Here is a 111622-nt window from a genome sequence, read left to right as displayed (position 1 = left end):
CTCGTGGCGGATCGTGTCGAAGGGCAGGGAGGGCTTCAGCTTGCCTGCCATCTGCAGCACGATGAGCCCGTGGATCGCTGACCAATAGACGTGACCGAGCAGTTCGGGATCGCCCTCCAGCAGGCCCGCCGCCACCATATCCTCGATATAGCCGGTCAGCGTGCGGTGCGACCGTTCCTCGGCAGCGCGCAGGGCAGGCGTCTTGTCGCCGTCGGCCTGTTCGAGCGCGAAGATGAGCTGATAGGCGGCGGGCTGTTCGAACGCGAAATCGACATAGGCGTCGCCCAATGCGCGCGATCGCTCCCAGAGGTCGCCGGGCTGCGCATAGGCCGCCTCGATCCGGTCTGAAAAGCGGTTGAGCGCGGCCGCGCGCGTCGCCGCCAGCAGCTCGTCCTTGTTGCGGAAATAACGGTAGAGCGAGGCGGGTGCCCAGCCCAGCTCCGCCGCGATCGAGCGCAGCGACGTGGCGGCAAGGCCGCGGCGCGCGAACTGCGCCTCCGCCACGGCGCGGATGCGGTCGCGGCAATCGCGGACTTGGGTGTCGGTGAGCGGAAGCGCCATCTTGCTTGCATACTAAACACTGTTCGGTAAGCAAGCGCCGAACGATGGTCGCGATCGAGTCGCGAGGGAGAGACGGCATGAGCGCATTCAGGGATGGGTTGTTCGAGGGCAAAAGCGTGTTCGTCGCGGGCGGCACCAGCGGCATCAACCTCGGCATCGCCAAGCGCTTCGCCGATCTCGGCGCGAAGGTCGCCGTGCTCGGCCGCAACCCGGAAAAGGCGGCGTTCGCCGCCGCCGATATCGGCCAGGGCGCGATCGCGCTGACCGCCGACGTGCGCGATTACGGCGCGATCCGCGCCGCGCTGGAGGAGGCTGCGGCCACGAACGGCAAGTTCGACGTCGTGGTCTCGGGCGCGGCGGGCAATTTCCTCGCACCCGCGCTCGGCATGTCGGCAAACGGCTTCAAGACGGTGATCGACATCGATCTGATCGGCACCTTCAATGTGTTTCGCGCCTGCCACGATCTGCTCGTGACGCCCGGCGCATCGCTGATCGCGATCACGGCCGGGCAGGCGATCAACGCCAAGCCGCTGCAGGTTCATGCCTGCGCGGCGAAGGCCGGGATCAATCACATGATCCGCGTGCTGGCGATGGAATGGGGGCCGGAGGTGCGCGTCAACGGCATCTCGCCGGGGCCGATCTCGGGCACCGAGGGGATGGCGCGACTCGCGCCCGACGCATCCGAACACGACGCCTATTTCGAACGGATCCCGCTCAAGCGCTGGGGCGAGATCGACGAGATCGCCGAGGCGGCAGTGTTCCTGTCGAGCAGTTCGGCGGCCTATGTGACGGGCACGATCCTCGATGTCGATGGCGGCTCGCAACTCGGCGATGCGAGCCGTATGGACGTGGAGAAAGGGCTCGCCTGAGCGGCCCCGCAGGTACTTCGGGAGACGATGATGAAGGCGATCCAGCTCCGCCACCCCGCCACGCTCGACACGCTGGCGTTGGTCGACCTGCCAGACGCGCCCGCGCCGGGGCCTGGCGAGATCACCGTCCGCCTGCGCGCGAGCTCGCTCAATTATCACGATTACGCGGTGGTGACGGGCGGCATCCCGGCGGCGGAGAACCGCATCCCGATGTCCGATGGCGCGGGCGAGGTGACGGCGGTGGGGGACGGCGTCACCGATTTCGCGGTCGGCGATGCAGTCGTCTCGCTGTTCTTTCCGAACTGGATCGCCGGACAGCGGCGCGGCGGCGGCTTCGACAGCGTGCCCGGCGACGGGATCGACGGCTATGCGCGCGAGAGCGTCACGCGGGCGGCGAGCGCCTTTACCCGCGCGCCCAGGGGGTTCAGCCACGCCGAGGCGGCGACGCTGACCTGCGCGGGGCTGACGGCGTGGCGCGCGCTGGTGGCAGAGGGGCATCTGAAGGCGGGCGACACCGTGCTGGTGCAGGGCACCGGCGGCGTCTCGATCTTCGCGCTGCAAATCGCCAAGGCGATGGGCGCGACCGTCGTCGCCACCTCCTCGTCCGACGAAAAGCTCGAACGGTTGAAGGCGCTCGGCGCCGATCATCTCGTCAACTACAGGACGACCGAGAAATGGGGCAAGGCGGTGCTCGGCCTGACCGGCGGTGTGGGCGTCGACCATGTCGTCGAGATCGGCGGATCGGGCACGCTCGACCAGTCGATGATCGCGGCGCGATCGGGCGGGCATATCGCGATGATCGGCGTGCTGTCGGGCTACAAATCGCCCGTCACCACATCGATGCTGATGCAGAAGGAACTGCTGGTGCAGGGCATCACCGTCGGCAGCCGCCGCCACCAGCTCGATTTCATCGCCGCGGTGGAGGCAACGGGGATCCGGCCGGTGCTCGACCGCAGCTTCGCGCTCGCCGACCTGGCGGGTGCATTCCGCCACCAGGAAAGCGGCGCGCATTTCGGCAAGATCATCGTGGACATCTGATGCAAGGATTCGGGCATGACCTATGAAACGATCACCGTCGAAAAGCGCGGTCAGGTCGACTGGCTGACGCTCAACCGGCCCGAGGCGCTCAACGCGATCTCGATCGAGATGGTCGGCGAGCTCAACGACTATTTCGGCAAGCTATACAACGACGGCAGCGTGCGGCTGGTGGTGATGCGCGGGGCGGGGCGCGCGTTCAGCGCCGGGCTCGACATCAAGCAGCGCGACGAACGCGACGAATCCGAAGTGCCCTTCGGCGGCGGCTTCGGATTCCAGGGCTATCTCGCCGATGTCTACATCAAGATGCGGCGCTGCCCGCAGCCGATCATCGCGCTGGTGCAGGGCCCCGCGTGCGGCGGCGGCTTCGCCTTCGCGCTGGCGGCGGACGTGCGGATCGCGGGCGAATCGGTGAAGATGAACGCCGCCTTCATCCGCATCGGCCTGTCGTCGTGCGACATGGGCGTCAGCTATTTCCTGCCGCGCCTCGTCGGCGTGTCGGTGGCCTCGGAACTGATGCTGACCGGGCGCTTCATCCGCGCGCAGCGGGCGCTGGCGACGGGCCTGGTGTCCGAAGTGGTGCCCGACGACCAGCTCGAGGCGGCGGCGCAATCGTATATCGACGACATGCTCCACGCCTCGCCGATGGGGCTGCGCATGACCAAGGAAGGGCTCAACATGGCGGTCGATGCGACCAGCCTGGAGGCGGCGATGGCGATCGAGAACCGCAACCAGCTTATGACCAGCAAGAGCCCCAATTTCGCCGAGGGCATGAAGGCGTTTCTGGAGAAGCGCGAGCCGGTCTACACGGCCGATTGAGCGTGGAACCGGCCGCCTCGGGGTTCGAAGGAATCGACAATTTCCGCGATTTCGGCGGCCAGCCCTCACGCTTCGGCGGGCGGGTGGCGAGCGGGCGGCTGTTCCGCTCGGGCGATCTGGCGGGGGCGAGCGACGCCGACCTCGGCGGGTTGCGGGCGCGCGACATCCGCCTCGTCGTCGACATGCGCTATCCGCGCGAGCGTGAGACCCGGCCCTCGCGCCGCCACCTCCCGTCCGGTCTCGTCGTGCTCGAATGTGCCGATCTGCCCGGCGGCCGCGCGCCGCACCTGCCGACCGGCGCGAAGGTCTCCGCCGACGAGGCGTTCGCGCGGATGCTGCGGGTCTATCGCGGGATGCCGTTCGCCGCGCATTACGTCGATCTGCTGCGCGCCTGGTTCACCGCGCTGGCGGAGACGCCGCGCGGCGGCGCGCTGGTCCACTGCGCGGTCGGCAAGGACCGTACCGGCATGATCGCGGGCGTGACGCTGCTGATGCTGGGGGTCGAGCGCGAGGCGCTGATCGCCGACTACATGCTGACGGGCGACGTCCGCTCCTTCCCCAACGCGCACGGCGATCTGCGCAAGGAGCGGCAGCATCTGATCGACGGCAGCGACCCGGCGACGGCGATGATGTACGCTGCCCAGGCCGACTATGTCGCCGCCATGCTCGCGGCGATCGACGCGGAGCAGGGCGGTATCGCGGGCTATGCGCAGGCCGTGCTCGGGCTCGACATGGACGTGCAGGAGCGGATCCGGGACAACTGGCTGCAACGATAAACGGGAGAGCGATATGACCACGGAGACGCCGGCCGCCGTCGGCAAGGAAGTGCTGTTCGAGATCGTCGACGATCATGTCGCCATCGTCACGCTCAACCGGCCAGAGAAGCGCAACGCGGTCAATGCCGAGCTGGCGCGCGGGGTGCAGTGGATCGTCAAGCAGGTGGAGGCCGACGACGCCATCCGCGTCGCAATCATCACCTCCTCGCTCGAATCGACCTTCTGCGCCGGGGCCGATCTGGCCGAGATTGCGGCCGGGCGCGGGGCGCTGATCGCGCCCGACGGCGACGGGTTCGCCGGCTTCAACGATGCGAAGCGCGACAAGCCGTGGATCGCGGCGGTACGCGGCGCGTGCCTGGCCGGCGGGTTCGAGCTGGCGCTGGCCTGCGACATGATCGTCGCCGCCGACGATGCGCGCTTCGGCCTGCCCGAGACGAAGCGCGGGCTGTTCGCAGGCGGCGGCGGGACGTTCCGCCTGCCGCGCGCGATCCCGCGCAACGTCGCGCTGGAAATGCTGGCGACGGGCGATCCCATCTCCGCCGAGCGCGCCTATGCGCTGGGGCTGGTCAATCGCCTCGTGCCGAGCGCCGGCGTGCTGGGCGCGGCGCGCGACCTGGCCGGGGCGATCGCCAGCGCCGCGCCGGTATCGGTGCGCGAGACGCTGAAGGTCGCGCGGCTGGTCAGCGACCGCAGCGAGGCGGAGCTGCGCGCGCTCGGTGACGCGGCGAGCAAGACGACCAGCGCCACGGAGGATGCGCGCGAAGGGCCACGCGCCTTCCTGGAAAAGCGCGCGCCGGTCTGGGCCGGGCGCTAGGCCTCAGGCGGTCAGCATCAGCGGTGCCATCGCCGCGCGTTCGGCGTCGCTCAGCCGTGACGACGCGCCGTCGATCGCCTTGACCATCACCGCTTCCGCCAGCGCGAAACATTCGCCGTGCTGGCGCGCCGCCTGCGCCAGCACGTAGGAGCTGCCCCCGACCTTCGCGATGCCGGTCAGCACCTCCACCTCACCCGGATAATGCGCCTGGCGGATATAGTCGATCGTGACGTTGGCAAAGAGGATCTGCAGCCCGCCGGGCGGATCGATCATGCATTCGCGCCCAAACACGCGCATGTTGAGATCGGCACGCCCCTCCTCGAGGTAGCGCCCGGTGGCACCGTTGTTGAGATGCCGGAACGCATCCATGTCGGCATAGAGGATGCGCGTCGTGAAGCGCAGCGGATAGGTTTCGATCAGTAACCGGGCGGGCGTGTCCTTCAGCGCCAAGGGCGTATCTCCTTCGGTCCCGAGACTGTGGTGCGTGCGCAACCGTCCGCAAACGCGGTATACGGGCGCGCCGCTTTCGTGAAGGAGAATGACATGACGCATCCCGCTCTCGCCCCCGGCAAGGTCGCCGTCGTCACCGGCGGCGCGAGCGGCATTGGCCTCGCCGCCGCCGCGCGCTTCGCCAGCCTCGGCATGAAGGTCTGCATCGCCGATCGCGTGGGGCTCGACGAAGCCAAAGCGACGCTGGGCGATGTGCTCGCGGTCGAGACCGACGTGTCGGACCGCGCCGCCGTGGCCGCGCTCGCGGAGCAGGTCGCGGCCACGCTCGGCCCGGTCGCGGTGCTGATGAACAACGCCGGTGTCGGCGGCGGCGGCGACGCGCTGACCAATTCCGAAGGGTGGGAGCGTGTACTCGGCGTCAACCTGATGGGGCCGATCCACGGCGTGCAGGCGTTCGTGCCGGCGATGGTGGAGAGCGGCGCGCCCGGCATCGTCATCAACACCGGCTCCAAGCAGGGCATCACCCAGCCGCCGGGCGACACCGCCTACAACGTCAGCAAATCGGGCGTGAAGGCGCTGACCGAGGGGCTGGCGCATACGCTGCGGCAGGCGGGCGGGGCGGTCAGCGCACATCTGCTGATCCCCGGCTTCACCTTCACCGGCATGACCCGCCGGCGCGTGGCCGAGCAGCCGCCGGGCGCGTGGAGCGCGGAGCAGGTGGTCGACCGGATGATCGCCGGGATCGGCAGCGGCGAATTCTACATCCTATGCCAGGACAATGAGACGACGCGCGCGCAGGACGAACGCCGCATCCTCTGGGCGGCGGGCGACATCGTCGAGAATCGCCCGGCCCTGTCACGCTGGCACCCCGACTGGAAGGACGCTTTCGCCGCCTATATGGACGGCGCGTGACCGGCGCTCAGCGCGCGAGCGCCGGGCTTCCGGGCCGCAGCGCGCGCAGCCCGAAGGCCAGCGTCACGACCAGCGCGCCTGCGCAGACCAGATAGGGCAGCGGACTCCACAGGCCGTAGAGCAGGATGCCGGCCGACGGGCCGAACACGAAGGCGAATCCGTTGTTGGCGGTCACCTGCCCGGCGACGGCCGCCTGCTCCTCCGCACCGACTGCCAGCGACGCGCCTGCGGTGAAGCCCGGCCGCAACAGGCCGAAGCCGAGCGAGGCGATCGCGAACGCGACGCCGATCGCGTGGAGATCGCCGGCCGCCGCGACCCCCGCGCAGCCCGCCGCCGCCAGCCCGGTGCCCCACAGCACCAGCGCGCGCGGCGCGAGGTTGAGGCGCGGGATGACGCCCCATTGCGCGAGCAGCGCGGCCACCGCGCCGCCCATCAGCACGAGGCCGATCAGCGGCTGCGCGAGCGCCGGAGAGAGGTGCGTGCGGTCGATGATGAGGAACGCCATCGTCTGCCCGGCGATGGCCTGCGCATGGCCGGAGACGAGGCCGAAGATCATCCAGGGCAGCACGCGCGGGTCCATCAGGCCGACGCGGCCGTCGCCGGTCGCGTCGATCTCCGCCAGGCTGGGGTCGCTCGGCTCGGCACCGATGGCGGGATCGGCGACGGCGACGCCGCTGAGGTGAACCCCGGCCCGGCCGGCGGGGAGCAGCAGCGCCACCGTCGCGAACATGCCGACGCCGACGAGCGCGAAGACGAAGGCGGGACCGGCCAAGCCGATCCACGGCAGGATGAAGAAGGGCGCGAGCGCCGGGCCGACGATCGTGCCGAGCCCGAACGCGGAGGCGAGCAGACTGAGCGCGTTGGTCCGCTGCGCGCGGGGGGTGTTCGCCACCACCAGCGCCTGCGCCGCCGGTGGCGCGGCCGCGCCGAACAGGCCGTACAGCCCGCGCCCGGCGACGAACCCGGCGAAGGCGATCCCGGCGGAAACCATGCCGACGATCCCCGCCGCCAGCGCGAGGCCGCAGCAGAGCAGCGAGCAGACGAACCCGCCGAGCCCAATCAACACCATCTGCTTGGCACCAAGCCGGTCGATCCGCTTCGCCCAGGCCGGTGCCGCCACCGACCACAGCACGGCGGACAGCGAAAAGGCGAGCGCGATCATCGGATCGGGCAGCTTCAGGCTCCGCCCGATGCCGGGCAGGACAGATTGCAGCCCGGTATTACCGATGGCGATCGCCATCATCACGCCGAACAGCAGGAGCTGGTCGCGCGACGCCCCGGCTTTTGGGAGTAGGGGCCGATCGGGATCGACGGGCTGCCCCGTCACGCGCGCCGCCAGAGTACCGTGGACGTGTCGAGTCCCGACGCACCCGGCTTGACGCTGAGCTCGAGCAGATCGTCCGCGGGGAAGCGGACGTGACGTTCCTGAAGCGTGCCGATCATGGTCGGATCGAGGCTCAGCTCGAAATGATGGCGTGCCACGGCCCGTTCCTCGTCGACCTCGAACGGGCCGGCGTAGGCGGTGTAGCTGCGGGCAAGGGCGGCGGCACCGGCATCGTCCAGCCGGTGTATCGGGCGGCCGGCATCATCCGCCTGCCGGTCACCGCGTGACAGGCTGACGCTGACATGCCCGTCAGGCGAGTAGACGATATAACCCTGGCCCGCGCGCCCCATCGGCGAATATTGGCGGCCGTCGGCGGTCCATGCCTCGAATGTCACCAGCTTCCAGGCTCCCAGCAAGCGCTCGCGGATCATCGGCTTTCCTCCCTCTGTCTATCCAGCATTGCCTGACAAGCTCGCTGGGGAGATGCAACCGGGCCGATGCGATTGCAGCTAGACGGTCGCGACCGGTGTCACCGGCGAGCCGACGCTGCCGGGCAGGCACAGCGGCGGCGCGGTCAGCAGAAAGGCGCTGCGCCGGTGCGCGCGCAACCAGCGGGCGAGTTCGGCAAGGTGCCACAGCTCGCCGAGGTGGATGCCGAGCTTGAACAGGCAAAGCTCGTGCAGCGGCAGGAAGGATTTGCCGTCCGCGCAGCAATCCTCGCCGAACACGACAGTCTCCACCGCGGTATTGTCCGAACAGATCGCCGCGATGCCGCTCTCGTCGATCCAGCGCAGCAGCGCGGGATCGCTGCCGTCGAGCTCGATCGCTGTTTGCGCGAGTCGCTTGCGATCGGGCTGGCGGTTCATAGCGAGGAGTTGCTCGTCGAGGCCGGTCCACAGCAGCAGGAAATCGCCCGTTCGCACCTCGACCCGTTGTTCTGCGATCAACGCCATCAGCGCGTCATGGCCGACCGCGCGCGCATCGGGCGCGACGCCGGTGAGATCGACCAGCACACCGCGCCCCTGCGCGCCCGCCACCGCGAGATGCTCGATGCCGAGGCGCCGCGCGTGGGAGCCGCCGTTCGCGTCCGCATCGGGAAGATCGCTCCCGGCGCGGAAGCCGTTGTAATAGACCGGCTCGTCCACGCCGTTGCCGTCGGCATCGAACAGCCGGCCCCAGTGCGCGAGCGAATCCCATTGCGTCGAATATTGCGTGGAGAGCGTGACGGCGTCGTCGCAGCACAGGTCGCGCGAGCCGGGGATGACGCGGCCGAAGGGGAAGTTGAACAGCGCGGCGTCGGCGAGCCTGCGCGTCGAGAGCACCGGCGGGGCGCGGCCGAGGATGGGATCGTCCCAGCCGGGATAATCGAGCGGCAGGCTGAGCGCGAAGCACAGCCCCTCGCGCACCTCCGCGACGCCCGCCAGGCGGCGCGCGGGAGTGATGAGGTTCATCCGGCCGATCTGGTCGTCCTCGCCGAAATCGCCCCAGTTCGATCCCTCGGGCCGCCGGGTCCAGCGTCTCGGCGCGGGCTCGGTCACGGCATCGCTCTCCTGTCGTTATGGCGGAAAGATAGGGGATCGCGCCGGCGATATCGAGCGAACCCCCGCGCGCCACACGAAATACGCTATGACGGATGATCGGCGAGCGTGGACCGGCAGGCTTGACCGGGACGGCGCGGTGGCGATCCTAGGTGCTATGTCCCCGCCCGATCCCGCCGCGCTGCGTCTGCGCAAGCCCCTGCCGCCGCGCCGCGCGGGCAGGCCCGCCGACGCCGATCTGCTTGCCAGGCGCGGGTCTTCGGGAGGTGCGCCCGACGTGATGCTCGGCGGGGTCGCCTGCGCCGTCGCCGGGGCGCGGGATGCGGCGCGCACGATCGTGCATCTGCACGGCGGCGGATACCGGATGGGCAGCGCCGCCGCGTGGCGGCCGTTCGCCGAGCGGCTGGCGGTGGTGACGCACGCGCGCGTGATCGTGCCCGACTATGCGCTCGCGCCCGAAGCGCCGTTTCCCGGCGCGCTCCACGATGCGGCGGCGGTCGTCGGAGCGGCGGTGGCGGATCACGGACCGGTCGTGCTGTCGGGCGATTCGGCGGGCGGGGGCCTCGCGCTCGCGCTCGCGGCAGCGCTCGCCCCGCCGGTGCCGCTGCTCGGGCTCGTGTTGCTGTCGCCGTGGATCGACCTGACGCTTTCGGGCGACAGCTTCGATCGCTGTGCGGCGAGCGACGCGCTGTTTTCGCGCGCGTCGGCGTCGGCGGCGGCGGAGGCCTATCTGCAGGGCTGGGATGCGGCCGATCCGCGTGCCTCGCCGCTGTTCGCCGATCTGACGGCACTGCCGCCGACGCTGCTGGCGGTTTCGTCGAGCGAAGTGCTGTGCGACGAATCGCTCGATCTGCTGCGCCGTCTCGCGCTGGCGAGCGTCCGCACGACGGCAGTGATCGAGCCGGACGTGCCGCATATCTGGCCGGTGCTGGCGACCGATGCGCCGGCGCAGCGCGCGCTCGATCTGATCGACGGCTTCGTGGGGGCGCTCAGTGCGCCATGTTCAGCCGGATCGAGCGGCGCATCAGATTGACGAGATCCCATTCGTGCGGGCGCACGCGCGGGGTCGGCCCGGCCAGCCCCAGCACGATCTCGGGCGTCCCGGCGACGTGCGGCAGTGTCATCGCGATCGACCAATATTCGACGGGGCGCTGCGACGTGCCCGCGCCGCGGACGCGCTTGCTTGGCCGCCACGAATAGCCCTTCATGCGGAACAAACGGATTTCCTCGTCGATCGGCTGATCCCAATCGACCTCGCCCAACACTGCGTGGCGCAACCGTGCGCGCTCGACCAGCCGCGCGATCGCCTTGCGCGACTGCGTGGTGAGCGCGGCACTGCCGATCGCCGAGCCGAGCACCGGCACCTTCGCGCCCACGTCAAGCAGCGGATCGTCGTCCGACCCGCGCGCGGCTGTCATCATCTGCATGAAGCAATCGTTGCGCATCGTCAGCGTGACGACGCAGCCGGTCTGTTCATGGACGTCCTCGACAATCGCGCGATAGCGTTCGATGTCGGGATAGCAGCCCGCGATCCAGTGACCGAACCGCGCCATGCGCAGCGAGGGGAAATATGCCTGCCCCTCGCCCGGCCGCACGAGATATCCGCTCAGCACCATCGACTTGAGGAGCTGGTCCGCGCTCGACCGCGCGATGCCGAGCGCGTCGGCGATTTCCGCCCCGCGCGCCGGACGCCCGCAACGCGCGAAGTAGTCCAGCACGTCGAGCGCGCGATTGGCGGATTTCGAGTAGTTCTTGGGCTGATTCAAGATCCCGCTCCTGGAACGGGCGCGATGCTGGCGATCGCGTCCCGGCGGCGATGCTATCATGTTCGTGCCGCCGTTCAAGCCAGCGCCACCGGCGATATCCCCAGCCTCTCAGCACGGCGCTGTTTGATAATAGCCATCCCGCCCGCGCGCCTTAGGATCGTCCGCAAACGGGAGGACGGGGATGGCCGTGGCGGTGGAGCTGGAGTTCGAAACGGTGGCGAACGGCCTCGACTTTCCCGAGGGGCCGGTCGTGCTCGGCGATGGATCGATCCTGGTGGTCGAGATCTTCGGCGGCACGCTTGCGCGCATCACGGCGGACGGTGCCGTCTCGCGGCCGGTGCGGCTCGGCGGCGGGCCCAACGGCGCGGCGACCGGGCCCGACGGAGCCATCTATGTCTGCAACAACGGTGGCATGGCGGCGCGGAAGTTGGGCGGCGAGGTCGTTCCCGCCGGCGATCTCGCGCCCGACTATAGCGGCGGCCGCATCGAGCGGGTCGATCTCGCGAGCGGCACTGCCACGATCCTCTACGATGCGTGCGAGGGCGTGCCGCTTTATTCCCCCAACGACATCGTGTTCGACCGGCATGGCGGCTTCTGGTTCACCGATCACGGCAAGAAGCTGTCGGGCGAACGTACACCTTCCGGGATTTTCTACGCGCAGCCGGGTGGCGGGCAGATCCGCTGCCTGGTGCGCGGTCCGCAGAGCTTCAACGGCATCGGCCTCAGCCCGGACGAGGCGACGCTCTACGTCGCCGATACCTTTTCGGGGCGGCTGCTGCGCTTCGACGTGAGCGCGCCGGGTATACTCGCCAGCGCCGAGCCCACGCTCGTCGTCGCGCTCGGCGAGGGCCGCATGGTCGACAGCCTCGCGGTCGGCGCGGACGGGGCGGTGCATGTCGGCGCGCTGATGCCCGGCGGGATCGTGACGGTGCACGGCGGCGTCATCACCGGCGACCACCGCCTGCCCGATCCCTATGTCACCAACATCGCCTTCGGGGGCGACGACATGGCGACGGCGTATATCACGCTCTCGCAGACCGGGCGGCTGGTGCGGGCGCGCGGCATCGGCACCGGCCTGCCGCTCAATTTCGGCTGAGACATAACGGGCGCCGCCGCCGCGAACGGCGCAGCGCCCGTCCCCCTTAGAAGTTGAACAACTGCTTGGCGCGCAGCCCGGTGATGACCTTGCGCTCGTCATCCGGCACGCCGGCGAAAAGCTGATCGATGACCTTGTGCGAATCGGGGAAGGTCGTCTCCGAATGGGGATAGTCGGAGGACCACATGATGTTCTTCGCCCCCGGCAGATGCCGCATCGCGACGCCGGGCGCATCGTGGATGAACGAGCCGAACACGTTCTGCTCCATGAAGTGGCTCGGCGGCTGTTCGAGCACGCTCTTGGTCCAGAAGCGTTGCTTTTCCCAGGTCTTGTCCATGTAATCCGCCGCAAAGGCGAACCAGCCCACGCCGCTTTCGACCGACACGAACCTGAGATCGGGGAAGCGCTGGAACACGCCGCCGAAAATCAGCACCGCGATCGGCTCCGCCATCGCGAATTTCGACATCAGCAGATCGGGCAGGAAGTGCTGCGGCTCCAGGAAGCGCACCGAGCGCCCGCCGAGGTGTATCGTCACCGGCAGGCCAAGCTCGATCGCGGCCTGCCAGAAGGGATCGAACTCGGGATCGGCATAGGTGCGCGCGCCGCTCGTGTCGCCGGTCAGCGCCAGCGTCTGGGCAGCGCCCGCGCCCGCGCTGGCGAGGCTGGTCGCCGACATCGGGAATGCGGGGATGTTGACCGCCTTCAGCCCGCGCCGCGCGAAATCGCGCATCATGCGGATCGATTCGCCGACATCCTGCATCGGCACATAGCCGACGCCGCCGAGGCGGCCGGGCGCATAATCGCAGAAATCGGCAAGCCATGTGTTGTAGGCGTCGAAGCTCGCCTGGAACAGTTCGTTGTTGCCGGTGCCGAGCGGGCCGCCGCCGAACAGCAACGCCGCGTCGATGCCGTCGGTGTTCATGTCCTCGAGCCGGGCGGCGGGCTCCCACCCGCCGGAGCGGGCGTCGGAGGCGCGGCCGTTGATCTTGAAATCCTTGCCCTTGCGGCCGGCCTGCGCGCCGATCAGGTTGAGCTTCTTGCGGCGCCCTTCGAACACGACATAATCGCAATCCTCGCTCTCGTCGCCATGTTCGATCCGCGGGGCGAGATCGCGCAGGTGCGCGGGCAGATAATCCGACCAGAAATCGGGGAAGGGGTTCACGTGCGCGTCGGCATCGACGATCGGCGAATCGTTCACTTGGGTCGCCATGTTATCTCTCCTTGGAGAACCGACATTCCCCGCTTTCCGATATCCAATCCAATATAAAAAATCGCGGTTTTGATATGTTGTCGATATGACAAACCGTCATCGCCGCAACAGCAGCGCGCCGTAGCCAAAGCCGCCGTTGCTGACGACGCCGACCTGCGGATCGGCAAGCTGACGCGCGCCGGCCTCGCCCCAAAGCTGCGCGCACGCCTCGAACAAATGGCCGTAGCCGTGGAAGCGCCCGGCCGAGAGCTGGCCGCCGCCGGTGTTGAGCGGCAGCACGCCGTCGAGCGCGATGCGCGCGCCACCCTCGACGAAGGCGGCCGCCTCGCCGCGGCCGCAGATCGCCAGCGCTTCCAGCCATAGCAGAGTGAGGATCGAGAAACCGTCGTAGATCTGCGCGAAGTCGAGGTCGGCGGGGGTGAGTTCGGTGCGCGACCACAGCATCTCGCCCGCGCGGTCGGCGGGGAGGCGGGTGAAGTCGCCCTCGTGCAGGCCCGCGCCGAAGCCGCCGATCGCCATGCCCATCGCCTCGATCAGGATCGGCGGACGGGGCAGGTCGGCGGCGCAGTCGACATGCGACAGCAGGATCGCGGTCGATCCGTCGATATGCGTGTCGCAATCGTAGATACGCAGCGGATCGGAGATCATCCGCGCGGCGAGATAGTCCTCGATGGTGATCGGATCGCGGTAGATGGCATTGGGGTTGAGCGCCGCCATCCGCCGGCTGTTGACGGCGATCGCGCCGAGCTGGCGCGAGGTCGCGCCGTATCTGGCGAAATAGGCCTGGGCGTAGAGCGCGAACAGGGGTGCTGCCGATACCGCGCCATAGGGCATCTGCCACGCCATCCCGCCCCAGCTGCGCGCCGTCGTGGCCTGTGCGCCGCCGATGATGCCGGCGTGGTGGACCTGTGCGCGCGCGGTCGCCTGGGCGACGGTGCGAAAGACGAGGACATGGCGGCACAGGCCCGAGGCGATCGCCTGGATTGCGTTGAAGATCGCGCCCATATGCGCATGCCCCTCGGTCGAGGCACCGACCCAAGTCGGCGAGAGGCCGAGCGCGATCATCGTCTCGGTCGCGCCGACCGGCGACATGCCGTCGCCGTTGGCGATGAGGCCGGGATACGTCGCGAGGCCGTCGATATCGCCGGGGGTGAGCCCCGCCGCCGCGATCGCGCCGCGGCACGCATCGACCGTCAGCGCCAGCGCATCGCGGCTGGAGGGCCGCGCGACCTCCGACTGGCCCGCGCCGGAGATGCAGACCTTGCGTTCGGGCAGGATCATGGCGCGACCGGGCGGAAGAAGGGGAGATGTACGTCCTCCGCCGCGCGGAAGAACACCTCGACCGCCATCCCCGCCGCCACCGCTTCCGGCGCGCACCCTTCGACATTGCTGAAGACGTGAAGCCCGGCCTGTTCCTCGAGCTCCACGGCGACGAAGACGAACGGCACGCGCATGCCCGGCATCCACGCCTGGTGGTTGATCGTGAAGCTGGCGATACGGCCGCGCCCCGATACGGCCTGCGGGCCGACGTCGTCGCTGCCGCACCGGCGGCAGGCGGGCATCGGCGGGTGGAGGTAGAAGCCGCAAGCGCCGCAGCGCGCGATCATCAGCCGCCCTTCCGCGCCGCCGGTCCAATAGGGGCGGTTGAGCGCGCTCAGCCCCGGCAGGATGCGCGGTTCGGATGCGACGCCCTCCGCCATCAATAGACGATCCCGGCGACCTTCAGGTCGATGATAGCATCCTCGTCATAGCCGAGCTCGGCGAGCACCTCGTCATTGCCGGCGCCTTTCTCGGGCGCGGCGCGGGCGGGCAAGGCCTTGCGATCGAATTGCATCGGCGCGCTCACCATCTTCAGTGAGCGGCCGTCGCCGTAATCGACATCCTGCATCAGCGCATTGGCGACGACCTGCTCGTCGTCGACCAGCTCGCCGGGTTGCTGGACGACGTCCCACTGGCCGCCCTGCGTCGCGAGCGCGACCCGCCAGTCCGCGAGGCTCCGCGTCGCGAAGATCGCGTCGATCTCGGCCACGCATTCGGTCAGGTTCGCCGCGCGCGCCTCGGCGGTGGCGTAGCGCGCGTCGGTGGCGAGGTCCGCGCGGCCCACCGCCTCGCAGAAGCCCGGCCAGTAGCGCTGTCCCTGCAACATGCAGAGCGCCAGAAAGCGATCGTCGGCAGTGCGATAGGTGTTGACGAGCGGATTGGGCATCGCCGTGCGGCCGTGGCGCGGCAGGCGCTTCTGGCGCTTGATCGTCGCCTCGGTGATGGTGCGCTGCATCGACCACAGGCTGGTGCCGAGCAGCGACACGTCGACCACGCTTGCCGCGCCGGTCGCCTGCCGCTTGTAGAGCGCGGCGCAGATGCCACCCGCCAGTGCCGCGCCGCTGGTGCAATCCCCGAACGCTCCTGACGGCATCGGCAGCGGATAGGGCTGTTCGGGCGGCGTCACGGCATCGGCGATGCCGCCGCGCGCCCAGAAGGTGATCGCATCGTAGCCGCCTTTTTCCGCCTGCGGCCCGTGCGCGCCGCTGCCGCTGCCGACGGCGTAGATCAGCTTCGGATGGCGCGTGCGGATCTGCTCGACATCGATCCCCAGCCGCCGCCGCGCGGGCGGCAGCAGGCTGGTGAGGAACACGTCCGCACTCTCCAGCATCCTGTCGAGCACGTCCAGCGCGCCGTCGACGTTGAGATCGAGCGTGACGCTGCGCTTGCCGCGATTGTAATTCTCCCAGGAGAGGACGAAGCCGTCCGACGATCCCGGCACGTCGGCACCCGTGACCAGAGCGCGAATCGGGTCGCCGGCGGGCGGCTCCAGCTTGATGACATCGGCACCCATGTCGGACAGGATCGCACCGGCCGAAGGCACGAACGCCCACATCGCCACCTCGATCACGCGGACGCCGGCTAGTGGCCCACTCACGATTTCATACCTCCCGGTCAGCTCGGATCACGCGCCCGATTTTTGAGGGATAGGTGTGCGGTATCGAACAAGTCCAATATCAAAACCCTGCATCTTGATATTATGAAGGCACATTGATCGCGGCTATCCAGGTTCGCGACGAAAAACGGCCGGAGAGGGCAGAGACGATGTACGAACAGACGCACGAGCTTTCGCCCGGCGGTGACGGGGCGATGACCACCTTCGTCGTCCGGCCCGATCGCGACGGCCCGCACCCGGTCGTGCTGTTCCTGATGGACGCCGCCGGCATCCGCGAGGAGCTGCGCACCATGGCGCGGCGGCTGGCGACGAGCGGCTACTACGTCATCCTGCCCAATCTCTTCCACCGCAGCGGTGTGCTGGAGCTCCCGCCCGAGGCGACGATGGACGACATGAGCGTGCTGCTGCACGCGGTGACGCGCGACACCGTGCTCGCCGATTGCGCCGCCGCGCTGGCGCTGGCCGATGGCGATCCGGCCGCGTGGACGGGCCGCGCGGGCGTTGTCGGCTATTGCATGACGGGCAAGTACGCGATGCAGTTGCCGGCGGTCTATCCGGGCCGGATCGTCGCCGCGGCATCGTTCCACGGCGTCGATCTGCTCAACGATAGCGCCGACAGCCCGCATCTGAGCATGGTGGCCGAAGCCGATTATTATTTCGGCTGCGCGGAGCTCGACCGCTGGGCACCGCTGACAATGGTCGACGCGCTCGCCCGCTATATCGCCGGTCGCGGCCTCGACGGCGAGGTCGAGATCTATCGCGGCTGCGACCACGGCTTCGTCTTTCCCTCGCGCGACGGCGAGACCGACCGGGCGCATGCCGCCGTCTACGACCGGGCCGGGGACGATCGCCACTGGGAGCGATTGATCGCCTTGCTGCGGCGGAGCGTCGGCTAGGTCAGAGTGAGGTCGCGAGCTGCGCCTCGCCACGAGCGTGCGCCCGCGCCTCGCGGTCGGCGATGTCGGCGGGCACGGTGCGGACCGCGCGCAGCAGGCAGTAGATGCCGACCGGCGCGAGCGCGTACATCGCCAGCGACCCGAAGGCGAGCGAACCCGTCACGGTCGAGACCTTGCCGACCAGATACGGCCCGAGCGCGAAGTTCGACACGATGATGAGCATCGAGAACGACCCCGCGCCGGTCGCGCGCATCCGCGGCAGCACCAGTTCCTGGATCACCGCCGCCGACGATGCGGCCCAGGCGTTGTGGAAGAAGGCGAAGATCGTGAACGCTACGTAGAAGGTATCGACATCGCCGGTAGTGAACATCACCACCGCCGCCGGCATGGCGGCCGCCATGCACGTCAGCGTGATCCAGATCGACGCGCGCAGATCGCGCCTGCGGATGACGTCGGCCGCATAGCCGCCGGCGGCGATGCCGAGCCCGCCCGCCAGCGCGAGGATGATCCCCATCGTGACACCGCCCGACGCCGCCGAAATCTTGAAGGTGCGCAGCAGATAGGGGACCGCCCAGAACAGCAGCGCATTGTGGATGCATGCGATCGCCGACATGCCGATGACCAGATAGCGGAACGAGCGCGTGCCGAACGTGAGCGCGAACAGCGGCTTGTCCTGCCAGCGGATCATCTGCGCGAAGGCGAACACGGCATAGGTCGCGAAGCCAAGCGCGGTCCATTGCTGCCAGTCGCCGGTCAGCATGCTGAGCGTCGCCGCCAGCGCGGCGAGGCCCGCCCCGGCGATCAGATTCCAGACCAGCACGCCGCGCCCGCGCCGCGCCGCCGCGAAGAAGCTGGTCGGCGGCAGCACCGCCGCGACATCGGCCAGGAAGCCGATCCACGGGCTGCCCTTGCTGACGGTGACGGCGGCGGTCTGCGCGGCGCGCGGATCGGGCACGCGGAAGATCAGCAGCGCGAGGATCAGGCCGGGAATCCCACAGATCCAGAAGGTCGCCTTCCAGGCGGGTGTGCCCTGGAGAAAGCTGAACTGTGCGCTGAACGCCGCCCAATTGTGGAGGACGACGCCGCCGATCGCGAGCGCACACCCCATGCCCAGGAAGATGCCGGCGAGATACACCGCATAGGCGCGAGCGCGCTGCACCGGTTGGAAATAGCCGGCGATGATCGCGTGGCTGCACGGATTGGCCGTGGCCTCTCCCACGCTGACCCCGACGCGCGCCAGCGAAAGCATCGCGAAGCTGGAGGCGAAGCCCGAGAAGGCCGTCATCGCCGACCACAGGCTGAGCCCGATGCCCATCAGCCGCGGCTGGTTGCTGCGATCCGCCAGCCGGCCCATCGGCATCCCGAAGATCGCGTAAAGCGCGGCGAAGATCGTGCCGTTGAGGAAGCCGATCTGCGCGTCGGACACTTTCAGGTCCGCTTTGATCGCCTCCGCCAGGATCGAGATGATGTTGCGATCGAGATAGTTGAACGTGTTGGCGAGCGCGAGGAGGATGAGGACATAGGCGGGATACCAGCGCGCATAGGGGCGCGCCGTGCCCGGCCGGGTGCTCCCGGCATCGATCGCCTGTTGCAGCATCGCATCTCTCCCCGTTTTCTCTTGGGTTATGATGCAATGACTAAGGTACTACAGCGCAAAGTTTTAATATGAAATTGATATGACAGCCGAGCCGCGCGGTTTCAGCGGCACGCCCTCTCAATCGCGCGCAATCAGCTCCGGGTGTTCGGCGACATACGCCTTGATGTCGGAAATGAAGAGCTTCGCCGCCGACGAGATATGCTGCGGGTGCCACACCATCGCCGTTTCCCAACGCAAATTGCCTGGCAGATCGTGGATCGGCCGGAACGCCACGCCGCGTACGCCCGTCTCGGCGGCCGTCTCCATCGCCAGCGCGCAGCCGAGCCGGGCAGCGACGAGGCTGAGCGTGGAGTGCGTCTGCATCGATTCCTGCACCACGCGCGGGCTGACGCCGATATCGCGGAAGGCGGTGAGCTGTTCGGACACCCGCCCCGGCGCCTCGCGCTGCGGTGCCATGATCAGCGGCTGCTCGCCGACCTCGCGCAGCGATACGCTTTCCTGACGCGCGAGCGGCCAATCCTCCGGGATCGCCGCGACGAAGCGGCAACGCTCGACCATCATCGCATCGCCGCCTTCGATCAGATCGGTGCTCGGATGAATGAAGGCGACGTCGTAGCGGCCCTGCATGATGCCCACCATCTGCTTGGGCGAGCTTTCCTGCGACAGCCGGATCTCGATTTCCTTGCGCATCTGGTGATGGCGCAACACGACCGGCGGCAGCAGCCGGAACATCGCCGGGCCGATGAAGCTGACATGGACCTGTGTCGCGTTGCTCTGCGCGGCGCGCAGCGTGACCGCGCGGGTAAGGTCGGCCTGCATCAGCGTCCGCCGCGCCTCCTCGACGAACACCTGCCCGGCGGGCGTGACCGACAGGCCGCTGCGCGACCGTTCGAGCAGTTGCACGCCGAGATAATCCTCCAGCCGCTTGATCGACTGGCTGAGCGGCGGCTGCGCCATGTTGAGCCGCTGCGCGGCGCGCCCGAAATGCATTTCCTCCGCCACGGCCACCAGATGCCGCATGTGCCGCAAATCCATCATAAGCGCCCGTTCCCGCCTTCATATCGTGCTGCCGCCGACCGGCGCTGACCATTGGTGTGATATCCCCAGCATATCAAAGACGCCACAAAATATACTTGCATCGTTTCCCCGCCCATAGCCAAAAGGCGTTTGCGTGCGAGAAGACGGCCGGGCCCTTCACGGGCGTGAACGCCGCGGCGGCACCTGCGATGAGAGGATGGCTGAATATGCGAGTCTGCGTTTCCCCCGATCTGTGCTGCGGCGCGCAGACGTGCGTGGAGGCCGCGCCCGAAGTCTATTGGCTGAAGGACGGGTTCAACGGCCTGGTCGGCGCCGACGGGCCGTTCACCATCGCCGCCGGCCTCGAAGACAAGGCGCGGGAGGGGGCCGAAGCCTGCCCCGAGAGCGCAATCCAGATCCTCGATTGAAAGCGGGAGCCGCGATGAACCAGTATAAGGATGTGCTCGAACGCGAGGATCCGCGCGTCAGCGAGCTTTTCAACGTGGAAGCGGACACGATCGATTCGGGATCGATCCTGATCGAGGATCCGTTCCCGGCCCTCAACCGCTTGCGTGAGGAAGCGCCCGTCCACAAGGGCGCGCTCGGCGACCTGATGGGATATGAAGGCTATCATTTCACCAATCACCTCGAAGGCTTCCCGACCTACAGCGCCTTCACCTTCGCGGCCGTCAGCAAAGGACTGATCGACAACAAGACCTTTTCGTCGAAGGCCTATTATCATCTCGGTACGGTCGCCGGGCTGGGCGAATCGATCCTCAACAAATCGGGTGCCGACCACCGCATGATCCGCGGGCCGATCCAGCCGTTCTTCAGCCCGGCCGAAGCGCAGAGCTGGTGGAACGAGAAGGTGATCGTCGAGACGGTCGAGACGCTGATCGCCAAGATCGAGAAGAAGTCCAGCGCCGACCTGTTCCTCGAACTGTGCGCGCGGATGCCGGTGCATGTCGTATCGGCCGGTTTCGGCTTCGACCCCGACGACATCATTCCCTTTCGCATCGCGCTGACGCAGCTCAACCGCCACGGCATTCCGGTCGAACAGCGCGCGGCGGCGATGGAGACGGTGCGCGGGATGCTCGGGCGGCTCATCACCGAACGGCGCAGCCGGCCGCAGAACGACATCATCACCAAGCTCGTCACCGCCGAGGTGAAGGAGCCGGACGGCAGCGTGCGCGGCTTCACCGACGACGAGATCATCGGCAATTGCACGCTGATCGTGCTGGCGGGCGGCGGCACGACGTGGCGGCAGCTCGGCATCACGCTGTTCGCGCTGCTCGAAAATCCCGACCAGATGCAGCTTTTCCGCGAGAACCGCGCGCTGGCGCCGGAGGTGATCCTGGAATCGGCGCGCTGGCACCCGACCGACCTGATCTTCCCGCGCCTGGTGGAGGAGGATGCCGAACTGGAGGGGGTCGCGCTGCCCAAGGGTGCGATGCTGCATCTGTGCCTCGGCTCGGCCAATCGCGATCCGCGCCGCTGGGACAATCCCGATGCGTTCGACATCACGCGGCCGGTCCAGCGCTCGCTCGCCTTCGGCGGCGGGCCGCACTCGTGCCTCGGCCAGCACGTCTCGCGCCAGGAGATGGTGGTGGCGATGGATGCGGTGTTCGATCGCCTGCCCAACGTGCGCTGGGATCCCGACAAGCCCAAGGGGCGGCTGATCGGCGATCTGTTCGCGCGCGGGCCCTCGGCACTGCCGGTGGTGTTCGGCTAGACCGGCCGCCAGGGCGCGTTCAGGCGAAGTGAACGCGGCGGTACTTGCCCTGCAGGTACAGCAGCGGGTCGCGGTGCGGCTCGAAATCGGCGCGCTCGACGCGGCCCACCACGATCAGATGATCGCCGCCGTCGTGGATGGCGTGCGTCGTGCAATCGAACGACGCGCGCGATCCGGTCAGGATCGGCGCGCCGCCACCTTCGCGCACCTGCCATTCGATGCCCTCGAACCGGGCGTCGCCGGGGCGGGCGAAGCGGTCCGAGGTCGGCTGCTGGCCGATGTGCAGGATGTTGATCGCGAAGCTGCGCGCATCGACGAAGCTCTGCAGATTCGCCGATTTGCGCGCGATGCAGAACAGCACCAGCGGCGGGTCGAGCGAGACCGAGGTGAAGCTGTTCGCGGTGAAGCCGATCGGCGCGCCCTCCGCATCGAGCGTCGTCACCACCGTGACGCCGGTGCCGAAACACCCCATCGCGTCGCGCAGCAGGCGCGGATCGGCGCCACTCTGGTAGCTGCGCGCCTGTAGGGGCAGGCGGCGTTCGAGAAATTCGAGCAGCCGCGCGTTGAACGCGTCTTCGTGATCGGTGACGACGTAATGGCCACCGCCGTCGATCTCGACGGCTTCTGCGCCCGCGATCATTGCCTGCAATCTGTCCGTCGCCGCGCGCGAGACCGATTCGTTGAGCGTCCCTCGGATCAGCAGCGCCGGCAGTCTGAGCTTTGCCGCCGCCGCCTCGATCCGCGCCGATTGTGCCGCCAGGTCGAAACCGGCGAAGGTGCGCGCATCGCCGCGCCAGCGCCACAGCGCATCCTCGCCGCGTTCGTATGCGCCGATCAACTGGCGCGTGGCGGACGGCGCAGGTTCGAACGGGTGGACGCGCGCGATCGCATCGAGCACCGCGGTTTCGTCCGCAAAGGCCTCCGCGCGGCGTTCGAGCGCGACGCGGATGCGCGCGGCGGTCTCGGGATCGACCCAGGCGGTGACGCCGACCAGCACCAGCGCCGACATCAGGTCCGCCCCGCCTTCGCCCGCCGCGACGAGCGCGGCGAGGCCGCTGGGCCCCACACCGACGACGGTCGCGCGCGAGGGGAGTTGGGCGAGCACGGCGGCGAGATCGGCGGCATAGCCGCTCAGGTCGTAATCGCCGCCCGGCGCGGGCTCGCTGTCGCAATGCCCGCGCAGATCGACGCAGATCGCGCGGCGGCCGGCGGCGGCGAGCGCGATGGCCGCGCCCGACCAGACGTGGCGGCTCTGCCCGACGGCGGGCAGCAGCAGCACGATCGGCGCATCGCCGTCGCCGATCGCGGACGCCGCGAGGCGGTTGCCCTGCGCGCCGCGAAACCACACCTGCTCCATCGACGCCGCCATACCCGCACTCCCGCAAGACTTTTGCACGGCGGTTCGATATCTAATTAATATCGTAACGGCCCTCTTCATTATCCATAGCGTTGATATATGCTCGCCACAACAAGGAGAGGAAGCCCATGGCGAAGTTCCAGATGGTCGTGCTGACCTGCGCCGCCGACGATGCGGTGGCGGAGCTGGCGCGCTGGTATGACGAGCAGCACATCCCCGATCTGCTGCGCGTGCCCGGCATCGTTTCCGCGCGGCGCGGATCGGTCATGAAGCTCGGCGGGCCGGCGGGGCTGCCCGACTGGAATTTCCTCGCCTGCTACGACATCGAGGCGGAGAGCCCGCAGCTCGTCCTCGCCGAAACGGGCCGCCGGATGGGCACCGACGAGATGCCGCGCAGCCCAGCGCTCGACAGCTCGAAGACGCTCGCGCTGATCATCACCCCGCAGTTCGAAGCCGAGGAAGGCTGACCGCCATGAACAGCCCCGCAGCCGCGGCCCCCGGCATCGTCGCACCCAACACCCGCAACCTCGAGGATCTCGCCAACGACATGGCCGGCTGGCTGACGGCGCGGCTGCCGGGCGCGCGCGACGTCACCGTCTCCAACCTGTCCTATCCGCTCGGCGCGGGCATGTCGCACGAGACGATCCTGTTCGATGCCGCCTGGCGGCAGGACGGCACGGCGCGGCAGCAGGGGCTGGTGGTGCGCATCAAGCCGACCCGCCACCTCGTCTACCAGGACGATATGTTCGACGAGCAATATCGCCTGATGCGCGTGATGCATGAGGACGGCCGCGTGAAAGTGGCGCATCCCTTGTGGTTCGAGCCGTCGCCGGAGCTGCTGGGCGCGCCGTTCTTCGTGATGGAACGGCTGCAGGGCCGCGTCGCGGTGAGCCTGCCGCCTTATGCCGAGACCGGTTGGGTGGCCGATGCGACGCCGGCGCAGCGACGGACCTTGTGGGAAAATTCGGTGCGTCAGCTCGCGGCGATCCAGACGATACCCGTATCCGCCGCGCCGTTTCTCGATCCGGCGGATGGCCCACATGGCTTCGATCACGAATGGGACCGCTGGCAGCGCTATCTGGCGTGGCTGCCGGAGGACCATGCGACGCCGTTCCTGCGCGAAGCCTCCGGCGCACTCGACAAGACGCGGCCGCAGGGGATCGAGCCGGGCATCGTCTGGGGCGATTCCCGGCTGGGCAATGTGATGATCGACGCGGATTTCGGCGTCGTTGCGGTGATGGACTGGGAACAGACCTCGCTCGGCGGGGCGCTGCACGATCTCGGCTGGTGGTTGCATACCGAGCGGATGCAGACGATCGGCCGCGGCCTGCCGCCGCTCGACGGAATGGGCACGCATGACGAAACGCGCAGCCTGTGGTCCGAGGTCTGCGGCAAGCAGACCGCCGACATAGCCTGGTACGAGGCTTTCGCGGCATTCAAGATGGCGTGCCTGACGCGGCGGATGATGGCGCTGGGCGCACAGATTGCGGTTGGCCGCCACGGCATCGACACGCCCAACAATCGCCGGATGGCCGACCTGCTGGGGATGTCGATCCCGGCTGCCTAGACGCCGAGCAGCTCGAAACTGCGATATTCGGTGACGGCGAGGCCCAGCCGCTTGACGAACTCGCGGATGATATCGGGCCGCACGCGGCGGGTGACGCCCCACATGTAATAGCCATAGACCACCGCCGCGCGGAAATGCGCGCGGGCGGTGTCGTGATCGGCCACGGGATCGCCCAGTCGCGCCCGCTCGGCAAGATAGACATCGAGCAGCGCGTCGCCGTGGGCACGGCGATCCTCGACGCTCAACGCGGCGACGATGTGATAGGCGACGTCCTGCGCCCAGTGCCCGTGCTGGACGACCTGCCAGTCGATGATCCCCGCCGCGCCGTCCTTGCGATAGAGGTTGCCGGCGTGCGCGTCGCCGTGGACGATGCAGGTCGGCTCCCCCGCGAAGCAATCGCGCAGGGCACCGAGCGAACGGTGCAGGCGGCCCGCGTTCTTGACCTCAGCCGCCAGCGGCGCGCCGCGCGGATCGTCGAGCAGCCCTTGCAGCATGTCGAGCGGGATCAGCGACTCCGCAGCGAGGCGGTCGAGCGTGATGCCCTTGAACGCCATGTCGTGCAACGGCTTGCCCGCGCCGGTTTCGACATGCAGCCGCGCGAGCTGGGCGAGGCTGTCGCGGGCCTGATCGGGCGAATAGGGGGTCAGTGCGGTCAGGAAGGTCGCGCCCTCGACCACCATGTCCTTCATGATAAGCAGGCCGTGGCCGTTTTCGGGATCGATCGCGGTGTAGAGGCAGTCGGGCACGTTGATGCCGGCGGCGGCGAGCCCCGGCGCCATCTGCGCATAGAAATGCGATTCCGTCGCCGAGGTGCCGCTCGACACCCATTTCATGCCCGATTCGTCGATCATGCCCTTGATGCAGATCGTGCGGCCGGTGCCCGGAGCGGCGTTCTCGAGATCGAGCTCCACGCGCACCTTGGTGGCCGTGTTCTCCTCGCGCCAGATCTCGCGCGCGCCGGTGATGCGCAGCGACGGCTGGTCGGGATAGAGCCGCGGCCGCAGCCAGGCGGGATCGAGGATCTCGGCGAGGTACAGCGGCGCGGGCGACGGCGAGGTCATGCGGACTCCTCTTGCTGGCCGGACTTACTTGGCGGTGAGGCCGCCGTCGACGGGCAGCATGACGCCGGTGATGTTGGACGACAGATCCGATGCCAGGAACAGCGCGGCATTGGCGCAATCCTCCGCCGCGATCGGGCGGCCGAGCGGATGCATCTCGGCATAGCGCGCCACTTCCTCGGCGGCACGCTCGGCAAAGCCCGCGCCTTCGGTGCGCCCGAAATTGGTCATCATGCCGGCGGGGCAGACGGCGTTGACGCGGATACCCTGTTTCGCGACCTCGATCGCCAACGCGCGGGTGAGCTGCACGACCCCGCCCTTGCTCGCGCCGTACATCACGCCGCCCCAGCCGATCAGCCCGGCGACCGATGCGGTGTTGACGATCACGCCGCCGCCGCCTTGCGCGTCGAACCGGCGCACCGCCGCCTGGCAGCCATAGACCATGCCGCGCAGGTTGATCGACATCAGCCGGTCGAAATCGGCATCGTCCTGATCGATGAGCCGGTGCGGCCGCCCGTCGCTGGCGGTCGCGACGCCGGCATTGTTATAGAGGACATCGAGCCTGCCGAAGCGATCGCAGGCGAGGTCGATCGCGGCCTCCACCTCAGCGCGCTGGGTTACGTTGCACAGCACCGGCACGGCATCCGCCCCCGCCAGCCGCGCGGTCTCGGTCGCCCAGTCGAGGTTGATATCGGCGCACACCACGCGCGCGCCGTGCTGCGCGAACAGGACCGCCGCCGCCCGCCCCACGCCCGATCCGGCCCCGGTGATGACGACCGATTTGTGCTGCAGCAGCATCTCTCTCTCCGTTGTGATGATCGTTGCGGGCGCGATGTCCGTGCCGCATCGATAGCGACCGATTCCGTTCGGTATAATATTAAAAGTGCGGCTTCTGATATTGCCAGCGTCACGCCGCCGCGCCGGTCGCGGCCGATGCGCCATATCAGTTTCATATCGTTACGGGCGTATTCAATATTGGACATAACTTGTCGTCGCTTCTTTATTCCAGCGTCCGCCCAAGCATCCGCGTGATGCGAACGAGAGCGGAAGCCAGGGATGAGGAAGCTTTCCGATGAAATATGCGCGAATTGAGTGGCTGTGCGGCATAAGCGCAATCGCGCTGGCCAGCACCCCCGCGATGGCCCAGCAGGCCAGCGAGCCCGCCAACACGCAGGCGCGGCCCGTGGAGCAGAACGACGACATCGTCGTCACCGCGCGCCGCCGCGAGGAATCGCTGCTCGAGGTTCCGGTCGCCGTCACCGTGCTGTCGACGGCAGAACTGTCGCAGCGCTCCACGCAGGGCGTGGCCGATCTCGCCGCGACCGCGCCGAACCTGCAGATCGGTCAGGCGACGCGCGGCGGCAGCGTCGCGACGGTCAGTATGCGCGGGCAGGAAAACACCGGCCAGGCGATCACCAACGATCCCGCCGTCGGCATCTATTTCGACGAAGTCTATCTCGGCCGCTCGGCCGGCAATCTGCTCGCCTCGATCCAGGACATGGCCAGCGTGCAGGTGCTGCGCGGGCCGCAGGGCACGTTGTTCGGGCGCAACAACACCGGCGGCGCAATCCTGCTGACGCCGATCCGCCCCAATCTCAGCGACTTCGGCGGCTCGGTGCAGGCGGCCTACGGCTCGTTCAATTATGTGGATCTGCAGGCGATCCTCAACGTGCCGATCGTCGAGGGCAAGCTCGCGGTGCGCGGCTCCTTCGATTTCCTGCGTCGCGACGGCGTCGGCAGGAGCATCGTCACCGGCATCAACAGCTACGGCAATCGCCAGCGCGAGAGCGGGCGGGCGGCGATCCGCTACACGCCGACCGACACGATCACGATGGACCTGACCTACGACTATACCAACATCCACGAGACCGGCATCCTGGAAGTCCCGCTCACGCCGTTTCCCGGGCTCGGCTTCTACGAGCTCCGGTCGGGCCTGCTGACGCCGCTGTCGAAGGCGAACATCCAGGGCTATACCTTCCGCAGCGAGTTCGAGGCCAACCCGGACCTCACCTTCAAGCTGATCGTCGGCCGCCGCACCCTGACCACCGACCAGCAATCCGACGTCGATACCGGCCCGGCACCATCGGTCGACGTGCGGCAGTTCGCGGACCAGAGCCAGTGGACGTTCGAGCTTCAGGCCACCGGCAAGATCCTCACCAACGCCGCAAGCTGGCTCGAGGGTGTCGATTTCACTGCCGGCGGCTTCTATTTCGATGAGGACGGATCGGACAATTCGCTGTTGCCGATACCGGCCGCAACGCTGTTCGGCACCGGCCGCACGTTGCGCAACTTCGCCCGCAACCGCTCGACCGCAGGCTATCTGCAGATCGAGACGAACCACTGGAACAAGCTGTTCCTGACGCTCGGCGGGCGATACACCAGCGACAATCGCGATCTCCGTATTCAGACCGGCGTCAACGGTGCGTGCGGGCTTGCCGCACTGCCCGCCGGCACGCCGATCGCGCTTTGCAACCAGATCGGGTCTGCCAATTTCGGCTATTGGTCCTATTCGGTCGGCGCGCGCTACCGCTTCACCGATCAGATCAACGCCTATGTGAAGTTCGATCGCGGCCAGCGCGCCGGCGGTCTCGACGATACGCCGACGACGATCGTCCCGTTCCAGCCGGAGGTGGTCAACAGCCTGGAGGCAGGCGTGAAGGTGGAATCGCTCGATCGCCGTTTCCACGCGAGCCTCGCGGTTTTCCAGATGAAGGTCGACAACGTGCAGCGATCCGTGTTGTTGATCGAGCCGAGCACGAACACGCCCTATGCCAGCGTGTTCAACGCCGCGAAATCGCAGGTTCGCGGCATCGAGCTGGAGGCGAACCTGCGGCCGCTGCCGGGACTGATGCTGAGCGGGACGCTGGGTCTGCTCGATGCGAAATACACGCAGTTCAGGAACCCCGCGACGGGTGCGGACTTGTCTGGCAACAAATTCCCCGACACGCCCGCCACCACCTATTCGGTCAGTGCGAGCTATGACGCCAGGATCGGCAACGATCTTTCTCTGCTCGGCCGGGTCGATTTCTCGTACAAGTCGCGGATGCAGTTCGACGTGTTCAACGATCCCCGCGCCGTCCAGGCCCCCTACGGGTTGCTGAACGCCAGGCTGCAACTGACCGCTGCCAATATCGTCGGCAAGGAAGTCTCGCTCGCGGTGTTCGGCCGGAACCTGACCGACCGGCAATACAACACCTATGGCACGACGGCGGCCGGGGGCTCCTTCGTTCGGACGGAGGATCCGCGGACCTTCGGCGTCGAACTGAAAGGCAGCTTCTGAAATGATCGCCGTGACGGACGCGATCGGATGAGCGGTGCCGTCAATAGGCGGGTGGTGCTGGCGCGCCACCCGCGCGGCGCGGTCGTCGCCGCCGATCTGGCGGTGGCGGCCGGTGCCGTACCGGCGATCGGCGACGGCGAAATGCTGATCCGCAACCTCTGGCTGTCGCTCGATCCGATGATCCGGCTGTTCATCGCCGCGGAGCCGATGGGGGCAATTCCGGTGATGGCACCGGGCACGACGATTCCCGGCGCTGCGGTGGGGGAGGTGATCGAATCGCGCAATGCGGATTTCGCGGCGGGCGATATCGTCGAAGGGCGGCTGGGGTGGCAGGAGTATGCGGTCTCGGCCGGCGCGGGGCTGTCGCGCATCGATCCCGCCGACGGGCCGGTCGAACGGGCGCTGGGCGTGTTCGGCCTGCCGGGCTTTTCCGCCTATGTCGGGCTCGACGTCGCCGGGAGTGTGCGCGCGGGGCAGACAATGCTGGTGAGCGGCGCGGCGGGGGCGGTCGGGTCCGCCGCCGGGGCGCTGGCAGCGGCGCGGGGCGCGCGCGTCGTCGGCATCGCCAGCGGGGCCGCGAAGCGCGCGTGGCTGATCGACGAGATCGGCTATCACGCGGTGGTCGATCGCAGCGCCGCAGGCTTCGAGGCCGCGCTTGCGGCGGCGCTGCCGGGCGGCGCGGACGTCTATTTCGACAATGTCGGCGGCCCGATGATGATGCAGGCAGTACCGCATCTCAACCGCAACGGCATTGTCGTGATCTGCGGGCTGATGGCGCAATATGGCGGCGAGGGTGCCGCATCCGACGACCAATTGCCGGGGTTCCTGGAGTTGATCATGGGCAAATCGCTGTCGGTCCGCGCCTTCGTCAATCTCGCGCACCAGCATCTGCGCCCGGCCTTCCTCGCCGAGATGAAGGCGCTGGTGGCGGCGCGGCCCGCGCTGGCGACGATCCATGTGACCGAGGGGATCGAGCAGACCCCCGCCGCTTTCGAACAGCTTTTCGCGCACGGCGTCACCGGCAAGCGGCTGGTGCGGGTTTGAGCGCGCGACCACCGCATCAAGGGAGCCAGCCACGATGGCCGTGACCGAAATCGACCGTACCGACACCACCGGAAGCGCCGCGGCTGCGCTGATGCCCGCCGCCGGATGGCCGCACAAAATGCTGATCGGCGGCCGCGCGGTGGCGGGCGAGGGAGCCCCGATCGCGGTTGAGCATCCCGGCGACGGCGCGGTGTTCACCCAATTCGCCGGCGCGTCCGATGGCCAGATCGAGGCGGCGATCGCCACAGCGCGCGCCGCCGCCGACACGGGCGAATGGGCGGCGCTCAAGCCGGTCGAGCGTGTCGCGATCGTGCGCCGCTTCGTCGCCGCGCTCCGCTCCCGCGCGGATGAGCTGGAGAAGGTCGTGATCGCCGAAGGCGGCTGCCCGATTTCCTCGGTCGTGCTGCCGGTGCAGGTGCGCGGGCCCCTCGCGACGGTCGAGGACCAGCTCGATCTCTATCTCACCCTGCCCGAAAGCGAGAGCAATCCGCTGCCGCTCGAGGAGCGCATCAATGCGGCGGGCACGGTGTTCCAGAGCATGCGGCGCTATGTTCCGCATGGCGTCGTCGTGGCGATCTCGGCCTATAACTTCCCGTTCTTCCTCAATATCTGGAAGCTGGTTCCCGCGCTCGCCACCGGCAATTGCGTCATCCTGCGGCCGAGCCCGCTGACGCCGCTGTCGGCGCTGGCGATGGTCGCGGCGGCGCAGGAGGCGGGCTTTCCCGACGGCGTGCTGAACATCGTCGCGGAGGCCGGGGCCGACGGCGCGCTCGCGCTGACGACGGATCCGCGCGTCGACATGGTCAGCTTCACCGGATCGACCGATGTCGGCAAGAAGGTGATGGCGCAGGGTGCTGCGACGATGAAGCGCCTGCAGCTCGAACTCGGCGGCAAATCGGCGCAGATCTTCATGGCCGACCGGCTCGCCGCGGCGGCCGGCGCGGCGGCGGGCGTGTGCCTCGCCCATGCCGGGCAGGGCTGCGTGCTCGGCACGCGCGTGCTCGTCCCCGAAAGCGAGAAGGCGGCCGTCATGGCGGCGATGGCGAAGGCGATCGAGGGCCTCGTCCCCGGCGATCCGCTCGATCCCGCGACGCGGATGGGCCCGGTCATCAACGCGGCCCAGCGCGCGCGCTGCGAACGCTATGTCGAACTCGCGGTGGCGGCGGGCGCGACCGTCGTCGCCGGCGGCAAGGCGATCGACACGCCGGGCCATTATTTCGAGCCGACCATCCTCGACGTGCCCGATGCATCGAACCCTGCCGCGCGCGACGAGATCTTCGGGCCGATCGTCGCGGTGATCGGCTACCGCGACATCGACCATGCCGTGGAGATCGCCAACGACAGCATCTTCGGCCTGTCGGGCTATGTCTACGGTGCCGATGCGCGCGCGGCGCTCGCCGTCGCCAAGCGCATCCGCTCGGGCACGGTCAACGTCAATATCGGCGGCGCGATGAGCGGCTACGCCTCGTCGGGCGGGCATGGATCGAGCGGGCTGGGGCGCGAGCGCGGCGTCGAGGGCCTGCGCGTCTATCAGGAGCTGCAATGCCTCAACTTCGCGAGCTGAGCGGGCGGTGACGGCGGACCGCCCGGTCGCGCTGGTGGTCGGCGGCAGGGGCGGGATCGGGCGGCATATCGTCTCCGCCCTGCGCGATCAGGGCGCGCACGTCGTCGTCGCGGGGCGCAGCGCGCAGACGGTGCCCGGCGATTACCGCCAGCTCGATATCGGCGATCATGCCGCCGTCGCCGCGCTGGCGGCCGAGCTGGCCGCGATGCACGGCGCGATCGACTGGGTGGTCGATGCCAGCAACGGCGCGGTGCCGGGCCTGTCGGGACGTTTCGCCCAGACCGATCCGGCGATGTTCGGCGCGTTCCTCCACGCCCGGCTCGCGACGCTCTACACCTTGTGCCACGCGGTCCTGCCGCATCTTTCCCGGCAGCGCGGGGCGATCGTCGCGATGGCGGCGGATTCGGGGAAGGTCGCGGCCCCCAACCAGACGATGGTGGGGTCGGCGGCGGCGGCGATCATGATGTTCGTTCGCACTCTCGCGCTCGAGGTCGCGCGCGAGGGCATCCGCGTGAATTGCGTGGCGACCTCCTATGTCACGGGGACGCCGGTGTTCGAGGCCGCCCGCGCCGGGCCGCTCGCCGGCCGCGTCGCGACGGCGGAGGCGCGCGCCGGGCTGGGCCTGCCCGATGCCGCCGAGATCGGGCGGGTGGCGGCGTGGCTCTGCTCCGATGCGGCGCGGCACCTGACCGGGCAGGTGATCAGCGTCAACGGCGGCGTCAGCGCGGCCTGACGGCTCAGGGCATCGCCAAGCCGCCGTTGGGGCGCAGGATCTGGCCCGTCACGAACGCGCTGGCATCGGCGGCGAGGTAGAGCACGGCAGAGGCGATGTCCTCGACCGTGCCGACGCGCTTGAGCACGGTCGCATCGGCGCGCGCGGCGAAGATCGCCTGCTTCTGCCGTTCGTCGATCGCGCCGGTCGCGTCGCGGAAGCGGTACGTCACCATCGGCGTATCGACGAAGCCGGGCGCGACGGCGTTGACGCGCACGCCGTGCGGGCCGACCTCGTGCGCCAGCGACCGCGTCAGCATGTTCACCGCCGCCTTGGTCATCGCATAGACCGACAGCCCGGCGCTGGGCACATCCGCGCCGGTGGAGGAGATGTTGACGATCGATCCCCGCCCGCGCGGCGTCATGATCCGCGCCGCCGCGGCGCAGCCCCAATAGACGCCGGTCATGTTGACGGCGACGATCCGGTCGTATTCCTCGGGTGCCATGTCGGCGACGTTGGCGGCGGAAATGACCCCGGCGACGTTCACCCATACGTCGATGCCGCCGCCCGCATCGGCGCGCGCGCCCAGCGCCAGCACGGCTTCGCGGTCGCGCACGTCGAGCGGCACCGCCTCGACCTGCGCGCCGGCCGCGTGGATGGCATCGACGGTGACGGCCAGCTCGGCCGTGTCGATATCGGCGACGACCAGCGCCGCGCCCGCCTTCGCCAGCACGATCGCGATCTCGCGGCCGATGCCCCGCCCCGCGCCGATCACCACCGCGCGGCGGCCATCGAGCGCGAAGCGCGCGATCAGGTCCGCATCCATCGTTCAGGCCTCGCGCGGCGCGCCGAGCAGGAACTGCGCGGTGAAGCCGCCGTCCACCGCCAGCGTCTGGCCCGTCACATAGCCGGCGAGATCGGAGAGCAGGAAGAGCAGGCCGTTGGCGATCTCCTGCGTCGTGCCGAGCCGGCGGAACGGGATCAGGCTGTTGCGGATCTTCTCTTCGAACGCGGCGCGATGGGGCCCCTCGTTGATGCGCGGCGTGCTGATCGTGCCGGGCGCGACGGCGTTGACGCGGATGCCGTGCGGCGCCAGCTCGACCCCCATCGTGCGGACGAGATTGACGAGGCCCGCCTTGGCCGCGCCGTAGGCGGCGTGATTGGGTGCCGATTGCAGCCCGCTGACCGATGCGACGGCGGCGATCGCGCCGCCGTTCCCCGCCTTCACCATCGCGCGCGCGGCGGCCTGCGCGTAGAAGAAGAAATAGCGCAGGTTGCGGCGGTGATCGAGATCCCAGGTCTCCTCGGTCACGTCGAGCACCGTGCTCCATTCCGCCTGGCCGACGATCGTCGCCATCACGTCGATCCGCCCGAGCGCGCGCACGACCTCCGCCACCGATCCTGCAGCCGTCCCGGCGTCCATCGCGTCGGCGACGACAGCAACGGCGCGACGCCCGGTTTCGCGCACTCTGGCGGCGACGCCCTCGGCCCGCGCGCGGTCGATATCGACCACGGCGACGTCGCACCCGGCCTCGGCCAGCGTGACCGAGGTCGATTCGCCCATGCCGAGGCCGCCGCCCACGACCATCGCCACCTTGCCCTCAAGCCCGAGGAAATCCTTCATCGCTCCGTCTCCCCACGTGATCTCGTTGGCGCTCACCAGGTGCGCGGTGCCTGCGTCCGCGATTTCTCGATCGCGAGCGAGATGCTGCCGGCGGTGCGATTGGCACCGCGCTTCTTCAGCTCGGGGATCACATAGGTGCCGAGCAGCTCGATGCACTTCAGCACGGAATCGTGCGGCAGATAGCCGAAGTTGAGATAGCAGAGCACCTGGTCGACGCCCGCTTCCTCGTATTTCAGGAATTTCTCCAGACATTCGTCGGGCGTGCCGACGATCACCATGTCCTCACGGTCGAACTGGGTGATGTCGAACTCGCCGCGCGCACGCGCGCTGACGAGCGGAAAGACCTTGTCCTGCTCCTCGGGCGGGAGGTGCTTGAACTCCCACGCAAGCATGAACTCGGCGATGTTCTTGTACCACCACCACATCGAATCCCACAGCCGGTTCTGTTCGAACACGGTGCGCGATTCGGCGCAGTGGACGAGCGTGTAGGTGCCGACCTTGTTGGTGATGACGCCGGTCAGCGGATCGACCTCCTTCTGCGCGTCGCGGTACGCCTGGATCATCGGGCCGAGCTCGTGCAGCGGCTGCATGATGCTGAAGCACAGCAGGCCGAGCCCGTCGCGCCCGGCGATCTTCGCGCCGTCGATGGCATTGGCCGCCATCCACACCGGCGGATGCGGATATTGGTACGGCTTGGGCGTCACCATCCGGCTGGGGAAATCGAGGAATTCCGAATGTTCCTCGTAATATTCCTGCTCCCACATGCCGACGACGGTGCGGGCGGCGGCGCGCTGCTTTTCCTTGCTGCGCGCGCGGTCGACGTGGAAGGCGGTCTGCTCCATCGGCGTCGAGCGGCCGATGCCCCATTGCACCCGGCCGCGCGACAGCAGATCGACCGTCGCGACCTTCTCCGCCAATCGCGCGGGGTGGATGAACTCGTGCGGCGACAGCGTCACGCCGAAGCCGAGCTTGATGTTTTCGGTGATCTGCGACAGCGCGCCCAGCACCGCCTCGTTGCAGGGCATGTGCGACCGGTTCTCGCGGAAATGATGCTCGACGCACCACACCGCCTCGAACCCCAGTTTGTCGGCATGGACGATCTGGTCGATACAGTCCCGGTAGACCTGCCGCTCGGCGGTGCGCTGCCCCCAGGGATGGTCGCCGGCCCAGGGGCGCGGCACATCGAATTCGTAGAGAAGCCCAAGCTCCATCGCCACATCCTCATGCGGCGGCGGGCTCAGTCCCGCGTGCCGTCCGCTCCCGTCTGTGGGGCAGGGCTGTGCGGTTCAACGGCGGGCGGCGGGATCACCGGGAAATACGGACTGACGTATGTCGAGCGAAAGCGTCTACCCGGCCGATTTGAAGCTGGCGGCACGGCCGTACCGCCAGCCTCGATCGTTCAGCGCGGCGCCATGCGGATCGCGCCGTCGAGGCGGATCACTTCGCCGTTGAGCATCGGGTTGGCGACGATCGCCTCGGCAAGCTGGGCATATTCCTTGGGATCGCCGAGGCGGCTCGGATGCGGCACCTGCTGGCCGAGCGAGATCCGCGCGGGCTCGGGCAGGCCCATCAGCAGCGGCGTCAGGAACAGGCCCGGCGCGATCGTCATCACGCGGATGCGGCTCTGCGCGAGATCGCGCGCGACCGGCAGCGTCAGGCCGACGATGCCGCCCTTCGACGCCGAATAGGCGGCCTGGCCGACCTGCCCGTCATAAGCGGCGACCGAGGCGGTGTTGATGATGACGCCGCGCTCCTCGCCGACCGCGTCCAGCGTCATCGCGCGCGCCGCGAACTTGGCGATCACGTTGAAGGTGCCGATCAGGTTGATCTCGATCACCTTGCGGAATTCGCCCAGCGCGTGCGGCACGTTTTCCTTGCCGACGGTCTTCATCGCCGATCCCACGCCCGCGCAATTCACCAGGACGCGCGCGACGCCGTGCGCCGCCTCGGCAGCGGCGATGCCGGCGTTGACGCTGTCCTCGTCGGTGACGTTCACCTTGAAGAACGCGCCGCCGATCTTGGCGGCATGTTCCTGGCCCGCGGCTTCGTTGAGATCGAAGATCGCGACCTTCGCGCCCAGCGCGGCGAGACGTTCGGCGGTCGCGCCGCCCAGACCCGATGCGCCGCCGGTGACGATCGCTGCAATGCCGTTGATGTCCATGAAGATTCCTCGCCGCTTGATGTGTCGCGCCGCTGTTAGCGCGGGGTTCCGGGTGGCGCAAACCGGCTTTTCACGCGAGCGGAGCGCCGCTTTCCAGCACTGCGCGGACGAGATCGGCCTGCCCGCGCGTGCCGGTGCGGGCATAGAGCCGCTTCGAATAGTTGCGCGCGGTCTCGATCGTCAGGCCCAGCGCCTCGGCACCCTCGGCGATACTGTCGCCCGCCGCCAGCCGCGCGGCGAGGCGTGCCTCGAACAGCGGCACCCCCAACAGGTCGGCAAGCGGCTTCGCGGGCCCGCTTTCGGGGGCACCGCGCACCTGTATCAGCACCGCAGCGCCGGTGATGACCGCGCCCGCCGCGTCCGCGACCGGGGCGAGCATCGCATCGACCGGCGGATCGGCGCGCAGGCGGATGGCGTGATGCCCGCCGCGCGCGATCGCCGCGTCCATCGCCCGGCCGAGCCGCATCGCGCCGTCATGGCCACGCCAGCCCGGATTAACGGCATGAAGCAGCCGCTCGGCCTGCGCGCTCCAGCCCAGCACATGGCCGCGCCGGTCGAGCATCACCCAGCCGGTGCCGAGCCGTTCGAGCCCGCGCGCCGCCGCCGCCTCGCCGGCGCGCGCCCGCGTGAGCGCGACGAAGGTGCGCAGCGCGATCGCGAGGTGCGCGCCAAGCTGGCTGAGCATCGCCGAATCGGCCGCGCTGAACGCCCCTTGCGCCCGCGTGACGTCGAGCCACGCGCTCGCCCCGGCATCGTCCACGACGCGCAGGATGCGCCGGTACGCGGCGGTATCCGCCGGTATCTCTTCCTCGCCGTAGACACGGTTGGGGCGGAGCCGGGCCAGCGCGGCAGGGAAGGGCGCGATCGCCGGCACCGGCGCGGGGGTGCCGTGACCCGCCGGTGCGAAGAATTCCAGCGCGACAAGGTCCGGTGCGGCCGGCCGCGCGATGCGCAGGCGCGCGTCGTCCGCACGCAGCCGCCCGCGCAGCCGCCGCAGGAAGGTCGCCCAGGGTGCATCCTCCAGCACGCCGTCGTGCAGGGCAGTAAGAAGGTCGGTTTCGTCCTGCCGTGTGATCGCCATGATACGCGCCCTCCTGATCGCCCTCCCATATGGGAGGTTCTTGGCGTGCCGCGTCAAGCTAGCAGGCAAAAAAGACGTTGCAGGATCAGAAGAGGAGCCAGAATGGCGACCGCCGCCCGGACTTTGACGCATCTCGAACGGCTCGAGGCCGAATCGATCCACATCCTGCGCGAGGTGGTCGCCGAGACCGAGAAGCCGGTGATGCTCTATTCGGTCGGCAAGGATTCGGCCGTCATGCTGCATCTTGCGCGCAAAGCCTTCTATCCCTCGCCGCCGCCGTTTCCGTTGCTCCACGTCGATACGACCTGGAAGTTCAAGGAGATGTACGCGCTGCGCGACCGCATGGCCGCCGAAAGCGGGATGGAACTGCTCGTCTACCAGAACCCGGAGGCGAAGGAGCGCGGGATCAATCCGTTCGATCACGGCGCGCTGCATACCGATATGTGGAAGACGGAGGGGCTGAAGCAGGCGCTCGACCTCTACGGTTTCGACGCGGCGTTCGGCGGCGCGCGCCGCGACGAGGAAAAGAGCCGCGCGAAGGAGCGCATCTTCTCCTTCCGCTCGGCCAATCACCGCTGGGATCCGAAGAACCAGCGGCCCGAGCTGTGGAACCTCTACAATGCGAAGAAGGCCAGGGGCGAGAGCATCCGCGTGTTCCCGATCTCGAACTGGACCGAGCTCGACATCTGGCAATATATCCACCTCAACGACGTGCCGATCGTGCCGCTCTATTTCGCGGCCAAGCGCCCGACCGTGGTGCGCGACGGGATGCTGCTGATGGTCGATGACGATCGCTTCCCGCTCGAGCCCGGCGAAGTGCCGGTCGAGCGCTCGATCCGCTTCCGCACGCTCGGCTGCTATCCGCTCACCGGCGCGGTCGAGAGCGAGGCAACGACGCTGCCCGAGGTGATCCAGGAAACGCTGCTCACCACCACCTCCGAACGCCAGGGCCGCGCGATCGACAAGGATGCAGGCGGCGCGGGCATGGAGAAGAAGAAGCAGGAGGGGTATTTCTGATGGCGACGGACATCGCGAGCGCGGAAAGCGCCTATCAGGTCGATGCGCTCATCGCCGAGGATATCGACGCCTATCTCGTCCAGCATCAGCACAAGTCGCTGCTACGCTTCATCACCTGCGGCTCGGTCGACGACGGCAAGTCCACGCTGATCGGGCGGCTGCTCTACGACAGCAAGATGATCTTCGAGGATCAGCTCGCCGCGCTCGAGGCGGACAGCAAGCGCGTCGGCACGCAGGGGCAGAACATCGATTTCGCGCTGCTGGTCGACGGCCTCGCCGCCGAACGCGAGCAGGGCATCACCATCGACGTCGCCTATCGCTTCTTCTCGACCGAGAAGCGCAAGTTCATCGTCGCCGATACGCCCGGCCACGAACAATATACCCGCAACATGGTGACGGGCGCCTCGACCGCCGATCTCGCCGTGATCCTTATCGATGCGCGCAAGGGCGTGCTGACGCAGACGCGGCGCCATTCCTATCTCGCGCATCTGGTCGGCGTCGGGCGCATCGTGCTGGCGGTCAACAAGATGGATCTCGTCGGCTACGACCAGGCGACCTATGACGCGATCGTCGCGGAGTATCGTGCGTTCGCGACGTCGATCGGGATCGAGACCTTCACGCCGATGCCGATCTCGGGCTTCGCGGGCGACAACATCACCACGAAGAGCGTGCATACGCCGTGGTACGACGGCCCGACGCTGATGGCCTATCTCGAAAGCGTCGAGATCGATGCCGACGCCGCGCAGGCCCGGCCGTTCCGCCTGCCGGTGCAGTGGGTCAACCGGCCCAACCTCGATTTTCGGGGCTTCTCCGGCCTGATCGCGAGCGGCACCGTCGCGCCTGGTGACGCCATCCGCGTGCTGCCCAGCGGCAAGACGTCGAGCATCACCCGCATCGTCACGCAGGACGGCGATCTCGACCGCGCGGTCGCGGGCCAGTCGGTAACGCTCTGCTTCGCCGACGAGGTGGATTGCTCCCGCGGCGACGTGATCGCGGTCGCCGCCGATCCGCCCGAAGTCGCCGACCAGTTCGAGGCGACGATCGTGTGGATGGCGGACGAGGCGATGCTGCCCGGCCGCGCCTATTGGCTGAAGCTCGGCACGCAGACCGTATCGGCCACCGTCCAGCCGCCCAAATATCAGGTCAACGTCAACACGCTCGAACATCTCGCCGCCAAGACGCTCGATCTCAACGCGATCGGCGTGTGCAACCTCGCGACCGACCGCGGTATCGTGTTCGAATCCTATGCCGCCAACCGCAGCCTCGGCGGCTTCATCCTGATCGACAAGATCACCAACGCCACCGTGGCGGCGGGCACGATCCACTTCTCGCTGCGGCGCGCGCAGAACGTCCACTGGCAGGCGACCGACATCGGCCGCGATGCCCATGCGGCGATGAAGAACCAGCGGCCTGCGGTGCTGTGGTTCACCGGCCTGTCGGGCGCGGGCAAATCGACCATCGCCAACCTCGTCGAGAAGAAGCTGGCGCGGATGAACCGCCACACCTTCCTGCTCGACGGCGACAACGTCCGCCACGGGCTCAACAAGGATCTCGGCTTCACCGATGCCGACCGCGTCGAGAACATCCGCCGCGTGGGCGAGGTGGCGAAGCTGATGGCCGACGCCGGGCTGATCGTCATCACCGCGTTCATCTCGCCGTTCCGCTCCGAACGGCAGATGGTGCGCGAGATGCTGCCGGCGGGCGAGTTCGTCGAGGTGCATATCGACACGACGCTCGCCGATGCCGAGGCACGCGACGTGAAGGGGCTCTACAAGAAGGCGCGCGAGGGGAAGCTCAAGAACTTCACCGGCATCGATTCGCCCTATGAAGCGCCGGAAGACCCCGAAATCCGCATCGACACCGCGACGATGACGCCCGAAGAGGCGGCGGATCACATCATCGCAAGGCTGATCCCCTGATGGCTGACATGACCGATAGCGAACTCGCCCGCCACATCGCCGAAACGGCGGGCATTTTGCTCCTCGCGCTGCAGGAGTCGGACCTGTTCGAGGGCAAGGCGCTCGGCAAGGCGGGCGATCGCACCGCCAATGCCTTCATCATGGAGGCGCTGCGCACCCACCGCCCCGCCGACCAGATCCTGTCCGAGGAGGAGGCCAACGACACCGCGCGCTGCGCGCATGCCCGCGTCTGGGTGGTCGATCCGCTCGACGGCACGCGCGAATATGGCGAGCGGCGCGCGGATTGGGCGGTGCATGTCGGCCTCGCGATCGACGGCGCGCCGGTGCTGGGCGCGGTGGCGCTGCCCGCGGTGCCGGTGACGCTCTCCTCCGATGCGCCGCAACCGCTCCCGCCGCTGCCCGCGACGCTCAGGATGCTCGTCAGCCGCACGCGCCCCGCCGCCGAGGCGGTCGCGGTCGCAGAGGCGCTCGGCGCGGAGCTGGTGCCGATGGGCTCGGCCGGCGCCAAGGCGATGGCGGTCGTGCGCGGCGATGCCGAGATCTATCTCCATTCGGGCGGCCAGTACGAATGGGACAATTGCGCGCCCGCCGCCGTCGCCGCGGCGGCGGGGCTGCACGTCTCGCGCATCGACGGTGCGCCGCTCGTCTACAACGCGCCCAACCCCTATCTGCCCGATCTGCTGATCTGCCGCCCCGAACTGGCGGAGCGCGTGCTGGCGCTGGTGCGCGATCTGGGGACGACGGCCGCCGCCTGAGGCAGGGGAGAGGAAATGAGCGACGATATCCTCGCGGCACGCGCGCGGTCGCGGCCCGGCCTGCCGGTGGCGATCGTGATCGGCGGCTGCGGCGGGATGGGCATGGCCTGCGTGCGCCGCCTCGCCCAGCATCATGCCGTCGTCATCGCCGATCTCGACGGTGCCAGGGCGGAGCAGGCCGCCGCGGCGCTGGCGGCGGAGGGCTATAGCGTCGCGGGCGCAGGCTGCGACGCGACCGATGCGGCGGCGGTCGCGGCGCTGTTCGCGCACGCCGCGCGGCTCGGGCCGGTCACGGCGATCGCGCACGTCCTCGGCCTGTCGCCGAGCATGGCCGACGCGCCGACGATCCTGACGGTCAATCTCGTCGCGCCCGCGCTGGTCGCGGAAGCAGCACTGGCGCATATGCCGCCCGGCGGCGCGGCGGTGTTCGTGTCCTCGATCGCGGGCCACGGCACGCGCGTGCCCGATGCCGTGCAGCCGATCCTCGATGCCCCGCTCGACCCGGATTTCCGCGCGTCGATCACCGCCGCGCTGCCCGATCTCACGTCCTCCGATGCCTATCGCTTCTCGAAGGCGACGCTGCTGCGCTTCTGCCGCCGCAACGCCGCCGCCTGGGGCGCACGCGGCCTGCGGATCAATTCGCTGTCGCCGGGGCTGATCCGCACGCCGATGGGCGACCGCGAGTTCGATCGCAGCCCCGCCAAGGGCGCGCTGTTGCAGCGCATCCCGCTGGAACGTCAGGGCGAGCTGACGGAGATCGCCGACGGCCTGGAGTTCCTGCTGTCGAACAAGGCGTCGTTCATCACCGGCACCGATCTGCTGATCGACGGCGGCCTCGTCGCCACGAACGAGCCGGGCTGAGACCCGCCTGCCGCGCCGGTCGCGACAGGCGGGGATCGATCAGATCAGTTCGAGCGCGACGGCGGTCGCTTCGCCGCCGCCGATGCACAGCGCCGCGACGCCCTTCTTCAGGCCGCGGGTCTTGAGCGCCGCGATCAGCGTCGCGATGATGCGCGCGCCGCTCGCGCCGATCGGATGGCCGAGCGCGGTCGCCCCGCCATTGACGTTGAGCTTCTCGTGCGGGATCGCCAGCTCGTGCATCGCGATCATCGATACGGTCGCGAACGCCTCGTTGACCTCGAACAGATCGACGTCGGCGACACTCCAGCCGGCCTTTTCCAGCACCTTCTGGATGGCCTTGACCGGCGCGGTCGTGAAGCGCGCGGGCTCATGCGCGTGCGCGGCGGTGGCGACGATGACGGCTTCCTTGTTGAGCCCGAGCTTGTCGGCGATGCTCGTGCGCGTCAGCACCAGCGCGGCCGCACCGTCCGAGATCGAGGCCGAGGTCGCCGCCGTGATCGCGCCGTCCTTGGCGAAGGCCGCCTTCAGCGACGGGATCTTGTCGGGCTTGGCGTTGCCGGGCTGTTCGTCCTTGCTGACGATGGTCTCGCCGCCGCGGCCCTTGACGGTGACGGGCACCACCTCGCCGTCGAACGCGCCGCTGTCGATCGCGGCGTTGGCGCGCTTCAGGCTCTCGATCGAATAGGCGTCCATCACCTCGCGGGTGAACTGATATTCGCGCGCCGTCTCCTCGGCGAAGGCACCCATCGGCTTGCCCTTTTCATAGGCGTCCTCAAGGCCGTCATACATCATCGAATCGTAGATCACGTCATGGCCGATGCGCGCGCCGGCGCGGTGCTTGGCCATCATGAAGGGGGCGTTGGTCATGCTCTCCATGCCGCCCGCGATGATGACGTCGGCGGTGCCGGCGGCAAGCGCCTCCGCGCCCATGATCGCGGCCTGCATGCCCGATCCGCACATCTTGTTGACGGTGGTCGCCTCGACCGAATTGGGGAGGCCGGCACCGAGCGCGGCCTGGCGGGCAGGGGCCTGGCCGAGCGCACCGGGCAGCACGCAGCCCATGTAGATGCGGTCGATCTCGGCGGGATCGACCTTCGACCGCTCGACCGCGGCCTTCACTGCCGTGATGCCCAGCTCGACCGCAGTGACGCCCGACAGCGCGCCCTGGAAGCCGCCCATCGGCGTGCGCGCGTAGCTCGAAATGATGATAGGATCTTCACTCATGATATCGATACCTTATAGAGAGCGGGCGATGACCATCCGCTGGATGTCCGACGTGCCCTCGTAAATCTGGCAGACGCGCACGTCACGATAGATTTTTGCAACGCAATATTCCTCCAGATAGCCATAGCCACCCAAAGTTTGAAGGGCCCCCGAACACACCGCCTCGGCGGTTTCGGATGCGACCAGCTTGGCCATTGATGCGGCGGTCAGCGCGGGAAGGGCCGCGTCCTTGGTGGCGGCCGCGTGCAGGACGAGCTGTCGCGCCGCCTCCAGCTTCGCGGCGAGATCGGCAAGGCGGAAGCCCACCGCCTGATGCTCCATAATCGCCTTGCCCATCGACACGCGGTCCTTGGCATAGGCGACGGCGATCTCCAGCGCGGCCTGTGCCATGCCGACGCACTGCGCGGCGATGCCGATCCGTCCCGCTTCGAGATTCGACAGCGCGATGCGGTAGCCGTCGCCCTCGGGCCCGAACAGCAGCGACTCGTCGAGGAACACGTCCTCGAACCGCAGCGCGCACGTGTCGGAGGCGTTCTGGCCCAGCTTGTGCTCGACCTTGTCGACCGAATAGCCCGGCAGGTTTGTGGGGACCAGGAAGGCGGAAATGCCCTTCTTGCCGGCCGCCGGATCGGTGACGGCGATCACCATCGTCACGCCGGCGATCTTGCCCGATGTGATGAACTGCTTGGATCCGTTGAGCTTCCACCCGCCCTCGACGCGCGTCGCGCGGGTGCGGATCGCCGATGCGTCCGATCCCGCGTCGCTCTCGGTCAGCGCGAAGGCACCGATCATCCGCCCGCTCGTCAATTCGGGCAGGAAACGCGCCTTCTGCGCCTCGCTGCCATAGCGCAGGATGCCCGACACCATGATGCTGTTCTGGATCGACACGATCGTCGACAGGGCACCGTCGGCCGCCGCCACCTCGATCAGCGCGAGCGCATAGGATACATAGTCCGCCTCGGCACCGCCCACCGCCTCGGGCGCGGTCATGCCCATCAGTCCCAGTCCGGCGAGTTCGGTGAACAGCGCGGGCGGATAGCCGCCGGCCTGTTCATAGGCCGCGCTGTTGGGCCGGATCTGCTCCTGCGCAAAGTCGCGAACCGCATCCCGGATGGCGGATTGGACGTCGGAAAGCACCATGAATCTACGCCTCGGAATATATTATACCGGCGGGTAGTTGCCACCCGGCGGCCATCCGTGTCAAGGTTGCACCATGCCAGCCGCCTCTCCCAACAGCCGGGCTTCCCCTTTCAAATCGGACACGGATCGCGAGGCCGAACGGTCGGAAAAGCGCATCGCGCTGCTGCGCGCGGCGGTGCATCTGTTCAACGAACGCGGCTTTCACGCAACCTCGCTCGAGGAGGTCGCGGCGAGCCTCGGCGTGACCAAGCCCGTCATATATCATTATCTCGGCAACAAGGATCAGGTCGCGTTCGAATGCGTGCGGATCGGCGTGGAGCAGCTTCACGCCGCCGCCGCGGATGCGGCGGCGCAGCCGGGCACCGGGCTCGACCGGCTGCGTGCCTTCCTGCTGCGCTATGCCGCGATCATGATGGACGATTTCGGGCGCGGCGTGGTGCGGATCGGCGACGATACGCTCTCCGTGCCGATGCGCGCGCGCTTCCGCGCGTTGAAGTCGGAGATCGACGCCGCGCTGCGCGCGATGATCGATGCGGCGGTGGCCGACGGGTCGGCGCGGGCCGCCGATACGCGGCTGGCGGCGTTCGCGATCGCGGGCGCGCTCAACTGGCCCTCGCACTGGCACCGGCAGGACGGGCCGCAGACGGTGGAGCAGATTGCGGCCGGGCTGGTAGATTTTCTTTGCGATGGGCTGTCGAATCCGCGGCGATAATGCGTCATTGAGGCCGTGAAGAGGATCGAAAGGACCAACATGGCCCAACCGGACCAGGGTACACAGGCCGCGCCCGCACCGCGCCCCGGCGGCATCGGCGAGCCGTTGCGCACGCCGCTGTTCCGCCGCATCTGGAGCGCGAGCCTGCTCTCCAACCTCGGCCTGATGATCCAGGCGGTCGGCGCGGCCTGGTCGATGACGCAGCTTACCACCGACGTGTCGATGGTCGCGCTGGTGCAGACCGCGCTGATGCTGCCGATCATGCTGGTATCGATCCCGGCCGGCGCGATCGCCGATATGTACGATCGCCGCAAGGTCGGCATCTTCGCGCTCTCGGTCTCGCTCGCGGGCGCGACCGCGCTGACGCTGGTGACGGCGGCGAACCTCGCGTCGCCCTGGTCGCTGCTCGGCTTCTGCTTCCTGATCGGCACCGGCATGGCGCTGTTCGGCCCCGCCTGGCAGTCGTCGGTCAGTGAACAGGTGCCGCCGCACACGCTGCCGCAGGCGGTCGCGCTCAATTCGATCAGCTACAATATCGCGCGCAGCTTCGGCCCCGCGATCGGCGGCATCATCGTCGCGGCGGCGGGCGCGGTGGCGGCCTTCTGCGCCAACGCCGTGCTCTACGTCCCGCTGCTCATCGTGCTGATCCTGTGGCGGCGCGTCGCCGTGCCCGCGCGGCTGCCGCCCGAACGGCTCGATCGCGCGATCACCTCCGGCTTCCGCTACGTCATCCATTCGCCCTCGATCCGCGTCGTCCTGTGGCGGACGGCGGCGACGGGCGTGGCGGGGGGGTCGGTGTCGGCGCTGATGCCGCTCGTTGCGCGCGATCTGCTGGGCGGCAGCGCCGAAACCTACGGCCTCATCCTCGGCGCCTTCGGGATCGGCGCGGTCGCCGGCGCGCTCAACATCAACACCGTCCGCAACCGGTTGAGCAGCGAGCAGGCGGTAAGCCTGTGCGCGGTGGTGATGGCGATCGCGATCACCACCGAGGCGCTGAGCCCGTGGCTCGCGCTCACCGCGCTGGTGCTGGTCGCGGCGGGCGCCGCCTGGATGGTCAGCGTCACGATCTTCAACATCGGCATTCAGCTTTCCGCGCCGCGCTGGGTGGCGGGGCGGACGCTGGCGGCGTTCCAGGCGGCGATCGCCGGCGGCATCGCGATCGGCAGCTGGCTGTGGGGCCATGTCGCGCAAGGGTACGGCGTCTCGACCGCGCTGCTCGCCTCGGCGGCGATGATGGCGCTGACGCCTTTGCTCGCGCGCTGGCTGCGGATGCCGGCGGAGGTCGACGACGACAAGGAGGCGATCGATCTCGGCGCGCCCGAAAGCGCGCTGGCGCTCACCGCGCGCAGCGGGCCGATCGTGGTCGAGGTCGAATATTGCGTGTCGATGGAGGAAGCGCGCGCTTTCTACGGCGTGATGCAGAAGGTGCAGCTCACGCGCCACCGCAACGGCGCCTACGACTGGTCGATCGCGCGCGACATCGCCGATCCGACCTTGTGGACCGAACGCTTCCATTGCCCGACCTGGCTCGACTACCTCCGCCTGCGCAGCCGCCACACCGCGGGTGAAATCGAAATTCAGCAGGTCGCAGAAAGCTACCACCGCGGCGAAGGCCCGCTGCGCGTGCGGCGGATGCTCGAGCGGCCGTTCGGTTCTGTACGCTGGAAAGAGGACGCGCCGGATGCGGGCCGCTCTGAAGTGCTGCCGATCACCGCGACTTGACGCCACCGACCGCAGCGACCGTCAAGTCCGATAATATTTCTTATGTTAAGTCTTGGCTACTGGACCGCGAGGATCAGGCTGCGGATCTGCGGATAGATCTGGCGTTCCCATTTGCTGCCGCTGAACACGCCGTAGTGGCCGACGCCCGGCTGCAGATGATGGCGCTTCAGATGCGGGCGCAGCGACGAGCAGAGATCGTGCGCCGCCGCCGTCTGGCCGACCGCGCAGATGTCGTCGCGCTCGCCCTCGACGGTCAGCAGCGCGGTCTTGCGGATCTTGTCCGGCTGCACCGGCGCGCCCTTGTACGTCAGCTCGCCCTTGGCCAGCAAAGTGCGCTGGAACACACGGTCGACCGTCTCCAGATAGAATTCGGCCGTCAGGTCGAGCACCGCGAAATATTCGTCGTAGAAGTCGCGGATGCCCTGCGCCTTGTCGTCCTCGCCGTCGGCATAGCTCTGATACAGCGCGATGTGCTGCGCCATGTGGCGGCCCATGTTCATCGACATGAAGGCGGTGAGCTGCATGAAGCCGGGATACACTTTCCGTCCGCGCCCCTTGTAGCGCAGCGGCACGGTGGAGATGAGGTTGTCGCGGAACCACTCGATCGGCTTGGTCATCGCCAGATCGTTGACGACGGTCGGCGAGATGCGGGTGTCGACGGGCCCGCCCATCAGCGTCATCGAGCGCGGCTGGCACGGATGATCGTCCGCCGCCATCACCGCCACCGCGGCGAGCGCATGGACGCACGGCTGGCACACGGCGACGATGTTCGCGCCCGGTCCCATCTCCTCCAGGAAGCGGATAACATAGGCGACATAGTCATCGAAGCCGAAACTGCCCGCCGACACCGGCACGTCGCGCGCGTTGACCCAGTCGGTGATGTAGACGTCGTGGTCGCGCAGCAGCGTCTCCACGGTGTTGCGCAGCAGCGTGGCGAAATGCCCCGACAGCGGCACCACCACCAGCACCTTGGGCTTGGGTTCGCTATCGTCCTTGGCAAAGTGCAGCAGGTTGCCGAACGGCAGCGAGAAGACGACCTCCTCGCGCACGTCGAGCAACCGGTTGCCCGACTGGACCTGGGCGATGCCGAACGGGGGCTCCTTGTGAGTCAGCTTGGTCTCGGCGAGCACGTGCGCCAGCGCCGCGAAACGGCTGCCGAGCGGCCCCGCCTCCCAGGCCCAGCGGTTGTCCAGCATCACCTGCGCGCCGTACCGCGCGGGCGCCATCATGTCAGACCATGCCTGATATGCGCCGTACAGATTCGCCAACCCCACGCCCCTCTTCGAACCAATCGATATCTCTTAAACACGCAATGCCGCATTGCACCATAGAATGTTTGCGCGCATGGTTCCCGCGGAGGGATGCATGACCGCGATTTTGACGCTTTCCAGCAAGAACTATTCGTCCTGGTCGCTGCGCGGATGGCTGTTGTGCCGCCTGGCCGGCATCGATTTCGCTGAAGAGATGGTGCCCGTGGACGCGAGTACGCGCGCGGAGCTGCTGCTGCTATCACCCTCGGTGCGTGTACCGCGCCTCACCGACGATGCCGTCAGCGTCTGGGATACGCTGGCGATCGCGGGCTATCTCAATGAGAAATATCCCGAAGCCGGCATGTACCCCGTCGATCTCGTCCAGCGCGCGCATTGCCGCGCAATCGCGGGCGAGGTGCATTCGGGCTTCTACAACCTCCGTTCCGCCCTGCCGATGAACCTGCGCGTCCGCCACGAGAGCTTCAAGATCTTCTCCGGCGCGCGCCCCGATATCGAACGTATCGTAGAGATCTGGCAGGATTGCCTCGCGCGCTACGGCGGGCCTTTCCTGTTCGGGACGAAACCGACCGTCGCCGATGCGATGTACGCGCCGGTCGCGACGCGATTCGTGACGTACAATGTCGCGCTGCCGACCGCCGCCGCCGCGTACCGCGACACGATCATGGCCTGGGCGCCGGTGCAGGAATGGATCGCCGCGGCGGAGAAAGAGCCCGACGAGATGGAGGAGCTCGAAGTCGAGTTCTGACGCGCCGCGCGTTGGACTCGTCGCGCCCGTTCAGGCGGCGATCGCCTCGGTCGCCTACCTCAGGCTTGCGCAACGCAGTGATACGCTCCGCAAACGGCAGCGGCCTACGCGCCTCGTAGGACAGACCGCCAGAGAACGGACTGCGCGCCGTCCTTTTCGACAGAGTGGCGGCGTTGGAACAGAGCGGCATCGGTCATGTCACGCCTCCGGCCGCTTCTTGACCATCGCCATGCGCAGACACCTGCACACGATCTCGTCGCGCTGGTTGAGCAGGGTGTGCGCGAAGGTGACGACGCCTGCACCCGGTCGGGAGTTGCTTGCGCGCAGATCGCTTACCTCGCTGGTCGCGCGCATTGTGTCGCCGAGAAACACGGGCTTCGGCATCACCAGCTTGTCGTAACCCAGGTTCGCGATCAGCGTGCCAAGCGTCGTGTCGCTGATCGTAAGTCCGATCATCAGCGCGAAGGTGAAGGTGCCGTTGACGAGGATCTGGCCGAACTCGCTCGCCTTCGCCGCCTCGATATCGAGGTGCAGCGGCTGCGGATTGTGCGTCATCACCGAGAAGAGCAGATTGTCGGTTTCGGTGACGGTGCGACGGATCTCATGCTCGAGCCGGTCGCCAACCCGCCATTCGTCGAAATGCCTGCCTGCCATTATTCGCCTTTCACTTCGATGTCCGTATCGATGCGCACGAGCAGTGCCTCGACCTGGATCTGTGCCACGCCAAAGCGGGAAGCGATCTTGTTAGAGCAACGTGGCAGCCGGCGGCAACGACGCTCAAGATTTCCGTCGATCAATTCAGCTACCGAAAGCACTGGCGCCGAACCGTGTGAAAGAGTCTTCGTGCCGAGAGACAGCCACAGGGCACCGAACTGCCGCGACTGCACGAGCACCGGCTCGCCCTCGCGGATACCGCATCGGCCCCGCGCAGCAGCGTCTCTATTGCCGGATGCGTACCGCTCAGAGCGTTCGAATATGGCCGTGCGCTCAACTTGGCCTTGCCCATCGTGACGCGGCGTGGTTGCTTGGCGGCAACAACGACCGGGAGAGAATTGTGGAGAGCAACGAGAGCGATACGTCGCGCGCGCACGCCTTTTGGACACCGCGGCGACGCCACTACGTCCTCTTCATCCTCTGCCTTGTCGGGATCTTCAATTTCATCGACCGTCAGATTCTGGCGATCCTGCTCGAGCCGATCAAGGAAGACCTGAAAGTCACCGATACGGCGATGGGCCTGCTGTCGGGCGTCGCCTTCGCGGCTTTCTACGTCACCGCCGGCTTTCCGCTCGCGCGCATTGCCGACCGCGGCAACCGCCGCACGCTGATCGCGATCTGCCTGGCGGTGTGGAGCGTCGCGACGGCCGCCTGCGGCATCGTCACCTCCTATGTACAGTTGATCATCGCGCGCATGGGCGTGGCGGGTGGCGAGGCGGGTGCCTATCCCGCCTCGCAATCGATCATCGCCGATCTCTATCCGGTCTCGCAGCGCGGCACGGTGATCGGCATCCTGCTGGCGGCGCAATCGATCGGCATCGCATTCGGGCTGTTCTTCGGCGGGTGGCTCAACCACGCCTTCGACTGGCGCACGGCGTTCATCGTCGTCGGCCTGCCGGGGCTGCTGCTGGCGATCGTCGTCATCCTCACCGTCACCGAACCGCCGCGCGGTATGGCGGACGGCACGCCGCAGGCCGTCGGCGATACGCCGTCGGCCGCGGAGGTGGCGCGCTTCATCTTCGGGACGCCGGCAATGCTGCTGCTGCTCGTCGTGGCGATCTGCAACGCCTTCACCGGCTATTCGCTGCTAGCCTGGACGCCCGCCTTCTTCATGCGCGTACACGGCATGAACACGCTCGAAGTCGGCAAGTGGATGGGGTTGGTCATCGCTTCGGGCCTGTTCGTCGGCAACATCTTTGCCGGGCGGCTTTCGGACACCGTCGCGAAGGGCAACCTGTCGACCTACATGATCGTCTCGGGCTGTTTCGCTCTGGTCTCGATCCCGTTCGGCGCGTGGTTCGCACTCGCCCCAAGCACGAGCCATTCGCTCGCCGGCCTGTTCATCGGCCATCTGCTGATGACCGGCTGGCTGCCACCCGTCTATGCGGTGGCGATCGGCCTCGCCCCGCCCCGGATGCGCGCGATGGTGATCGCTGTGGTCGGCTTCTGCATGACGCTGATGGGAATCGGCCTGGGTCCGCTCGCCGTCGGCGCCGTCAACGATGCGCTGAAGCCAGCATTCGGGCAGGAAGCGGTGCGCTATTCACTGCTGTTCATCCATAGCGGATTGCTGTTCGGCGGGCTTGCCGCGTTCGTGACGGCGTGGCTGCTGCGCAAGCGCGCGACGGCGATCGCAGCGGCGATATGATATTGTAAATGGCGGTTGACTTGCTTGCCGCTTGCCATCATTCCCTGTCGCGACCGGCCGTTCCAAGAGCCAATTGGAGAGTATCGCATGGACTATGCAGCCCCTTCAGCCCTGATCCGCATCGGCAACGAAGACCTCGATAGCGGCAGCGGCGGCACCTACGACCACTATAATCCCGTCTCGGGCGAAGTGCAGGCGACGATCCCGCTCGCCGGCAAGGCCGAGATCGACCGCGCCGTCGAAAAGGCCGCGGCCGTCGCCGGGGAATGGCGTCGCACCCGTCCCGAGGTACGCCGCGAGATCCTGAACAAACTTGCCGTGCTGATCCGCGAGAACGCCGGCGAATTCGCGCGCCTCGCCGCGATCGACGGCGGCACGACGCTGCCTGCGGGCACCGGCATGGCGATGCTCGCCGCCGAATGGTTCGCTTATTATGCAGGCTGGCCCGACAAGCTCGGCGGCGAATTGCTCTCGACCTTCGATACGCGCGGGGAGTTCGCCTATACCACGCCTGAGCCCTACGGCGTCGTCGGCATCATCATCACCTGGAACGGGCCGATCATCTCGATCGGCATGAAGGTCGCGCCCGCGCTTGCCGCAGGCAACTGCATCGTCGTCAAACCCGCCGAGCTGACGCCCTTCGCCTCCGACTATTTCATGACATTGGCGCGCCAGGCCGGCGTGCCCGACGGCGTGCTGTCGATCATGCCCGGCGACGTCTCGGCCGGCGAGGCTCTCGTCGCGCATCCCAAGGTCGAGATGATCAGCTTCACCGGCGGGCCGATTGCGGCGCGACGTATCCTCGTCGCCTGCGCGGAGCAGATGAAGCCCGCCGTGCTCGAACTGGGCGGCAAATCGGCGAGCCTGCTCTTCCCCGATTGCGACGTCGATGCCGCCTGCGCCCGCGCCGTCCAATGGTCGATCGGCATCATGGCGGGCCAGGGCTGCGCGTTGCCGACGCGGCTGATCGTCCATGAGTCGATTCACGACGAGGTGGTCGAGAAGCTGAAGGCGATCGCGTCGGCGTACAAAGTCGGCGACCCGTTCGAGGAGGGCGTCGCGGTTGGCCCGGTGATCAACGCCGCCGCCGCGGACCGCATCATGGGCATGCTCGACCGCGTGCGCTCGGAAGGCTCCGGCAAGATCGTCATGGGCGGCCAGCGCTGCGGCGGCGCGCTCGCGGGCAAGAATTTCATCGAGCCGACGATCATCACCGATGTCGACCCCGACAGCGAGATCGCGCAGATCGAGGTTTTCGGCCCCGTGCTGATCGTCCAGAAATTCGCCGACGAGGATGAGGCGGTGCGCCTCGCCAACGCGACGCAATACGGGCTGGCCGCCTATATCCAGTCGAACGACGTCAAGCGCGTCCACCGGCTCGCCGAGCGGCTGAAGGCGGGCGGCGTCTACGTCAACGGCGCGGTGCAGATCAATCCGCACACGCCGTTCGGCGGCCTCGGCGTATCGGGCTACGGCAAGGAAGGCGGCCGCGCCGGGATCGACGAGTTCCTGCGCTACAAGACGATCGCTATCGCCTGATCGCGGCGCGCGTTACGCGGGCGCGAGATCGCTCGCGATGCTGCGTAGCGCGCGTTCGAACGCCGCCGGTTCGTGCCCGCCGCTGATGACGTAGCGATCGTTGATGACGATCGTCGGCACGGCGGTGATGCCCTCCTGCCGCCAGGTGCGCTCCTCGCCGCGAACGTCCTCGGCATAATCGCCGCGCGTCAGCACGCCGCGTGCCGCCTCCGCATCGAGACCGGCCGCCTCCGCCGCCGCGACCAGCACGTCGTGATCGGCGATGTTCCTGCCGTCCGTGAAATAGGCGGTGAAAAGCGCGTGTTTCAGCGCGGCCTGACGCCCTTCGAGCCCCGCCCAGTGCAGCAGCCGGTGCGCATCGAAACTGTTGTAGATGCGCCCGTCTCCACCACGGTTCATCGTGAAGCCGACCGCCGTCGCGCGCTCGCGCAGCGCGTCGCGGTTGCGCGCGGACTGTTCCGGGTTCGCGCCGTATTTCCGCGCGATATGCTCGGCGGTGTTCTCGCCCTCGGGCGGCATGTCGGGGTTGAGTTCGAACGGATGGAAGGCGATGTCCGCCGCGACGAGATCGCCGACCTCCTCCAGCGCGATCTCCAGCCCACGCAGCCCGATCACGCACCACGGGCACACCACGTCCGAGACGAAATCGATCTTGAGAGGCACCGCCATATCCGTTGTCCTTTCGCGGTTTCGGTGTTCAGCCGCGCTGAACACCGAAACGCAACGGATATGGGCGCGGATCAGCCCTGCGTGAAGGTCTTGCCCTCGGCGGCCAGCGTCTTGAGCAGCTTCGACGGCTCGATCCCCATCTTCTCAAGGCCAGCGACAACCTTGGCGAGGCCCACGGTGTCCGCCCAGAACATCGGCCCGCCGGTGTAGACCGGCCAGTTGTAGCCGAGGATCGCGGCGACATCGACGTCCGACGCGCGGATCGCGATATTCTCCTCCAGCACCTTCGCGCCTTCGTTGACGACCGGATAAAGCAGCCGCGCGACGACGTCCTCGGCCGGGATCGAGCCGGTCGAAGCGATGCCCTTGAACTTGGCGAAATCGGCGATCAGCTCCGCCGCGACCGGCGAGGGCGTGGCGGTGCGCTTCTCGTCGTAATCGTAATAGCCGCCGTTCTTCTTCTGGCCGAGCCGGTCCTGCTTGACGAGATCGCCGCGCACGGTGCGCTCGGTCTCGTCGCGGCCGATCACGTCGAGGCCGACGAGATCGATCATCTGGAACGGCCCCATCGCGAAGCCGTAGTCGTAGATCGCCTTGTCGACTTCCTGCGGGGTCGGGCCCTCGAGGATCAGCGCATCGGCCTGGCGGCCGCGCTGCGACATGATGCGGTTGGCGATGAAGCCGTTGCACACGCGGCTCAGCACCGGCACCTTACCGATCTGCTTGGCGAGCTTCATCGCCGTCGCGATCACCTCGTTCGAGGTCTTTTCGCCGCGCACCACTTCGAGCAGGCGCATGACGTTGGCGGGCGAGAAGAAGTGCAGGCCGACCACCCAGTCGGGCCGCTTGGTCGCGGCGGCGATCTCGTCGAGATCGAGGAACGAGGTGTTCGACGCCAGGATCGCGCCCTGCTTGCAGACCGCGTCGAGCTTGCCGAAGATATCCTTCTTGACGCTCATCTCCTCGAACACCGCCTCGATCACCAGATCGACCTCGGCCAGCGCGTCGATGGAGAGCGCGGGCGTGATGAGCGCCATGCGCTGCTCGACCTGCTCGGCCGTCATCCGGCCCTTGGCAGCGGTGTTCTCGTAATTCTTGCGGATGACGGCGACGCCGCGATCGAGCGCTTCCTGCTTCATCTCGACCAACGTCACGGGGACGCCGATGTTGAGGAAGTTCATGGTGATGCCGCCACCCATCGTGCCGGCGCCGATCACGCCGACCGTCTTGACCGGGATCGTCGGCGTCGAGGAGGGCACGTCCGGCACCTTCGACGTCTCACGCTCGGCGAAGAAATAGTAACGCTGCGCGGCGGATTCGGTGCTGGTCACGAGTTCCTGGAACAGCTCGCGCTCGCGTTCCATCCCCTTGTCGAAATCCTCGATCTCGGCCGCAGCCTCGATCGCCTTGACGATATTGAACGGCGCCTTGAAACCGCGGAAGGCGCGCGCGTTCTTCTTCAGGAAGTCGGCGTAGATCTCGGGCTTGCCGCGCGACGGCGCGACCTTGTCCTGGCGGTCGCGCACGCGCACCGGCGGCTGATCGACGATCGTGCGGGCGAAGGCGACCGCGTCCTCCTTCAGCTTGCCCTCTTCGGCGAGCGCATCGATCATGCCGAGCTCCAGCGCCTTCTTGGCAGGCACCGGCGCGCCGGTCGTCATGATGTCGAGCGCCTTGTCGATGCCGACGATGCGCGGCAGGCGCTGCGTGCCGCCAGCACCCGGCAGCAGGCCGAGATTGACCTCGGGCAGGCCGACCTTGGCCGAGGGCACCGCGATCCGGTAGTTGCAGATCAGCGCCAGTTCGTAACCGCCGCCGAGCGCGGTGCCGTGGATCGCCGCGACCACCGGCTTCGAACCGTTCTCGATGATGTCGAACACGTCGTGCAGGCCGGGGCCGCGCGGCGGCTTGCCGAATTCGGAGATGTCGGCACCCGCGAAGAAGGTACGGCCCGCGCAGATCAGCACGATCGCCTTCACGCTGTCGTCGGCGGTGAACTTGCGGAAGCCCTCGTCCAGCGCGACGCGCGTGTTGTAGCCGAGCGCGTTCACCGGCGGGCTGTCGATCGTGATAATGCCGATGCCGTCCTCGACGGTGTACGTGCCTGCTTCGCTCATGGTGTCGCTCCGGGTCCGATGGTTTGGGATGGGGGTTTGGGATGTGGGGTTTGGAGGGGTCTTTGCCGTGGTCGCGCGTGGAGCGCAACCGGGCACATGGTGATCCTGGTTAGCGTTGTCGCTCAGTCCTCGAACACCGGCGCACGCTTCTCGCGCGCGGCGGCGACCGTCTCGTGATGGCCGGCCGAATCGAGCAGGATCTGCTGTTCTTCCGATTCGGCGAGCAGGATGTCCGCCGCGCTCGCCTCCGCCGTCATGTTGAGCAGGCGCTTGCCGGCGCGGATCGCCTGCGGGCTGTTGGCGGCGATCTCGGCGGCGAGTTTCATCGCGCGCGCGCGCGGGTCGGCATCGACATGCGTGACGATGCCGAGCGCCTGCGCCTCCGTGCCGCTCATCTTGCGCGCGGTGTAGGTGATCTCGCGCGCGATATCGTCGCGCACCAGCCCGCGCATCAGCGCAATGCCGGCGACGTCGGGCGCGAGGCCCCAGCGTGCCTCCATCATCGAAAGCTGGGCATCGGGCGCGGCGATGCGGATATCGGCGCCGAGCATCATCTGGAACCCCGCGCCGAAGGCGAAGCCGTGGACGGCGGCGATCACCGGCACCGGCAACGTGCGCCAGCCCCAAGCGATCTGCTGGAACAGGTTCGCCTCGCCGTGCGTGCGCGGCATCAGATCGCGCAAGGCGGGGTTGCTCGCGAGGCCGTCGAGATCGACGCCCGCGCAAAAGCCCCTGCCCTCGCCGGACAGAACGACGCAGCGCACGCCCTTCATCGTGCCGAGCGTATCGATCGCGGCGACAATCCCCTCGAACTGCGCCTGGTCGAGCGCGTTGAGCTTGTCGGCGCGATTGAAGCGCACGTCGGCGACGCCGTTCGCAAGGGCGATGGTAACGCGGTCGGACATATGGTCGCTCCTATCGGCCCTGGTAGACGGGCGGGCGCTTCTCGACGAAGGCCTGCATCGCCTCGACATGATCCTGCGTCGCGGTCAACAGGATCTGCTGGCGATCCTCCAGCGCCATCGCCGCATCGAGGCTCTGCGCATCGACGTTGAAATTGAGCGCCTCCTTCGACATCCGCAAGCCCAGCGGCGCGTTCGCCACCATCTCGGCGGCGAGCGACAGGCCGGTGTCGAGCAGTGCCTCCTCCGCGACCACGTCGCTCAGCAGCCCGACGCGCAAGGCGCGGTCGGCATGGATGAAGCGGCCGGTCAGGATCAGCTCGGAGGCGATCGACACCCCGACGAGGCGCGGCAGGAAATAGCTCGATCCGATGTCGCAGCCGCCCAGCCCGATCTTGATATAGGCCGCGTTCATCCTGAGGCTCGGCGCGCCGAAGCGCACGTCGGCCGCCAGCATCATCGAAAAGCCGGCCCCGCAGGCAGCCCCGTGGCCCAGCGCGATGATCGGCTGCGGGCAGGTGCGCATCCGGCGCATGATATCGCCCATCATCTTCTGCGTGCGGCCCATGTGGACGACCATCTTCTCGCCCTCGGGCAGCGGCCACGCCTTGATGTCGAGGCCCGCGCAAAAGCCGCGCCCCGCCGCGCGCAACACGACGACGCGCACGTCGAGCCGGTCGTGCAGCCGGGTGAAATAGTCGACCAGCTCGGTCGCGAACTCCGGGGATACGGCGTTCAGCACGTCGGGCCGGTTGAGCGTGACGATCTCCACCGAATCGCGCCGTTCGACCAGGAAATTGCGGTATTCCGGCACGCTGCCACCCTCTCGTTCGATTAGTGCTTCCGTCAGATAACGCCGTTATCTATCGTCGTGCAATGCCCGTCCTGCTCACCGATGCCCAGATCGCCGAAGGCCGCGCCCGGATCGTCGCCGTGGCGGAGCGGCAGGCGGTCGAACTCGGGCTCGAACGGCTGTCGATGCACGGCATCGCGCGCGAACTCGGCTGGAGCGCGACGGCGCTCTACCGCTATTTCGACAACAAGGACGCGATCCTCGCCGCCGCGCGCACCGCCGCCTACGATCGCCTGTCGGACCAACTTGAGGCGGCGATGGCACGGCCGGGCGACATCTGGTCGCGCTCGCGCGAGGTCGGCAACGCCTATGTCGATTTCGCCTTCGCGCATCCCGAGGCTTACCGGCTGATCTTCGAATTCGCACAGCCCGGACGTGGTCAATATCCCGAACTCGATGCCGCCAATGCGCGCGGCCGCAGCAACATGATCGGCTATGTCGAACAGATGGTCGCGCAGGGCGCGGTCGATGCGGATCCGGTGCTGCTCGCCCACGTCTTCTGGGCGGGGCTGCACGGCGTCGTGTCGCTGCAGATGGCGGGCAAGCTCGGCCCCGACGCGCCGCCGTTCGAAACGATCCGCCGCGACATGGTGCGCCGGATCATCCGCAGCGCGCTTGGCCCCACCGCGCGCCGTCCGATCCGAAACCCGGCAGGAGAGCAACGATGATCACCGTCCACCACCTCACCTATTCGCGCTCGACGCGCATCCTCTGGCTGCTGGAGGAGATGGGCGAGCCGTACGAGATGGTGACATGGCACCGCGACGCGAAGATGCGTGCGCCGCACGAGATGCGGAAGGTCCATCCGCTCGGCAAGGGACCGACGATCGAGGACGGAGAACGTGTCATCGCCGAATCGGGGGCGATCATCGAATATCTGGTAGCCACTTACGGCAAGGGCCGGTTCGGCCCGGCGGCGGGCGATGCGGACTGGCCGGCCTACCTCGAATGGCTGCATTTCGGCGAAAGCTCGGCGATGCTCGGCATCATCATGCGGATGCTGGGCGGGCGCGACGGCCTGCCCAAACACGCCCGCGCCTATGCCGACGAGAGCATCGATCTGGCGATGTCGTCGCTGGAGACGGCGCTGGAACGGCGCGACTTCCTCGTCGGTAACGCGCTGACCGGCGCGGACGTGCAGATCCAGTACGTCATCGAGACCGCGATCGCGCTCGGCCTGCTCGGCGAGCGGCCGGTCCTGATCGCCTATAACGACCGGCTGACCGCCCGCCCCGCCTATGTCCGCGCGATCGAGAAGGGCGGCCCGACGATGCTGCCGCGCCGGTAGCTCAGGCCGCCAGCCGCGCCAGCGCCGCGCGATATTCGCGCGCCAGCCGCGCGATCAGTTCGGCGGCGGGCACCACCTTGTCGATCGTGCCGATGCCCTGGCCGCACCCCCAGATGTCGCGCCACGCCTTCTTGCCCTCGCTGATCGCGGCGAAATCCATCTTCGACGGATCGGAGATTTCGAGGTTCGCGGGGTCGAGCCCGGCGGCGACGATGCTCGGCTTCAGATAGTTGCCGTGTACGCCAGTGAAGAGATTCGAATAGACGATGTCGTCGGCACCGCTGTCGACGATCATCTGCTTGTAGGCGGGCTCCGCATTGGCCTCCTCCGTGGCGATGAAGGCCGAACCGATATAGGCGAAGTCCGCCCCCAGCGCGCGCGCCGCCGCGATCGCATCGCCGGAGGTGATCGAACCCGACAAGGCGAGCGGCCCGTCGAACCAGCTGCGGATTTCCTGCACCAGCGCGAAGGGCGAGAGCGTGCCGGCGTGGCCGCCCGCGCCCGCCGCCACCGCGACGAGGCCGTCTGCGCCCTTCTCGATCGCCTTGTGCGCGAAGGCGTTGTCGATCACGTCGTGGAACACCAGCCCGCCATAGCTGTGGATCGCCTCGTTGAGCGCGGTTTGCGCGCCGAGCGAGGTGATGACCATCGGCACCTGATATTTCACGCACAGCGCGAGATCTTCCTCGAGGCGCGGATTGGTCTTGTGGACGATCAGGTTGACCGCGAACGGCGCGTCCTGATCGGTCAATTCGCGCCGCAGCCGCTTGAGCCACTCCTCGAACGTGCCCGAGGGCCGCGCGTTGAGCGACGGGAACGAGCCGACGACGCCCGCCTTGCACTCGGCGATGACGAGTTCGGGCTGCGAGATGATGAACAGGGGCGACGCGATCGCCGGGATCGAGAGACGGCCTTCGAAGAGTTTGGGAATGGGCATGGACTGACTTTCTCGGGGAGGAGCTTCGTTAGCGCTTGGCGCTCGCGGCGGTGGGGATCTGGTCGAACGGCACGTCCTTGTCGGCACGGATGTCGGCGGGCAGGCCAAGCACGCGCTCGGCGATGATGTTGCGCAACACCTCGTCGGAGCCGCCCTCGATCCGCGTCGCGGGCGAGCGCAGCAGCATCTCCTGGAAGCGCGCGCGATCGGGCGCCAGCTCCTTGTCCTGCAGCAGCCCCGCCTCGCCTTCGAGATCGAGCGCGAAGCGGGCGATATCCTGCATCATCGCCCCGGCGACGAGCTTGCCGATCGAATTCTCCGGCCCCGGCTGTTCCCCGCGCGACAGCGCCGAGATCGAGCGGAAGGCCGAATATTGCAGCCCGCTCGCCCGCACCGCGAACCTGGCGAGTTGCGAGCGCACGCGCGGATCGTCGATCGCGGGGCCGTTTTCGGTTTCGATCTGCGTGCAGAGATCGAGCAGTTGCGGAAAGCCGGTCGGCATCGATCCGCCGATCGACATGCGCTCGTTCATCAGCGTGGTCAGCGCGACGGTCCACCCCTGCCCCACCTCGCCGAGCCGCTGCGCATCGGGGATGCGGACGTCGGTGAAATAGACCTCGTTGAAGACCGATTCCTCGTTCATCTGCCAGATCGGGCGGATCTCGACGCCGGGCGATTTCATGTCGAGGAAGAACATCGTCAGCCCGCGATGCTTGAGCACGGTGGGGTCGGTGCGGGTGATGAGCAGGCCCCAGTCGGCATCGCGCGCGCCGCTCGTCCAGATCTTCTGGCCGTTGATGATCCAGTCGCCTGCCCCGGCCTCCGAGCCGGGGTCGCCGTCCTGCACCGCTTTCGTGCGGATGCCGGCAAGGTCCGAGCCCGCGACGGGTTCGGAGAACAACTGGCACCAGATGTCCTCGCCGGCGGCGAGGCGCGGCAGCAGGTGGCGTTTCTGTTCCTCGCTCGCCCAGGCCATCACCGTCGGGCCGCACATGCCGAAGCCGATGTTGAACGGACCGGAGAGCTTGCCGAACACGCCCTCCTCCTCGCTCCAGATCACCTGTTCGATCGGGCTCGCCCCCGCGCCGCCGTATTCCCTGGGCCAGCGCAAGGCCGCCCAGCCGGCATCGAACTTCTTCTTCTGCCACGCCTTCGCCGCCGCGATCCGGTCGACGCTGTGGAGATGGAGGTGGCCGAAGCCCGAGACGTCGAGCTCGGGCCCGAGCTCGAACGGCGCGTTGTTGGCGATCCAGGCGGCGGCGCGGGCGCGGAAATCGGCTTCCTGCGGGGTATCGTCGAAATTCATGGTCGCATCTCCCTCAGGCCGCCCGCGGCCGGATTGCGGCAATCAGCCGGCTTTCCCAAAGCGACGCGCCGCCGAGCGCGAGCGCGAGATAATTCGAACGCCGGTAATGCAAATGGCAGTCGAATTCCCAGGTAAAGCCCATGCCGCCATGCACCTGGATGGTGTTGGCGGAGCAGAGTTGGTACGCCTGCGTCGCCGCCACCCGCGCGGACGCGGCGGCTGCGGGCAGCGTGTCGCTGTCCACCGACAGCGCCCACGCGCCGTAATAGCAATTCGACCGCGCCAGCTCGAGCGCGACGTACATATCGGCGAGCATGTGCTTGATCGCCTGGAACGACCCGATCTGCCGCCCGAAGGCGAAGCGTTGCAGCGCATAGTCACGCGCCATGAACAAGGCGGCCTCCGCCCCGCCGATCTGTTCGAACGCGGTGAGGACGGCGGCGCGGTCGCGCACGCGGTCGAGCAGCGCCCAGCCCTGTCCGGCCGCGCCGAGCGGCTCGACCGGCGTATCGGCGAAGCTCAACCGCGCGTGCTTGCGCGTCGGGTCGATCGTCTTGACGCCCTCGCGCGTGACGCCCGCCGCGCCGAGATCGGCGAGGAACAGCGACTGGCCGCCTGCCTCGTCCTTCGCCAGCACGATCGCGAGATCGGCGGCGATGCCGTCGGCGACCGGGATCTTCACCCCGCTCAGCTTGCCGCCGCGCACCGTCGCGGCGATCGCGCCGGGTGTCGTCTCGCCCGGCCGTTCGGCCAGTGCGACCGTGCCGATCGCCGCCCCCGATGCCAGGCGCGGCAGCCACGCGGCCTTCTGCGCGTCGCTGCCTGCGATCAGCAGCGCCTCGCTCGCCTGATAGACCGAGGACACGGTCGGCAGCGGCGCGAGCGAGCGGCCGAGTTCCTGCGCGACGAGACACAGTTCGAGATAGCCCGCACCGACACCGCCATATTGCTCCGGCACGGCGGCGGCGAGGAAGCCGCTCTCGCCGATCTCGCGCCACAGCTCGGCGCTGTGCCCGGCTTCGCCGTCCGCCACCGCGCGCACGACCGATATCGGGCAACGCTGGTCGAGCAGGCGGCGCACGCCGTCGCGCAGCTCCTTCTGGTCGTCGGAAAAGTCGAACTGCATCGCTGTTCTCTCCTCGGTCGGCGAGTCGCTGCCGCCTGCCTCTTGCATCGTCGATCCTACATAGATAATGCCGTTATCTACGCAAGGGAAGATTCTTCCAAGGCGCTTGCATGGATCATCGGGCTCGAACAAAGCGAAGCGCGAACAAGGCGGAGAATGTGATGCAGGCGGTCCCCGACAGATTCGAAACGCTCGATGCGGTGCTGCACGAACGCCGTTCGGTGCGCGGCTTTCTGCCCGATCCCATCCCTGAGGAAGCGCTGCACCGCATCTTCGCGGCCGCCCAGCAGGCACCGTCGAACTGCAACGTCCAGCCCTGGGTCGTCCACGTCGTATCGGGCGATGCTGCGGAGGGCATGCGCACCGCGCTGCACGATCATGCCGCGACCGGCGCACCCGAGGATCCCGATTTCGCGCTGACCGCCAATTACCCCGGCGAATATCGCACGCGCCGCATCGACGCGGCGATCGCGCTCTTTTCCGTCACCGGCGTGGCGCGCGACGACAAGGTGGCGCGCGAGGCGAGCTTCCTGCGCAACTTCGCTTTCTTCGACGCGCCGCACGCCGCCTTCATCTTCCTGCCCGACTGGTGCGGCATGCGCGAGGCGGCCGATTGCGGCATGTACGCCCAGTCGCTGATGCTCGCGCTCACCGCTGCCGGCTATGCCTCGTGCGCGCAGGGGGCGCTTAGCTGGTATGCGCCGATCGTGCGCGAACGGCTCGGCGTGCCAGGCGACATGCGGCTGCTGTTCGGGCTCGCCTTCGGCACCGAAGATCCGGCGCATCCCGCCAACGCCGCGCGCACCACCCGCGCCGCCGTGACCGACGCCATTCGCTTTCACCGCTGACGCTTTCGAACGGGGACCGACATGAAGACCAGAATCACCGAAATGCTCGGCATCGAGCATCCCATCGTGCAGGGCGGCATGATGTGGGTCGGCACTGCGGAGATGGCGGCGGCCGTCTCCAACGCGGGCGGGCTCGGCATCATCACCGCGCTGACGCAGCCGACGCCCGATCTGCTGCGCGCCGAGATCGCGAAATGCCGCACGCTGACGGACAAGCCGTTCGGCGTGAACCTCACGATCCTGCCGTCGATCACCCCGCCGCCCTACCCCGAATATCGCCAGGCGATCATCGACGAGGGCGTGAAGATCGTCGAGACGGCGGGCTACAAGCCGCAGGAGCATGTCGATCACTTCAAGGCGCACGGCATCACGGTGCTGCACAAATGCACCGCCGTGCGCCATGCGCTGTCGGCGGAGCGGATGGGCGTCGATGCGATCTCGATCGACGGTTTCGAATGCGCGGGCCATCCGGGCGAGGACGACATCCCCGGCCTGATCCTGATCCCGGCGGCGGCCGACAAGGTGAAGATCCCGATGCTCGCCTCGGGCGGCTTCGGCGACGGGCGCGGGCTGGTCGCGGCGCTCGCGCTGGGGGCCGATGGCATCAACATGGGCACGCGCTTCTGCGCGACGGTCGAGGCGCCGATCCACCCATCGATCAAGCAGGCGATGGTCGATGCCGACGAGCGATCGACCGAGCTGATCTTCCGCACTTACAAGAACACTGCGCGCGTCGCCAAGAACGCGATCACCGCGCAGGTCGTCGCCAACGAGGCGGCGGGCAAGCCGTTCGAGGAGATCGCGCATCTCGTGAAGGGCGCGCGCGGCAAGGAGGGGCTCGACAACGGCGATCCCGATCACGGCATCTGGACGGCGGGCATGATCCTCGGCCTGATCCATGACATCCCGACCTGCCAGGTGCTGATCGACCGCATCATGGCCGAGGCGAACGCGATCATCGCCGAACGGCTGGCGGGGTTCGTCCGCTGAGCGAGGCGCCGCTTGCCGGATTGAAGGTGGTCGAGTTGGCGCGCGTGCTGGCCGGCCCCTGGGCCGGGCAGACGCTCGCCGATCTCGGCGCCGACGTCGTCAAGGTCGAGGGGCCGGCGGGCGACGATACGCGCACCTGGGGCCCGCCCTGGGTCGACAATGCCGACGGCAGCCACGACGCCGCCTATTTCCATGCGACCAACCGCGGCAAACGCTTCCTCACCGCCGATTTCGCGACGCCCGAAGGCCGCGAAGCGGTGCTCGCGCTGGTCGCCGAAGCCGATGTCGTGATCGAGAATTTCAAGGTCGGCGGGCTCGCGCGCTTCGGGCTCGACTATGCCAGCCTGTCGCGCCGCAATCCGCGCCTCGTCTATTGCTCGATCACCGGCTTCGGGCAGGACGGCCCCTATGCGGCGCGCGCCGGCTACGATTTCATCATCCAGGGCATGAGCGGGATCATGGACCTCACCGGCGATCCGGCCGGGGAGCCGCAGAAGATCGGCGTCGCCTATGCCGATGTGATGACCGGGCTGTATGCGGTGATCGGCATCCAGGCCGCGCTCGCCGAGCGGGAGCGGACCGGCCTCGGCAAGCAGGTCGACATGGCATTGCTCGACGTGATGGTGGCGACGCTCGCCAATCAGGGGATGAACTATCTCGTCTCGGGCATCAGCCCGCGGCGGCTCGGCAACGTCCACCCCAATGTCGCGCCCTATCAGGTGTTCCCGACGCGCGACGGGCCCTTCATCCTCGCGGTCGGCAACGACGAGCAATTCGCCCGCTTCCGCCGCGTCGTGGGCCTGGCCGAGGACGCGCGCTTCGCCAGCAACGCCGGGCGCATCGCCGCGCGCGACGATCTGGCGGCCGTCATCACCGCCGCCACCGCAAGCTGGGAACGCGACGCGCTGCTCGCCGCGCTCGAGGCGGTCGGCGTGCCCGCCGGGCCGATCAACACCGTGGCGCAGGCCTTCGCCGATCCGCAGGTGATCGCGCGCGGCATGGTGTCCGCGATCGCGCGCGAAGGCGCCGCGCCGGTGCCGACGGTGCGCCTGCCGATCCGCTTCAGAGACCCCGCCGCCTGAGGCGTCTCACATCGCCGAAATGCCGCCGTCGAGCTTGAGTTCGGAACCCGTCATGAAGCGGCTCTCGTCGGACGCCAGATAGGTCACGGCGTGCGCCACGTCGTCGGGATCGCCCAGCCGCCCGAGCGGCACCTGCTTCGCCATCTTCGCGAACACCGTCGCCTCGTCGCGGTCGCCGACGATATCGTTGAGGATCGGCGTGCGGATGAAGGTCGGGTGGATCGTGTTGGCGCGAATGTCCCAGCCCTGCCGCGCGCAGTGTAGCGCGATCGACTTGCTGAGCAGCCACACTGCCGCCTTCGACGCATTGTAATTGGCGAAATTATGCCCCGCGATCAGCCCGGCGATCGACGAGATGGTGACGATCGACGCCGGCTGGCTCTCGCGCAGCAGCGGCAGCGCGTGCTTCGCACCCAGGAAAACGCTGTCGGTGTTGACCGCCATGCCGCGGTGCCATTCCTCCAGCGTGAAATCCTCCACCGATCCCATCAGCGCGATGCCGGCATTGTTGACCAGCACCGACAGCCCGCCCATCGCCGCGCGCGCGTGATCGATCGCCGCGATCCAGTCCGCCTCGCTGGTCACGTCGTGGCGCATCGCGAAGGCGACGCCCGCGCCCACCTCGGCGTTGATCGCCGCCGCCTGCGCCGCCACGCCCGCATCGTTGCGATCGGTCAGCAGCACCTGCGCGCCCTCACGCGCGAGGTGCAGCGCGACGCACGCGCCGATGCCCTGCGCCGCGCCCGTCACCAGCGCCTTCTTGCCCGCGACCCGCCCCATCAGCGCAGCCCCAGCCCGCGCGCGATGATGCCGCGCAGGATCTCGCGCGTGCCCCCGCGCAGCGACCAGGACGGCGCGTTGAGCACGATATTGGCCAGCACCGCATTGTAGTTCGACGTCGCGGCGCGGTCGGGCTCGGCATCGATCAGCGACCGCGCGATATCGGGGATCGCCTGTTCGAACAGCGCGCCCTGATCCTTGACGATGGCGGCGTGAAGCGCGGGATTCTCGCCCGCCTCCAGCATCGCCGCCACGCTGCGCGACAGCCGCCGCAGCACGATGAGATGCGCCGTCAGCCGCCCGATCGCGGCCCGCGCGAGGTCGCTGTCGCTGCCCTGCAACGCCGCGATCAGCTCGACGATCAGCTGGATCGAGGACAGGAACCGCTCCGGCCCGCTGCGCTCGAAGGCGAGCTCGCTCATCACCTGCTGCCAGCCCTGCCCCTCGGTGCCGATCAGCGCGCCGGCCGGCACCAGCGCATCCTCGAAATGACATTCGTTGAAATGATGCTGCCCGGCGAGATCGATGATCGGCCGCACGGTGAGCCCCGGCGTATTCTTCATGTCGATCAGGAACTGGCTCGTCCCGGCCTGGCGGTCGGCGGGGGTGCTGTCGCCCGACCGGCAGAACAGGATCATGTAATCGGCATTGTGCGCGTTCGACGTCCAGATCTTGGTGCCGGTGATGCGCCAGCCGTCGGCGCTGCGCACCGCGCGGGTGCGCGTGGCGGCGAGATCGGAACCCGAGTCGGGCTCGCTCATACCGATGCAGAAACACGTCTCGCCCGCCGCGATGCCGGGCAGCACGCGCCCCTTCTGCTCCTCGGTGCCGAAGCGCAGCAGCGTCGGCCCGCTCTGCCGGTCGGCGATCCAGTGCGACAGGACGGGCGCACCCGCCGCCAGCGTTTCCTCGACCACGACATAGCGTTCGAACGCGCTGCGCTCGTGCCCGCCGTATTGCTTCGGCCAGGTCATGCCGAGCCAGCCGCGCGCGCCCATCTTGCGGCTGAAATCGCGGTCGTAGCCGTTCCAGCTGTCGGAACGTGCCAGCGGCGTGCGCGCCGGTATCGTTTCGGCGAGGAACGCGCGAACTTCGTGGCGCAGCGCCTCGGCGGCCTCGTGGCGCGGCGGGCTGGAGAACCGAATCGCGTCCATCATGCCGCCTCCGTCACGAACTGCCAGAACCCGGCGCCACCGGCGGCGAGCGCGGCGCGGCCGAGCAGGTCGCTCCAGTAGCGCGTTCCGCCCTCCTCGTCGCGCCAGCTCCACAGCGCCGTGGTGTACCAGTGCAGCCGGTGCTCGACGGTGAAGCCGATCGCGCCGTGAAGCTGCTGCGCGATCGCGACGGCGCTGCCGGCCGCCTCGCGCGCGCGGATCGTCGCGGCGGCGATCGCCAGCGTCGCCTCCGCCGGGTCGCCCGCCAGCGCCTCCGCCGCCATGTCGGCCGCCGCTCCCGCCACCGCGACATCTCCGCCGAGCTTCGCCAGCTCGTGCTGCACCGCCTGGAATTTGGAGAGCGACCGCCCGAACTGCACGCGGTCGGACACATGCTCGATCGTCAGCGCGAGGACGGTCTCCAGTGCGCCCGCGATCTGCAGGCTGCGCAGCGCGGCCCCTGCGAGCAAGGGCGACACACCCGTCGCCGGGCCGCTCGCCTCGCAATAAGCGTCGATCGCGAGGTCGTCGCGCGGCATCGCGGCCAGATTGGTGGATCGCTCCGCCACGGTGCAGCCGGCGCCGATGCGAAACGTGTGCGCACCATCGGCCACGACCAGTGTCGAAAGGTCGCGCGCCCAGGGTACACGCGCCGCAGTGCCGGTGATCCGCCAGCCCGCGCCCTCCCCCGCAATCGTCAGTCCCGCCCCGTCGATCAGCGCGGCGGGCCCCTCCGCCAGCGGCAGCCCGGCCGCGCCCAGCGCGCCGTTCGCCAGCATCGTTTCGGCCAGCGGCAGCGGCAGCGCGTGCGCGCCCGCCAGCCGCACCAGCGCAAGCGCGTCCACCGTCTCGACGCCGAAGCCGCCGGCCTCCTCGCTCACCAACGCGAGCGGCAGGCCCATCTCGGCAATCGCGTCCCACGCCTCGCCGATCCATTCGCCGCCGCGCGCGCGGCGCATCGCCGCATCGTCGATCCGGTCGGCGAACAGCCGCTGCGCCGCCTCGATCAGCATCGCGCCGTCGCTCATGGCCCTCTCCTTCTTTCGTTCGTCATGCCGCGCGGCTGATCGCGCGGCCCAGTGCCTGCGCCGTCTCATGCACGCGCGCGCCGATGAGATCGAGTGCCGCCGCATCGCGGCCCGCGAACATCGAGGCGGACAGCACGAACCGCGCGACGCCGCTTTCGTCGGGGATTGCGGCGGCGACGGTGGCGATGCCGCGGTTGATCTGATCGACATCGACCGCGAAACCGCGCGCCTCGGTCGCCCGGATCTCCGCACGATAGTCCGCCAGCGACGGCGCGTTCTGCCAGCGCAGATCGGCGAAGGCGGCGGCGATCGCCCCATCGTCGAGCCGCCGCGTCGCCAGCATCGCGCGCCCCGTGGCACCGGCGGCGGCGGGCTGGCGCTGGCCGACGACCATGTGGATGCGCGTCGCCGCCTCGCTCTCCGCCAGCGCCGCCAGCACCAGCCGGTCGCGCGGCGCGAGCCGCCACAGCCCGATCGCGGCATCATGCGCATCGGCGAGCGCCGCCATCGGCCCCTCCGCCGCCTGCACCACCGCGTCGCGGCGCAGCGCGCGCCGGGCGAGGTCGATCGTACCGAGCCCGAGCGTATAGCTCTTGGTGACGGGATCGAAGGCGACCATGTCCTCCGCCACCAACGTCCGCAGCACGTTGAAGCACGAGCTCGGCCCGATGCCGAGCGCCCGCGCGATCGCCGTCACCCCCGCGCCGTCCTGCCGCGATCCGAGGAAGCGCAGCACCGCGACCGCCTGCACCACCGATCCGACCGGCGGGCGGCTGAGCGCGGGAAGGGAGGTTGCGACGTTCATGTCACCCTCTCTGCCATTCACGATCGTGAATGTCCATTCTCATAGTTGAACAGGTTAGCGAGGTGCGCTACGGCCTCTTCAACATCGAGAGAATCGAGAGGATGGCATGACGGGTTCGGCGACACTCGAAGGCAAGGTCATTGCGGTGACCGGCGCGGGCCGCGGCATCGGGCGCGAGATCGCGCTGCTGTGCGCGCGGCAGGGCGCGGCGGTGGTGGTCAACGATCTCGGCGCTACGGCAGAGGGCGAAGGCACCGATGCGGGGCCCGCCGAGGAAGTCGTCTCGATCATCCGTGGCGAGGGCGGCAAGGCGATCGTCAACGGCGCCAGCGTCGCCGATCCCGAAGGCGCCGTCTCGATCGTCGAGGATGCGGTCAAGAATTTCGGCGGCATCCACGGCCTCGTCAACAATGCCGGCATCCTGCGCGACCGTATCTTCCACCGCATGAGCGCGCTCGACTGGAGCCAGGTGATCGACGTTCACCTCAACGGCTGCTTCAACACGTCGAAGGCGGCGGCACCCTATTTCAAGGATCAGGGCTTCGGCCGCTTCGTCCACTTCACCTCGACGTCGGGGCTGATCGGCAATTTCGGCCAGGCCAATTATTCCGCGGCGAAGATGGGCATCTGGGGCCTGTCGAACAGCCTCGCGCTCGACATGGAGCGTTTCGGCGTCACCTCCAACTGCATCGCCCCCTTCGCCTGGAGCCGCCTGATCGCGACGATCCCGGCGACGACGCCCGCTGAGCAGGAGCGCGTCGAACGCATGAAGTCGATGTCGGCGGACAAGATCGCGCCGATGGTCGCCGCTCTCCTCACCGATGCCGCCGGCAAGGTGACGGGCCAGACCTTCGGCGTGCGCAAGAACGAGATCTTCGTCTTTTCCAAGCCGCGGCCCGTCAAGTCGCTCCACCGCAGCGAAGGCTGGACGCCCGAGACGATCGTCGACGATCTGCTCCCCGCGATGGAAAGCGCGATGACGCCGCTCGCGCGCTCGGCGGAAATCTGGCCCTACGATCCCGTCTGATGCCGCTCGATCCCGACATCTTCCTCTCGCACCCGCCGATCGAGACGCGGCAGCGCATCACCCCCAACAAGGTGATCCTCTACGCGCTCGGCGTCGGCGCGACCGAACTGCCCTTCGTCTATGAGGACGGGCTGAAGGCGTTGCCCGGCATGGCCGTCATCATGGCCTATCCCGGCTTCATCTGGCGCGACCCGAAGCTCGGCGTCGACTGGAAGAAGATCCTCCACGGCGAAACCAGCGTCACCTGCCACGCGCCCCTCCCCACTTCGGGCGAGCTGATCGGATCGAGCACCTTCGGCCCGATCTTCGACAAGGGCGCGGCCAAGGGCGCGGTCGTCTACCAGACGCGCGAGATCCATCACGAGGACGGCACGCACGTCGCCACGGTGCGCAACGCGACCTTCCTGCGCGGCGACGGCGGCTATGGCGGCTCGTCCGACGGCCAGCCCGCGCCACACGCGATTCCCGATCGCGCGCCCGATATCGTCCACACGCTGACGACGGCCGAAAACCAGGCGCTGATCTACCGCCTGTCGGGCGACATGAACCCGTTGCACGCCGATCCGGCGGTGGCGCAGGCGGCGGGCTTCCCGCGCCCCATCCTGCACGGCCTGTGTACCTTCGGCATCGCCGGCCGCTCCTTGCTCGCCGCGCTTGGCGACAATGCGCCGGAGCGGATCAAGCGGATCGACGCGCGTTTCTCCTCGCCGGTTTTCCCCGGGGAAACGATCCAGACCGAAATCTGGCGCGAGGGCGACGGCACGGCCGCCTTCCGCGCGAAAGTCGTCGAGCGCGATCTCGTCGTCCTCAACAACGGCTATACGGAGTTCCAATGACCGCGGACATCGGCATCCTCAGCTTCGGCGCCTACATCCCGAAAGGCCGGTTGCAGCGGCAGGCGGTCTATGCCGCCAACGCCTGGTTCGCGGGCGGCCTCAAGGGCCTCGCCAAGGGCGAGCGCGCGGCGGCGAACTGGGATGAGGATACGATCACGATGGCGGTCGAGGCCGCACGCGACACGCTCGTCGGCGTCGACCGCGCAGGCGTCGGCACGGTGTCGCTCGCCTCGACCACCCTGCCCTTTGCCGACCGGCTCAACGCGGGCGTCGTCAAGGAGGCGCTGACGCTCGACGACGGTACGGCGGCGATCGACGTGACGGGCAGCCAGCGTGCCGCCACCTCGCAGCTCATCCAGGCGCTCGATGCGGCGGCAGGCGCGGCCCGTCCCCACCTCGCCGTCGCCAGTGAGATGCGCAAGGCGCGGCCCGCGTCCGAAGGCGAACTCAACTACGGGGATGCCGCGGCCGGCGTGCTGGTCGGCAAGGGCGACGTGATCGCCAGATATCTCGGCAGCCATTCGACCACGATCGATTTCGTCGATCACGTCCGCGCCACCGGCGCCGATTTCGATTACACCTGGGAAAGCCGCTGGATCCGTGACGAGGGCTATACCGGCCTGATCGGCGCCGCGATCAAGGGCGCGCTGGCGAAACTCGGCGTGACAGGCGCCGAGATCGATCGCTTCGTCGTTCCGCTCACCCTGCGCGGCGTGCCGGAAGGTCTCGCCAAGCGCGCGGGCGTGAAGCCCGAGGCGGTGGTCGAGTCGCTCGGCGCCACCGTCGGCGAGGCGGGCGTCGCGCACGCCACGCTGCTGCTCGCCGCCACGCTGGAGGCGGCCGCGCCGGGCGAGAAGATCCTGCTTGTCGGCTTCGGCCAGGGCGTCGACGTGCTGCTGTTCGAAACCACCCCCGCGATCGCATCGTTGCCTGCGCGGCGCGGCGTGAAGGGCTCGATCGCGCGCGGTGCCAAGACCGACAATTACATGCGCTTCCTCTTTCACCGCGGCCTGGTCGAGCTCGAGCGCGGCCAGCGCGCAGAGGCGGATCAGAAACAGCCCGGCACCACCTTGTGGCGCAATCGCAAGGCGGTGCTCGGTCTGGTCGGCGGGCGCTGCACCAAGACCGGCACGGTGCAATTCCCCAAGAGCGACATCGGCGTGAACCCCAATGATCATGCGGTGGGCACGCAGGAGGATTATCCGCTCGCCGACGTCCGCGCGAAGATCGTCACCTACACCGCCGACAGCCTCACCTATTCGCCCAATCCGCCGAGCTATTACGGCATGATCGACTTCGACGGCGGCGGGCGCATGATGGTGGAATTTGCCGATGTCGACGCAAGCGACGTCGAGGTCGGGCGCGACATGATGATGATGTTCCGCATCAAGGCGGTCGACGAGATGCGCGACTTCACCAAATATTTCTGGAAGGCGGTCCCGGTCGCCTGACCGGGGTTTCGAGCAGGAGACAAGACGATGGCCAAGGGCATCAAGGACAAGGTCGCGATCCTCGGCATGGGGTGCGCGAAGTTCGGCGAACGCTGGGACAAGGACGCCGACAGCCTGATGGTCGAGGCCTATGAGGAGGCGATCGCCGACGCCGGCATCGACACTTCGCAGATCGACGCGGCCTGGCTCGGCGTGGCGTTCGACGCGGTCAACATCGGCCCCTCGGGCATCCCGCTGTCCACTGCGCTGCGCCTCAAGAATATCGGCGTCACCAAGGTCGAGAATTACTGCGCGAGCGGGACCGAGAGCTTTCGCGGCGCGGTCTATGCCGTCGCCTCGGGCGCGGCCGACATCGCGCTCGCGCTCGGCGTCGAGAAGCTGAAGGACACCGGCTACGGCGGCCTGCCCGTCCGCACGCGCGGCACGATGCACGACATGACCGGCATCACCGGCTCCGCCCCCGGCAATTTCGCGCAGCTCGCCTCGGCCTATCGCAGCGTCCACGGCGTGTCGAAGGACGATCTCAAGCGCGCGATGGCGCATGTCTCGGTCAAGAGCCACGCCAACGGCGCGAAGAACCCCAAGGCGCATCTCCAGAAGGCGGTCGACATGGATACGGTGCTGAACGCGCCGATGATCGCCGAGCCGCTCGGCCTGTTCGATTGCTGCGGCGTGTCGGACGGCGCGGCCTGCGCGATCGTCACCACGCCCGAAATCGCCCGCGCGCTCGGCAAGACGGATCTCGTGACGGTCAAGGCGCTGCAGATCGCGGCGTCGAACGGCTGGGAGATCCAGCAGGGCGGCGGCTGGAACGGCAGCTTCTTCCACACCACCCGCGTCGCCGCCGCCAAGGCCTATGAGGAAGCCGGCGTCACCAACCCGCGCGAGCAGATCAGCCTGATGGAGGTCCACGACTGTTTCTCCGTCACCGAACTCGTCACGATGGAGGATCTCTACATCTCCAAGGAAGGCGACGGCTGGCGCGACGTGCTCGACGGCTTCTTCGATGCCGACGGCACCATCCCCTGCCAGATCGACGGCGGCCTCAAATGCTTCGGCCATCCGATCGGCGCGTCGGGGCTGCGCATGATCTACGAGAATTATCTCCAGCTGCTCGGCCGCGCCGGCCCGCGCCAGCGCCAGACCCCGCCGAGCCTCGCGCTCAGCCACAATCTCGGCGGCATGCCGAGCCAGAACGTCTCCGCCATCGCCATCGTCGGCATGGCCGATGCCTGACACCCCCGCCGATGCGATGGACGAGGAGACGTTCGAGGCGTTCCTCGATCAGCTCCGCCGCTACGTCCGCGAACGGCTGATCCCGGCCGAGCCGCAGGTCATCGCCGACAACCGCGTGCCCGACGAAATCCTCGCCGAAATGCGTGACATGGGCCTGTTCGCGCTGACGACGCCGGCCGAACATGGCGGCGCGGGGCTCGGCATCAGCCAGTATATCCGCACCATCCGCGAACTCGGCAAGCCGGCGCCCGCCTTCCGCGCGGTGATGTCGATCAACACCGGCATGTTCACCACCGCACTGAAAAAGGGCGGCACGGCCGAACAGCAGGCGGAATGGATGGCGCGCTCGGCAAACGGCGAAATCGCCTGCTTCGGCCTTACCGAGCCCGACAGCGGCTCCGACGCCGCCGGGCTCAAGACGCGGGCGACGCGCGACGGCAACGGCTATGTCCTCAACGGCACCAAGCGCTACATCACCAACGCGCCGCTCGCGAAGATCGGCCTCATCATGGCGCGCACCAATGCGGAACCGCTGCCGAAGAACGCGCATATCGGCGCCTTCCTGATCGACATGACCGCGCCCGGCGTCTCGATCGGCAGCCCGGACAAGAAGATGGGCCAGTCGGGCGCGCTGATCGCCGACGTCATCCTCGAGGATGTGCGCGTGCCCGGCGACGCCCTGCTCGGCGGCGAGGAGGGCAAGGGCTTTCTCGCGGCGATGCAGGCGCTCGATTCGGGGCGTCTCTCGGTCGGCGCGGCGGCGCTCGGACTCGCCGAACGCGCGCTGGAGACGGGGCTGCGCTACGCGATGGAGCGCAAGGCCTTCGGCGAGCCGATCGCGCAGTTCCAGCTCATCCAGGCGATGCTCGCCGACAGCCGCGCGGAAATCTATGCGGCGGAATGCATGATGCTCGACGCCTGCAGGCGCGCCGAGCGCGGCCGCGCCAGCCTCGAATGTTCGGCCTTCAAGATGTTCTCGACCGAGATGTGCGGCCGCGTCGTCGACCGCGTCGTGCAGATCCACGGCGGCGCAGGCTATCTCGCCGAATATGAGGCCGAGCGGCTGTTCCGCGACGCGCGCATCTACCGCATCTACGAAGGTACGACGCAGATCCAGCAGCTCGTCATCGCCAAGCAGATGATCCGCGACTTCCAGGCCAACGGCTAATGTACGATCTGCTCGGCGGAATGCGCGTCGTGGAGGCGTCGTCGTTCGTCGCCTCGCCCAGCGCCGGCCTCTATCTCGCGCAGATGGGCGCGGAGGTGATCCGCGTCGATCAGCTCGGCGGCGGCCCCGATTTCCGCCGCTGGCCCAAGGCCGATACCGGCGCGAGCCTCTATTGGGAGGGGCTCAACAAGGGCAAGAAATCGGTCGCGCTCGATCTGGGGCGGCCCGAGGGGCGCGAACTGCTGGCGGCGCTCGCGACGGCACCGGGCGCGAAGGCGGGGCTGTTCCTCACCAACTTCCCGGTCGAGGGGTTCCTCGCGCATGACACGCTGGCCGCGCGCCGCGCCGACCTCATCACCGCGCGCATCATGGGGCAGGCGAACGGCGGCCCGGCGCTCGACTATACCGTCAACGCCGCGCTCGGCATCCCGCAGATCACCGGGCCGGAAAGCCTCGGCGACGAACCCGTCAACCACGTCCTCCCCGCCTGGGATCTGCTGACCGGCGCCTATGCCGCCTTCGCGCTGCTCGCCGCGCTCCAGCACCGGCAGGCGACGGGGCGCGGGCAGGAGGTGCGCATCCCCCTCGCCGACGTCGGCATCGCCACCATCGCCAACCTCGGCCAGCTCGCCGAGATGCTGACGACGGGCGACAATCGCGCGCGCTACGGCAACACCGTCTACGGCGCGTTCGGCCGCGATTTCCTGACCGCGGACGGCGTGCGGCTGATGGTGATGGCGATCACCCCGCGCCAATGGACCGGCCTCGTCGCGGCGCTCTCGCTGGCCGATCCGGTGGCGGCGATCGAGGCCGCGCGCGGCGTCTCCTTCGCGAAGGACGAGGGCGTGCGCTTCGAACACCGCGACGCGCTCTTCCCGCTGGTCGAGGCGGCGGTGGCGCAGCGGCAATCGGCCGAACTCGGCGCGACCTTCGACCGGCTCGGCTGTTGCTGGGGCACGTATCAGACGATGCGCGAGGCGGTCGACGATCCCGCGCTCGTCGCCGCCAATCCGGTTTTCAGCACGATCGAACAGACCAGCGGGCTTTCCTATCCGGTGCCAGGCGCGATGGCGACGATCCCGCAGGAACCGCGCCGCCCACCGGTGCGCGCGCCCTTCCTCGGCGAGCATAGCGACGAGGTGCTGGCGGACGTTCTCGGCCTCGGTTCGGGCGAGATCGGCAAGCTCCACGACGCCGGGCTGGTGACACAGGCATGAGCGCGACGCTCGATCTCGCCCGCGCCGCGATCCCCGCGCTGCACCGCTTCGCCGACGCCGCACGCGAGGCGGTGCGCGCGCGCGTCGCCCCCGGCGGCACGCTCGATCCCGCGCGGCTCGATGCGGAACAGCGCGCCGCGCACGGCCTCGCCTGGATCGCGACGACGGTCGCCGCGCTCGACGGCCTGCTCGCCTGGGCCGAAGCGGCGGCGGTGCGCGGCGACTATGGCGATGCCGAGGCGCACGTGCTGGCGATCGGCTTCGGCGAATATGCCGCGCAACTGCTCGGCGGCCTGCCGATCAGCGCCAACGAGATCGTCCGCCCCGCGCAGCTCGGTATCGCCGCCGACGCCGCCGCGCTCGCCGCCGATCCGGCGGTCGCCGCGCTCGTCGATGCGGGCGCGGACCCGCAGGCGCGCGCCGCCCTCGTCGCGCACGTGCGCGGCGGCGGCGGCCTCGCCGAATCGCTCGGCGACGAGACGATCGACGCCATCCGCGACCAGTACCGCCGCTTCACCGCCGATCGCATCACGCCGTTCGCGCACGGCTGGCACCTCGCCGATGCGCTCATCCCCGATGCGCTGATCGCCGAACTCGCCGCGCTCGGCACGTTCGGCGTGTGCATCGCGCCCGATTTCGGCGGCCTCGGGCTCGGCAAGCTCGAAATGTGCATCATCACCGAGGAACTGTCGCGCGGCTGGATCGGCGCGGGCTCGCTCGGCACCCGCTCGGAAATCGCGGGTGAGCTGATCGGGCTGGCGGGGACGCCCGAGCAGAAGGCGCAGTGGCTGCCCGGCATCGCCAGCGGCGCGGTGCTGCCCACCGCCGTCTTTACCGAACCCGCCAACGGCTCCGATCTCGCCAATCTCGCCACCCGCGCGGTGGCGGGCGCGGAGGGCTGGGCGATCAGCGGCGCCAAGACGTGGATCACCCATGCCGCGCGCAGCGACCTGATGACCCTGCTCGCGCGCACCGGCGGGCCCGGCAACGCGGGGCTCAGCATGTTCCTCGCGCCGAAACCGCGCGGCACGGAGGACGATCCCTTCCCCGCGCCCGGCATGTCGGGCGGCGAGATCGGCGTGCTCGGCTACCGCGGGATGCGCGAATACGAGCTGGTGTTCGACGGCTTCGCGGCCCCGGCCGACGCCCTGCTCGGCGGCGAGGAAGGCCAGGGCTTCCGCCAGTTGATGAAGACCTTCGAGGGCGCGCGCATCCAGACGGCGGCGCGCGCGGTCGGTGTCGCCTGGCGCGCGTTCGAGCTCGGCCTCGCCTATGCCGTCGAGCGCCGCCAGTTCGGCCGCCCGCTCGCCGATTTCCCGCGCGTCCACGACAAGCTGGCGATGATGGTGGTGGAGACGATCGCGGCGCGCGAGCTTGCCTATTTCGCCGCGCGCGAAAAGGACAAGGGCCGCCGTTGCGACGTCGAGGCGGGCATGGCCAAGCTGCTCGCGGCGCGCGTCGCATGGAGCAATGCGGATAACGCGCTGCAGATCCACGGCGGCAACGGCTATGCGCTCGAATCGGAGATCAGCCGCGTGCTGTGCGACGCCCGCATCCTCAACATCTTCGAAGGTGCTGCGGAAATCCAGGCGCAGGTGATCGCACGAGGGCTGATCGCGACGAGGAATTGATGACGACCGACACGCGGACCGATCTGCTCACCCCCGCGCTCGCCGCGCGCTACGCCGCCACGTTCGATCGCGAGACTGCCGCCCACGCGCCGCAGGGTATCCATTGGTGCCTCTGCACCCCGGAAGCCGCGACCACCGGCCTCGGCGCGGACGGCCATCCCGCGGGCGGCGGCGGCTTCCTGCCCGAGAGCCCGCTGCCGCGCCGGATGTGGGCGTCGAGCGCGGTGTCGTTCCACGGCCCCCTGCCGGTCGGCGCCGCGATCGAGCGCGTCTCGACCGTGCTCGACCGCACCGAAAAGACCGGCGCGTCGGGCACCCTGCTGTTCGTGACGGTCGGGCATGAAACGCGCGCTGACGGCGCGCTCGCGGTGTCGGAGAAACAGACGATCGTCTACCGCGCCGCGGCCGCACCGGGGGCCCCGCCACCGCCAGCGCCGCCGCCCGCGCCCGAGGAAGCATGGGACTGGCAGCGCGAGATCGTGCCGGGCGCCCCGCTGCTGTTCCGTTACTCCGCGCTCACCTTCAACAGCCACCGCATCCATTACGACCTGCCCTACGCGCGCGACGTGGAGGGCTATCCCGGCCTTGTCGTCCACGGGCCGCTGATGGCCAGCCTGCTGCTCGATCTCGCCGACCGCGAACTCGGCCGGGACGCGCTCGCCAGCTTCGATTTCCGCGCGGTCGCCCCCGCCTTCATCGACGCGCCGCTGACGTTGCTCGGCCGGCGCGAGGGCGACGCGGTGGCGTTGCGCGTGCGCTCGGCCGCCGGATACGATCACCTGACCGCAACCGCGCGGCTGCGCTAAGTTCAGTCCGCCATCTGGTGGATTTGCTGGCCGATGTTGCGGCCGCCGGTCAGCGAATTGACCGCCTCGTGAAGGTTGGTGAGCCCGCCGGTGATCGTCGCGCTCGGCACCACCGAACCGTCCCGCACCCGCTGCAGCATCTCCGCCTCGAAGCGCGGAAACTCGGCGAGATGATCACTCGAAAGATAGCCGCGCAGCGTCAGCCGCTTGCCGATCGCGATCATCAGGTCCGGGCCGCCGCCCTCCGCTCCGTCGCCGCTATACCCCGACACCTGCCCGCACAGCACGACCCGGCCGAAGACGTTCATCAAGCCAAAGGCGGCGCGCTGCACCGCTCCACCGACATTCTCGAAATACACATCGACGCCGTCGGGGCACGCCTCCGCCAGCGCCGCGACGAAATCCGGCGATTTGTAATCCACGCACGCGGCGAAACCGAACCGCTCGACCACCGCGCGGCATTTTTCGGTGCCGCCGGCGATCCCGACGACGCGCGCACCCGCCGCCTTGGCGAGCTGCCCGGCGACCGATCCGACTGCCCCCGCCGCCGCCGACACCAGCACCGTCTCGCCGCCATGCGGACGGCCGATCTCGGTGATCCCCAGCCATGCGGTGAAGCCGGTCATGCCGAGCGCGCCGAGATGCAGGTGCAGCGGCCCGTCCGCCGGATCGACCCGCTTCACGTCGTGATGCGGTGTGGCCGGATCGAGCACGAGAAAGCGCTGCCGCACCGTCAGGAAGGCGCGAACATGGTCGCCGTCCCGGAACGCGGGGTTGCGACTCTCGACCACGCGCCCGACGATCGCGGAGGTCGGCACGCGGTTGCCGGGCCGCAGCTTCATCGGATAGGCGGCGTGCGGATCGATCATCGCGCGCGCACCGGCATCGACCGCGGCGAACAGCGTCTCGACACGGATCTCCCCGGGCTGGAGCGGCACCAGCGCCTCGGCGGGATAGGCGTAGACATCCTGCCCAATCGGGCCCGGCGGCGGCAGATGATCGACGCGAACGACGATGTTCGAAGGCTCGCCCATCCCCGCGGTCACTTGCCCTTGAACACGGCCGGGCGCTTCTCGCGGAACGCGGCGACGCCCTCGTTGAAATCCTCCGTGCGGCCCGCGTCGCGCTGCGCAACGCGCTCGTTCGACAGCGCGGTCTCGAAACTCGCGTCGAGTACCGACCACGCCACCTGCTTGATGATGCCGAGCGAGCTCGGCCCCTGCGACAACTGCTTCGCCAGCTCGAACGCCGCCCCATCGACCTCCTCGTCCGTGACAACGCGATTGATGAGTCCCCATTCAAGCGCACTCTCCGCCGGCAGCTTCTTGCCCAGCAGCATCATCTCCATCGCCCGCACTCGGCCGATCGCGCGCGTGAGGAAGTAGGAAGCGCCGCCGTCCGACGCGAGGCCGACGTTGCGGAACGCCATGAGGAACGCCCCGCTCGTCCCCGCCACGATCATGTCTCCGGCAAGGGCGATTCCGCACCCAACACCCGCCGCCGCGCCGCGCACCGCCGTCACCACCGGCGCCTTCGACGCGCGCATCTGGTAGACGACCGGGTTGAATATCCCATCGAGACGGCCGCCCATGTCGCGGCCCTTGTCGTTGAGGTCGATGCCGCCTTCCGCAAGGTTCGCGCCCGAACAGAAGCCGCGCCCGACCGATCCCAGCATGATCGCCCGTGCCTCGCGCTCGCCGCGCCAAAGGGCGTCGAGCAGTTCCTCGCCCATCCGTGTCGTCATGGCGTTCAGCGTCGTAGGGTCGTTGAGTTTGATGACCGCAACATCGTCGGTGATCTCGTACAGGATCTTCTCGTAGGTCATCGTCTTTCCCTCGGTTTCCAGGCCCGCGCACACATGCGGGCAATTTGACAGAAGCACATGGCCGCCTATGGAGAAGTATAACGTAGTTGCCTAGCAGATTGCCGGAAAGAAGGGCCAGACAGATGCGGCAGGGAGACGCGTTCGCACCGTTTCGCCAGCCCGTCTTCCGGGCGATCTGGCTGGCGACCCTGATCTCCAATTTCGGGGCGATGATCCAATCGACGGGTGCGGCGTGGATGATGACCTCGCTCACCGGTTCGCCGCGCATGGTGGCGCTCGTCCAGTCCTCCGCCACCCTGCCGATCATGCTGCTCGCGCTGTTCGCGGGCGCCGTCGCCGACAGCTACGACCGCAGGCGCGTGATGTTGGTCGCGCAGTTCGTGATGCTCGCCGCGTCCGCCGCGCTGGCGGTGCTGACCTGGCTGCACGCGATCACGCCGGCAGTGCTGCTGGTCTGCACGCTCGTCGTCGGCTGCGGGACGGCGCTGCATGGCCCGTCGTGGCAGGCGTCGATCCGCGCGCAGGTGCCGATCGAAGATCTGCCGGCGGCGGTCGCGCTCAACAGTATCAACTTCAATGTCGCGCGTTCGGTCGGCCCGGCGGTCGGCGGCGCGCTGATGGCGCTGTTCGGCGCGACCGCCAACTTCACGCTCAACGCTTGTTCCTATCTCGGGCTGATCGTCGTTCTGCTACGGTGGAAGCCGCGCTTCGATCATCCGCCCCAGCGCGAACCGCTGGTGGCGGCGATCCGCAGCGGCATAGCCGCCGCCTACGCGACACCGCCGGTACGCTGCGCGTTGCTGCGCGGTGCCGTTTTCGGCGTAACGGGGGCGGGGCTGTGGGCGCTGATGCCGCTCGTCGCACACGATCTGCTGCACGGTACGCAGGCGGACTTCGGGATCATCCTCGGCGCGTTCGGACTGGGGTCGATTGCCGGCGCGACCGGGGCGACGCGCGCGCGGCGGCGCTTCGGCACCGAACGCGTGTTCGCCGGCGGGACGTTGCTCTATGCCGCCGGGTCGGCGGGCGCGGCGCTGTCGCCCACGCTCGGCTGGACGGTGGTGGCAGCGGCGCTTGCCGGGTCGGCGTGGGTCACGGTCCTGTCGACCATCAACGTCACGGTGCAGATGGCCGCGCCGCATGCTGTCATCGGTCGCTGCCTGGCGCTCTACCACATGCACGCCTTCGGCGGGCTGGCGGTCGGCAGTTTCCTGTGGGGCAATGTCGCCGAGCGGATCGGCACGCAGACCGCGATCCTGCTGTCCGCCGCCGGGTTGTTCGCGTCGCTGCTGCTGGCGATTCCCTTGCCGCTTCCCGGCGTCATCTCAATTGAAAGCGAAGAGGCCCTTGCATGACCGGAGATGAAGCGACTGCGGCGTGGCTGCGTGCGCAATGGGCGGTGCCTGCGACGGAACACGCCGTCGCGGTCGAGGGCGCGCGCATAACCTATCGCGGCTGGAATCTGGACGCGCACGATCTGCCCGGCCTGCTGCTGATCCACGGTTTTCGCGCGCATGCGCGCTGGTGGGATCATATCGCGCCGTCGCTCGCACGCACGCACCGCGTCGCCGCCATCAGCCTGTCGGGGATGGGCGACAGCGATCGCCGCCCCGCCTACGCCCGCGCCCAGATGGCACGAGAGGTGCTGGCGGTGGCGGCGGATTGCGGGTTCGATCCGGTTACGCTGGTCGCCCACAGCTTCGGGGCGATGTCGGGCATCATGGCGTCGATCGCGTCGCCCGATCGCGTGCGGCGGCTCGTCATCATCGACACCGCGCTGCCGACTGCCGCCGATGTCGGCCATCAGATCCCTGTGCCGCCCAAGCGCCTCTATGCGACACGCGAGGAAGCGATGGAGCGCTTCCGCCTGATCCCGCCCGGCGCCTGGCCCAATCCGCTGGTGCTGAAATACATCGCCCATCATTCGGTTCGCGAGACAGCCGAGGGCTGGACGTGGAAATTCGACGAGGACGCCGCCACCTCGCTGAATGCCGAGGCGCACGCCTATCGCGCCGATCTGTTCGGCATCACCGTGCCGACCGACGTCATCTACGGCGCGGAAAGCGAGATCATGACCCCCGAACGCCGCGCCATGGCGGCGGAAATCGCGGTGGATTGCGGCATACCGGTCGAAATCCCCTGTACGCACCATCACATCATGATCGAACAGCCGGTCGCGCTCGCGGCGGCGCTTGACGCATTGCTCGCCACGCCGCGCAACAAGATTGCGTGCAAGGCGTGATCTACGTTAAATACCGAACAGGCGTCGGCAGAACGCACGGACACTAGGAGCGAGGGAAGATCGTGCTGGAATTGACGCTGGACCCTGTCGCCAAGATCCTGAAGCTCGAGACGACCGGCTATCTGACGGTCGAGGACGTGCGCCGCTATCGGTACGAACTGCTGCATATGGCGAGCCAGGCGCGCGAGCGGTTCGGGCGGGTCCGCATGTATGTCGACAGCACCGACGGGCGCGTGCAGCCCGCCAACGTGATCGCGGAATTCGCCGATCTCCCGTCGATCATCCAGGGGCCGGACGATCGCATGGCGGTGGCGGTCGGCTCGGCGCTGTCCCTCCTTCAGGTCAAGCGTTCGGTCAAGAGCGATCAGGAACGCGCCTTCCTCACGCCCGAAGAAGCGCTCGACTGGCTCAACAACGAGTAATGCGGACGCCGTTCAGATCGAACGGCTGACCACTTCCTTCATGATCTCGTTGGTGCCGCCGAAGATGCGCGTCACGCGCGCGTCGCGCCACAGCCGCGCGACCATATATTCGTTCATATAGCCCGCGCCGCCATGAAGCTGCAGCGCTGCGTCGATCACGCGGCCCTGCATGTCCGAATGCCACTGCTTCGCCGCCGAAGCCTCCGCCGTGGTCAGCTCGCCGCGCATATGGCGCGCGATCGCCCAGTCGAGATGCGCCCAGCCGACCTGGAGCTGGCTCTTGAGATCGGCGAGGGTGAACTTGGTGTTCTGGAATTCGAACACCGTCTTGCCGAACGCCTTGCGGTCCTTGGTAAAGGCGACCGCCTCGTCGAACGCACGCTGCGCCGCCGCCTGGCACGACACCGCGATCGACAGCCGTTCCTGCGGCAGCTGGCTCATCAGATAGATGAAGCCCTGCCCCTCCTGCCCCATGCAGTTGGTGATCGGCACGCGCACGTCCTCGAAGAACAGCTCGGACGTGTCGGCGCTGTGCTGGCCGATCTTGTCGAGGTTGCGCCCGCGCGCGAAGCCGGGCGTATCGCTATCGACCAGGATCAGCGAGGTGCCCTTCGCGCCGAGCGTCGGATCGGTCTTTGCGACCAGGATCACGACATCGGCGAGCTGGCCGTTGGTGATATAGGTCTTGTTGCCGTTGATGACGTAGTGGTTGCCGTCCTTGCGCGCGGTCGTACGCACCCCCTGCAGGTCGGATCCCGCACCCGGCTCGGTCATCGCGATCGCGGCGATCACGTCGCCGGAGACCATGCCGGGCAGATATTTCTGCTTCTGCTCCTCGGAGCCGTAGGTCTCGATATATTCGGCGGTGATGTCGTTCTGGAGCGTGATGCCCGCCGACGATCCGGCATAGGCCAGCTCTTCCGCGACGACGGCGTTGTAGCCGAAATCGAGGCCGAGGCCGCCGTATTTCTCATCGACATTGGGGCTGAGCATGCCCGCCTCGCCGCACGCCTTCCAGAATTCGCGCGTGACGATGCCGTCATGCTCGAACTTGTCGAGATTGGGGACCAGCTCGCGCTCGAAGACATGCCGCACGGTATCGCGGAACATCGCATGTTCCTCGTTGAAGGCGGTGCGGGTGGACATGTCGAGCATGATATTCTCCGGTCAATCGTCTCTCGCCGAAAGCACAACGGGCGCGCCTCGTCAAAGGCGCGCCCGCGTGCGGTTCGGGGGTTACTTGCGCTTGGAAGCGGCCAGCAATTCCCAGTGGCGCGCCATCATCTGGGTCGCCTGTTCCTGCAGCTCGCGCGGCACGTCGGGATAGAGCGGCAGCTTGCCCTTGGACGGAAGGGCGATCGTCGCGGTCGCACGGACCGTCTCGTCGCCGCGCTGGTTGGTGAAGCGCACCGCGACGTCGACCAGGTTCTGGCCGCCTTCCTCGCGCTTGGCGGTCACTTCGCCGGTGACGAACTGCGTGTCGCCCATATAGTTGAACTTGCGGATCTCGTCATGGACCTTCAGCACGATGCCGTCGTCGCCCGCCCAGTCGCTGAGATAGTGGAACAGGTAATTCTCGCGCATGACGCCGTAGTCATACGCCATGGGATTGCCGATAGCCTGCGCCCATTTCGGATCCCAGTGCAGCCGCTGCGCGACGTCGGGGATGCCGTATTCGTTCTTCACGTAGAACGGCGCGATGCGCTTGCGGTTCTTGTGCGCGAGACGGCCGACGGTCGGCGCATAGGGCACAAAGCCATAGCCGCCGGCGTGGAAGCAGATGACGTCGGTGACGGTGAGCGGGCCCTTGGCCATCTTGCCGAGCGAATCGCCGACATGCACGCTCGCGAAATCGCGCGGCACCGGGCCCTGCACCTTCTCCTGCGCGTAGACCTCGTCGATATCGGCCATCTGCTCGTCGGTGTAGGTCGCCGGCTCGAGCGCCGAATACTTGCCCTTCTTCGCCGCCGTCTTGCGCTCGGTCAGCACGCGCAGGATGCGATAGACCGCGACGACCTCGCCGCGCTGGTTGATCTTGACGTCGCGGCGCACGTTGATGACCGAACGGCCCGAGAATTCGGACTGTTTGACCTCGCAGCTTTCCTCACCGTTGTAGCTGTAGAGCGTGTCGCCCGGATAGATCGGCCGATACCAGTCCCAGCTCGAGCCCGACACGAAGACGTGGACACCGCGGAACAGCGACTTCTTGAGCGCCTTGATTTCGTCGGGCACGGGATCGCCGAGCATCGGCGAATTGATGATGCCCGCCATCATGCCCGGCGCGATCGTGCTGCCCCAGCGCGTCGATTTGGCATAGTCCGGCTCGCAGAACAGCGGATTGTCGTCCCCATTGCCGTGGCTAAAGTTGCGGATGTTGTCGGTCGTCGCGGTCTGGATGTATTCGCGCGTCTTGGCGGGCTCGTAGAAACCGACCAGCTTCTTCTGGCGCTCGATATCCTCGTCGGTGATCGCGTAATCGACGGCCTTCTGCCACTCGTCGCTCTTGAGAATGTCTTCGGACTTGGTCGCCATGATCGTGTCTTTCTGTCGCAGGAAGGGGTTCAGGCCGCGTCGGCGGCAGCAGTTTCGAACAGTTCGCGCACCGCGGGAAGCGCCGGCTTCATCGAAGGCGTGCGCGGCACGTCGTCAACGATCAGGAACTGGACCGGCACCTGATACGGCATCAGATGTTCGCGGCCGTACGCGGTCAGCTCGGCCTCGGTCGGCGCGGTCGCGCCGTTCTTGAGGATGATCACCATCTTCGGCACCGCGCCAAGGCGGCGGTCCTCGATGCCGACCGTCACCGCCTCGCGCACCGCGGGGTGGTTCTCATAGGTCTTGTTGAGATCGTCCGGGTGGACCTTGAAGCCGCCGCGGATGATCGCGAGATCGGCGCGGCCCTTGATGAAGAGGAAGCCATCGGCATCGATGATCGCACGATCGGTGGTGCGCAGCCACTCGCCGCGGTTGGCGAACTGCGCCGCCTTCATCTCGAGCACGCCTTCCTCGCCAGCCGGCAATTCCTCGCCGGTTTCGGCATTGACCACACGCCCGGTCACGCCGGGCTGGAACCGCCCCACGCTGCCAAGCTTGTCCTTCCAGAAGGTGTGGAAGTCCTTGAGGCCCCATCCCGCGACCGCACCGGAAAATTCGGTCGCGCCGTAATTCTGGAGAACGGGCAGATTGTAGCGCTCCATGAACTCGGCCGTAACCGAGGGATCGAGCGGCGCCGCCCCGGTGCGCAGCGCGACCAGGCTCGACAGATCCTCCTTCGGGATGTTCGCATCCAGGATCATGCGCAGGCCTGCGGGCACTGCGCCCGCAACCTTGGGCTTGTGCCGGACGATCGCGTCGCGCCAGCTCTCGACCGAGAATTTCTCGAGCAGGCACGCCTTGCGGCCGCCCGCGATGCAGGTCAGCGCGCCCCACAGCCCGCCGATATGCGTCATCGGATTGGACAGGATGGTCGTGCCGGGGCGCAGCTTGGCCGCGTCACCCTCGTTGCGGTCCTTCTCGTAGACAAGCGCGCCGGCGAAGCTCTTTTCGAAAGCGTCGCGCTTCAACGGGATGCGCTTGGGCGCGCCGGTGGTGCCGCTGGTCAGCATTTCGATGATGACGCCGGGCTGTTCGCGCACCGTATCCGCGCCGATCGTCTCGAAGCCTGCGCGCAGAGTCGCTCCCTCGAGGATGCCGGGGAGCTGGATCACTGCAGAGCCCGCCGCCTTCAGCGCATCGAGCACGCCGGGACGCTCGAGATCGTCCTGACCGGCGATTACCACCGGCAGCTTCAGCCCCTCGATATCCTTGATCAGCCGCTCGTCGGGATAAAGCGGATTGATCGAGACCATGCACGTATCGGCGGCAACCGATGTCAGCACCGCCGCGAAGGCGGACGGGCGATTGCGCACCATCACGCCGACGCGCGTGCCTTCGCCCAGCCCCAGTGTCGCGAGCTGCGCGCGGATCGCGGCGATCGTGTCGGCGAGCTGGCCCCAACTGTACCATTTACCCTGATAATCGATCACGTCCGCGTCGCGATCGATTGCGAGCACGCCGTTCAGCAGATCAGAAAACACGGACATCGAACACTTCCCCAGTCTCTTATATAACTAGGTTATCGACTATGACCCGCAAGCGCAAGCGCGGAACGGGGCCGTGCCCCGCGCCGAGCCTGCTCAGAGCTGATCGAAGGGCACGTTCTTGTCGGTGCGGATTTCGCCCGGCATTCCCAGGATACGCTCCGAAATCTGGTTGCGCAGCACCTCGTCCGCGCCCCCGGCCACGCGTAGCGCGGTCGACCAGATATAATCGTACTGGATGCGCTGCGTCTCGGTGTCGCCTTCTGGCGGGGCGAGGCCCGCCAGCCCGCGCAGTTCCATCGCGAGGCCGGACGTCTTCTGATAGCGATTCGTATAGGCGAGCTTGACGACCGAGGCGAGCGCACCCGGATTCTCGCCGCGCGAGACCATCGTGCGCAGCCGCGCCTGGAAATACCGCTCGGCCCGCTCTTCGGCATAAGCGGCGGCAAGGGAAACGCGCACGGCGCTGCTGTCGAGCGCCGTGCCGCCGTCACGCGGCGTGTCGGCAGCGTAAGCGATCAGCGCGCCGATGCCGCCATGTTTGCCCTCGCCGCCCTGATTGAGACGCTCCCCCATCAACACGGTCATCGCGCAGGCCCAGCCCTCGCCGACCGCGCCGATTCGATTGGCGTCGGGGATGCGCGCGTCGGTGAAGAAGGTTTCGTTGAAATCGCTCAGACCGGAAATCTGGCGAATCGGGCGCACGTCGATCCCCGGTGTCTTCATGTCGACCACGAAGAACGACAGGCCCTTGTGCTTCGGCACGGTGGGGTCGGTGCGCACGATCAGGATGCCCCAATCGGCATGATGCGCCCAGCTCGACCACACCTTCTGGCCGTTGACGACCCATTCATCGCCGTCCTTCACCGCCTTGGTGCGGATACCGGCGAGATCGGAACCTGCGGCCGGCTCCGAGAACAACTGGCACCAGGTGATTTCGCCCTTGAGCGTGCCGGCTGCGAATTTCTCGATCTGCTCGGGCGTGCCGTGCTTGTGGATGACGGGGAGCGCCATGCCGAGGCCGATGCCGATATAAGGGCCCTTGGGAAGGTGATATTCACCCTCCTCCTCGCCGAAGACCGTCGCCTCCATGATGGTGCCGCCGCGCCCGCCGAGCGATTTCGGCAGCAGGATCCCAGCATAGCCGCCCTCGGCGAGCCGCGCCTGCCACGCCCGGCCGCGTGCGACCTCTTCGGCATCGGACAGCGTTTCGCCGGCCTTGATGATGAAATCGGGCGCGTTCGCCGCCAGCCAGGAACGCGCTTCGGCGCGGAACGTGGCTTCTTCTGGAGTGTCATTAAAGTCCATTATGCTGCCTCCGCCTGCGTACCGGGGATGTTGGCGATCAGCCGGTTCGCCCAGGCCTCGCGCCCGCCGAGGCTGATCGCGAGCGTGCGTTCGCGCCGATAGAAAAAATGGCAATTGGCCTCGAACGTGTAGCCGATGCCGCCGTGGACCTGAATGTTCTCGCGCGCCGCATTCTCGAACGCGCCGATCGCGGAAAGCCGCGCAGCCGATGCCGCGAGCGGCAGTTCGTCGGCGGCGTTTTCGGCCGCCCAAGCGCCGTAATATGCGTTCGAGCGCGCCAGCTCGACCCCGACCAGGATGTCCGCGAGCTTGTGCTTGATCGCCTGATAACCGGCCAGCGCACGGCCGAAAATCTGTCGCTCCAGCGCGTAGTCGCGCGCCATCGTCAGGCACGCTTCGGCGCCTCCGACGGCCTCGAACGCCGCCTGTACGGCAGCCCGGTCGAACAGCCGCTCCAACGCCTGGCCAGCCGCCGCACCGTCGAGCAGTTCGGCCGACGCGCCGTCGAAGCGGATGGCGTAATGCGCACGGAGCTGATCGAAGCTGTCGAGCTTGGTGCGCGTCACGCCCGCCTGATCGAGTTCGACCAGAGCAAGCGCAGGCTTGCCGCCGCTGTTGACCAGCACGACCGCGACGCTCGCGATTCCGCCGTCAGCGACCGGCGTCTTCAGGCCGGTGATCTTGCCGCCCTCGAAAGTCGCCCGCAGCGCAGCGCCGGTCCAGCCGCCCGACCCTTCGGCATAGGCAAAGGTTGCGACGGTCTCTCCGCTGGCCAGCCGGGGCAACCACGCCGCCTTCTGGGCATCGCTGCCGGCAAGCTGTATCGCGTCCGCAGCCAGCACGATCGACGAGAAGAACGGCAACGCGACGTTGGCACGGCCCATCTCTTCGCTGATCACGCCGAGATCGAGCTCGGTCATCCCAAGACCGCCATGTTCCTCGGCGATGCTTGCGCCGAGAAACCCCATGCCGGCAATCTCACGCCACAAAGGCTCGTCCCACTCGGCGCCCGAATCGATGAGCGTGCGCAGCCGGTCCGGCGTGGAGCGTTCGCCCAGCAACCCGCGCGCCTGTTCGGCAAGCATTTTCTGTTCGTCGGAAAGATCAAAATTCATCCTGCGTCCTCACCGGCACTGATGGTTCGGTAGTTCACTAGGCTATACAACTCGGACGTGCAATCGGGGCCCTCTTCGCTTCTGTGGGCTGCAAAACGCCTTTGTGCGACGCAACATAGTTAGCTTGCTTGTGTTATAAAAAACACAGCTCGTCAGATTTCGAAATTGACGTTCCCTCAACTCTCGACTGTTCGTGTTCGCTAAGGCTATGGAGCGCCCCGACAAGCGTGCCGTCAGGGCGCGATACATAGGAGAAGACAATGGGATTTCGTTCCGCCAAAACCCGGTTGACGTTGGTATCGGTGGCCGCACTCGGCGCCTCGCTCGCAACTCCCGCTTTTGCGCAGACCGCGCCGGCGCCCGCTGAAGCGGCACCCGCCCCACAGGACAATGGCGGCCTCACCGACATCGTCGTCACAGCGCGCCGCGTCGCCGAGAATCAGCAGAACGTTCCCGTCGCCGTCACCGTGCAGACCGGCGACGCGCTGGCACAGCAGGCCGCCGTCCGCATCCCGGACATCGCGCGCCTCACGCCGGGCCTGACTTTGGCACCGGCTTCTTCGACCGGCACCGCGTCGTCGCTGACGATCCGCGGACAGGTGCAGACCGACGTTCTCGCCACACTCGATCCCTCGGTCGGCACTTATGTCGACGGTTTCTATTGGGCGCGCGCATACGGCATCAACGCCGATCTGCTCGACGTATCGAACGCGCAGGTGCTGCGCGGCCCGCAGGGCACGCTGTTCGGCCGCAACACGACCGGCGGCGCGCTGCTGCTGGAAACCAACAATCCGAACTACAACGGCATTTCGGGCTCGATCTCGGGCACCTACGGCCGCTTCAACGAACGTGGCGGCACCGCCATCCTCAATGTGCCGCTGATCGACGACAAGATCGCGATCCGTGGCGCTTTCACCATCAACCAGCGCGACGGCTTCTTCACCGACACCACCAACGGCGCCAAGCTCGGCGCGCGCGATAGCTGGACCGGCCGCGTCAAGCTGCTCATCAATCCTACCGACAACTTCTCGCTGCTGTTTTCCGGCGAGATTTTCCACAGCGACGCGCTGACGCGCCCCTATCAGTTGCAATATGTCGCGCCGACCTCGGTCGCGAACATCGAAGCCGCGCTGGAAGCCAATCCCGCCAACGCCGCGCTCCTGGCGACACCCGCCGGGCAGGGTCAGTTGATCGGCATCGGCAACGGCATTTTCACGCCGTACATCAATTCGATCGCCGGCACCGACCGCGCCGCCCTCAACGAGGATCCGCGCAGCTACGCCAATACCAACACCTACACGGTGACGGCGAACCTCGACACCTTCTTCGGGTCGGTCAAGTTCATCGGCGGCTATCGCAAGATCAACGCCTTCGCGAACATCGATCTTGAAGGATCGCCGGTCAACATCGTCCGCACGCTGGGGCGGCAGAACCTGGAATCCTATTCGGGCGAGCTGCAGTTCAACGGCAAGGCGTTCAACGATTTCGTCGACTTCTCCAGCGGCCTCTACGCCTTCCAGGAGACCGGCGTGGATCAGTCGACCTCGATCGCGCTGCCAGTGCTGTCGACCGTGTCGAGCGGTGGCACGCTTCCGCAGACGATCTATTTCGGTGACGTCACCAACCGCAGCATGGGCATGTACTTCCAGGGCACGTTCCACCTGACCGAGCAGCTCTCCTTCGTCGGTGGCGTCCGCTATTCGGTCGAAGACAAGAACCTGATTTCGTTCAACCGCAACGTCAACGCCAGCACGGGCGCGACGCTGAGCTGCCTGATCGTCGGATCCGATCCCACGACCTGCCGGATCGAGAAACATGCCGGTTTCGACGGCGTCTCGTACACGGCCGGTCTGAACTACCAGATCTCGCCGGAAGTCCTGGTCTATGCCAAGACCAGCAAGGGCTTCCGCTCGGGCGGCCAGAACCTGCGCGCATCGGGCACCGCCGGCGCCGCCTTCGTGCCGTTCCAGCCTGAAATCGCGCAGGAAGAAGAAGTCGGCATCAAGTCCGAATTCTTCAACCGCCGCGTGCGTTTCAACCTTGCCGCCTTCTACAACGAAGTCAGCAACATCCAGCGCACCGCGCTGGTAACGACGGCGGTGAACGGCGTTACGCAGACCGCCACGATCGTCGGCAATGCCGGCAAGGCGCGCTTCTACGGCGGCGAGGCGGAACTGACCGCCCGCCTGTTCACCGGCTTTACGATCGGCGGCACGGTCGCGCTCAGCGACGCGAAGTATCTGAGCTACAGCGACGCATCGGGCGACAAGCGCGACGAGGTCTTCCAGCAGGTGCCGAAGTGGACCTTCAGCGTTGCCGGCGACTATGAGACCACGACCGGCTTCGGCAAGGTCCGCGCGCATCTCGACTACGCCTGGCAGGACAAGACCGCGCTGTACAACTATCGCACCATCGCGACGCCGGGCACCGACGCCGCGACGACGGCGGCGATCGCCAAGGCGCTGACCCGCACCGCGGGCGGCGAGCTCAACGGTCGCCTCGGCGTGACGGTGATGGACGACCAGCTCGAACTCGCAGTGTTCGGCCGCAACATCCTCGACCGGCGCTACAACAACACCGGACTGCTGTTCGGCAGCCCGCTCAACGTGGTCTCGGCGCAGCGCAACGATCCGGCCACCTATGGTGTGACGGCAACGTTCAAGTTCGGCGGCAAGTAAGGCCGTTCGAACACGTTTCCCATCAAGGGCGGTCCGCGAGGACCGCCCTTTTTTTGTCCGTCCTCATCGCTAACCTGGTTAGTCTGCACTATCGTTCGCGAACTGACATGGCTACAGTTTCGCAAAACGAGAACGAGGAACGGGATGACAGGCGCAACGATTACCGGCATCGGCATGTCGAAACTCGGACGGAATCTGCACCGGCCGCCGATGGACCTGCTGCTCGACGCGACGCTCGAGGCGCTTGCCGATGCCGGGCTGACGCGCGACGACATCGACGGCATCACCACCTATCCGGGCCGGGTGAGCGGATCACCCGGCATGTCGCCGCTCGGCATCGGCGACCTGCGCAACGCGCTTGGGCTCAAGACGCGCTGGCATTGCGCGGCGCCAGAGGGGCCGGCTCAAGCGGCCGGCATCATGACGGCGGCAATGGCGGTCGCAACCGGGCAGGCGCGGCATGTCATCGCCTTTCGCGCACTGACCGAAAGTTCGTCGCAGACGCCCGAGCGGCGCGCCAGCCTGCCTACGGGTGGCGGCACGCGCGTCGGCGGATGGCCAAGCTGGCTGATGCCGGTCTACGCCATGTCGGCGGCAACCTGGGCTGGCTGGGCGGCAACGCGCTATTTCCATGAATTCGGCATGACGCGCGATCACCTCGGCACGATCGCGGTCAACCAGCGCGCCAACGCGCAGGGCAACCCGCGCGCGCTGATGCACGGCAAGCCGATGACGATCGAGGAGTATCACGCCGCGCGCATGATCACCTCGCCGCTCGGCCTGTTCGACTGCGATGTCCCGATCGACGGTGCGTGCGTCATCATCGTCTCCGCCGCCGACGCCGCGCGTGATTGCCGCAAGACGCCGCTGCGGATCGAGGCGATGGGCGCAGCCATGAACGAGAAGGAAACCTGGGACCAGCAGCCAGATCTCACCAAAATGGCCTCGCACGACGCCGCCGCCGATATGTGGAAACGCACCGACCTGAAGCCCAAGGACGTCGACGTGCTGCAGACCTATGACGGGTTCAGCATCTTCGTGCCGATGTGGATGGAGGCTTTCGGCTTCTGCAAACATGGCGAGGCCAAGGATTTCATCGCTGCCGGCCACAGCGCGATCGGCGGCAGCCTGCCCACCAACACAGGCGGCGGGCAATTGTCGGCGGGGCGCCTGCACGGCTTCGGCCATCTGCACGAAGCCTGCCTCCAGCTTTGGGGCGAAGGCGGCGACCGGCAGGTGCCGGGCGCGAAGGTCGCCGCGGTCGGCATGGGCGGCGGGCCGCTCGCTGGTGCGATGCTTGTGGCGCGGGATTGATGCGAACACGCAGCCTCGCCGCGATGATCATCGCTCTGTGGGTCGCGGAAATGACCCAGGCCTTCGGCACGGCGATGCTCTACGCGGGGCTGAAAGCGCTGATCGCGACCTTCAAGGATCCGGTGCTCGTCGGCTGGCTGGTAACGACCTACCTGCTTGTCGGCGCGGGCGCGGCGGCGGTGGCGGGGCGGCTCGGCGATCTGTTCGGGCGGCGGCGCGTGCTGCTCATCCTGCTGGCGCTCAGCGTCACGGGATCGATCATCAACGCCGTATCGACAAGTTTCGCCGTGCTGATCGCGGGGCGCGTGCTGGAGGGCCTTGCGGGCGCGATCCTGCCGCTGTGCGTCGGGCTCGTGCGCGAGAACGTCTCCAAGGAACGCGTGCCGATGGCGATCGGCCTGATGATCTCGGGCGCGTCGGCCGGCACCGCGGCCGGGCTGGTGATCGGCGGGATGCTCGTCGATCTCTATTCCTGGCACGCACTGTTCGTCGCCAGCGCGAGCTTCGCGGCGCTCGCCTTCGTGCTGATCCGACTGTGCCTGCCGCCGTCGCCGCTTCAACCGCGTACCGCGCCGCTCGATTGGCTGGGCGGGCTGCTGTTCGTGCCCGCTACGCTCGCGCTGCTGCTCGCGATCAGCAGCGGACCGAAATGGGGCATCGGCGATCCGCGCACGATCGCGACATTGATCGGCGGCGCGGCGCTGTTCGCCGTGTGGATTCGCCAGAGCCTGAAGGCGGTCGATCCGATGTTCGACGTGCGCCTGTTCCGCAACCGGCAGGTTCTGGTCGCCAACCTCGCGACCGCGCTCGTCTCGATGAGCACGTTGCAGATCACGCTCGTTTTCTCCGTGATGCTGCAGGCGCCGAAATGGACGATGGTCGGCCTCGGCGTCAGCGCGACGCTGGCCGGGCTCGTCAAGCTGCCGTCGAACATCAGCTCGCTGTTCGCGGGGCCGCTGTCGGGCTGGCTGACGCAGCGCGGCGGCGGGCGGATGGTGATGGTAGCGGGCGGCCTGCTGACCAGCGCGGGCTGGCTGCTGGCGATGGCGTTCCACGATTCGATCCTGATCATCGGGCTGATCCTGATCGTGATCTCGTTCGGGGCGACGATGCTGTTCGCGGTCGGCCCGACGATCCTGGTCGATGCCGTCCCGCACGACCGTACCAGCGAAGCGGCGGGGATGATGACGGTGGTGCGCCAGGCATCGCTCGGCATCGGCGCGCAGATCGTGACGCTGCTACTGGCGACCAGCACAGTCGTAGCACCCGAGGGCGGCGCGCGGTATCCGACGGTCGGCGCGTTCATGCTGACGATGGGCGTGATCGTCGCGATCAGCCTGGTGGCGACGGCGCTCGCGTTCGCGCTGCCGAAGGGCAAACCGGTCGCGGCGGTCTGAAAGGGATCTCATGCTCACGCTCCATCATCTCGGCATCTCGCAATCCGATCGTGTCGTGTGGCTCTGCGAGGAGCTGGGGATCGCCTACGATCTCGTCCGTTATGACCGCGATCCGCAGAGCCGGATGGCCCCGGCCGCCTACCGCGCGCTGCACCCGTTCGGCACCGCGCCGGTCATCTCCGACGGCGATCTTGTGCTCGGAGAGACGGGCGCGATCTTCGACTATATCATCGCCGTGTACGGCGGCGGGAGGTTGAAGCTCGAACCCGCCGCGCCGGGCTATGCCGACTTCTTGTTCTGGTATCATTTCGCCAACGGCTCGTTCATGCCCGCAATCATGGTCGACATGATCGTGTCGCGCGTCGCGCCCGACCCAAAGGCGGTAGCGGCGCTGACCGCGCGCTCGACGCGGGCGTGGGAGATGGTCGAGACGCGGCTGGGCGCGGCAGCCTGGTTCGCAGGCGATGCCTTCACCGCAGCCGACGTCATGATGGTGTTTCCGCTGACAACGATGCGCGCCTTCCTGCCGAAAGATCTGACGACGTTTCCCAACGTCCGCGCGTATCTGCAGCGCGTCGGCGCGCGCCCCGCATACCGCGCGGCGATGGAAAAAGCCGATCCCGGCGTGCCCCTCCGGCTCGACTGACGCTATCGCGGGCGCCTGCACGGCGCAGATGAACCGAGGAGTGGGTGATGGGCAGATTGGTCAACCGAACGGCGATCGTTACGGGCGCAAGCCGGGGCCTCGGCCGCGCGATCGCGCTCGGCATGGCGGCGGAGGGAGCGAGGGTCGCCGTCGTCGCGCGCACCGAGCAGGTATGGGACGATCGGCTGCCCGGCACGATCGGCGAGACGGTCGCCGCGATCGAGGCCGCCGGGGGCCGCGCGGTCGCGATCCGCGCCGACCTGATGGAGGCCGCCGACCGCATGCGGCTGATTGACGAAGCACGCGCCGCGCTCGGGCCCATCACCATCCTCGTCAACAACGCAGCCTTCACCGCGCCCGGCGGCCCGCCCCGCGCCGATGCGCCGGCCAGGGCAGCCGCGTCGAAGCCCGTCGCCACACCCGCCGCTAAGGCCGAATGGCCAAGTTTTATGAACACCCCGCTGCGCGCCTATCGCCGTCATTTCGAGATGGTGTTCGCCGCCTACGATCTGATGCAGATGGTCGTGCCCGACATGGAGGCTGCGGGATACGGCAGCATCATCAACGTCACCTCGGGCGCGTCGCGGATGCCCGGCGAAGGGCCTTACCCCGAACGCCGCTTCGGCTCGCTGGCCGGTTATGGCGGATCGAAGGCGGCGCTCGAACATCTCACGCTGTCGGCCGCCTATGAGGTCGGCGACCGCGCCATCGCGATCAACGCGCTTTCGCCGTCGCGCGCGTTCCACACACCCGGCGTCGCATATTATGCGCGAGAGTTTCAGGACTTCGCACCCGAAGCAGAGTTCGCGGAAGCCGCGATCCGGCTGGCGCTGGCCGATCCCGCGCGCGTCACCGGCCGCGTGCTCGGCCATGCCGACGTGCTCGACGAAAGCTACCGGTCCTATGTGTTCGTGCCGGGCACGTGAGCCGGCCGCTCAGCCGTCGGCGAGCTCGTTAATCAGCGGCGCGACTGGACCGATGCGGAACACACCGTTGCCGCGTGCGGTCGGCTCGCCGTTCACCGACAGCACGCCGTCGGCGAACACCATCCGTCCGGTGCGCTTCAGGATGCGGCCGCGCCCCTCCACCCAGTCACCGAGCTTCGCGGCGCCGAGATAATCGACCGTCATGTTGACGGTCAGCAGGAAATGATCGGCGAGATCGGGCACGGTGAAGCGCGCGGTCAGCGGCAACACCATGTCCATCGCCGTCGCGGTCCACCCGCCGTGGCAGATGCCCATCGGATTGCAGTGCCGCTCTCCGACGCGGAAGCCGAACACCGGCTCCGCCCCGGACCGGTCGACATAGACCGGCCCGTTGCGGCCGATAAAGCCATCGTCGGCGAACAGCAGCGGCGCGTAGCCCGAAGGCGCACGGTCCGCCGCGACGATGTCCCGCACGGTCAGCGCGGGGGCATCCGGATGGCGCCGTCGAGCCGCAGGTTCTGGCCGTTGAAATAGCTGTTGCGGACCAGCTCCAGCACCAGGCTGCCGAATTCGCTCGGCTTGCCGAGACGCTTCGGGAACGGCACCGACGCCGACAGCACTTCGAGCACCTTGGGCGGCACGCCGAGCATCGGCGGCGTCGCGAAGATGCCGGGCATGATCGAGTTGACGCGGATACCGAGGTCCATCAGGTCGCGCGCCATCGGCAGCGCGAGGCCGTTGACGCCCGCCTTGGCCGAGCCATAGGCGACCTGGCCGACCTGCGCATCCTGCGCCGCGGCCGATGCGGTCAGCGTGATGACGCCGCGCTCGCCGTCTTCCAGCGGCTCCAGCGTCGTCATGCCCATCGCCGACAGCGAGGCGAGGCGATAGCTGGCGACGAGGATGCCGAGGATCGAGAACTCGTAGTCGGCGGTCGAGAAGCGCTTGAACTCGCCGGTCTCGCGGTTCTTGCCGATCGTCTTGCCGCTGCGCGAAACCTGCGCGCAGTGGACGAGGATACGCTCCTGCCCGTGCGCCGCACGCGCCTTTTCGAAGCCGGCGACGACTTCCTCTTCGCTCAAGATGTTGACCTTGGCGAACACGCCGCCGATTTCCTTGGCGATCGCCTCGCCCTTCTCCTCGTTGAGGTCGAAGATCGTGACCTTGATGCCCGCGCCCGCCAGCGCGCGCGCGCTGGCTTCGCCGAGGCCCGAAGCGCCGCCGGTGACGACGGCGGCGGTGGTGTTGTTAATTTCCATGTCTCAGCTTCTCCCTGAAGTCGTTCTTGTCACAGCGATTCGATGATCGTGACGTTGGCGACGCCGCCGCCCTCGCACATCGTCTGCAGGCCGTATTTCTTGCCGCGCGCCTTGAGGCCGTAGACCAGCGTCGCCATCAGCTTGGTGCCCGATGCGCCGAGCGGGTGGCCGAGCGCGATCGCGCCGCCGTTGACGTTGAGGCGGGCGTGGTCCGCACCGATATGCTTGAGCCACGCCATCGGTACTGGTGCGAATGCTTCGTTGACCTCATAAAGATCGATGTCACTGATTTTCATGCCGGCGCGCTTCAGCGCCTTGTCGGTCGCGAACAGCGGCTCCTCGAGCATGACGACGGGATCGCCCGCGGTCACCGTCATGTTGACGATGCGGGCGAGCGGCGTGAGATTGTGCTCCTTCAGCGCACGCTCGGACACGACCATCACCGCGCTGGCGCCGTCGGTGATCTGGCTGGACGTGGCGGCGGTGATGACGCCGCCTTCGACCAGCAGCTTGACCTTGGCCATGCCCTCTTCCGAAGCATCCCAGCGGATGCCCTCGTCGACGACGTGCAGCTCGGTGGTGCCGTCGGGCAGCGTGATCTCGATCGGCAGGATCTCGTTGTCGAACGCGCCGGCCTTGGTCGCGGCCTGCGCGCGCAGGTGGCTTTCGAGACCGAAGGCGTCGAGATCCTCGCGGCTGAAGCCCCATTTCTTGGCGATCATTTCCGCGCCGCCGAACTGGCTGAAGCCGGTGATGCCGAAACGATCCTTGATCGCCTGCGAATTGGCATCGACCCCGGTGTCGCGCAGCGTCGCGGAGCCCATCGGCACGCGCGTCATGCTCTCGACGCCGGCAGCGATGATGATGTCCTGCGTGCCCGACATGACCGCCTGAGCGGCGAACTGGATCGCCTGCTGCGACGATCCGCACTGGCGGTCGATCGTCACCGCCGGAACGCTGACCGGCAGCGAGGAGGCGAGCACGGCGTTGCGGCCGACCTGCGTCGCCTGCTCGCCGGCCTGCGTGACGCAGCCCATGATCACGTCCTCGATCGCGTCGGGCGCGATGCCGGCGCGGGCGACGACCGAGTCGAGCACCTTGCCGCCGAGATCGGCAGGGTGCCAGCCGGCCAGACGGCCGTTGCGACGGCCCCCGGCGGTACGAACGGCGGCGACGATATAGGCTTCAGCCACGGCAATGCTCCTGGTCTGTAATGAGGTAACCGTTAGGTAGGATCAGGCGAGAAAGTTTGCCAGCCGCCCGCGAATGATCGCTTCGGCGTCGGCGACGATACGGTCGATCAGCACCTGGCAGGTCGGGATGTCGTGGATCAGGCCCTGCACCATGCTGGCCCAGAATACGCCCTTCGACAGGTCGCCGGTCTTGAGCAGCTCGCGGCCGGCGGTGCCCGCGACGAGTTCCTGCACGTCGGAGAATTTCGCGCCCGGCACGGCGAGGCGGCGCACCACTTCTTCCGAGACGGCATTCTTGCCGACGCGCGCGGTGTTCTTGAAGCTGCGGAAGATCAGGAAGGTGCCGCGCTCGTCATTGTCGATATAGGCCTGCTTGACGTTGGGATGGATCGGCGCCTCCACCGTCGCGCAGAAGCGCGTACCCATGTTGATGCCTTCCGCGCCCAGCGCCAGCGCCGCCGCCAGGCCGCGCCCGTCGCCGAAGCCGCCCGAGGCGAGCAGCGGGATCTTCACCTTGTCGGCCGCCGCCGGGATCAGGATCAGGCCGGGGATGTCGTCCTCGCCCGGATGGCCCGCACATTCGAAGCCGTCGATCGAGATGACGTCGCAGCCCGCCTTCTCCGCCGACAGCGCGTGGCGCACGGCGGTGCATTTGTGGAGGACGACGATGCCGTGCGGCTTCACCTGGTCCCAGATCTCGCGCACCGCCTGCGTACCGGCGGTTTCCAGCACCTTCACGCCGCTATCGATGATCGCCTGGGCGTACGCCTTGTAGTCCGGCGAGTTGATGGTCGGAAAAACCGTCATGTTCACGCCGAACGGCTTCGACGTCAGCGAGCGGCAACGCTCGATCTCTTCGCGCAACGCCTCGGGCGTCGGCTGGGTGAGGCCGGTGATGATGCCGAGGCCGCCCGCGTTCGAGACGGCCGAGGCCATGTCGGCAGTGCCGACGCCCTGCATCCCGCCCTGCACGATCGGATGTTCGATGCCCAGAAGTTCCGTGATCCGCGTCTTGATCGCCATGCCCGTTCCCGCTCGCTTTCGAAATGCCCTCGACGGGCCTGTTGCACCTAGTTACCTATGACCGGCGCTTCGCTAGCCACTTTGGCGGCGCTCGGCAACCGGGGAGGACGGGTGAGTATCGATTGGTCCCAATTGCGCCTGCCGGTGATGCAGGCGCCCATGTTGATTTGTTCGAGTCTCGAGCTCGTCATCGCCTCCTGCCGGGCGGGCATAATCGGCGCGTTCCCGAGCGGCAACCCGCGTGCGCCCGACAGTCTCGAATCCTGGCTCGCCGCGATTCGCGAGGCGGAAGCGGAAAGCCTGGGGCGCGGCGAACGCTTCGCACCGTTCTGCGTCAACCTGCTCGCCTCGACCGCGATCGACCAGCAGGTGCGCGCGGAACGCCTTGAAATCTGCAAGAAAGCGCGGGTGCCGCTGATCCTCACCAACCTCGGCGATCCCAGGGCGGAGGTCGAGGCGGCGCACGAATGGGGCGGCACCGTCTTCCACGACGTGACGACGATGCGCTTCGCCGAAAAGGCGATCGCGGCGGGTGTCGACGGGCTGATGCTGGTGTCGGGCGGCGCGGGCGGCCATGCCGGCACGCTCAATCCCTTCGCCTTCCTGCCGCAGGTACGCCGTATCTTCGACGGCACGATCATGCTGGCGGGCGGCATCGCCGACGGCAACGGTATCGCCGCCGCCCTCGCGCTCGGTGCGGACATCGTGGTGATGGGCACGCGCTTCATCGCGACGCGCGAATCGGGCACGTTCGATCCGCACAAGCAGATGCTGGTCGATGCCAAGAGCGAGGACGTGCTGTTCACCGACGCCATCGCCGGTATGCCGGCCAGTTTCCTGCGCCCTTCGATGATCGAGAACGGACTCGATCCCGACAATCTGCCGCCGCCCAAGGGGCTGCACCGTCCCGATCTGCCACCGGGCATCCGGGCGTGGAAGAACATCTGGAGCGGCGGCCATTCGACCGGCCTGATCGACGACGTGCCGAGCGTCGCCGAACTGGTCGAGCGGCTCGAGACGGAATTTCATGCCGCGCGCGACCCCGGCGACTGGCGCGCAGCACTGCTGAGGAGCCTGACGCGATGAGCGAGACAGTGGATCGCGAGGCGATCCGCCACCTGATGGCGGTGTACAACATCAACGGCGACCGCGGCCGCATCGACGCGCTCGCCGGTGCGTTCACCGAGGACGGCACGATCGAATTTTCGGGCCAGGCGACCAGCGGGCGTGCCGCCATCGCCGCGCGGCTCTCGGGCAAGGGCACGCGCAACCCGGCGCTGGAGCTGTCGCGCCATCACCTCACCACATCGCTGATCGAACTCGACGGCGACACCGCGACCGCGCGCAGCTATTTTCAGGTCGTGACGAATCAGGGCCTCGATCATCACGGCCATTATGCCGACCGGCTGGTGCGTACCGCCGAAGGCTGGCGGATCGCGCACCGTTCGGTGCGGATCGACTATCAATCGCCCGATACCCTGTTTGCACCGCTGCATGTGCGCGGCCGGACGCCGGCCTGACCGTCGAGGACACCCATATGGACTATATTACGGTCGCGAAGGCCGACCACGTGACCACGGTCACGCTCAACCGGCCGGAGGTGATGAACGCCATCAACGGCGGAATGCACAACGAGCTGCAGGTGGCGTTCGACGATTTCGCCGCCGATGACGATCAGTTCGTCTGCGTCGTCACAGGTGCCGGCGAGAAGGCGTTCTGCGCAGGATCCGACCTGAAGGCGGTCGCGGTGCGCGGCGAGCATCCCGTCTATCCCCGCAACGGCTATGCCGGCCTGATCGAGCGATTCGACTGCCCCAAGCCGATGATCGCCGCGGTCAACGGCCTTGCGCTCGGCGGCGGATTCGAGGTGGCGCTGGCCTGCGATCTCATCATCGCGGTGGAAAGCGCGAGTTTCGGTCTTCCCGAGCCGCTGGTCGGCGCGATCGCCTTCGGCGGCGGGCTGCACCGGCTGGCACGCGAGATCGGGCCGAAGCGGGCGATGGGCATGATCCTGACCGCACGCCGCGTCAGCGCGGCGGAGGGGCTGCGGCTCGGCTTCGTCAACGAAGTGGTGGCCGCTGGCGAGCTCGACGCCGCCGTCGCGCGCTGGGTCGCGGAGATCCTGCGCGCCGCGCCGCCTGCGTTGCGCGCATCGAAGGAGGTCGTCTATCGCGGGCTCGACGAACCGAGCCTGGAGGCCGCCCTGACGCATCAATCGAGCTATCCCGCCTATGTCGCATGGCGCGACAGCCAGGATGTGAAGGAGGGCCCACTCGCCTTCGCGGAGAAGCGCGAACCGAAGTGGACCGGCAAATGAGCCGCGCGGTTATCATCCACGCCTTCGGCGATCCCTCCACCTTCATGCTTGAGGACCGCGCCGTCGAAGCGCCCGGCCCCGGCAAGATCGCGATCCGCATCCACGCCGCCGGCATCAGCTTCGTCGACGTGCTGGTGGCGGCGGGCGAATATCAGCTCAAGCCGCCCCTGCCCTTCATCCCCGGCAGCGAATTCGCCGGGGTCATCACCGCCGTCGGCGAAGGCGTCGATCCGGCGCGCATCGGCGAGCGCGTGCTCGGCAGCGCGTTCGGCGCCGCCATCGCCGAAGATACGGTGATCCCCGCCAAGCTCGCCGCGCCGATCCCGGACGGGATGCGCTTCGAGGAAGCGGCGGTGTTCCGCGTGAGCTACGCGACCGCCTATCACGCGCTCGTCCAGCGCGGCACGCTCAAGGCCGGTGAGACGGTGCTGGTGCTCGGCGCGGGCGGCGCGGTCGGCTATGCCGCGATCGAGGTCGCCAAGGCGCTCGGCGCGGTCGTGATCGGTTCGGCCTCGACCGATGCCAAGCGCGCGCTGGCGATGCAGGCGGGTGCCGATGCGACGGTCGATTCGCGTTCCGAAAGCTGGCGCGACGATGTGAAGGCGGCGAACCATGGCAAGCCCGTCGATGTCGTGATCGATCCCGTCGGCGGCAGCGCGACCGAGCCCGCCTTCCGATCGCTGGCGTGGAACGGCCGCCTGCTCGTCATCGGGTTCGCGGGCGGGTCGATCGCCAAGCTGCCCGTCAACCTCGCCTTGCTGAAGGGCGCGTCGCTGATCGGCGTCGATGTCCGCCAGTTCGGCGAATATGAGCCCGAGCTGGCCGCCGCCAACGTCACCGCGCTGTTCGCGCTGTACGAGGCGGGGCATCTCCACCCCCCGGTCGCCAAGACTTATCCGCTCGACGATTTCGTGGCGGCGATGGTCGAGGCGCGCAGCGGCGAAACCGCCGGGCGGATCGTGTTGACGATGCGCTGATCCCGGCGGCGGCGCCCGTTCAGGCGGGTGTCGCTTCGTGCGCGAACAGTTTTGCCACCTCCGGCAAGGCGGGCTTCATCGACGGCGTGCGCGGCAGCGTATCGACGAACAGGAAGCGCACCGGGATCTGATATGCCGAAAGCGTGTCGCGCACGAACGCCTGCAATTCCTCGGCGCTGACGACGGTGCCGTTGCGCGGGATGATGGCGGCGGCAGGCACCTGACCCAGACGCGGATCGGGCAGCCCCACCACCGACGCCTCACGTACCGCCGGATGCGCCTCCAGCGCCTTGACGACGTCGTCGGGATGGACCTTGAAGCCGCCACGGATGATCGCATTGTCGGCGCGGCCGCGGATGAACAGGAAGCGATCCGCGTCGATCACCGCGCGATCGGTCGTGCGGTGCCAGCGATCGACGCCGCCGATCATCGCGGTCTTGAGTTCGAGCAATCCCTCGGCACCATCCGGCAGCACGTCCCCACTGTCGGGATCGACGATGCGCGCGCCGACATCGGCGTGGAGGCGGCCGGAGGAGTCCGACTTTTGTTCGAAATGCGCGCGGAAATCGGGCAGCGTCCAGCCCGCCACGCCGCCGACGAATTCGGTCGCACCGTAATTCTGCAGCACCGGCAGGTCGTAGCGCTGCAGGAATTCGCGCGCGATCTGCGGATCGAGCGGCGCGGTGCCGCACCGCAGCGCCGTCAGGCTCGCCAGATCCTCTGGTGGGATATCGGCGTCGAGCACCATGCGCAAAGCCGCGGGCACGACGGAGGCGACCTTGGGCCGATACTGGACGATCGCCTTGCGCCATGCCTCGACCGAGAAGCGTTCGAGCATGCAGACGCGCCGGCCGGCGAGCAGGGTCGAGAGGATCGCGAACAGGCCGCCGATATGCGCGATCGGATTGGTCAGCACCGCAACGGTATCGCGCAGCTTCGGCGCATCGCCGGGCGCGCGGCCGCGTTCGTAGACGGTCGCCCCGCTCAGCGCCATTTCGAAGGCGATGCGCGTGAGCGGGATGCGCTTGGGCGGGCCCGTCGTGCCGCTCGTCAGCATTTCGAGCGCGACACCCTCCTGCGCGACGCGCGCGCGGCCGCGCGCGCCGGGCGTGGCGAGCCGCGGTGCCGCGAGATCGCCGGTCAGCTCGATCAAGGCGGTGCCTGCGCCCCCGGCGCGGTCGCGAAACCCCGCAAGATCGAGATCGCCGCCCTCGCCGATGATCGCGGCGAGCTCCAGCGTGCCGACATCCTCGAGCAGGCGCGCCGCGGGCAGTGCGGGGTTGAGCACCACCATGCACCGGCCGGAGCCGATCACGCTCAGCATCGCCGTCACCTGTGCAGCGCGGTTGCGCAGCAGGATGCCGACGCGCGCGCCCGGCTCAGGCGCGACGTCGTCGAGGATCGCGCGGGTGGCGGCGATCGCGGCGGCGAAGTCGCCCCACGTCCGCCAGCGCTCGTCAGGCCCGATGAAGGTCGGCGCGGCGGGATCGATCGCCATCACCGCGTCGAGTTGTTGACCGATACTTGCCATATGTCCTCCCGGCTGCCGCGCGTTACGCCAGGCTGGCCGCCAGCATCGGCACCTCGGCGAGCGCCCGCATCGCGTCGTTGAGGTGCGTGCAACCGGCGGTCTTGCGGAGCGTCACCAGCACCGCGTAGCGCAATTCGGCGAGCGGCGTGCCGACCATGGCGGCAAGGTTGGTCGGCGCGGCGGGACATTCCGCATAGGGCAGAGTGCCCGGGATCGCCTGCGCCGATAGCAGCGTCGTCGCATCGGCATCGGCGGTCGCGAGCAGGCGGTATTCGTGGACGGCGATACGGTCGCCACCATCGGGCGCGCTGGCGCTGTCCTGAAAGGCCGAATCGATGTGGACCAGCCCGTCCTGGCGCCACACGTCGATGCGCCGGGCACGGCGGAAGTTGACGCCGCCACGGTCGATCAGCGGATGCCAGCCGTCCGGGTCGGCCGGGTTCACGAGCGGCGGCACGCGCGTCGCATTCTGTTCGGGTCGCGGGCTGCCCTCGAGTCCGAGCGCGGCGGAGCCGGGACGGAAGCCGATGCAGATGCCCTCCATATTGGCCATGTGCGCGGCGACCTCCTCGGGCGTGCGCGCCGACAGCCAGTCCTCGGTCCAGCGCGACCAGGCCCAACCCGCGACCAGCGTGGCACCGGCGAGATCGTCGAGCAGCAGGTACAGTGGCGTGCCGTTGGTGCGCTCGCCGGGCAGCGCCTCGTCGATCGCCGCGCGTAGATAGCCGCCGGCGCGAGCGCCGGACAATCTGTCGAGCCCGTCGCGCGGCGGCATACTGGCGACCGAGCGGATCACGCGGTGATCGGCGAGCACGTCGGCATGGTCCTGCGCCAGCACGACCGGCGCGCCGCCGTCCGCCGGGGTCAGGATGTCGCGCGCATCGGCGGCGAACACGCCGACGCCGTCGCGCCCCTCGGGCCAAGTCGCGTCGATCGACGACGTGCGCCGCACCGACCCCGGCCGCCGCAGCGGAGACACGCCCATCGGGTTGCTCGGCGCGCGCTCGAAGCGCGGCAGCGGCGCACCGGCGAGCGAAAGACCGCGTGCGGCGGGCTCTACTTCAATCACCAGCCGGCCAGATCGGCAGCGCGTGCGCGGTGAACCGCCGGGCTGCCGAGATAGGCGCGATCGAACAGCGCGCGGCGGAACCAGGTGTTGAGCCCATATTCCCAGGTATAGCCGATGCCGCCATGGGCCGCGACGGCGGCACGGCCGACCGAGACGAAGCGATCGGCGAGATGCGCCTTCGCGATCGCCGCAGCGCGCGCCGCATCGGGCAGATCGGCGTCATGCGCATAGCCGGCGTACCAGACCAAAGCGCGCGCCGGCTCGACCTCGAGCGCCATCTGCGCGAGCTGGTGCTTGAGCGCCTGGAAGCGGCCGATCGGCTGGCCGAACTGCTCGCGCTCCTTGGCGTAGGCGACCGACAGATCGACGCAATATTGCGCGCCGCCCAGCGCGTCGGCGGCGACCAGCACGAGCGCCGCGTCGAAGATCCTCGCGACGAAGGGATCGCCGGGCGCGAACAGTTCGTGCGCCTTTGCGCCCCCGAAAGTGACGGTCGACAGCCGCCGCGTGCGGTCGCTCGACTTCACCGGCTCGATCGAAACGCCCTCGCCCGCCTCGACCAGCGCGAGACCGCCGCCCTTGGTGCCGAGGATGAAGAGTTGCGCCGCACCCGCCGACTGCACGAAGCGGACGCTGCCCGCCTCGGGCGTCGCGTCCCAGCTCTCGGGCAACCAGTCGCCGCCGAACGCGAAGGTCGCGACCGCTTCACCGCTCGCCAGCGCGTCGAGATGCGCCTTGGCGGCATCGTTGGTCGAACGGGCGACGATCGCGGCCGCCAGCATCTGCGCGCCGAGCGGCCCGGCGGCGGCGGCCTGCCCGGCAACCTCCACGACCATCGCGGCATCGAGCAGCCCGAGGCCCGCGCCACCCTGATCCTCGGGCAGCAACAGCCCGCCCAGCCCGAGCGCCATCAGCGCCTGCCAGCTCTCGGGATCGAAATCGGCCTCGCCATCGACGAATTTCTCGACGCGCTCCTTGGGCCAGACATCGGCGAGCGTACCGCGCACCGCGTCCTGGATCGCGACCTGCTCTTCGCTGGGATGGAACTTCACTTGTCGGTCTCCATCGCCAGATCGCGCGGCAGGCCGAGGCCCCGCTCGGCGATGATGTTGCGCTGAATGTTGGTGGTGCCGCCCGCGATCGAATTGCCGAGCGAGCCCATGATCTGATCGAGCCACTTCTCCGGCCCGCGCCCGCGCGTGCCGGCCGAAGCGGGCTCGACCAGCGCATCGTCGCCGATCAGCTCCTGTGCGGCCAGCGCCATCTCATGCCCGGTCTCGGTCAGCAGCAGCTTCATCATCGACTGGATGATGCCCGCCTCCTCGCCCGCCGCCGCCAGGCTGAACAGCCGGTAGCTGGAGTAGCGGTGCGCCATCACATAACCCTCGATACGGGTCAGCGCCTGGCGGATTTCCGGGTCCTTGATCGCGGGCTGGCCGTTCCGCGTCACCTCGCCCGCCAGCTCGACCAGCTTGTCGAACTGTGCGCCGAGGCCGGTCGCGGAGCCGATCGCCGCGCGTTCGTGCTTCAGCGTCGTGCGCGACACGTTCCAGCCGTCGCCGCGCTCGCCGATCAGCCAGGAGGCGGGCGTCTTGGCGTTGTCGAAGAAGAATTCGTAGAAACCCGACTCGCCCGTCATCTGCCGGATCGGGCGGCGCGTGACGCCGGGCTGATCGAGGTCGATCAGCATGTAGGAGATGCCGGCGTGCTTGCTCGCCTGCGGCTCGGTGCGGATCAGCGCGAACATATGCGTGGCGCGGTCGCCCTGGCTGGTCCAGATCTTCTGGCCGTTGATGACCCATTCGTCGCCGACCAGCTCGCCCTTGGTGCGTACCGAGGCGAGGTCGGAACCGGTGCCGGGCTCCGAATAGCCCTGCCCCCATTGATATTCGCCCGACATGGTCTTGCGGATGAACAGATCCTTCTGCTCGGGCGTACCCTTTTCGAGCAGCGTCGGCACGAGCATGTTCATGCCGTTGCCGGTGATTTCCATCGGCGCGCGCGCGCGGCCGAATTCCTCACGGATCACCTGCGCACGCACGACGTCGGCGGGCTGTTCCGAACCGCCGAATTCCTTCGGGATGTTGCGATAGAGATAGCCCGCTTCGGTCGCGGTCAGCCGAAAGGCGTTGATATACGCCTTCAGCTCCGACCCGCGCAAAGCGCCCGGTTGCCAGTTGCCGCGCAGGAAATCGCGCACGTCGGTTCGAAAGCTCTCTGCCTCCGCGCCATAGCTAAGGTCCATCTTCGTCTCCATCGCGTGCGGTGCAGCGCTTCGATTAAGCCATGCACATCTTGGTCAACCTAGTCAAACAGCTCTAATGCCTGTTATCGCGGTTGCGACGCCTTCCTTTTCGGAGAGTTTGATTGACCGAAGACGCGACCGCTGCACAGGCCTTTTTCGAGCCCACCGCAACCGGATTCCTGCCGACGGGTGCGGCGGCGAGCCCGTGGGACGGCGCGCATCTCAGCGGCGTCGCGATCGGCGGCATCCTGGCCCACGCGATCGACGGCGTCAGCGGCGGCATGTCGGTCGCGCGGCTGACGATCGACATCCTCGGCACCGCGCCCCGCGCCGAGAGCTTTCTTACCGTGACGACGCGCCGCGACGGAGCCCGCATCCGCCTGGTAGAGGCGGAATTGTCGGCTGGCGGGCGTGTCTCGGCGCGCGGCACGGCGCTCCTGGTTCGCGCGATCGAGACGCCCGCAGTCGAATCGCCCCTTGCATACCCGCCACCCGAATCCTTCACCGATGCCGCCCAGACCAACCGTCCGGCGCTGCGCGGCGCGACTCAGCGCCGCATCGTGTACGGCGATTTGCGGGAGTCGGGGCCCGGCGCAATGTGGAGCCGGGTCGCGATCCCGCTGGTCGCCGGTACGCCGCTCTCGCCGCTGGTGCGCGCGGCGATGCTGGGCGACATGGGCAGCGCGATCGGCAGCGTGCTGCCGGTCCGCGACTATACCTTCCCCAACCTCGACATCGCGATTCACTTCAGCCGGATGCCGCGCGGCGACTGGCTGCTGATCGACGCGCTGACCGACACCGCGGGCAACGGCCTCGGCATCATCAGCAGCACCTTCTCGGATCGCGACGGCGTGTATGCACGCGGGCACCAGACGCTGTTCATATCGCCGCGCTGAGATTGCCCTTTCCGTCCCCGGCGGCGTATCTGCGCTGATGCAAGGCGGTCCGAAACCCGTGGAAGCGCGCGCGGCGTCCCCCGCCGATGCCACGCGCGCGCGCATCCTGCTGGCCGCGCAGCAGGCGTTCTCGTCACGCGGGTACGGCGATGTCGGCCTGCGCGCGATCGCGACGGCGGCGGGCTGCGACACGACGCTGATCCGCCGCTATTTCGGCCCGAAGCAGCGGCTGTTCGAGGAAGCGCTGTCGCGCGCGCTCGATGTCACCCCGCTGCTCGACAGCTCGCGCGAAAATTTCGGCGCGCGCGCCGTCGCCTTCTTCACCCAAGAAAACGACACCACGATCCAGCCGATCCAGATGCTGATCTTCGCGACCGCCGATCCGGTTTCGCGCGCCACGGCGCTGCGGCTGCTGGAACGTCACGTCATCGCACCGATCGCAGCGTGGCTGGGCGGCGGCGACGGGGCCGCGCGGGCGGCGCGCATCTCGATGCTGTGCAGCGGCTGGTTCCTCTACAGTCGCGTGCTGCCGCTGCCCGGCGATGCGGACGGCGAGCCCGGCGCGACCAACCGCTGGCTGGCGGCGCAACTCCAACTTGTCGTGGACGAAGCCCCCTGAAGTGCTTATGTCTACAGTTGTGGACACGACTCGCGGTAACCGATGCGAGCAGCTTTGGGAGAGTGCAGATGCAGGCGATCGACCTCCAGATCGACGTAACCGACGCGGCCGGTATCGGCGAGCCGGCGCACGTCGCCATCACGGTTACGCTCCCCGATCCGGCGGATCTGGCGACGCCGCCGGTCGTCTGCTTCGCCAAGCCCGGCGGCGGGTATTCGCGCGGCTATTTCACCGTCGATCTGCCGGGGCCGGCCCGCGGCGCGCAGGCGGACTGGCATGCGCAGCGCGGGTGGATCTTCGTCTCGGTCGATCATCTCGGTGTCGGCGAGTCGAGCATCCATGCCGCTGCCAAGCTCGACTATACCGCCACCGCCGCGGGCAGCATGGCGGCCGAGGCGGAGATCCTGCGCCGGCTTGCCGAGGGCACGCTCGCGCCCGGCTTTCCCGCCATCGCCGATCCGCTGAAGATCGGTATCGGCCAGTCGATGGGCGGCTGCATGACGATCATCCAGCAGGGCCGCTATCATTGCTACGACGGGATCGGCGTGCTCGGCTATTCGGCGATCCACACGCATCCGCCGGTGCGGCCCGGCACCCGGCCGATCGTCGCCCCCTGGCTGCCGCGCGACACGCTGCTGCGCGACACGCCGCCGGTGATCGTCAACCGGGCGGCGGTGCAGGCCTATGTCGCGGGGCTGCCCGCCGCCACCGCATCGGGCAGCGCCGAGCATCCGATGCTGTGGGGCTTCCACTATACCGACGATTACGATGACGCGATGAACGCGGCCGCGCTGATCGACCTCGCCCGCTTCTTCAACATCCACGCCCCGGAAAAGCAGGTCGGCGTCGAATGTCAGCCCTGGGGGTCGTTGACCACGCCGGGCGCGGTCGCTCAGAGCTCGCTGACGCCGGGCACCGTCGCGCCGGAAGCCGCCGCCGTCACCGTGCCCGTTCTTGTCGGCATGGGCGAGCGCGACACCACGGCGGACGTGATGGGCGAGCCCCGCGCCTACCGTTCGTCGAGCTCGATCGACATCTTCGTCTGCCCGCGCATGAGCCACATGCACAATTTTGCCGGAACGCGCGTGCTGTTCTGGGAACGGATCGAGAGTTTCGCAAACTGGGCCGGGCGGGTGAAGGCGGCTTAGCCGGCCGCGTCCTTGGCTTCCTTCAGCGCCTTGTAGATCTGCGCGGTCGCCGTCGTCGACAGCCCCATGTTGAGCGCCTCGTGATCGAGCGCCGCCTCGAAATTGCCGTCCTCGGCGAAGTTGAGGTTGGCCTTCATGTAGCGATAGCCCATGCGCGGCCCGTCGGCGAGCTTGTGCGCGGCCTTCAGCGTCTCGGTGCGCAGATCGGCATCGGCGAACAGCTTGGTGTAGATGCCCTTGGCGAAGGCGGTCTGCGCGTCGAGCTTCTCGCTCAGGAAGAACAGTTCGCGCGCCACGCCGGTGCCGAGGATCTTGGTCCAGAACCAGCTCGATCCGAAATCGCCGCCCGCGCCGATCCGGTCGAACGCGCTGAGGAAGGTGGCGGATTCGCCCGCGAAGCGCAGGTCGCACGCGCCGGCGATGCCGATGCCGGCACCCGCGACCGGCCCGTTGACCATCGCGATGACGGGCTTGGGCATTTCATGCAGCAGGCGCGACGTCTCCATGAAGCCGCGCAGCCGCGTGAAACCCTGTTCGACCCGCCCGCCCTTGCCGGGATCGACCGGTCCCGGCCGGCCACCACCGTCCTTAAGGTCGCCGCCCGCGCAGAAGCCGCGCCCCGCCCCGGTCACGACGACGCAGCCGACCGACGAATCGCGCGCCGCATCGGCGACGACATCGACCAGCGCGGTCATGATCCCGAATTCGAGCGCGTTGAGCCGGTCGGGCCGGTTGAGCGTGATGATCCGCACGCCACCCTCGTTTTCCACCAGCACCAGCGGACCGCTCTGCTCGCCGTCGCTCATTTCGGTTCTCCTGTAGCCGCCATTGACCGGGTATCCGGGCTGGTTCACTAGGTAATACAGCACAAAGTGCAAGCGTTGATGGAGCGGATGAGGATGAGGCCACCTGTCGCGATCGCGTTCCTGCACGGTGGAAAACAAGGCAGCTGGATCTGGGACGAGGTGCGCGCCGCGATCGCCCTGCAGGCCGGGCCGGACGCACCCGAAACCCTGACACTCGACGTCCCCGGCTGTGGGACGAAGCGCGGCCGGGATGTGGCGTCGCTCGCGCTTGGCGACGTGGTCGAGGAACTGGCGGACGATCTCGCCGCCAGCGGACGCCGGCTGATTTTGGTCGGGCACTCGCAAGCGGGCACCGTGTTGCCGCGCCTTGCCGCCGCGCGGCGCGATCAGGTCGCGAAGCTCGTCTATCTCACGTGCTCGGTTCCCGAAGAGGGGCAGACGCTTGCGGCGATGCTCGGCACCGGCCTGCAGGGGACGAACGACGCGGAGATCGGCTGGCCGCTCGACCCTGCGACTCACTCGCCCGATCAGCTCTTCGCGGAGATGTTCTGCAACGACATGGACGACGCGGAACGCGACGCATTCCTCGGTCGCCTCGGCGGCGACGACTGGCCCGCGGCCTGCGCCGTCACCGATACGCAATGGGGTTGCGCGGCGGTGCGGGATATCCCGGCACGCTACGTGATCGCCCTGCGCGACACCATTCTGACGCCGCCCTGGCAGGAACGCTTTGCCGCGCGCTTGAATGCGGCCTCGATCACGCGCGTCGATGCCGGCCACCAGCTGCTCCAGACGCGGCCGCAGGCGGTCGCCGAAATCCTCCTCGCCGAAGTGAAGGACACCTTATGACCGTGCCCCGCCCCTTGCCGGCAACCGACCGCGATACCGAAGCCTTCTGGAAAGGCGGTGGCGAGGGCAAGCTGCTGATCGAGCGCTGCAACGCCTGCCACTATCTGATTCATCCGCCGACCGGCTTCTGCCCGCAGTGCGAAAGCCGCGACACCGCGCCGCACGCGGTTTCCGGGCGCGGCGTCGTCACGAGTTGCACGGTCAACCACAAGCAATGGATGCCCGATCTGCCGGTGCCGTATGTGCTCGCGCTGGTGTCGCTGGAGGAGCAGGACGACGTACGGCTCGCCACCAATATCGTCGATTGCGATCCCGAAAGCGTGTTCATCGGCATGAAGGTGACGGTACGTTTCGAACAATCGCAGGATCTTTGGGTACCGCTGTTCGCACCGGAGACGGCGGCGTGAGCAAGGCCTATC

At 68.0% G+C, this 111622-nt stretch carries 108 protein-coding genes (1 of these 108 cut by a window edge); 56 read left to right on the top strand and 52 right to left on the bottom strand.

Features of this window, described 5'->3' with window-relative positions; genetic code table 11:
* Window positions 1–561: the 5' portion of a TetR/AcrR family transcriptional regulator gene (locus Q5H94_RS07485; RefSeq protein ID WP_304560631.1), read on the bottom strand. Its footprint begins 63 nt before the window's first position; only the first 561 of its 624 coding nucleotides appear in the window; the start codon lies at window positions 559–561; its stop codon lies beyond the left edge, outside the window.
* A gap of 77 nt (window positions 562–638) precedes the next feature.
* Here Q5H94_RS07485 and Q5H94_RS07480 point away from each other — a divergent pair, with 77 nt between their 5' ends.
* The 5 genes from Q5H94_RS07480 to Q5H94_RS07460 are packed head-to-tail and all read left to right on the top strand — an operon-like array spanning window position 639 to window position 4874.
* Window positions 639–1430, top strand: a complete 792-nt coding sequence (locus tag Q5H94_RS07480; protein WP_304560630.1) for an SDR family oxidoreductase — start codon at window positions 639–641, stop codon at window positions 1428–1430.
* A gap of 30 nt (window positions 1431–1460) precedes the next feature.
* Window positions 1461–2468 (top strand): zinc-dependent alcohol dehydrogenase family protein, encoded by a 1008-nt coding sequence (locus Q5H94_RS07475; RefSeq protein WP_304560629.1) that lies wholly within the window; start codon window positions 1461–1463, stop codon window positions 2466–2468.
* Window positions 2469–2483: 15 nt separating this feature from the next.
* Entirely contained in the window at window positions 2484–3284 is an 801-nt protein-coding gene (locus Q5H94_RS07470) for an enoyl-CoA hydratase/isomerase family protein (protein WP_304560628.1), read from the top strand.
* 2 nt (window positions 3285–3286) lie between these two features.
* Window positions 3287–4060 (top strand): tyrosine-protein phosphatase, encoded by a 774-nt coding sequence (locus Q5H94_RS07465; RefSeq protein WP_304560627.1) that lies wholly within the window; start codon window positions 3287–3289, stop codon window positions 4058–4060.
* A 13-nt stretch (window positions 4061–4073) separates the two neighbouring features.
* Window positions 4074–4874, top strand: coding sequence for an enoyl-CoA hydratase-related protein (locus Q5H94_RS07460; RefSeq protein ID WP_304560626.1), 801 nt, complete (start codon window positions 4074–4076; stop codon window positions 4872–4874).
* Window positions 4875–4877: 3 nt separating this feature from the next.
* On the opposite strand, the gene Q5H94_RS07455 is transcribed toward Q5H94_RS07460, so the two are convergent.
* A complete protein-coding gene (locus Q5H94_RS07455; RefSeq protein WP_304560625.1) occupies window positions 4878–5324 on the bottom strand; it encodes an acyl-CoA thioesterase in 447 nt (148 codons plus the stop codon).
* Between the two features lie 93 nt (window positions 5325–5417).
* On the opposite strand from Q5H94_RS07455, the gene Q5H94_RS07450 reads away from it, so the two are divergent.
* A complete protein-coding gene (locus Q5H94_RS07450) occupies window positions 5418–6236 on the top strand; it encodes an SDR family NAD(P)-dependent oxidoreductase (RefSeq protein WP_304560624.1) in 819 nt (272 codons plus the stop codon).
* Between the two features lie 7 nt (window positions 6237–6243).
* On the opposite strand, the gene Q5H94_RS07445 is transcribed toward Q5H94_RS07450, so the two are convergent.
* From Q5H94_RS07445 to Q5H94_RS07435, 3 genes are all read right to left on the bottom strand, one after another.
* Window positions 6244–7563, bottom strand: coding sequence for an MFS transporter (locus tag Q5H94_RS07445; RefSeq protein WP_304560623.1), 1320 nt, complete (start codon window positions 7561–7563; stop codon window positions 6244–6246).
* Entirely contained in the window at window positions 7560–7991 is a 432-nt protein-coding gene (locus Q5H94_RS07440) for a lipocalin-like domain-containing protein (protein ID WP_304560622.1), read from the bottom strand. The genes Q5H94_RS07445 and Q5H94_RS07440 overlap by 4 nt, the downstream gene beginning before the upstream one ends.
* A gap of 78 nt (window positions 7992–8069) precedes the next feature.
* Window positions 8070–9098 carry a cyclase family protein gene (locus Q5H94_RS07435; RefSeq protein WP_304560621.1) on the bottom strand — a complete coding sequence of 343 codons (1029 nt, stop codon included), beginning with the start codon at window positions 9096–9098 and terminating at the stop codon, window positions 8070–8072.
* Between the two features lie 88 nt (window positions 9099–9186).
* Here Q5H94_RS07435 and Q5H94_RS07430 point away from each other — a divergent pair, with 88 nt between their 5' ends.
* Window positions 9187–10131, top strand: a complete 945-nt coding sequence (locus tag Q5H94_RS07430) for an alpha/beta hydrolase (RefSeq protein ID WP_304560620.1) — start codon at window positions 9187–9189, stop codon at window positions 10129–10131.
* Here Q5H94_RS07430 and Q5H94_RS07425 read toward each other — a convergent pair.
* Entirely contained in the window at window positions 10088–10864 is a 777-nt protein-coding gene (locus Q5H94_RS07425) for an IclR family transcriptional regulator (RefSeq protein ID WP_304560619.1), read from the bottom strand. The genes Q5H94_RS07430 and Q5H94_RS07425 overlap by 44 nt on opposite strands.
* A 181-nt stretch (window positions 10865–11045) precedes the next feature.
* Here Q5H94_RS07425 and Q5H94_RS07420 point away from each other — a divergent pair, with 181 nt between their 5' ends.
* Complete coding sequence (locus Q5H94_RS07420; protein WP_304560618.1) at window positions 11046–11960, top strand: SMP-30/gluconolactonase/LRE family protein; 915 nt, start codon at window positions 11046–11048, stop codon at window positions 11958–11960.
* Window positions 11961–12006: 46 nt separating this feature from the next.
* Here Q5H94_RS07420 and Q5H94_RS07415 read toward each other — a convergent pair whose 3' ends face one another.
* From Q5H94_RS07415 to Q5H94_RS07400, 4 genes are all read right to left on the bottom strand, one after another.
* On the bottom strand, window positions 12007–13170 hold the full coding sequence (locus Q5H94_RS07415) for an amidohydrolase family protein (protein ID WP_304560617.1): 1164 nt from the start codon (window positions 13168–13170) through the stop codon (window positions 12007–12009).
* Between the two features lie 96 nt (window positions 13171–13266).
* A complete protein-coding gene (locus Q5H94_RS07410) occupies window positions 13267–14451 on the bottom strand; it encodes a thiolase family protein (RefSeq protein WP_304560616.1) in 1185 nt (394 codons plus the stop codon).
* Entirely contained in the window at window positions 14448–14870 is a 423-nt protein-coding gene (locus Q5H94_RS07405; protein WP_304560615.1) for a Zn-ribbon domain-containing OB-fold protein, read from the bottom strand. The genes Q5H94_RS07410 and Q5H94_RS07405 overlap by 4 nt, the downstream gene beginning before the upstream one ends.
* Complete coding sequence (locus tag Q5H94_RS07400; RefSeq protein WP_304560614.1) at window positions 14870–16087, bottom strand: CaiB/BaiF CoA transferase family protein; 1218 nt, start codon at window positions 16085–16087, stop codon at window positions 14870–14872. Before Q5H94_RS07400 ends, Q5H94_RS07405 begins: the two co-directional genes overlap by 1 nt.
* Window positions 16088–16254: 167 nt before the next feature.
* Here Q5H94_RS07400 and Q5H94_RS07395 point away from each other — a divergent pair, with 167 nt between their 5' ends.
* Window positions 16255–17001: a dienelactone hydrolase family protein gene (locus Q5H94_RS07395; protein ID WP_304560613.1), complete on the top strand. Its 747-nt coding sequence runs from the start codon at window positions 16255–16257 to the stop codon at window positions 16999–17001.
* Window position 17002: 1 nt separating this feature from the next.
* Here Q5H94_RS07395 and Q5H94_RS07390 read toward each other — a convergent pair whose 3' ends face one another.
* Window positions 17003–18598, bottom strand: a complete 1596-nt coding sequence (locus Q5H94_RS07390; RefSeq protein ID WP_304560612.1) for an MFS transporter — start codon at window positions 18596–18598, stop codon at window positions 17003–17005.
* A 117-nt stretch (window positions 18599–18715) separates the two neighbouring features.
* Entirely contained in the window at window positions 18716–19633 is a 918-nt protein-coding gene (locus tag Q5H94_RS07385) for a LysR substrate-binding domain-containing protein (protein WP_304560611.1), read from the bottom strand.
* 209 nt (window positions 19634–19842) lie between these two features.
* Here Q5H94_RS07385 and Q5H94_RS07380 point away from each other — a divergent pair, with 209 nt between their 5' ends.
* On the top strand, window positions 19843–20043 hold the full coding sequence (locus tag Q5H94_RS07380) for a ferredoxin (protein ID WP_304560610.1): 201 nt from the start codon (window positions 19843–19845) through the stop codon (window positions 20041–20043).
* Between the two features lie 14 nt (window positions 20044–20057).
* On the top strand, window positions 20058–21347 hold the full coding sequence (locus Q5H94_RS07375; RefSeq protein ID WP_304560609.1) for a cytochrome P450: 1290 nt from the start codon (window positions 20058–20060) through the stop codon (window positions 21345–21347).
* Between the two features lie 19 nt (window positions 21348–21366).
* Here Q5H94_RS07375 and Q5H94_RS07370 read toward each other — a convergent pair whose 3' ends face one another.
* The gene (locus Q5H94_RS07370; protein ID WP_304560608.1) at window positions 21367–22716 is read right to left on the bottom strand and encodes an alpha/beta fold hydrolase; all 1350 of its coding nucleotides are present in this window, start codon (window positions 22714–22716) and stop codon (window positions 21367–21369) included.
* Between the two features lie 116 nt (window positions 22717–22832).
* Here Q5H94_RS07370 and Q5H94_RS07365 point away from each other — a divergent pair, with 116 nt between their 5' ends.
* Window positions 22833–23171, top strand: coding sequence for a DUF4286 family protein (locus Q5H94_RS07365; protein WP_304560607.1), 339 nt, complete (start codon window positions 22833–22835; stop codon window positions 23169–23171).
* Window positions 23172–23176: 5 nt separating this feature from the next.
* On the top strand, window positions 23177–24271 hold the full coding sequence (locus tag Q5H94_RS07360) for a phosphotransferase family protein (RefSeq protein WP_304560606.1): 1095 nt from the start codon (window positions 23177–23179) through the stop codon (window positions 24269–24271).
* On the opposite strand, the gene Q5H94_RS07355 is transcribed toward Q5H94_RS07360, so the two are convergent.
* Together Q5H94_RS07355 and Q5H94_RS07350 are read right to left on the bottom strand one after the other, a co-directional pair.
* On the bottom strand, window positions 24268–25332 hold the full coding sequence (locus Q5H94_RS07355) for a phosphotransferase (RefSeq protein ID WP_304560605.1): 1065 nt from the start codon (window positions 25330–25332) through the stop codon (window positions 24268–24270). The two genes, Q5H94_RS07360 and Q5H94_RS07355, sit on opposite strands and share 4 nt — an antisense overlap.
* Window positions 25333–25356: 24 nt before the next feature.
* Window positions 25357–26127 (bottom strand): SDR family NAD(P)-dependent oxidoreductase, encoded by a 771-nt coding sequence (locus Q5H94_RS07350; protein ID WP_304560604.1) that lies wholly within the window; start codon window positions 26125–26127, stop codon window positions 25357–25359.
* A gap of 274 nt (window positions 26128–26401) precedes the next feature.
* Here Q5H94_RS07350 and Q5H94_RS07345 point away from each other — a divergent pair, with 274 nt between their 5' ends.
* The 4 genes from Q5H94_RS07345 to Q5H94_RS07330 are packed head-to-tail and all read left to right on the top strand — an operon-like array spanning window position 26402 to window position 31950.
* Window positions 26402–28609, top strand: coding sequence for a TonB-dependent receptor (locus Q5H94_RS07345; RefSeq protein WP_304560603.1), 2208 nt, complete (start codon window positions 26402–26404; stop codon window positions 28607–28609).
* A gap of 27 nt (window positions 28610–28636) precedes the next feature.
* Window positions 28637–29653 carry an MDR family NADP-dependent oxidoreductase gene (locus tag Q5H94_RS07340; RefSeq protein ID WP_304560602.1) on the top strand — a complete coding sequence of 339 codons (1017 nt, stop codon included), beginning with the start codon at window positions 28637–28639 and terminating at the stop codon, window positions 29651–29653.
* 34 nt (window positions 29654–29687) lie between these two features.
* Complete coding sequence (locus Q5H94_RS07335) at window positions 29688–31217, top strand: aldehyde dehydrogenase family protein (protein ID WP_304560601.1); 1530 nt, start codon at window positions 29688–29690, stop codon at window positions 31215–31217.
* Between the two features lie 7 nt (window positions 31218–31224).
* Entirely contained in the window at window positions 31225–31950 is a 726-nt protein-coding gene (locus tag Q5H94_RS07330; protein WP_304560600.1) for an SDR family NAD(P)-dependent oxidoreductase, read from the top strand.
* A 4-nt stretch (window positions 31951–31954) separates the two neighbouring features.
* Here Q5H94_RS07330 and Q5H94_RS07325 read toward each other — a convergent pair whose 3' ends face one another.
* From Q5H94_RS07325 to Q5H94_RS07305, 5 genes are all read right to left on the bottom strand, one after another.
* Entirely contained in the window at window positions 31955–32755 is an 801-nt protein-coding gene (locus Q5H94_RS07325) for an SDR family NAD(P)-dependent oxidoreductase (RefSeq protein WP_304560599.1), read from the bottom strand.
* Window positions 32756–32758: 3 nt separating this feature from the next.
* On the bottom strand, window positions 32759–33553 hold the full coding sequence (locus Q5H94_RS07320; RefSeq protein WP_304560598.1) for an SDR family NAD(P)-dependent oxidoreductase: 795 nt from the start codon (window positions 33551–33553) through the stop codon (window positions 32759–32761).
* 32 nt (window positions 33554–33585) lie between these two features.
* Complete coding sequence (locus Q5H94_RS07315; RefSeq protein ID WP_304560597.1) at window positions 33586–34764, bottom strand: LLM class flavin-dependent oxidoreductase; 1179 nt, start codon at window positions 34762–34764, stop codon at window positions 33586–33588.
* Between the two features lie 188 nt (window positions 34765–34952).
* On the bottom strand, window positions 34953–35714 hold the full coding sequence (locus Q5H94_RS07310) for an SDR family NAD(P)-dependent oxidoreductase (protein WP_304560596.1): 762 nt from the start codon (window positions 35712–35714) through the stop codon (window positions 34953–34955).
* Window positions 35715–35784: 70 nt separating this feature from the next.
* A complete protein-coding gene (locus Q5H94_RS07305) occupies window positions 35785–36795 on the bottom strand; it encodes a helix-turn-helix transcriptional regulator (protein WP_304560595.1) in 1011 nt (336 codons plus the stop codon).
* 102 nt (window positions 36796–36897) lie between these two features.
* Here Q5H94_RS07305 and cysD point away from each other — a divergent pair, with 102 nt between their 5' ends.
* The 4 genes from cysD to Q5H94_RS07285 are packed head-to-tail and all read left to right on the top strand — an operon-like array spanning window position 36898 to window position 41347.
* Entirely contained in the window at window positions 36898–37812 is a 915-nt protein-coding gene (cysD, locus tag Q5H94_RS07300) for a sulfate adenylyltransferase subunit CysD (RefSeq protein WP_304560594.1), read from the top strand.
* Complete coding sequence (cysN, locus tag Q5H94_RS07295) at window positions 37812–39731, top strand: sulfate adenylyltransferase subunit CysN (protein WP_304560593.1); 1920 nt, start codon at window positions 37812–37814, stop codon at window positions 39729–39731. The genes cysD and cysN overlap by 1 nt, the downstream gene beginning before the upstream one ends.
* An 8-nt stretch (window positions 39732–39739) precedes the next feature.
* Window positions 39740–40486, top strand: a complete 747-nt coding sequence (locus Q5H94_RS07290) for a 3'(2'),5'-bisphosphate nucleotidase CysQ (RefSeq protein ID WP_304560799.1) — start codon at window positions 39740–39742, stop codon at window positions 40484–40486.
* 15 nt (window positions 40487–40501) lie between these two features.
* On the top strand, window positions 40502–41347 hold the full coding sequence (locus Q5H94_RS07285) for an SDR family oxidoreductase (protein WP_304560592.1): 846 nt from the start codon (window positions 40502–40504) through the stop codon (window positions 41345–41347).
* Between the two features lie 39 nt (window positions 41348–41386).
* Here Q5H94_RS07285 and Q5H94_RS07280 read toward each other — a convergent pair whose 3' ends face one another.
* Window positions 41387–42571 carry an acetyl-CoA C-acyltransferase gene (locus Q5H94_RS07280; protein WP_304560591.1) on the bottom strand — a complete coding sequence of 395 codons (1185 nt, stop codon included), beginning with the start codon at window positions 42569–42571 and terminating at the stop codon, window positions 41387–41389.
* Between the two features lie 12 nt (window positions 42572–42583).
* Window positions 42584–43711, bottom strand: a complete 1128-nt coding sequence (locus tag Q5H94_RS07275) for an acyl-CoA dehydrogenase family protein (RefSeq protein ID WP_304560590.1) — start codon at window positions 43709–43711, stop codon at window positions 42584–42586.
* 73 nt (window positions 43712–43784) lie between these two features.
* On the opposite strand from Q5H94_RS07275, the gene Q5H94_RS07270 reads away from it, so the two are divergent.
* Both Q5H94_RS07270 and Q5H94_RS07265 read left to right on the top strand, forming a co-directional pair.
* Window positions 43785–44423, top strand: coding sequence for a TetR/AcrR family transcriptional regulator (locus Q5H94_RS07270; RefSeq protein ID WP_304560589.1), 639 nt, complete (start codon window positions 43785–43787; stop codon window positions 44421–44423).
* A gap of 39 nt (window positions 44424–44462) precedes the next feature.
* Window positions 44463–46145, top strand: coding sequence for an MFS transporter (locus Q5H94_RS07265; RefSeq protein WP_304560588.1), 1683 nt, complete (start codon window positions 44463–44465; stop codon window positions 46143–46145).
* Window positions 46146–46201: 56 nt separating this feature from the next.
* Here the strand turns inward: Q5H94_RS07265 and Q5H94_RS07260 are convergent, their stop codons facing one another.
* A complete protein-coding gene (locus Q5H94_RS07260; RefSeq protein ID WP_304560587.1) occupies window positions 46202–47413 on the bottom strand; it encodes a polyhydroxyalkanoate depolymerase in 1212 nt (403 codons plus the stop codon).
* 97 nt (window positions 47414–47510) lie between these two features.
* Between Q5H94_RS07260 and Q5H94_RS07255 the strand changes: the two genes are divergently transcribed.
* Window positions 47511–48161: a glutathione S-transferase family protein gene (locus Q5H94_RS07255; RefSeq protein ID WP_304560586.1), complete on the top strand. Its 651-nt coding sequence runs from the start codon at window positions 47511–47513 to the stop codon at window positions 48159–48161.
* A gap of 198 nt (window positions 48162–48359) precedes the next feature.
* Here Q5H94_RS07255 and Q5H94_RS07250 read toward each other — a convergent pair whose 3' ends face one another.
* The gene (locus Q5H94_RS07250; protein ID WP_304560585.1) at window positions 48360–48815 is read right to left on the bottom strand and encodes a MaoC family dehydratase; all 456 of its coding nucleotides are present in this window, start codon (window positions 48813–48815) and stop codon (window positions 48360–48362) included.
* A complete protein-coding gene (locus Q5H94_RS07245; protein ID WP_304560584.1) occupies window positions 48815–49054 on the bottom strand; it encodes a hypothetical protein in 240 nt (79 codons plus the stop codon). Before Q5H94_RS07245 ends, Q5H94_RS07250 begins: the two co-directional genes overlap by 1 nt.
* 161 nt (window positions 49055–49215) lie before the next feature.
* On the opposite strand from Q5H94_RS07245, the gene Q5H94_RS07240 reads away from it, so the two are divergent.
* Complete coding sequence (locus Q5H94_RS07240) at window positions 49216–50523, top strand: spinster family MFS transporter (protein ID WP_304560583.1); 1308 nt, start codon at window positions 49216–49218, stop codon at window positions 50521–50523.
* A gap of 87 nt (window positions 50524–50610) precedes the next feature.
* Entirely contained in the window at window positions 50611–52062 is a 1452-nt protein-coding gene (locus tag Q5H94_RS07235) for an aldehyde dehydrogenase family protein (protein ID WP_304560582.1), read from the top strand.
* A gap of 12 nt (window positions 52063–52074) precedes the next feature.
* Here Q5H94_RS07235 and Q5H94_RS07230 read toward each other — a convergent pair whose 3' ends face one another.
* The 4 genes from Q5H94_RS07230 to Q5H94_RS07215 form a co-directional block, all read right to left on the bottom strand.
* The gene (locus Q5H94_RS07230) at window positions 52075–52731 is read right to left on the bottom strand and encodes a DsbA family oxidoreductase (protein WP_304560581.1); all 657 of its coding nucleotides are present in this window, start codon (window positions 52729–52731) and stop codon (window positions 52075–52077) included.
* 71 nt (window positions 52732–52802) lie between these two features.
* Window positions 52803–54848, bottom strand: coding sequence for a 3-hydroxyacyl-CoA dehydrogenase NAD-binding domain-containing protein (locus Q5H94_RS07225; protein ID WP_304560580.1), 2046 nt, complete (start codon window positions 54846–54848; stop codon window positions 52803–52805).
* Between the two features lie 122 nt (window positions 54849–54970).
* Entirely contained in the window at window positions 54971–55753 is a 783-nt protein-coding gene (locus tag Q5H94_RS07220) for a crotonase/enoyl-CoA hydratase family protein (protein WP_304560579.1), read from the bottom strand.
* A 10-nt stretch (window positions 55754–55763) separates the two neighbouring features.
* Complete coding sequence (locus Q5H94_RS07215; protein ID WP_304560578.1) at window positions 55764–56564, bottom strand: enoyl-CoA hydratase/isomerase family protein; 801 nt, start codon at window positions 56562–56564, stop codon at window positions 55764–55766.
* 62 nt (window positions 56565–56626) lie between these two features.
* Here Q5H94_RS07215 and Q5H94_RS07210 point away from each other — a divergent pair, with 62 nt between their 5' ends.
* Both Q5H94_RS07210 and Q5H94_RS07205 read left to right on the top strand, forming a co-directional pair.
* Window positions 56627–57271: a TetR/AcrR family transcriptional regulator gene (locus Q5H94_RS07210; protein WP_304560577.1), complete on the top strand. Its 645-nt coding sequence runs from the start codon at window positions 56627–56629 to the stop codon at window positions 57269–57271.
* A complete protein-coding gene (locus tag Q5H94_RS07205) occupies window positions 57268–57891 on the top strand; it encodes a glutathione S-transferase family protein (RefSeq protein ID WP_304560576.1) in 624 nt (207 codons plus the stop codon). The genes Q5H94_RS07210 and Q5H94_RS07205 overlap by 4 nt, the downstream gene beginning before the upstream one ends.
* Window position 57892: 1 nt before the next feature.
* On the opposite strand, the gene Q5H94_RS07200 is transcribed toward Q5H94_RS07205, so the two are convergent.
* The 3 genes from Q5H94_RS07200 to Q5H94_RS07190 are packed head-to-tail and all read right to left on the bottom strand — an operon-like array spanning window position 57893 to window position 61308.
* Complete coding sequence (locus Q5H94_RS07200) at window positions 57893–58828, bottom strand: NAD(P)H-dependent flavin oxidoreductase (protein WP_304560575.1); 936 nt, start codon at window positions 58826–58828, stop codon at window positions 57893–57895.
* Between the two features lie 28 nt (window positions 58829–58856).
* Complete coding sequence (locus Q5H94_RS07195; protein ID WP_304560574.1) at window positions 58857–60134, bottom strand: acyl-CoA dehydrogenase family protein; 1278 nt, start codon at window positions 60132–60134, stop codon at window positions 58857–58859.
* A gap of 13 nt (window positions 60135–60147) precedes the next feature.
* Window positions 60148–61308: an acyl-CoA dehydrogenase family protein gene (locus tag Q5H94_RS07190; RefSeq protein ID WP_304560573.1), complete on the bottom strand. Its 1161-nt coding sequence runs from the start codon at window positions 61306–61308 to the stop codon at window positions 60148–60150.
* Window positions 61309–61421: 113 nt separating this feature from the next.
* On the opposite strand from Q5H94_RS07190, the gene Q5H94_RS07185 reads away from it, so the two are divergent.
* Genes Q5H94_RS07185 through Q5H94_RS07175 form a run of 3 tightly spaced genes read left to right on the top strand, consistent with a single transcriptional unit; the run spans window position 61422 to window position 64180 of the window.
* Complete coding sequence (locus Q5H94_RS07185) at window positions 61422–62108, top strand: nitroreductase (protein ID WP_304560572.1); 687 nt, start codon at window positions 61422–61424, stop codon at window positions 62106–62108.
* A gap of 21 nt (window positions 62109–62129) precedes the next feature.
* Entirely contained in the window at window positions 62130–63098 is a 969-nt protein-coding gene (locus tag Q5H94_RS07180) for an NAD(P)H-dependent flavin oxidoreductase (RefSeq protein ID WP_304560571.1), read from the top strand.
* The gene (locus tag Q5H94_RS07175) at window positions 63095–64180 is read left to right on the top strand and encodes a CaiB/BaiF CoA transferase family protein (protein WP_304560798.1); all 1086 of its coding nucleotides are present in this window, start codon (window positions 63095–63097) and stop codon (window positions 64178–64180) included. The genes Q5H94_RS07180 and Q5H94_RS07175 overlap by 4 nt, the downstream gene beginning before the upstream one ends.
* Window positions 64181–64186: 6 nt before the next feature.
* On the opposite strand, the gene Q5H94_RS07170 is transcribed toward Q5H94_RS07175, so the two are convergent.
* From Q5H94_RS07170 to Q5H94_RS07155, 4 genes are read right to left on the bottom strand one after another with little or no spacing between them, the layout of a single operon-like run.
* Window positions 64187–64960 carry an SDR family oxidoreductase gene (locus tag Q5H94_RS07170; RefSeq protein ID WP_304560570.1) on the bottom strand — a complete coding sequence of 258 codons (774 nt, stop codon included), beginning with the start codon at window positions 64958–64960 and terminating at the stop codon, window positions 64187–64189.
* On the bottom strand, window positions 64960–66114 hold the full coding sequence (locus Q5H94_RS07165; protein WP_304560569.1) for an acyl-CoA dehydrogenase family protein: 1155 nt from the start codon (window positions 66112–66114) through the stop codon (window positions 64960–64962). The genes Q5H94_RS07170 and Q5H94_RS07165 overlap by 1 nt, the downstream gene beginning before the upstream one ends.
* Window positions 66114–67142: an acyl-CoA dehydrogenase family protein gene (locus Q5H94_RS07160; RefSeq protein ID WP_304560568.1), complete on the bottom strand. Its 1029-nt coding sequence runs from the start codon at window positions 67140–67142 to the stop codon at window positions 66114–66116. The genes Q5H94_RS07165 and Q5H94_RS07160 overlap by 1 nt, the downstream gene beginning before the upstream one ends.
* A gap of 22 nt (window positions 67143–67164) precedes the next feature.
* On the bottom strand, window positions 67165–67947 hold the full coding sequence (locus tag Q5H94_RS07155) for an IclR family transcriptional regulator (RefSeq protein WP_304560567.1): 783 nt from the start codon (window positions 67945–67947) through the stop codon (window positions 67165–67167).
* 106 nt (window positions 67948–68053) lie between these two features.
* Between Q5H94_RS07155 and Q5H94_RS07150 the strand changes: the two genes are divergently transcribed.
* The 8 genes from Q5H94_RS07150 to Q5H94_RS07115 are packed head-to-tail and all read left to right on the top strand — an operon-like array spanning window position 68054 to window position 77319.
* On the top strand, window positions 68054–68974 hold the full coding sequence (locus tag Q5H94_RS07150; protein ID WP_304560566.1) for an SDR family NAD(P)-dependent oxidoreductase: 921 nt from the start codon (window positions 68054–68056) through the stop codon (window positions 68972–68974).
* Window positions 68974–69810: a MaoC family dehydratase gene (locus tag Q5H94_RS07145; RefSeq protein WP_304560565.1), complete on the top strand. Its 837-nt coding sequence runs from the start codon at window positions 68974–68976 to the stop codon at window positions 69808–69810. Before Q5H94_RS07150 ends, Q5H94_RS07145 begins: the two co-directional genes overlap by 1 nt.
* Complete coding sequence (locus Q5H94_RS07140) at window positions 69807–71261, top strand: 3-oxoacyl-[acyl-carrier-protein] synthase III C-terminal domain-containing protein (RefSeq protein WP_304560564.1); 1455 nt, start codon at window positions 69807–69809, stop codon at window positions 71259–71261. Before Q5H94_RS07145 ends, Q5H94_RS07140 begins: the two co-directional genes overlap by 4 nt.
* 27 nt (window positions 71262–71288) lie before the next feature.
* Complete coding sequence (locus tag Q5H94_RS07135) at window positions 71289–72497, top strand: acetyl-CoA acetyltransferase (RefSeq protein WP_304560563.1); 1209 nt, start codon at window positions 71289–71291, stop codon at window positions 72495–72497.
* The gene (locus Q5H94_RS07130; protein WP_304560562.1) at window positions 72490–73665 is read left to right on the top strand and encodes an acyl-CoA dehydrogenase family protein; all 1176 of its coding nucleotides are present in this window, start codon (window positions 72490–72492) and stop codon (window positions 73663–73665) included. Before Q5H94_RS07135 ends, Q5H94_RS07130 begins: the two co-directional genes overlap by 8 nt.
* Entirely contained in the window at window positions 73665–74882 is a 1218-nt protein-coding gene (locus Q5H94_RS07125; RefSeq protein ID WP_304560561.1) for a CoA transferase, read from the top strand. Before Q5H94_RS07130 ends, Q5H94_RS07125 begins: the two co-directional genes overlap by 1 nt.
* Window positions 74879–76513, top strand: coding sequence for an acyl-CoA dehydrogenase family protein (locus tag Q5H94_RS07120; protein WP_304560560.1), 1635 nt, complete (start codon window positions 74879–74881; stop codon window positions 76511–76513). Before Q5H94_RS07125 ends, Q5H94_RS07120 begins: the two co-directional genes overlap by 4 nt.
* On the top strand, window positions 76513–77319 hold the full coding sequence (locus Q5H94_RS07115) for an HTD2 family dehydratase (RefSeq protein WP_304560559.1): 807 nt from the start codon (window positions 76513–76515) through the stop codon (window positions 77317–77319). The genes Q5H94_RS07120 and Q5H94_RS07115 overlap by 1 nt, the downstream gene beginning before the upstream one ends.
* Window positions 77320–77321: 2 nt before the next feature.
* On the opposite strand, the gene Q5H94_RS07110 is transcribed toward Q5H94_RS07115, so the two are convergent.
* A complete protein-coding gene (locus Q5H94_RS07110; protein ID WP_304560558.1) occupies window positions 77322–78353 on the bottom strand; it encodes an MDR family NADP-dependent oxidoreductase in 1032 nt (343 codons plus the stop codon).
* Between the two features lie 8 nt (window positions 78354–78361).
* Window positions 78362–79144: an enoyl-CoA hydratase-related protein gene (locus Q5H94_RS07105; RefSeq protein ID WP_304560557.1), complete on the bottom strand. Its 783-nt coding sequence runs from the start codon at window positions 79142–79144 to the stop codon at window positions 78362–78364.
* A 122-nt stretch (window positions 79145–79266) separates the two neighbouring features.
* Between Q5H94_RS07105 and Q5H94_RS07100 the strand changes: the two genes are divergently transcribed.
* The 3 genes from Q5H94_RS07100 to Q5H94_RS07090 all read left to right on the top strand — a co-directional run bounded on the left by Q5H94_RS07100 (window position 79267) and on the right by Q5H94_RS07090 (window position 81808).
* Window positions 79267–80499, top strand: coding sequence for an MFS transporter (locus tag Q5H94_RS07100; protein WP_304560556.1), 1233 nt, complete (start codon window positions 79267–79269; stop codon window positions 80497–80499).
* The gene (locus Q5H94_RS07095) at window positions 80496–81386 is read left to right on the top strand and encodes an alpha/beta fold hydrolase (protein ID WP_304560555.1); all 891 of its coding nucleotides are present in this window, start codon (window positions 80496–80498) and stop codon (window positions 81384–81386) included. Before Q5H94_RS07100 ends, Q5H94_RS07095 begins: the two co-directional genes overlap by 4 nt.
* Before the next feature lie 62 nt (window positions 81387–81448).
* Window positions 81449–81808 (top strand): hypothetical protein, encoded by a 360-nt coding sequence (locus Q5H94_RS07090; protein ID WP_304560554.1) that lies wholly within the window; start codon window positions 81449–81451, stop codon window positions 81806–81808.
* 12 nt (window positions 81809–81820) lie between these two features.
* On the opposite strand, the gene Q5H94_RS07085 is transcribed toward Q5H94_RS07090, so the two are convergent.
* From Q5H94_RS07085 to Q5H94_RS07065, 5 genes are all read right to left on the bottom strand, one after another.
* A complete protein-coding gene (locus Q5H94_RS07085) occupies window positions 81821–82963 on the bottom strand; it encodes an acyl-CoA dehydrogenase family protein (protein WP_304560553.1) in 1143 nt (380 codons plus the stop codon).
* Window positions 82964–83044: 81 nt separating this feature from the next.
* The gene (locus tag Q5H94_RS07080) at window positions 83045–84340 is read right to left on the bottom strand and encodes an FAS1-like dehydratase domain-containing protein (RefSeq protein WP_304560552.1); all 1296 of its coding nucleotides are present in this window, start codon (window positions 84338–84340) and stop codon (window positions 83045–83047) included.
* A 29-nt stretch (window positions 84341–84369) separates the two neighbouring features.
* Complete coding sequence (locus Q5H94_RS07075) at window positions 84370–85890, bottom strand: class I adenylate-forming enzyme family protein (protein WP_304560551.1); 1521 nt, start codon at window positions 85888–85890, stop codon at window positions 84370–84372.
* Between the two features lie 93 nt (window positions 85891–85983).
* A complete protein-coding gene (locus tag Q5H94_RS07070) occupies window positions 85984–87195 on the bottom strand; it encodes an acyl-CoA dehydrogenase family protein (protein ID WP_304560550.1) in 1212 nt (403 codons plus the stop codon).
* Complete coding sequence (locus tag Q5H94_RS07065; RefSeq protein ID WP_304560549.1) at window positions 87195–88310, bottom strand: acyl-CoA dehydrogenase family protein; 1116 nt, start codon at window positions 88308–88310, stop codon at window positions 87195–87197. The genes Q5H94_RS07070 and Q5H94_RS07065 overlap by 1 nt, the downstream gene beginning before the upstream one ends.
* Window positions 88311–88570: 260 nt before the next feature.
* On the opposite strand from Q5H94_RS07065, the gene Q5H94_RS07060 reads away from it, so the two are divergent.
* The 5 genes from Q5H94_RS07060 to Q5H94_RS07040 all read left to right on the top strand — a co-directional run bounded on the left by Q5H94_RS07060 (window position 88571) and on the right by Q5H94_RS07040 (window position 95271).
* Window positions 88571–90988 carry a TonB-dependent receptor gene (locus tag Q5H94_RS07060; RefSeq protein WP_304560548.1) on the top strand — a complete coding sequence of 806 codons (2418 nt, stop codon included), beginning with the start codon at window positions 88571–88573 and terminating at the stop codon, window positions 90986–90988.
* A 144-nt stretch (window positions 90989–91132) separates the two neighbouring features.
* The gene (locus Q5H94_RS07055; protein ID WP_304560547.1) at window positions 91133–92302 is read left to right on the top strand and encodes a thiolase family protein; all 1170 of its coding nucleotides are present in this window, start codon (window positions 91133–91135) and stop codon (window positions 92300–92302) included.
* The gene (locus Q5H94_RS07050) at window positions 92302–93699 is read left to right on the top strand and encodes an MFS transporter (RefSeq protein ID WP_304560546.1); all 1398 of its coding nucleotides are present in this window, start codon (window positions 92302–92304) and stop codon (window positions 93697–93699) included. The genes Q5H94_RS07055 and Q5H94_RS07050 overlap by 1 nt, the downstream gene beginning before the upstream one ends.
* A gap of 10 nt (window positions 93700–93709) precedes the next feature.
* Window positions 93710–94345 carry a glutathione S-transferase family protein gene (locus Q5H94_RS07045; RefSeq protein WP_304560545.1) on the top strand — a complete coding sequence of 212 codons (636 nt, stop codon included), beginning with the start codon at window positions 93710–93712 and terminating at the stop codon, window positions 94343–94345.
* A 47-nt stretch (window positions 94346–94392) separates the two neighbouring features.
* Window positions 94393–95271, top strand: coding sequence for an SDR family NAD(P)-dependent oxidoreductase (locus Q5H94_RS07040; protein ID WP_304560544.1), 879 nt, complete (start codon window positions 94393–94395; stop codon window positions 95269–95271).
* Window positions 95272–95280: 9 nt separating this feature from the next.
* On the opposite strand, the gene Q5H94_RS07035 is transcribed toward Q5H94_RS07040, so the two are convergent.
* The 4 genes from Q5H94_RS07035 to Q5H94_RS07020 are packed head-to-tail and all read right to left on the bottom strand — an operon-like array spanning window position 95281 to window position 98746.
* Complete coding sequence (locus Q5H94_RS07035; protein WP_304560543.1) at window positions 95281–95745, bottom strand: PaaI family thioesterase; 465 nt, start codon at window positions 95743–95745, stop codon at window positions 95281–95283.
* A 2-nt stretch (window positions 95746–95747) separates the two neighbouring features.
* On the bottom strand, window positions 95748–96530 hold the full coding sequence (locus Q5H94_RS07030) for an SDR family NAD(P)-dependent oxidoreductase (protein WP_304560542.1): 783 nt from the start codon (window positions 96528–96530) through the stop codon (window positions 95748–95750).
* A 29-nt stretch (window positions 96531–96559) separates the two neighbouring features.
* Window positions 96560–97723: an acetyl-CoA C-acetyltransferase gene (locus Q5H94_RS07025; RefSeq protein ID WP_304560541.1), complete on the bottom strand. Its 1164-nt coding sequence runs from the start codon at window positions 97721–97723 to the stop codon at window positions 96560–96562.
* A gap of 42 nt (window positions 97724–97765) precedes the next feature.
* Window positions 97766–98746 (bottom strand): NAD(P)H-dependent flavin oxidoreductase, encoded by a 981-nt coding sequence (locus tag Q5H94_RS07020; RefSeq protein ID WP_304560540.1) that lies wholly within the window; start codon window positions 98744–98746, stop codon window positions 97766–97768.
* Between the two features lie 57 nt (window positions 98747–98803).
* On the opposite strand from Q5H94_RS07020, the gene Q5H94_RS07015 reads away from it, so the two are divergent.
* The 4 genes from Q5H94_RS07015 to Q5H94_RS07000 are packed head-to-tail and all read left to right on the top strand — an operon-like array spanning window position 98804 to window position 102040.
* Window positions 98804–99832 carry an NAD(P)H-dependent flavin oxidoreductase gene (locus Q5H94_RS07015; protein WP_304560539.1) on the top strand — a complete coding sequence of 343 codons (1029 nt, stop codon included), beginning with the start codon at window positions 98804–98806 and terminating at the stop codon, window positions 99830–99832.
* Window positions 99829–100266 (top strand): nuclear transport factor 2 family protein, encoded by a 438-nt coding sequence (locus Q5H94_RS07010; protein WP_304560538.1) that lies wholly within the window; start codon window positions 99829–99831, stop codon window positions 100264–100266. The genes Q5H94_RS07015 and Q5H94_RS07010 overlap by 4 nt, the downstream gene beginning before the upstream one ends.
* Window positions 100267–100283: 17 nt before the next feature.
* On the top strand, window positions 100284–101063 hold the full coding sequence (locus tag Q5H94_RS07005) for an enoyl-CoA hydratase-related protein (protein WP_304560537.1): 780 nt from the start codon (window positions 100284–100286) through the stop codon (window positions 101061–101063).
* Window positions 101060–102040 carry an NADPH:quinone oxidoreductase family protein gene (locus Q5H94_RS07000; RefSeq protein WP_304560536.1) on the top strand — a complete coding sequence of 327 codons (981 nt, stop codon included), beginning with the start codon at window positions 101060–101062 and terminating at the stop codon, window positions 102038–102040. The genes Q5H94_RS07005 and Q5H94_RS07000 overlap by 4 nt, the downstream gene beginning before the upstream one ends.
* A 19-nt stretch (window positions 102041–102059) precedes the next feature.
* Here the strand turns inward: Q5H94_RS07000 and Q5H94_RS06995 are convergent, their stop codons facing one another.
* From Q5H94_RS06995 to Q5H94_RS06980, 4 genes are read right to left on the bottom strand one after another with little or no spacing between them, the layout of a single operon-like run.
* Window positions 102060–103571 (bottom strand): class I adenylate-forming enzyme family protein, encoded by a 1512-nt coding sequence (locus tag Q5H94_RS06995; protein ID WP_304560535.1) that lies wholly within the window; start codon window positions 103569–103571, stop codon window positions 102060–102062.
* A gap of 22 nt (window positions 103572–103593) precedes the next feature.
* Window positions 103594–104640 carry a DUF2889 domain-containing protein gene (locus Q5H94_RS06990; RefSeq protein ID WP_304560534.1) on the bottom strand — a complete coding sequence of 349 codons (1047 nt, stop codon included), beginning with the start codon at window positions 104638–104640 and terminating at the stop codon, window positions 103594–103596.
* Window positions 104637–105692: an acyl-CoA dehydrogenase family protein gene (locus tag Q5H94_RS06985; protein WP_304560533.1), complete on the bottom strand. Its 1056-nt coding sequence runs from the start codon at window positions 105690–105692 to the stop codon at window positions 104637–104639. Before Q5H94_RS06985 ends, Q5H94_RS06990 begins: the two co-directional genes overlap by 4 nt.
* The gene (locus tag Q5H94_RS06980; protein WP_304560532.1) at window positions 105689–106885 is read right to left on the bottom strand and encodes an acyl-CoA dehydrogenase family protein; all 1197 of its coding nucleotides are present in this window, start codon (window positions 106883–106885) and stop codon (window positions 105689–105691) included. Before Q5H94_RS06980 ends, Q5H94_RS06985 begins: the two co-directional genes overlap by 4 nt.
* A gap of 122 nt (window positions 106886–107007) precedes the next feature.
* Here Q5H94_RS06980 and Q5H94_RS06975 point away from each other — a divergent pair, with 122 nt between their 5' ends.
* The 3 genes from Q5H94_RS06975 to Q5H94_RS06965 all read left to right on the top strand — a co-directional run bounded on the left by Q5H94_RS06975 (window position 107008) and on the right by Q5H94_RS06965 (window position 109548).
* Complete coding sequence (locus Q5H94_RS06975) at window positions 107008–107781, top strand: thioesterase family protein (RefSeq protein WP_304560531.1); 774 nt, start codon at window positions 107008–107010, stop codon at window positions 107779–107781.
* 58 nt (window positions 107782–107839) lie between these two features.
* A complete protein-coding gene (locus Q5H94_RS06970; RefSeq protein WP_304560530.1) occupies window positions 107840–108400 on the top strand; it encodes a TetR/AcrR family transcriptional regulator in 561 nt (186 codons plus the stop codon).
* 68 nt (window positions 108401–108468) lie between these two features.
* On the top strand, window positions 108469–109548 hold the full coding sequence (locus Q5H94_RS06965) for an alpha/beta fold hydrolase (RefSeq protein ID WP_304560529.1): 1080 nt from the start codon (window positions 108469–108471) through the stop codon (window positions 109546–109548).
* Here the strand turns inward: Q5H94_RS06965 and Q5H94_RS06960 are convergent.
* Window positions 109545–110354: an enoyl-CoA hydratase-related protein gene (locus tag Q5H94_RS06960; RefSeq protein WP_304560528.1), complete on the bottom strand. Its 810-nt coding sequence runs from the start codon at window positions 110352–110354 to the stop codon at window positions 109545–109547. The two genes, Q5H94_RS06965 and Q5H94_RS06960, sit on opposite strands and share 4 nt — an antisense overlap.
* 93 nt (window positions 110355–110447) lie before the next feature.
* On the opposite strand from Q5H94_RS06960, the gene Q5H94_RS06955 reads away from it, so the two are divergent.
* Both Q5H94_RS06955 and Q5H94_RS06950 read left to right on the top strand, forming a co-directional pair.
* Complete coding sequence (locus tag Q5H94_RS06955; RefSeq protein WP_304560527.1) at window positions 110448–111203, top strand: alpha/beta fold hydrolase; 756 nt, start codon at window positions 110448–110450, stop codon at window positions 111201–111203.
* Window positions 111200–111610, top strand: coding sequence for a Zn-ribbon domain-containing OB-fold protein (locus tag Q5H94_RS06950; RefSeq protein WP_304560526.1), 411 nt, complete (start codon window positions 111200–111202; stop codon window positions 111608–111610). Before Q5H94_RS06955 ends, Q5H94_RS06950 begins: the two co-directional genes overlap by 4 nt.
* Window positions 111611–111622: the final 12 nt, after the last annotated feature.

The organism is Sphingomonas immobilis (assembly GCF_030580995.1).
Lineage (GTDB): Bacteria > Pseudomonadota > Alphaproteobacteria > Sphingomonadales > Sphingomonadaceae > Sphingomonas > Sphingomonas immobilis.
Note: the sequence above shows the minus strand (reverse complement) of the source record. Positions and strands in the feature narration are given on the sequence as shown.

Bases quoted from the DNA above. Each gene is read 5' to 3' on its own strand.
- Q5H94_RS07315 (WP_304560597.1), bottom strand. From the start codon at position 34,764: ATGGAGCTTGGGCTTCTCTACGAATTCGATGTGCCGCGCCCCTGGGCC.
- Q5H94_RS07150 (WP_304560566.1), top strand. From the start codon at position 68,054: ATGACGGGTTCGGCGACACTCGAAGGCAAGGTCATTGCGGTGACCGGC.
- Q5H94_RS07050 (WP_304560546.1), top strand. From the start codon at position 92,302: ATGCGAACACGCAGCCTCGCCGCGATGATCATCGCTCTGTGGGTCGCG.
- Q5H94_RS07305 (WP_304560595.1), bottom strand. From the start codon at position 36,795: ATGGCGATCACACGGCAGGACGAAACCGACCTTCTTACTGCCCTGCAC.
- Q5H94_RS07095 (WP_304560555.1), top strand. From the start codon at position 80,496: ATGACCGGAGATGAAGCGACTGCGGCGTGGCTGCGTGCGCAATGGGCG.
- Q5H94_RS07325 (WP_304560599.1), bottom strand. From the start codon at position 32,755: ATGGATGCGGACCTGATCGCGCGCTTCGCGCTCGATGGCCGCCGCGCG.
- Q5H94_RS07000 (WP_304560536.1), top strand. From the start codon at position 101,060: ATGAGCCGCGCGGTTATCATCCACGCCTTCGGCGATCCCTCCACCTTC.
- Q5H94_RS07080 (WP_304560552.1), bottom strand. From the start codon at position 84,340: ATGGCGACCAAGTCCGAAGACATTCTCAAGAGCGACGAGTGGCAGAAG.
- Q5H94_RS07015 (WP_304560539.1), top strand. From the start codon at position 98,804: ATGACCGGCGCTTCGCTAGCCACTTTGGCGGCGCTCGGCAACCGGGGA.
- Q5H94_RS07155 (WP_304560567.1), bottom strand. From the start codon at position 67,947: ATGAACGTCGCAACCTCCCTTCCCGCGCTCAGCCGCCCGCCGGTCGGA.
- Q5H94_RS07225 (WP_304560580.1), bottom strand. From the start codon at position 54,848: ATGAGCGAAGCAGGCACGTACACCGTCGAGGACGGCATCGGCATTATC.
- Q5H94_RS06950 (WP_304560526.1), top strand. From the start codon at position 111,200: ATGACCGTGCCCCGCCCCTTGCCGGCAACCGACCGCGATACCGAAGCC.
- Q5H94_RS07380 (WP_304560610.1), top strand. From the start codon at position 19,843: ATGCGAGTCTGCGTTTCCCCCGATCTGTGCTGCGGCGCGCAGACGTGC.
- Q5H94_RS07030 (WP_304560542.1), bottom strand. From the start codon at position 96,530: ATGGAAATTAACAACACCACCGCCGCCGTCGTCACCGGCGGCGCTTCG.
- Q5H94_RS07475 (WP_304560629.1), top strand. From the start codon at position 1,461: ATGAAGGCGATCCAGCTCCGCCACCCCGCCACGCTCGACACGCTGGCG.
- Q5H94_RS07130 (WP_304560562.1), top strand. From the start codon at position 72,490: ATGCCTGACACCCCCGCCGATGCGATGGACGAGGAGACGTTCGAGGCG.
- Q5H94_RS07270 (WP_304560589.1), top strand. From the start codon at position 43,785: ATGCCAGCCGCCTCTCCCAACAGCCGGGCTTCCCCTTTCAAATCGGAC.
- Q5H94_RS07340 (WP_304560602.1), top strand. From the start codon at position 28,637: ATGAGCGGTGCCGTCAATAGGCGGGTGGTGCTGGCGCGCCACCCGCGC.
- Q5H94_RS07125 (WP_304560561.1), top strand. From the start codon at position 73,665: ATGTACGATCTGCTCGGCGGAATGCGCGTCGTGGAGGCGTCGTCGTTC.
- Q5H94_RS07430 (WP_304560620.1), top strand. From the start codon at position 9,187: ATGACGGATGATCGGCGAGCGTGGACCGGCAGGCTTGACCGGGACGGC.
- Q5H94_RS07070 (WP_304560550.1), bottom strand. From the start codon at position 87,195: ATGGACTTTAATGACACTCCAGAAGAAGCCACGTTCCGCGCCGAAGCG.
- Q5H94_RS07395 (WP_304560613.1), top strand. From the start codon at position 16,255: ATGTACGAACAGACGCACGAGCTTTCGCCCGGCGGTGACGGGGCGATG.
- Q5H94_RS06995 (WP_304560535.1), bottom strand. From the start codon at position 103,571: ATGGCAAGTATCGGTCAACAACTCGACGCGGTGATGGCGATCGATCCC.
- Q5H94_RS07275 (WP_304560590.1), bottom strand. From the start codon at position 43,711: ATGGTGCTTTCCGACGTCCAATCCGCCATCCGGGATGCGGTTCGCGAC.
- Q5H94_RS07385 (WP_304560611.1), bottom strand. From the start codon at position 19,633: ATGGATTTGCGGCACATGCGGCATCTGGTGGCCGTGGCGGAGGAAATG.
- Q5H94_RS07370 (WP_304560608.1), bottom strand. From the start codon at position 22,716: ATGGCGGCGTCGATGGAGCAGGTGTGGTTTCGCGGCGCGCAGGGCAAC.
- Q5H94_RS07265 (WP_304560588.1), top strand. From the start codon at position 44,463: ATGGCCCAACCGGACCAGGGTACACAGGCCGCGCCCGCACCGCGCCCC.
- Q5H94_RS07165 (WP_304560569.1), bottom strand. From the start codon at position 66,114: ATGGACGCGATTCGGTTCTCCAGCCCGCCGCGCCACGAGGCCGCCGAG.
- Q5H94_RS07450 (WP_304560624.1), top strand. From the start codon at position 5,418: ATGACGCATCCCGCTCTCGCCCCCGGCAAGGTCGCCGTCGTCACCGGC.
- Q5H94_RS07045 (WP_304560545.1), top strand. From the start codon at position 93,710: ATGCTCACGCTCCATCATCTCGGCATCTCGCAATCCGATCGTGTCGTG.
- Q5H94_RS06965 (WP_304560529.1), top strand. From the start codon at position 108,469: ATGCAGGCGATCGACCTCCAGATCGACGTAACCGACGCGGCCGGTATC.
- Q5H94_RS07480 (WP_304560630.1), top strand. From the start codon at position 639: ATGAGCGCATTCAGGGATGGGTTGTTCGAGGGCAAAAGCGTGTTCGTC.
- Q5H94_RS07040 (WP_304560544.1), top strand. From the start codon at position 94,393: ATGGGCAGATTGGTCAACCGAACGGCGATCGTTACGGGCGCAAGCCGG.
- Q5H94_RS07195 (WP_304560574.1), bottom strand. From the start codon at position 60,134: ATGAATTTCGACGATACCCCGCAGGAAGCCGATTTCCGCGCCCGCGCC.
- Q5H94_RS07010 (WP_304560538.1), top strand. From the start codon at position 99,829: ATGAGCGAGACAGTGGATCGCGAGGCGATCCGCCACCTGATGGCGGTG.
- Q5H94_RS07200 (WP_304560575.1), bottom strand. From the start codon at position 58,828: ATGCCCATTCCCAAACTCTTCGAAGGCCGTCTCTCGATCCCGGCGATC.
- Q5H94_RS07355 (WP_304560605.1), bottom strand. From the start codon at position 25,332: ATGACCTCGCCGTCGCCCGCGCCGCTGTACCTCGCCGAGATCCTCGAT.
- Q5H94_RS07350 (WP_304560604.1), bottom strand. From the start codon at position 26,127: ATGCTGCTGCAGCACAAATCGGTCGTCATCACCGGGGCCGGATCGGGC.
- Q5H94_RS07320 (WP_304560598.1), bottom strand. From the start codon at position 33,553: ATGAAGGATTTCCTCGGGCTTGAGGGCAAGGTGGCGATGGTCGTGGGC.
- Q5H94_RS07110 (WP_304560558.1), bottom strand. From the start codon at position 78,353: ATGGGCGAGCCTTCGAACATCGTCGTTCGCGTCGATCATCTGCCGCCG.
- Q5H94_RS07115 (WP_304560559.1), top strand. From the start codon at position 76,513: ATGACGACCGACACGCGGACCGATCTGCTCACCCCCGCGCTCGCCGCG.
- Q5H94_RS07460 (WP_304560626.1), top strand. From the start codon at position 4,074: ATGACCACGGAGACGCCGGCCGCCGTCGGCAAGGAAGTGCTGTTCGAG.
- Q5H94_RS07420 (WP_304560618.1), top strand. From the start codon at position 11,046: ATGGCCGTGGCGGTGGAGCTGGAGTTCGAAACGGTGGCGAACGGCCTC.
- Q5H94_RS07145 (WP_304560565.1), top strand. From the start codon at position 68,974: ATGCCGCTCGATCCCGACATCTTCCTCTCGCACCCGCCGATCGAGACG.
- Q5H94_RS07205 (WP_304560576.1), top strand. From the start codon at position 57,268: ATGATCACCGTCCACCACCTCACCTATTCGCGCTCGACGCGCATCCTC.
- Q5H94_RS07100 (WP_304560556.1), top strand. From the start codon at position 79,267: ATGCGGCAGGGAGACGCGTTCGCACCGTTTCGCCAGCCCGTCTTCCGG.
- Q5H94_RS07055 (WP_304560547.1), top strand. From the start codon at position 91,133: ATGACAGGCGCAACGATTACCGGCATCGGCATGTCGAAACTCGGACGG.
- Q5H94_RS07210 (WP_304560577.1), top strand. From the start codon at position 56,627: ATGCCCGTCCTGCTCACCGATGCCCAGATCGCCGAAGGCCGCGCCCGG.
- Q5H94_RS07135 (WP_304560563.1), top strand. From the start codon at position 71,289: ATGGCCAAGGGCATCAAGGACAAGGTCGCGATCCTCGGCATGGGGTGC.
- Q5H94_RS07085 (WP_304560553.1), bottom strand. From the start codon at position 82,963: ATGCTCGACATGTCCACCCGCACCGCCTTCAACGAGGAACATGCGATG.
- Q5H94_RS07250 (WP_304560585.1), bottom strand. From the start codon at position 48,815: ATGGCAGGCAGGCATTTCGACGAATGGCGGGTTGGCGACCGGCTCGAG.
- Q5H94_RS07075 (WP_304560551.1), bottom strand. From the start codon at position 85,890: ATGTCCGTGTTTTCTGATCTGCTGAACGGCGTGCTCGCAATCGATCGC.
- Q5H94_RS07105 (WP_304560557.1), bottom strand. From the start codon at position 79,144: ATGACCTACGAGAAGATCCTGTACGAGATCACCGACGATGTTGCGGTC.
- Q5H94_RS07360 (WP_304560606.1), top strand. From the start codon at position 23,177: ATGAACAGCCCCGCAGCCGCGGCCCCCGGCATCGTCGCACCCAACACC.
- Q5H94_RS07440 (WP_304560622.1), bottom strand. From the start codon at position 7,991: ATGATCCGCGAGCGCTTGCTGGGAGCCTGGAAGCTGGTGACATTCGAG.
- Q5H94_RS07170 (WP_304560570.1), bottom strand. From the start codon at position 64,960: ATGGGGCGGGTCGCGGGCAAGAAGGCGCTGGTGACGGGCGCGGCGCAG.
- Q5H94_RS07140 (WP_304560564.1), top strand. From the start codon at position 69,807: ATGACCGCGGACATCGGCATCCTCAGCTTCGGCGCCTACATCCCGAAA.
- Q5H94_RS07390 (WP_304560612.1), bottom strand. From the start codon at position 18,598: ATGCTGCAACAGGCGATCGATGCCGGGAGCACCCGGCCGGGCACGGCG.
- Q5H94_RS06955 (WP_304560527.1), top strand. From the start codon at position 110,448: ATGAGGCCACCTGTCGCGATCGCGTTCCTGCACGGTGGAAAACAAGGC.
- Q5H94_RS07230 (WP_304560581.1), bottom strand. From the start codon at position 52,731: ATGGCGGTGCCTCTCAAGATCGATTTCGTCTCGGACGTGGTGTGCCCG.
- Q5H94_RS07335 (WP_304560601.1), top strand. From the start codon at position 29,688: ATGGCCGTGACCGAAATCGACCGTACCGACACCACCGGAAGCGCCGCG.
- Q5H94_RS07375 (WP_304560609.1), top strand. From the start codon at position 20,058: ATGAACCAGTATAAGGATGTGCTCGAACGCGAGGATCCGCGCGTCAGC.
- Q5H94_RS07005 (WP_304560537.1), top strand. From the start codon at position 100,284: ATGGACTATATTACGGTCGCGAAGGCCGACCACGTGACCACGGTCACG.
- Q5H94_RS07470 (WP_304560628.1), top strand. From the start codon at position 2,484: ATGACCTATGAAACGATCACCGTCGAAAAGCGCGGTCAGGTCGACTGG.
- Q5H94_RS07415 (WP_304560617.1), bottom strand. From the start codon at position 13,170: ATGGCGACCCAAGTGAACGATTCGCCGATCGTCGATGCCGACGCGCAC.
- Q5H94_RS07365 (WP_304560607.1), top strand. From the start codon at position 22,833: ATGGCGAAGTTCCAGATGGTCGTGCTGACCTGCGCCGCCGACGATGCG.
- Q5H94_RS07235 (WP_304560582.1), top strand. From the start codon at position 50,611: ATGGACTATGCAGCCCCTTCAGCCCTGATCCGCATCGGCAACGAAGAC.
- Q5H94_RS07405 (WP_304560615.1), bottom strand. From the start codon at position 14,870: ATGGCGGAGGGCGTCGCATCCGAACCGCGCATCCTGCCGGGGCTGAGC.
- Q5H94_RS07180 (WP_304560571.1), top strand. From the start codon at position 62,130: ATGAAGACCAGAATCACCGAAATGCTCGGCATCGAGCATCCCATCGTG.
- Q5H94_RS07255 (WP_304560586.1), top strand. From the start codon at position 47,511: ATGACCGCGATTTTGACGCTTTCCAGCAAGAACTATTCGTCCTGGTCG.
- Q5H94_RS07285 (WP_304560592.1), top strand. From the start codon at position 40,502: ATGAGCGACGATATCCTCGCGGCACGCGCGCGGTCGCGGCCCGGCCTG.
- Q5H94_RS07290 (WP_304560799.1), top strand. From the start codon at position 39,740: ATGACCGATAGCGAACTCGCCCGCCACATCGCCGAAACGGCGGGCATT.
- Q5H94_RS06980 (WP_304560532.1), bottom strand. From the start codon at position 106,885: ATGGACCTTAGCTATGGCGCGGAGGCAGAGAGCTTTCGAACCGACGTG.
- cysN (WP_304560593.1), top strand. From the start codon at position 37,812: ATGGCGACGGACATCGCGAGCGCGGAAAGCGCCTATCAGGTCGATGCG.
- Q5H94_RS07020 (WP_304560540.1), bottom strand. From the start codon at position 98,746: ATGGCGATCAAGACGCGGATCACGGAACTTCTGGGCATCGAACATCCG.
- Q5H94_RS07220 (WP_304560579.1), bottom strand. From the start codon at position 55,753: ATGTCCGACCGCGTTACCATCGCCCTTGCGAACGGCGTCGCCGACGTG.
- Q5H94_RS07065 (WP_304560549.1), bottom strand. From the start codon at position 88,310: ATGAATTTTGATCTTTCCGACGAACAGAAAATGCTTGCCGAACAGGCG.
- Q5H94_RS06960 (WP_304560528.1), bottom strand. From the start codon at position 110,354: ATGAGCGACGGCGAGCAGAGCGGTCCGCTGGTGCTGGTGGAAAACGAG.
- Q5H94_RS07345 (WP_304560603.1), top strand. From the start codon at position 26,402: ATGAAATATGCGCGAATTGAGTGGCTGTGCGGCATAAGCGCAATCGCG.
- Q5H94_RS07160 (WP_304560568.1), bottom strand. From the start codon at position 67,142: ATGAGCGACGGCGCGATGCTGATCGAGGCGGCGCAGCGGCTGTTCGCC.
- Q5H94_RS07280 (WP_304560591.1), bottom strand. From the start codon at position 42,571: ATGAGTGAAGATCCTATCATCATTTCGAGCTACGCGCGCACGCCGATG.
- cysD (WP_304560594.1), top strand. From the start codon at position 36,898: ATGGCGACCGCCGCCCGGACTTTGACGCATCTCGAACGGCTCGAGGCC.
- Q5H94_RS07060 (WP_304560548.1), top strand. From the start codon at position 88,571: ATGGGATTTCGTTCCGCCAAAACCCGGTTGACGTTGGTATCGGTGGCC.
- Q5H94_RS07310 (WP_304560596.1), bottom strand. From the start codon at position 35,714: ATGGACATCAACGGCATTGCAGCGATCGTCACCGGCGGCGCATCGGGT.
- Q5H94_RS07185 (WP_304560572.1), top strand. From the start codon at position 61,422: ATGCAGGCGGTCCCCGACAGATTCGAAACGCTCGATGCGGTGCTGCAC.
- Q5H94_RS07120 (WP_304560560.1), top strand. From the start codon at position 74,879: ATGAGCGCGACGCTCGATCTCGCCCGCGCCGCGATCCCCGCGCTGCAC.
- Q5H94_RS07410 (WP_304560616.1), bottom strand. From the start codon at position 14,451: ATGATCCTGCCCGAACGCAAGGTCTGCATCTCCGGCGCGGGCCAGTCG.
- Q5H94_RS07190 (WP_304560573.1), bottom strand. From the start codon at position 61,308: ATGCAAGAGGCAGGCGGCAGCGACTCGCCGACCGAGGAGAGAACAGCG.